The 115343-nt window shown below is 59.3% G+C and carries 101 protein-coding genes and 2 pseudogenes (2 of these 103 running past the window's edge); 37 read left to right on the forward strand and 66 right to left on the reverse strand.

The features are described from left to right. Nucleotides 1-1435, reverse strand: partial view of a DEAD/DEAH box helicase gene (locus AB4N41_RS00495; RefSeq protein WP_016770859.1) — the 5' portion only. Its footprint begins 239 nt before the window's first position; only the first 1435 of its 1674 coding nucleotides appear in the window; it begins with the start codon at nt 1433-1435; its stop codon lies beyond the left edge, outside the window. Between the two features lie 419 nt (nt 1436-1854). On the opposite strand from AB4N41_RS00495, the gene AB4N41_RS00500 reads away from it, so the two are divergent. After that, nucleotides 1855-2646 carry a crotonase/enoyl-CoA hydratase family protein gene (locus AB4N41_RS00500; RefSeq protein WP_252876690.1) on the forward strand — a complete coding sequence of 264 codons (792 nt, stop codon included), beginning with the start codon at nt 1855-1857 and terminating at the stop codon, nt 2644-2646. A 109-nt stretch (nt 2647-2755) separates the two neighbouring features. On the opposite strand, the gene AB4N41_RS00505 is transcribed toward AB4N41_RS00500, so the two are convergent. Further along, nucleotides 2756-3511, reverse strand: a complete 756-nt coding sequence (locus AB4N41_RS00505; protein ID WP_024013768.1) for a spermidine synthase — start codon at nt 3509-3511, stop codon at nt 2756-2758. A gap of 151 nt (nt 3512-3662) precedes the next feature. Between AB4N41_RS00505 and AB4N41_RS00510 the strand changes: the two genes are divergently transcribed. Then, nucleotides 3663-5009: a class II 3-deoxy-7-phosphoheptulonate synthase gene (locus AB4N41_RS00510; RefSeq protein ID WP_095182202.1), complete on the forward strand. Its 1347-nt coding sequence runs from the start codon at nt 3663-3665 to the stop codon at nt 5007-5009. Between the two features lie 89 nt (nt 5010-5098). Here AB4N41_RS00510 and AB4N41_RS00515 read toward each other — a convergent pair whose 3' ends face one another. Then, the gene (locus tag AB4N41_RS00515; protein WP_252876691.1) at nt 5099-6325 is read right to left on the reverse strand and encodes a winged helix-turn-helix domain-containing protein; all 1227 of its coding nucleotides are present in this window, start codon (nt 6323-6325) and stop codon (nt 5099-5101) included. A 64-nt stretch (nt 6326-6389) separates the two neighbouring features. Next, on the reverse strand, nt 6390-6611 hold the full coding sequence (locus AB4N41_RS00520) for a DUF1127 domain-containing protein (RefSeq protein WP_016770864.1): 222 nt from the start codon (nt 6609-6611) through the stop codon (nt 6390-6392). 97 nt (nt 6612-6708) lie between these two features. Here AB4N41_RS00520 and AB4N41_RS00525 point away from each other — a divergent pair, with 97 nt between their 5' ends. Next, a complete protein-coding gene (locus tag AB4N41_RS00525; protein ID WP_174823892.1) occupies nt 6709-7563 on the forward strand; it encodes a LysR substrate-binding domain-containing protein in 855 nt (284 codons plus the stop codon). Here the strand turns inward: AB4N41_RS00525 and AB4N41_RS00530 are convergent. After that, on the reverse strand, nt 7553-8299 hold the full coding sequence (locus AB4N41_RS00530) for a sulfite exporter TauE/SafE family protein (RefSeq protein ID WP_221264894.1): 747 nt from the start codon (nt 8297-8299) through the stop codon (nt 7553-7555). The two genes, AB4N41_RS00525 and AB4N41_RS00530, sit on opposite strands and share 11 nt — an antisense overlap. Before the next feature lie 111 nt (nt 8300-8410). Between AB4N41_RS00530 and AB4N41_RS00535 the strand changes: the two are divergent. The 4 genes and pseudogenes from AB4N41_RS00535 to AB4N41_RS00550 all read left to right on the forward strand — a co-directional run bounded on the left by AB4N41_RS00535 (nt 8411) and on the right by AB4N41_RS00550 (nt 11693). Next, a pseudogene (locus AB4N41_RS00535) lies at nt 8411-9366 on the forward strand (LysR family transcriptional regulator). Between the two features lie 75 nt (nt 9367-9441). Beyond that, entirely contained in the window at nt 9442-9897 is a 456-nt protein-coding gene (locus AB4N41_RS00540; RefSeq protein WP_042607887.1) for a MarR family winged helix-turn-helix transcriptional regulator, read from the forward strand. A gap of 328 nt (nt 9898-10225) precedes the next feature. After that, nucleotides 10226-10645 (forward strand): organic hydroperoxide resistance protein, encoded by a 420-nt coding sequence (locus AB4N41_RS00545; protein ID WP_007940002.1) that lies wholly within the window; start codon nt 10226-10228, stop codon nt 10643-10645. Between the two features lie 37 nt (nt 10646-10682). Beyond that, on the forward strand, nt 10683-11693 hold the full coding sequence (locus AB4N41_RS00550; RefSeq protein ID WP_460138310.1) for an alpha/beta hydrolase: 1011 nt from the start codon (nt 10683-10685) through the stop codon (nt 11691-11693). 184 nt (nt 11694-11877) lie between these two features. Here AB4N41_RS00550 and AB4N41_RS00555 read toward each other — a convergent pair whose 3' ends face one another. Beyond that, on the reverse strand, nt 11878-12447 hold the full coding sequence (locus tag AB4N41_RS00555; protein ID WP_003226785.1) for an elongation factor P: 570 nt from the start codon (nt 12445-12447) through the stop codon (nt 11878-11880). Nucleotides 12448-12495: 48 nt separating this feature from the next. Continuing rightward, nucleotides 12496-13638, reverse strand: coding sequence for an elongation factor P maturation arginine rhamnosyltransferase EarP (earP, locus tag AB4N41_RS00560; RefSeq protein ID WP_252876694.1), 1143 nt, complete (start codon nt 13636-13638; stop codon nt 12496-12498). Nucleotides 13639-13763: 125 nt separating this feature from the next. Between earP and AB4N41_RS00565 the strand changes: the two genes are divergently transcribed. Beyond that, on the forward strand, nt 13764-14177 hold the full coding sequence (locus tag AB4N41_RS00565) for a hypothetical protein (protein ID WP_041478413.1): 414 nt from the start codon (nt 13764-13766) through the stop codon (nt 14175-14177). 2 nt (nt 14178-14179) lie between these two features. After that, the gene (locus tag AB4N41_RS00570; RefSeq protein WP_024013776.1) at nt 14180-14662 is read left to right on the forward strand and encodes a GreA/GreB family elongation factor; all 483 of its coding nucleotides are present in this window, start codon (nt 14180-14182) and stop codon (nt 14660-14662) included. A 9-nt stretch (nt 14663-14671) separates the two neighbouring features. On the opposite strand, the gene cysB is transcribed toward AB4N41_RS00570, so the two are convergent. The 5 genes from cysB to AB4N41_RS00595 all read right to left on the reverse strand — a co-directional run bounded on the left by cysB (nt 14672) and on the right by AB4N41_RS00595 (nt 18628). Beyond that, complete coding sequence (gene cysB / locus AB4N41_RS00575) at nt 14672-15646, reverse strand: HTH-type transcriptional regulator CysB (RefSeq protein WP_016770873.1); 975 nt, start codon at nt 15644-15646, stop codon at nt 14672-14674. A gap of 113 nt (nt 15647-15759) precedes the next feature. Then, the gene (locus AB4N41_RS00580) at nt 15760-16263 is read right to left on the reverse strand and encodes a universal stress protein (RefSeq protein ID WP_016770874.1); all 504 of its coding nucleotides are present in this window, start codon (nt 16261-16263) and stop codon (nt 15760-15762) included. Nucleotides 16264-16360: 97 nt separating this feature from the next. Further along, nucleotides 16361-17266, reverse strand: a complete 906-nt coding sequence (locus AB4N41_RS00585; RefSeq protein ID WP_024013777.1) for a 5'-nucleotidase — start codon at nt 17264-17266, stop codon at nt 16361-16363. A gap of 22 nt (nt 17267-17288) precedes the next feature. Continuing rightward, nucleotides 17289-18245 (reverse strand): putative 2-dehydropantoate 2-reductase, encoded by a 957-nt coding sequence (locus AB4N41_RS00590; RefSeq protein WP_252876695.1) that lies wholly within the window; start codon nt 18243-18245, stop codon nt 17289-17291. Then, on the reverse strand, nt 18242-18628 hold the full coding sequence (locus AB4N41_RS00595) for a thioredoxin family protein (RefSeq protein ID WP_252876696.1): 387 nt from the start codon (nt 18626-18628) through the stop codon (nt 18242-18244). Before AB4N41_RS00595 ends, AB4N41_RS00590 begins: the two co-directional genes overlap by 4 nt. Between AB4N41_RS00595 and AB4N41_RS00600 the strand changes: the two genes are divergently transcribed. Continuing rightward, nucleotides 18627-19070, forward strand: coding sequence for a PilZ domain-containing protein (locus AB4N41_RS00600; RefSeq protein ID WP_041478403.1), 444 nt, complete (start codon nt 18627-18629; stop codon nt 19068-19070). The two genes, AB4N41_RS00595 and AB4N41_RS00600, sit on opposite strands and share 2 nt — an antisense overlap. A 129-nt stretch (nt 19071-19199) precedes the next feature. Beyond that, complete coding sequence (locus tag AB4N41_RS00605; RefSeq protein WP_016770878.1) at nt 19200-20276, forward strand: 3-deoxy-7-phosphoheptulonate synthase; 1077 nt, start codon at nt 19200-19202, stop codon at nt 20274-20276. Between the two features lie 60 nt (nt 20277-20336). On the opposite strand, the gene AB4N41_RS00610 is transcribed toward AB4N41_RS00605, so the two are convergent. Next, a complete protein-coding gene (locus tag AB4N41_RS00610; RefSeq protein WP_016770879.1) occupies nt 20337-20618 on the reverse strand; it encodes a GNAT family N-acetyltransferase in 282 nt (93 codons plus the stop codon). Nucleotides 20619-21257: 639 nt separating this feature from the next. On the opposite strand from AB4N41_RS00610, the gene oprI reads away from it, so the two are divergent. Continuing rightward, complete coding sequence (oprI, locus tag AB4N41_RS00615; RefSeq protein WP_003183784.1) at nt 21258-21509, forward strand: outer membrane lipoprotei OprI; 252 nt, start codon at nt 21258-21260, stop codon at nt 21507-21509. Between the two features lie 126 nt (nt 21510-21635). Here oprI and AB4N41_RS00620 read toward each other — a convergent pair whose 3' ends face one another. The 3 genes from AB4N41_RS00620 to AB4N41_RS00630 all read right to left on the reverse strand — a co-directional run bounded on the left by AB4N41_RS00620 (nt 21636) and on the right by AB4N41_RS00630 (nt 23776). Further along, complete coding sequence (locus AB4N41_RS00620; protein WP_024013783.1) at nt 21636-22607, reverse strand: L,D-transpeptidase family protein; 972 nt, start codon at nt 22605-22607, stop codon at nt 21636-21638. A 212-nt stretch (nt 22608-22819) separates the two neighbouring features. Next, nucleotides 22820-23113 carry a hypothetical protein gene (locus AB4N41_RS00625; protein ID WP_016770881.1) on the reverse strand — a complete coding sequence of 98 codons (294 nt, stop codon included), beginning with the start codon at nt 23111-23113 and terminating at the stop codon, nt 22820-22822. A gap of 57 nt (nt 23114-23170) precedes the next feature. After that, on the reverse strand, nt 23171-23776 hold the full coding sequence (locus tag AB4N41_RS00630; RefSeq protein WP_252868046.1) for an arylesterase: 606 nt from the start codon (nt 23774-23776) through the stop codon (nt 23171-23173). 10 nt (nt 23777-23786) lie between these two features. On the opposite strand from AB4N41_RS00630, the gene AB4N41_RS00635 reads away from it, so the two are divergent. Genes AB4N41_RS00635 through greB form a run of 3 tightly spaced genes read left to right on the forward strand, consistent with a single transcriptional unit; the run spans nt 23787 to nt 27506 of the window. After that, on the forward strand, nt 23787-24470 hold the full coding sequence (locus AB4N41_RS00635) for an ABC transporter ATP-binding protein (RefSeq protein ID WP_016770883.1): 684 nt from the start codon (nt 23787-23789) through the stop codon (nt 24468-24470). After that, on the forward strand, nt 24470-26974 hold the full coding sequence (locus AB4N41_RS00640) for an ABC transporter permease (protein ID WP_252876697.1): 2505 nt from the start codon (nt 24470-24472) through the stop codon (nt 26972-26974). The genes AB4N41_RS00635 and AB4N41_RS00640 overlap by 1 nt, the downstream gene beginning before the upstream one ends. 34 nt (nt 26975-27008) lie before the next feature. Beyond that, the gene (greB, locus tag AB4N41_RS00645; protein ID WP_071173132.1) at nt 27009-27506 is read left to right on the forward strand and encodes a transcription elongation factor GreB; all 498 of its coding nucleotides are present in this window, start codon (nt 27009-27011) and stop codon (nt 27504-27506) included. Between the two features lie 6 nt (nt 27507-27512). Here the strand turns inward: greB and AB4N41_RS00650 are convergent, their stop codons facing one another. The 3 genes from AB4N41_RS00650 to AB4N41_RS00660 form a co-directional block, all read right to left on the reverse strand. Further along, entirely contained in the window at nt 27513-27821 is a 309-nt protein-coding gene (locus AB4N41_RS00650) for a hypothetical protein (RefSeq protein WP_041478394.1), read from the reverse strand. A gap of 248 nt (nt 27822-28069) precedes the next feature. Then, nucleotides 28070-28504 carry a DoxX family protein gene (locus tag AB4N41_RS00655; RefSeq protein WP_039759946.1) on the reverse strand — a complete coding sequence of 145 codons (435 nt, stop codon included), beginning with the start codon at nt 28502-28504 and terminating at the stop codon, nt 28070-28072. A 113-nt stretch (nt 28505-28617) separates the two neighbouring features. Next, nucleotides 28618-30039, reverse strand: coding sequence for an MltF family protein (locus tag AB4N41_RS00660; protein ID WP_041478391.1), 1422 nt, complete (start codon nt 30037-30039; stop codon nt 28618-28620). 234 nt (nt 30040-30273) lie between these two features. On the opposite strand from AB4N41_RS00660, the gene AB4N41_RS00665 reads away from it, so the two are divergent. The 3 genes from AB4N41_RS00665 to AB4N41_RS00675 all read left to right on the forward strand — a co-directional run bounded on the left by AB4N41_RS00665 (nt 30274) and on the right by AB4N41_RS00675 (nt 33338). Continuing rightward, the gene (locus AB4N41_RS00665; RefSeq protein WP_460138311.1) at nt 30274-31080 is read left to right on the forward strand and encodes a TatD family hydrolase; all 807 of its coding nucleotides are present in this window, start codon (nt 30274-30276) and stop codon (nt 31078-31080) included. Nucleotides 31081-31287: 207 nt separating this feature from the next. Beyond that, nucleotides 31288-32769 (forward strand): methyl-accepting chemotaxis protein, encoded by a 1482-nt coding sequence (locus AB4N41_RS00670; protein ID WP_460138312.1) that lies wholly within the window; start codon nt 31288-31290, stop codon nt 32767-32769. A 203-nt stretch (nt 32770-32972) separates the two neighbouring features. Beyond that, entirely contained in the window at nt 32973-33338 is a 366-nt protein-coding gene (locus tag AB4N41_RS00675; protein ID WP_315435596.1) for a DUF962 domain-containing protein, read from the forward strand. Between the two features lies 1 nt (nt 33339). On the opposite strand, the gene AB4N41_RS00680 is transcribed toward AB4N41_RS00675, so the two are convergent. The 3 genes from AB4N41_RS00680 to AB4N41_RS00690 all read right to left on the reverse strand — a co-directional run bounded on the left by AB4N41_RS00680 (nt 33340) and on the right by AB4N41_RS00690 (nt 35515). Continuing rightward, a complete protein-coding gene (locus tag AB4N41_RS00680) occupies nt 33340-34134 on the reverse strand; it encodes an acyl-CoA thioesterase (protein WP_460138313.1) in 795 nt (264 codons plus the stop codon). A 236-nt stretch (nt 34135-34370) separates the two neighbouring features. Further along, nucleotides 34371-35132 (reverse strand): CHAD domain-containing protein, encoded by a 762-nt coding sequence (locus AB4N41_RS00685; protein ID WP_460138314.1) that lies wholly within the window; start codon nt 35130-35132, stop codon nt 34371-34373. A 104-nt stretch (nt 35133-35236) separates the two neighbouring features. Continuing rightward, nucleotides 35237-35515 carry a hypothetical protein gene (locus tag AB4N41_RS00690; RefSeq protein WP_016770894.1) on the reverse strand — a complete coding sequence of 93 codons (279 nt, stop codon included), beginning with the start codon at nt 35513-35515 and terminating at the stop codon, nt 35237-35239. 214 nt (nt 35516-35729) lie between these two features. Between AB4N41_RS00690 and AB4N41_RS00695 the strand changes: the two genes are divergently transcribed. Further along, complete coding sequence (locus AB4N41_RS00695; protein WP_305381244.1) at nt 35730-36767, forward strand: patatin-like phospholipase family protein; 1038 nt, start codon at nt 35730-35732, stop codon at nt 36765-36767. Nucleotides 36768-36915: 148 nt separating this feature from the next. On the opposite strand, the gene AB4N41_RS00700 is transcribed toward AB4N41_RS00695, so the two are convergent. From AB4N41_RS00700 to kdpF, 6 genes are all read right to left on the reverse strand, one after another. Then, complete coding sequence (locus tag AB4N41_RS00700; protein ID WP_056788412.1) at nt 36916-37614, reverse strand: response regulator; 699 nt, start codon at nt 37612-37614, stop codon at nt 36916-36918. 48 nt (nt 37615-37662) lie between these two features. Further along, a complete protein-coding gene (locus tag AB4N41_RS00705; protein ID WP_252876701.1) occupies nt 37663-40314 on the reverse strand; it encodes a sensor histidine kinase in 2652 nt (883 codons plus the stop codon). A 132-nt stretch (nt 40315-40446) separates the two neighbouring features. After that, nucleotides 40447-40992 (reverse strand): potassium-transporting ATPase subunit KdpC, encoded by a 546-nt coding sequence (gene kdpC / locus AB4N41_RS00710; protein ID WP_252876702.1) that lies wholly within the window; start codon nt 40990-40992, stop codon nt 40447-40449. A 227-nt stretch (nt 40993-41219) separates the two neighbouring features. Then, entirely contained in the window at nt 41220-43277 is a 2058-nt protein-coding gene (gene kdpB / locus AB4N41_RS00715) for a potassium-transporting ATPase subunit KdpB (RefSeq protein ID WP_460138315.1), read from the reverse strand. 10 nt (nt 43278-43287) lie between these two features. Beyond that, nucleotides 43288-44982: a potassium-transporting ATPase subunit KdpA gene (gene kdpA / locus AB4N41_RS00720; protein WP_252884650.1), complete on the reverse strand. Its 1695-nt coding sequence runs from the start codon at nt 44980-44982 to the stop codon at nt 43288-43290. An 8-nt stretch (nt 44983-44990) separates the two neighbouring features. Continuing rightward, a complete protein-coding gene (gene kdpF / locus AB4N41_RS00725; RefSeq protein ID WP_007899818.1) occupies nt 44991-45080 on the reverse strand; it encodes a K(+)-transporting ATPase subunit F in 90 nt (29 codons plus the stop codon). A 400-nt stretch (nt 45081-45480) separates the two neighbouring features. Between kdpF and eat the strand changes: the two genes are divergently transcribed. From eat to AB4N41_RS00740, 3 genes are all read left to right on the forward strand, one after another. Next, nucleotides 45481-46845, forward strand: a complete 1365-nt coding sequence (gene eat / locus AB4N41_RS00730) for an ethanolamine permease (RefSeq protein ID WP_460138316.1) — start codon at nt 45481-45483, stop codon at nt 46843-46845. 222 nt (nt 46846-47067) lie between these two features. Beyond that, a complete protein-coding gene (locus tag AB4N41_RS00735) occupies nt 47068-47235 on the forward strand; it encodes a DUF2897 family protein (RefSeq protein ID WP_016770901.1) in 168 nt (55 codons plus the stop codon). 137 nt (nt 47236-47372) lie between these two features. Beyond that, the gene (locus AB4N41_RS00740) at nt 47373-47930 is read left to right on the forward strand and encodes a TetR/AcrR family transcriptional regulator (protein ID WP_460138317.1); all 558 of its coding nucleotides are present in this window, start codon (nt 47373-47375) and stop codon (nt 47928-47930) included. Here AB4N41_RS00740 and fabF read toward each other — a convergent pair. The 4 genes from fabF to AB4N41_RS00760 form a co-directional block, all read right to left on the reverse strand. Continuing rightward, nucleotides 47927-49201, reverse strand: coding sequence for a beta-ketoacyl-ACP synthase II (fabF, locus tag AB4N41_RS00745; protein ID WP_375122490.1), 1275 nt, complete (start codon nt 49199-49201; stop codon nt 47927-47929). The genes AB4N41_RS00740 and fabF overlap by 4 nt on opposite strands. 204 nt (nt 49202-49405) lie before the next feature. Next, on the reverse strand, nt 49406-49741 hold the full coding sequence (locus AB4N41_RS00750) for a ComEA family DNA-binding protein (protein ID WP_122700150.1): 336 nt from the start codon (nt 49739-49741) through the stop codon (nt 49406-49408). Nucleotides 49742-49851: 110 nt separating this feature from the next. Next, entirely contained in the window at nt 49852-51846 is a 1995-nt protein-coding gene (locus AB4N41_RS00755; RefSeq protein ID WP_095182225.1) for a polysaccharide biosynthesis protein, read from the reverse strand. Between the two features lie 131 nt (nt 51847-51977). After that, complete coding sequence (locus tag AB4N41_RS00760; protein ID WP_143498031.1) at nt 51978-52340, reverse strand: hypothetical protein; 363 nt, start codon at nt 52338-52340, stop codon at nt 51978-51980. Here AB4N41_RS00760 and AB4N41_RS00765 point away from each other — a divergent pair. The 6 genes from AB4N41_RS00765 (at nt 52327) to AB4N41_RS00790 (ending at nt 59938) form a co-directional block, all read left to right on the forward strand. Further along, nucleotides 52327-54426, forward strand: coding sequence for a glucosyltransferase domain-containing protein (locus tag AB4N41_RS00765; RefSeq protein WP_252876707.1), 2100 nt, complete (start codon nt 52327-52329; stop codon nt 54424-54426). The two genes, AB4N41_RS00760 and AB4N41_RS00765, sit on opposite strands and share 14 nt — an antisense overlap. Then, a complete protein-coding gene (locus AB4N41_RS00770) occupies nt 54423-56471 on the forward strand; it encodes a hypothetical protein (RefSeq protein WP_095182227.1) in 2049 nt (682 codons plus the stop codon). Before AB4N41_RS00765 ends, AB4N41_RS00770 begins: the two co-directional genes overlap by 4 nt. Before the next feature lie 75 nt (nt 56472-56546). Continuing rightward, nucleotides 56547-57656, forward strand: a complete 1110-nt coding sequence (locus AB4N41_RS00775; RefSeq protein ID WP_095182228.1) for a DegT/DnrJ/EryC1/StrS family aminotransferase — start codon at nt 56547-56549, stop codon at nt 57654-57656. Nucleotide 57657: 1 nt separating this feature from the next. Then, nucleotides 57658-58593, forward strand: a complete 936-nt coding sequence (locus AB4N41_RS00780; RefSeq protein ID WP_095182229.1) for a glycosyltransferase family 2 protein — start codon at nt 57658-57660, stop codon at nt 58591-58593. Next, the gene (locus AB4N41_RS00785) at nt 58590-59537 is read left to right on the forward strand and encodes a WxcM-like domain-containing protein (RefSeq protein WP_085607208.1); all 948 of its coding nucleotides are present in this window, start codon (nt 58590-58592) and stop codon (nt 59535-59537) included. Before AB4N41_RS00780 ends, AB4N41_RS00785 begins: the two co-directional genes overlap by 4 nt. 5 nt (nt 59538-59542) lie before the next feature. Continuing rightward, on the forward strand, nt 59543-59938 hold the full coding sequence (locus AB4N41_RS00790) for a GtrA family protein (protein ID WP_252876708.1): 396 nt from the start codon (nt 59543-59545) through the stop codon (nt 59936-59938). An 82-nt stretch (nt 59939-60020) separates the two neighbouring features. Here AB4N41_RS00790 and AB4N41_RS00795 read toward each other — a convergent pair. The 21 genes and pseudogenes from AB4N41_RS00795 to mtnA all read right to left on the reverse strand — a co-directional run bounded on the left by AB4N41_RS00795 (nt 60021) and on the right by mtnA (nt 87590). After that, nucleotides 60021-61045, reverse strand: a pseudogene (locus tag AB4N41_RS00795) (MraY family glycosyltransferase). A gap of 107 nt (nt 61046-61152) precedes the next feature. Further along, nucleotides 61153-65340, reverse strand: coding sequence for a methyltransferase (locus AB4N41_RS00800; RefSeq protein WP_095182231.1), 4188 nt, complete (start codon nt 65338-65340; stop codon nt 61153-61155). Continuing rightward, nucleotides 65337-66644, reverse strand: a complete 1308-nt coding sequence (locus AB4N41_RS00805; RefSeq protein ID WP_095182232.1) for an ABC transporter ATP-binding protein — start codon at nt 66642-66644, stop codon at nt 65337-65339. The genes AB4N41_RS00800 and AB4N41_RS00805 overlap by 4 nt, the downstream gene beginning before the upstream one ends. Beyond that, a complete protein-coding gene (locus AB4N41_RS00810; RefSeq protein ID WP_095182233.1) occupies nt 66634-67452 on the reverse strand; it encodes an ABC transporter permease in 819 nt (272 codons plus the stop codon). The genes AB4N41_RS00805 and AB4N41_RS00810 overlap by 11 nt, the downstream gene beginning before the upstream one ends. Before the next feature lie 116 nt (nt 67453-67568). Next, nucleotides 67569-68576, reverse strand: a complete 1008-nt coding sequence (locus AB4N41_RS00815; RefSeq protein WP_256584405.1) for a glycosyltransferase family 2 protein — start codon at nt 68574-68576, stop codon at nt 67569-67571. A gap of 401 nt (nt 68577-68977) precedes the next feature. Next, a complete protein-coding gene (locus AB4N41_RS00820) occupies nt 68978-69931 on the reverse strand; it encodes a UDP-glucose 4-epimerase family protein (protein ID WP_095182234.1) in 954 nt (317 codons plus the stop codon). Continuing rightward, on the reverse strand, nt 69928-70851 hold the full coding sequence (locus AB4N41_RS00825) for a glycosyltransferase (RefSeq protein ID WP_095182235.1): 924 nt from the start codon (nt 70849-70851) through the stop codon (nt 69928-69930). The genes AB4N41_RS00820 and AB4N41_RS00825 overlap by 4 nt, the downstream gene beginning before the upstream one ends. A 53-nt stretch (nt 70852-70904) precedes the next feature. Continuing rightward, nucleotides 70905-71795 (reverse strand): glucose-1-phosphate thymidylyltransferase RfbA, encoded by an 891-nt coding sequence (gene rfbA, locus AB4N41_RS00830; RefSeq protein ID WP_095182236.1) that lies wholly within the window; start codon nt 71793-71795, stop codon nt 70905-70907. Further along, on the reverse strand, nt 71792-72685 hold the full coding sequence (gene rfbD, locus AB4N41_RS00835) for a dTDP-4-dehydrorhamnose reductase (protein WP_095182237.1): 894 nt from the start codon (nt 72683-72685) through the stop codon (nt 71792-71794). The genes rfbA and rfbD overlap by 4 nt, the downstream gene beginning before the upstream one ends. Further along, complete coding sequence (gene rfbB / locus AB4N41_RS00840) at nt 72682-73758, reverse strand: dTDP-glucose 4,6-dehydratase (protein ID WP_252876710.1); 1077 nt, start codon at nt 73756-73758, stop codon at nt 72682-72684. Before rfbB ends, rfbD begins: the two co-directional genes overlap by 4 nt. A gap of 223 nt (nt 73759-73981) precedes the next feature. Further along, on the reverse strand, nt 73982-74221 hold the full coding sequence (locus AB4N41_RS00845; RefSeq protein WP_095182239.1) for a LapA family protein: 240 nt from the start codon (nt 74219-74221) through the stop codon (nt 73982-73984). 30 nt (nt 74222-74251) lie between these two features. Continuing rightward, nucleotides 74252-74548, reverse strand: a complete 297-nt coding sequence (ihfB, locus tag AB4N41_RS00850) for an integration host factor subunit beta (RefSeq protein ID WP_007950920.1) — start codon at nt 74546-74548, stop codon at nt 74252-74254. A 153-nt stretch (nt 74549-74701) separates the two neighbouring features. Continuing rightward, nucleotides 74702-74980 carry a hypothetical protein gene (locus AB4N41_RS00855; protein WP_236168429.1) on the reverse strand — a complete coding sequence of 93 codons (279 nt, stop codon included), beginning with the start codon at nt 74978-74980 and terminating at the stop codon, nt 74702-74704. A gap of 192 nt (nt 74981-75172) precedes the next feature. Further along, on the reverse strand, nt 75173-76858 hold the full coding sequence (gene rpsA, locus AB4N41_RS00860) for a 30S ribosomal protein S1 (protein WP_016770920.1): 1686 nt from the start codon (nt 76856-76858) through the stop codon (nt 75173-75175). A gap of 119 nt (nt 76859-76977) precedes the next feature. After that, entirely contained in the window at nt 76978-77667 is a 690-nt protein-coding gene (gene cmk, locus AB4N41_RS00865; RefSeq protein ID WP_252876711.1) for a (d)CMP kinase, read from the reverse strand. Next, nucleotides 77664-79871, reverse strand: a complete 2208-nt coding sequence (locus AB4N41_RS00870) for a bifunctional prephenate dehydrogenase/3-phosphoshikimate 1-carboxyvinyltransferase (RefSeq protein ID WP_252876712.1) — start codon at nt 79869-79871, stop codon at nt 77664-77666. Before AB4N41_RS00870 ends, cmk begins: the two co-directional genes overlap by 4 nt. Nucleotides 79872-79899: 28 nt before the next feature. Beyond that, nucleotides 79900-81012, reverse strand: a complete 1113-nt coding sequence (gene hisC / locus AB4N41_RS00875; RefSeq protein ID WP_056788348.1) for a histidinol-phosphate transaminase — start codon at nt 81010-81012, stop codon at nt 79900-79902. A gap of 12 nt (nt 81013-81024) precedes the next feature. Next, nucleotides 81025-82119 carry a prephenate dehydratase gene (gene pheA, locus AB4N41_RS00880; RefSeq protein ID WP_016770924.1) on the reverse strand — a complete coding sequence of 365 codons (1095 nt, stop codon included), beginning with the start codon at nt 82117-82119 and terminating at the stop codon, nt 81025-81027. Next, a complete protein-coding gene (serC, locus tag AB4N41_RS00885; protein ID WP_039760041.1) occupies nt 82119-83204 on the reverse strand; it encodes a 3-phosphoserine/phosphohydroxythreonine transaminase in 1086 nt (361 codons plus the stop codon). Before serC ends, pheA begins: the two co-directional genes overlap by 1 nt. A 231-nt stretch (nt 83205-83435) precedes the next feature. After that, nucleotides 83436-86090 carry a DNA gyrase subunit A gene (gene gyrA / locus AB4N41_RS00890; protein ID WP_095182243.1) on the reverse strand — a complete coding sequence of 885 codons (2655 nt, stop codon included), beginning with the start codon at nt 86088-86090 and terminating at the stop codon, nt 83436-83438. Nucleotides 86091-86513: 423 nt separating this feature from the next. After that, nucleotides 86514-87590, reverse strand: coding sequence for an S-methyl-5-thioribose-1-phosphate isomerase (gene mtnA, locus AB4N41_RS00895; protein WP_056788343.1), 1077 nt, complete (start codon nt 87588-87590; stop codon nt 86514-86516). A 108-nt stretch (nt 87591-87698) separates the two neighbouring features. On the opposite strand from mtnA, the gene AB4N41_RS00900 reads away from it, so the two are divergent. From AB4N41_RS00900 to AB4N41_RS00915, 4 genes are all read left to right on the forward strand, one after another. Continuing rightward, nucleotides 87699-89033, forward strand: coding sequence for a TRZ/ATZ family hydrolase (locus AB4N41_RS00900; protein ID WP_041478271.1), 1335 nt, complete (start codon nt 87699-87701; stop codon nt 89031-89033). Nucleotides 89034-89089: 56 nt separating this feature from the next. Continuing rightward, complete coding sequence (gene ubiG / locus AB4N41_RS00905) at nt 89090-89788, forward strand: bifunctional 2-polyprenyl-6-hydroxyphenol methylase/3-demethylubiquinol 3-O-methyltransferase UbiG (RefSeq protein ID WP_024013875.1); 699 nt, start codon at nt 89090-89092, stop codon at nt 89786-89788. A 4-nt stretch (nt 89789-89792) separates the two neighbouring features. After that, nucleotides 89793-90464, forward strand: a complete 672-nt coding sequence (mupP, locus tag AB4N41_RS00910) for an N-acetylmuramic acid 6-phosphate phosphatase MupP (protein WP_041478269.1) — start codon at nt 89793-89795, stop codon at nt 90462-90464. A gap of 182 nt (nt 90465-90646) precedes the next feature. Beyond that, on the forward strand, nt 90647-91387 hold the full coding sequence (locus tag AB4N41_RS00915; protein WP_024013876.1) for a YciK family oxidoreductase: 741 nt from the start codon (nt 90647-90649) through the stop codon (nt 91385-91387). On the opposite strand, the gene AB4N41_RS00920 is transcribed toward AB4N41_RS00915, so the two are convergent. After that, entirely contained in the window at nt 91374-91592 is a 219-nt protein-coding gene (locus AB4N41_RS00920; RefSeq protein WP_252876713.1) for a hypothetical protein, read from the reverse strand. The two genes, AB4N41_RS00915 and AB4N41_RS00920, sit on opposite strands and share 14 nt — an antisense overlap. Before the next feature lie 157 nt (nt 91593-91749). Here AB4N41_RS00920 and AB4N41_RS00925 point away from each other — a divergent pair, with 157 nt between their 5' ends. Then, the gene (locus AB4N41_RS00925; RefSeq protein WP_151552915.1) at nt 91750-92676 is read left to right on the forward strand and encodes a GGDEF domain-containing protein; all 927 of its coding nucleotides are present in this window, start codon (nt 91750-91752) and stop codon (nt 92674-92676) included. Between the two features lie 102 nt (nt 92677-92778). On the opposite strand, the gene AB4N41_RS00930 is transcribed toward AB4N41_RS00925, so the two are convergent. The 7 genes from AB4N41_RS00930 to AB4N41_RS00960 all read right to left on the reverse strand — a co-directional run bounded on the left by AB4N41_RS00930 (nt 92779) and on the right by AB4N41_RS00960 (nt 100586). Beyond that, a complete protein-coding gene (locus AB4N41_RS00930) occupies nt 92779-93540 on the reverse strand; it encodes a TenA family transcriptional regulator (RefSeq protein ID WP_406226932.1) in 762 nt (253 codons plus the stop codon). Between the two features lie 79 nt (nt 93541-93619). Continuing rightward, a complete protein-coding gene (locus AB4N41_RS00935; RefSeq protein WP_252876715.1) occupies nt 93620-96079 on the reverse strand; it encodes an EAL domain-containing protein in 2460 nt (819 codons plus the stop codon). 137 nt (nt 96080-96216) lie between these two features. Beyond that, entirely contained in the window at nt 96217-98034 is a 1818-nt protein-coding gene (locus AB4N41_RS00940) for an ABC transporter ATP-binding protein (protein WP_252876716.1), read from the reverse strand. Next, nucleotides 98027-98629, reverse strand: coding sequence for a DsbA family protein (locus tag AB4N41_RS00945; RefSeq protein ID WP_178372427.1), 603 nt, complete (start codon nt 98627-98629; stop codon nt 98027-98029). The genes AB4N41_RS00940 and AB4N41_RS00945 overlap by 8 nt, the downstream gene beginning before the upstream one ends. 35 nt (nt 98630-98664) lie before the next feature. After that, entirely contained in the window at nt 98665-99606 is a 942-nt protein-coding gene (gene trhO, locus AB4N41_RS00950; protein ID WP_041478261.1) for an oxygen-dependent tRNA uridine(34) hydroxylase TrhO, read from the reverse strand. Between the two features lie 152 nt (nt 99607-99758). Continuing rightward, a complete protein-coding gene (locus AB4N41_RS00955) occupies nt 99759-100058 on the reverse strand; it encodes a BolA family protein (RefSeq protein ID WP_016770935.1) in 300 nt (99 codons plus the stop codon). A 12-nt stretch (nt 100059-100070) separates the two neighbouring features. Next, nucleotides 100071-100586, reverse strand: coding sequence for a DUF2059 domain-containing protein (locus AB4N41_RS00960; protein ID WP_016770936.1), 516 nt, complete (start codon nt 100584-100586; stop codon nt 100071-100073). Between the two features lie 191 nt (nt 100587-100777). Here AB4N41_RS00960 and AB4N41_RS00965 point away from each other — a divergent pair, with 191 nt between their 5' ends. Continuing rightward, nucleotides 100778-102172, forward strand: coding sequence for a class II fumarate hydratase (locus AB4N41_RS00965; protein WP_016770937.1), 1395 nt, complete (start codon nt 100778-100780; stop codon nt 102170-102172). Nucleotides 102173-102280: 108 nt separating this feature from the next. Here AB4N41_RS00965 and AB4N41_RS00970 read toward each other — a convergent pair whose 3' ends face one another. Then, a complete protein-coding gene (locus tag AB4N41_RS00970) occupies nt 102281-103240 on the reverse strand; it encodes a DMT family transporter (RefSeq protein WP_150637691.1) in 960 nt (319 codons plus the stop codon). A gap of 210 nt (nt 103241-103450) precedes the next feature. Between AB4N41_RS00970 and AB4N41_RS00975 the strand changes: the two genes are divergently transcribed. Continuing rightward, the gene (locus AB4N41_RS00975; protein ID WP_056788322.1) at nt 103451-103642 is read left to right on the forward strand and encodes a DUF6316 family protein; all 192 of its coding nucleotides are present in this window, start codon (nt 103451-103453) and stop codon (nt 103640-103642) included. 49 nt (nt 103643-103691) lie between these two features. Here the strand turns inward: AB4N41_RS00975 and AB4N41_RS00980 are convergent, their stop codons facing one another. Further along, nucleotides 103692-104876: a thiolase family protein gene (locus tag AB4N41_RS00980; RefSeq protein ID WP_016770940.1), complete on the reverse strand. Its 1185-nt coding sequence runs from the start codon at nt 104874-104876 to the stop codon at nt 103692-103694. A gap of 103 nt (nt 104877-104979) precedes the next feature. Beyond that, a complete protein-coding gene (gene pap, locus AB4N41_RS00985; RefSeq protein WP_041478254.1) occupies nt 104980-106494 on the reverse strand; it encodes a polyphosphate:AMP phosphotransferase in 1515 nt (504 codons plus the stop codon). A gap of 313 nt (nt 106495-106807) precedes the next feature. On the opposite strand from pap, the gene mnmC reads away from it, so the two are divergent. Continuing rightward, nucleotides 106808-108787 (forward strand): bifunctional tRNA (5-methylaminomethyl-2-thiouridine)(34)-methyltransferase MnmC2/FAD-dependent 5-carboxymethylaminomethyl-2-thiouridine(34) oxidoreductase MnmC1, encoded by a 1980-nt coding sequence (mnmC, locus tag AB4N41_RS00990; RefSeq protein WP_252876717.1) that lies wholly within the window; start codon nt 106808-106810, stop codon nt 108785-108787. A gap of 3 nt (nt 108788-108790) precedes the next feature. Here mnmC and AB4N41_RS00995 read toward each other — a convergent pair whose 3' ends face one another. Both AB4N41_RS00995 and AB4N41_RS01000 read right to left on the reverse strand, forming a co-directional pair. Then, entirely contained in the window at nt 108791-110269 is a 1479-nt protein-coding gene (locus tag AB4N41_RS00995; protein WP_460138318.1) for an NEL-type E3 ubiquitin ligase domain-containing protein, read from the reverse strand. Next, the gene (locus tag AB4N41_RS01000) at nt 110230-113616 is read right to left on the reverse strand and encodes a dermonecrotic toxin domain-containing protein (RefSeq protein WP_460138319.1); all 3387 of its coding nucleotides are present in this window, start codon (nt 113614-113616) and stop codon (nt 110230-110232) included. The genes AB4N41_RS00995 and AB4N41_RS01000 overlap by 40 nt, the downstream gene beginning before the upstream one ends. Nucleotides 113617-113980: 364 nt before the next feature. On the opposite strand from AB4N41_RS01000, the gene AB4N41_RS01005 reads away from it, so the two are divergent. Then, nucleotides 113981-115343, forward strand: the 5' portion of a protein-coding gene (locus AB4N41_RS01005) for an N-acetylglutaminylglutamine amidotransferase (protein ID WP_252876719.1). It continues 410 nt past the right edge of the window; only the first 1363 of its 1773 coding nucleotides appear in the window; its start codon is at nt 113981-113983; its stop codon lies off the right edge, out of view.

Genomic DNA, 115343 nt, shown 5'->3' on the forward strand with positions numbered 1-115343 from the left:
CTTCGCCCAAAGGCATTGGCGCGCGACGCTCGCGGTCACCACGATCAGGACGATCACCGGAACGCTCAGGACGGTCGCCACGCGGTGCGTTGTTCGGCACCAGTGGACGTTCCTTCTCGATCGCGGCCAGGTTCAGCGCTTGACCGTTGGTAGCCTTGCGCAGCAGCGCAGCGGCCAGTGCACGCGGGGTGCAACCGATGTCGGCGGTCAGGCGGTCGAGCAGCTCACCGTGAGTCGATTCGGCATCAGCAACCAGCGGCGAAAGGCTGTTGGTCAGTTTCTTGATGCGAGCATCGAGAACGGCTTGAGCGTCCGGCAGACGCACTTCGGCAACTTTCTGACCGGTTACGCGCTCGATCACTTGCAGCATGCGGCGCTCACGTGGAGTCACCAGCAGCAGGGCGCGACCTTCGCGACCGGCACGGCCGGTACGGCCGATACGGTGCACGTAGGATTCCGGGTCGTACGGCATGTCAACGTTGAACACGTGAGTGATGCGCGGAACGTCCAGACCACGGGCAGCAACGTCGGTGGCGACAACGATGTCCAGACGGCCATCTTTCAGCGAGTCGATGACGCGCTCACGCTGGTTCTGGGCGATGTCACCGTTCAACGCGGCGGCTTTGTAGCCTTTGGCGTCGAGGGCGCTGGCCAGGTCCAGAGTGGCTTGCTTGGTGCGCACGAACATGATCAGGGCGTCGAAGTCTTCGACTTCCAGCAGGCTGAGCACGGCCGAGGTTTTCTGGTCAGCGTGAACCAACAGGTGAGCCTGTTCGATCGCGGTAACGGTCTGGGTCTTGGTCTGGATCTTGACGTGTTGCGGATCGCGCAGATGGCGTTCGGCAATGGCGCGGATCGACTGCGGCAGGGTCGCCGAGAACAGCACGGTCTGGCGGGTCGATGGCAGAGCCTTGAAGATGACTTCCAGGTCATCCATGAAGCCCAGCTTCAACATTTCGTCAGCTTCGTCGAGAACCAGATGGTTCACGGTCGACAGGACTTTCTCGTCGCGACGCAGGTGGTCGCACAGACGACCCGGAGTAGCGACAACAATCTGTGCGCCATTACGGATTGCCTTGAGTTGCGGGCCCATCGGCGCGCCGCCGTAGACAGCCACGACGGTGACGCCTGGCATTTGCTTGGCGTAGGTTTCAAAAGCGGTTGCTACTTGCAGCGCCAACTCTCGGGTTGGCGCCAGGATCAGGGCTTGCGGTTCGCGCTTGGCAGGATCGATGCGGTGCAGAATAGGCAGTGCGAACGCGGCGGTTTTACCGGTACCGGTTTGCGCCTGGCCAATCATGTCCTGGCCGGCCATGATGATCGGGATCGATTGCTGCTGAATCGCCGAAGGCTCTTCGTAGCCAGTCGCTGCGACGGCTGCAAGAATATTCGGGTTGAGATTAAAAGCGGCGAATCCGCCGGTTTCCTGGGTCATGGGTCTGCCTCTAAGTGCATCCGCAAAGACCCATGCTCCAAAGCTGCGCATGCCGTGTTGAGACTCAAGAGTCGCCCTGGCAGCTTTGTCGGCGGGGATTTGCGAAAACGAATGAATGAAGATGAATCGTCAAGGAAGAGCCCGCAATGCGGACGTGCAGCCGAAGCTGACTTCGGGAAATGCGCTACCTAAACGCGGCCCGGTTAAAGGCCGGCGCGCACTATACCGGATTTCGCCCGAAAAGGGAGCTTTTTTTGTGGCCCTTATCCGTGTGTCACCGCCGTGTAACGGGGTTTTGCGGATAATCGCGCAACGGTCTATTTTGCAAAGGCCCGGCCCTGCGGGCGATGACGCTTAAACGGTTCACCGACCTGCGGCAAAGCGCCGCGCACCCGCCCTTCCCGCTTGAGGATTTAGCCATGAATCAGCCCTGCGCCGGCCGCGTCAGCCGAGAACGTCGTGGTCATGTGCACTTGATCGGCCTCGATCGGGCGGCCAAGCGCAACGCTTTCGATATCGACCTGCTCAACGACCTGAGCCTGGCCTACGGCGAGTTCGAAGCCGACCGCGAAGCGCGGGTCGCCGTGGTGTTCGGCCACGGCGAGCACTTCACCGCCGGGCTTGATCTGGTCAATGCCAGCGCGGCTCTGGCCGAAGGCTGGCAGGTTCCGACAGGCGGGTGCGATCCCTGGGGCGTTTTCGTCGGCCCACGGGTGAGCAAGCCGGTAATCGTCGCCGCGAAGGGTTACTGCCTGACTATCGGCATCGAGCTGATGCTGGCGGCGGACATCAATCTGTGCGCGAGCAATACCCGCTTCGCGCAGATGGAAGTGCAGCGTGGGATCTTTCCGTTTGGCGGGGCGACTTTGCGTTTCCAGCAGATTGCCGGCTGGGGCAATGCGATGCGCTGGTTGCTCACCGGCGACGAGTTTGATGCACACGATGCGTTGCATCTGGGCTTGGTCCAGGAAGTGATGGCCAGTGAAGACTTGCTGCCCCGTGCGATCGAGCTGGCCGAACGGATTGCCCGGCAAGCACCGCTGGGTGTGCAGGCGACCTTGATGTCAGCGCGACAGGCGCGTTATGAGGGTGAGACAGCGGCGGCGCAGGCGTTACCGGCACTGGTGAAGAAGTTGCTCGCCACTGAAGATGCCCGGGAGGGGGTGAGATCGCTGGTGGAGCGGCGGCCAGGGATTTTCAAAGGGGTGTGAAGAATCTGCTGCCTGTCAGGGCCTTTTCGCGAGCAGGCTCGCTCCCACAGGTCGAACGCATTTCAAATGTGGGAGCGAGCCTGCTCGCGAAGGGGGCGGTACTGCCGGCTCAGGTCGCCGGGCGAATCGCGTTGATCAACGACTGCAACGAGTACCCCAACTGCGGCGCCAGCGCTTCGGCTCGTTGGGTCAGCGCCTGCATGTCCAGCGCCTGATCGAGATCCGCCGGAACGATCAGAATCACGTTGCCCTCCTTCACCGGCAACTCCCAGTAATGCCGGTGATAGAGGCCGCGCAACAATGCCGCGCCCAGTGGTTTGCCATCGTCGGTGGCCCACTGGTTGATCACCAGCCAGCCGCCCGGATTCAGGCGCTTCTGACAATCGCCGAGAAAACTCCAGGCCAGATGCCCGACACCGGGACCGACATCGGTATAGAGGTCGACGAAAATCAGATCCGCCGGCTCGGCAGTCGGCAGCAATTCCAGCGCATCGCCGACGCGGATGTACAAACGCGGATCATCATCCAGGCCAAGATATTCGATGGCCAGGCGCGGCACGTCCGGGCGCAGTTCGATGGCCTCGACGTCTTCGAGCGGCAGAAACTTCAGGCAAGCCTGGGTCAGTGTGCCCGCACCCAAACCGAGAAACAGCGCGCTCTCCGGCTGCTCGTGGCACAGCGCACCGATCAGCATCGCGCGGGTGTAGTCGTACTCCAGCCAGCTCGGGTCGGCTGTGAACACGCAGCTCTGCTCGATCGCATCGCCGAACTCGAGAAAGCGGTAATCGGCCACTTCCAGCACGCGAATCACGCCGAACTCATCCTGTACCTCGGCGAGCAGATGCTCGACGCGCTCCTCAGTCATTTCGTCTCCTGATGGTCACCGGGCGCGGTGACGCGATGGCACCGCTGTGGCGCCGTGGCAAAGCGGCGATTGTCGGCGATGGGGCGGGAGCAGGTCACGCACTAATTGCTGCTAACATGGCGCTTCCCTGCGTACGAACTTCGAGACCGTGATGAGCCAACCGTGGAGCCCTGACAGCTGGCGCGCCCTGCCGATCCAGCAACAACCGCAATACCCCGACGCCGCGCACCTGCGCCAGGTCGAGCAAACCCTGGCCAGCTATCCGCCGCTGGTGTTCGCCGGCGAAGCGCGCGAGCTGCGCCGCCAGTTCGCCGAAGTTACCCAGGGTCGCGCGTTTCTGTTGCAGGGCGGCGATTGCGCGGAAAGCTTCGCTGAATTCTCCGCAGCGAAGATTCGCGACACCTTCAAAGTGTTGCTGCAGATGGCGATCGTCATGACCTTCGCTGCCGGTTGCCCAGTGGTCAAGGTCGGGCGCATGGCGGGTCAGTTCGCCAAGCCGCGTTCGGCCAACGACGAAACCATCGGCGGCGTGACCCTGCCGGCCTATCGCGGCGACATCGTCAACGGCATCGGCTTCGACGAAAAGAGCCGCGTGCCGGATCCAGAGCGTTTGCTGCAGTCCTATCATCAGTCCACAGCGACTCTGAATCTGTTGCGCGCTTTCGCTCAGGGCGGTTTTGCCGACCTGCACCAAGTGCACAAGTGGAACCTGGATTTCATCGCCAACTCGGCGCTGGCCGAGAAGTACAGCCATCTCGCCGACCGCATCGATGAAACTTTGGCATTCATGCGCGCCTGCGGCATGGACAGCTCGCCGCAACTGCGCGAAACCAGTTTCTTCACCGCCCACGAAGCCTTGCTGCTGAACTACGAAGAAGCCTTCGTGCGCCGCGACAGCCTGACCAACGATTACTACGATTGCTCGGCGCACATGCTGTGGATCGGCGACCGCACGCGTCAGCTCGACGGCGCGCACGTTGAATTCCTGCGCGGGGTGAACAACCCGATCGGCGTCAAGGTCGGCCCGAGCATGGACCCCGATGATCTTATCCGCCTGATCGACGTGCTCAACCCGGACAACGATCCGGGGCGTTTGAACCTGATCGCGCGGATGGGTGCGAACAAGGTCGGCGATCATCTACCGGCACTGATCCGCGCGGTCCAGCGCGAAGGCAAGCAAGTGCTGTGGAGCTCCGACCCGATGCACGGCAACACCATCAAGGCCAGCAGCGGCTACAAGACCCGTGACTTCGCGCAGATCCTTGGCGAGGTGAAGCAGTTTTTCCAGGTGCACGAAGCGGAAGGCAGTTATGCCGGCGGCATTCATATCGAGATGACCGGGCAGAATGTCACCGAGTGCATCGGCGGCGCCCGACCGATTACCGAGGATGGCTTGTCCGACCGTTATCACACCCACTGCGATCCACGGATGAATGCCGATCAGTCGCTGGAATTGGCGTTTTTGATTGCCGAGACCCTGAAGCAAGTCCGCCGTTAGACCGCGTCGCCTCCCTTCGCGAGCAGGCTCGCTCCCACATTTGCAATGCGTTTCCCTGTGGGAGCGAGCCTGCTCGCGAAGGCGCCAGCTCAGGCCCCCTCCATCTGCGCCAATGCTCCCCGCAACCGGCCCGCACTCTCGCGCTGACAATTCAACTGCACCCGCGCCAAACCCAGCCAACCCGCCATCCGCCGCAAATTCAGCGCCAGCGCCAGCATCCCCTCCTCGTCCAGTCCCGATTCTTCCTCATGCACCGCATGCACCGCCAACTGCCCTGCCGCCCGTTCGGCACGCAGATCAACCCGCGCGGCGATCCGCTCGTTGTGCAAAAACGGCAGCACGTAATAGCCATACACGCGCTTGGGCTGCGGTGTGTAGATTTCCAGGCGATAGCGGAAATCAAACAGGCGCTCGGTGCGGCTGCGCTCCCAGATCAGCGAGTCGAACGGCGACAGCAGCGCACTGGCAATGACCTTGCGCGGCACTTTGGGCTCCGGCAGGCAATAGGCGATCTGCCGCCAGTCGGCGACTTCGCACATCTGCAATTGCCCCGCCTCAACCAGTTCAGCCAGACGCGGCCGCGCATCCGCAGGGCTCAGGCGAAAGTAATCACGCAGGTCTCTTTCCGTACCAACGCCCAACGCTTGCGCCGCATGCAACAGTAAACTGCGTTGCGCCTCGGCCTCACCCGGTTGGGGCTGCTGCAGAATCGCTGCCGGAATCACCCGCTCGGGCAAATCGTACAAACGCTCGAAACCGCGTCGCCCCGCCACTGTGACCTCACCGGCGGCGAACAACCATTCCAGCGCATGTTTCTCGGCACTCCAGTCCCACCATGGCCCGGCCTTGTCTTCGCGGGTCGACAGACTGCCGGCGCCAAGCGCGCCCCGCTCCTCAACCGCAGTCAGCACGCGGCGGATGGTTTCCTGTTGTTCGCGACCAAACCTCGCCAATTGCTGATAGATGTCTTCGCCACGCTTGGCCCGCTGCATGCGCCAGCGCAGCAACGGAAACATCGACAGCGGCAGCAACGACGCTTCATGGCCCCAGTATTCGAACAGCGTGCGCCGACGGCCCGAACTCCAGGCAGCCTGGTCGAGCAAGTCAGATGGATAGCAACCGAGACGGGAAAACAGCGGCAGGTAGTGCGAGCGCACCACGGCATTGACGGAATCGATTTGCAGCAGGCCCAGCCGTTCGATCAGCCGGTTCAGATGACTGGCATTGACGTTCGGCGGCTGGCGCCCGTTGAACTCTTGGGCAGCCAGCGCCAGACGTCGCGCCTGTTTGAGGGAAAAGGACACTGTCGCGGGCATTTATTCCTCCATGTCTGCTCGCAACCTACCTCACCTGAAAGGGGTTTGTGTAGCGATAGCCTCATCATTTATGCATCGGGTCGTCCCAGAACGGCCGCACGGTTTCATGCTCCACATCGGCGCGGCTGATGCCGATGTCCTTCAGCGCTTCGTCGCTGAGCCCGGCGAGCATTTCCCGTTCACGATGCAGCTCATACCAGCGGCTGAATTTGTGCAGCAGATCGGACACGATATGGCCGTGGCCGGACAGCTGTTCTTGGCTTGCATACTCTCTTTGACCTTTCATCGTCTTGCCTCCTTTTGTGGATGGCTCAAGTCTCGCGCCGGCGCTAAGATCAATCCAACGAATGTTTCTGATGGCATGCATCACGGAGATTCATCAATTGTCCGCCTACCCCAGTATCGATACCGATGTCCTGCGCACCTTTGTCGCGATTGCCGATCAGGGCGGTTTCACCCGTGCTGGCGAGATGGTCAACCGCACCCAGTCGGCGGTGAGCATGCAGATGAAACGCTTGGAAGAAGACGTGTTGCAGCGCCAGCTGTTCGAGCGTGATGGGCGCCAGGTGCGCTTGACGGCCGAAGGCCAGGTGCTGCTCGGTTATGCACGGCGCATCCTCAAACTGCACAGTGAGGTGTTCAACACCCTGCGCGAGCCGCACATGGTCGGCACCGTGCGCATCGGTACGCCGGATGATTATGTGATGCGTTTTCTGCCGGGAATCCTGTCGCGGTTTGCGCAGTTCTATCCGCTGATCCAGATCGAAGTGCATTGCGAATCGACCAAACAACTGTTGCAGCGCACTGATCTGGACTTGTCGATCGTCACCCGTGAGCCGGGCAACGAGATCGGCCAGTTGCTGCGCAAGGAGCGCTTTGTCTGGGCCGAGGCGCAGAACTTCAGCGCCCACGAACAGACGCCGCTGCCCCTGGCGATGTTCAACAGTGATTGTTTCTGCCGCTTGTGGGCGTGCAATGCGCTGGACGCGATGGGCCGCGATTACCGCATCGCCTACAACAGCAGCAGCCTGTCGGCGCTGATGGCTGTGGTCAGCGCAGGGCTGGCGATCACCGCGCAACTGGAGAGTCTGATCACCCCGGACATGCGCATCCTTGGCGCCGCCGAAGACCTGCCGCTGCTGCCCGAGGCAAGCATCATGCTGATCCGCAATCTGAATAACCCGTCGCCGATCACCGAGTGCCTGGCCGAACACATTGTCGAGGGCTTCAAACTTTAAACGCGAGCATCACCGCACACAGCACGAGGAAGCCGCAAAACAGCCCACGCAGAATTTTTTCCGGCATGGCGTGGGCAACTTTCACGCCCCAACTGATGCTGAGCAGACCACCGACCGCCAGAGGCAGACCGATCATCCAGTCGACTTCATGGTGCACGGCGTAGGTCACCAGGGTTACACCAGTGCTCGGCAGGGCCAGCGCCAGCGACAAGCCCTGAGCGACCACTTGGCTGGTGCCGAACAGGCTGGTCAGCACCGGCGTCGCCACCACCGCGCCGCCGACGCCGAACAGACCGCCCATGGTCCCCGAGGCGGCGCCGAGCACGCCCAGCCACGGCCACGAATAGCGCATCTCGGCAGTCGGCGCTGGGCGCGGGCCGAACATCTTCAACAGGTTGTAGGCCGACAGCGCCACCAGAAAGGCGACAAAGCCGATGCGCATGGTCTGCGCATCGATGCCCACCGCCCAGATCGAGCCGAGCCAGGCAAAGCAGAAACCCATCACCGCCAGCGGCAGCGCATGGCGCAATTCGATGCGATTGCGCTGGTGATAACGCCACAGCGCCAACATCACGTTCGGTACCACCATCACCAGCGCCGTGCCTTGGGCGATTTGCTGATCAAGCCCGAACCACACGCCAAGCAACGGAATCGCAATCAAGCCACCGCCAATGCCAAAGATCCCGCCCAATGTGCCAAGGGCGGCGCCGAACAGCAGGTACAACAGAAAATCCATCACAACGGTAATCCTCTAACGACAGGCGGCCAATGCTACGCACTCGCGCCTAGCGGGGAAACGCATAGCAACGCACAATGGCTATGCCGATTTTGCACAAGCGTGGTTTCCATGAATCCCAACCAATTGACCGATCAACTCGGCCTGTTTCTCGATGTGCTGGAGAGTGGCAGCTTTTCTGCCGCTTCGCGCCGCCATCCGCTGACACCTTCCGCCGTGGCGCGGCGCATCGACAGCCTGGAAAGTGCCGTCGGCAGTCAGCTGTTCGTGCGCAGCACCCATGCCGTGCTGCCGACTTCGTCCGGCCTGGCCTTTGCCGAGCGGGCGCGCCGGATCATCGCCGAGTTGCAACTGGCGCGTGCCGAAGCGGTGTCGTTGAGCAGTGCACCGGAAGGTCTGATCCGCATCGATGCGCCAGCAGCTTTGGGCGGCGACATCTGGCGCCGGTAATTGCCGATTTTCTCCTGCTGTACCCTGGACTGGACGTGCAGATGCACCTGATCGACAGCTTCAGCGACATGGCCGGCAGCAGCCTGGGCAAGGTCGATCTGGTGTTGCGTACCGGCCAGTTGGCTGACTCGCGCCTGGTCGCCACGCCATTGGCGAGCATGGTCCGCGTCGCCTGTGCCAGCCCTGACTATCTCAAGCAGCGTGGTGTGCCCGAGCATCCGGCGCAGTTGAGTGAACACGACGGGCTCGACTGGGAAGGCCTTGCGCCGCCGTTTGCCTGGAAATTCGAAGTGGACGGGCAAATGCAATTGCACCGGCCATCGCGCGTACGTCTGAGCGCCAACAATGCCGAAGCTCTGGCGTGTGGCGCGGCGGCGGGTCTGGGCGTCGCACACTTGCCGACCTGGCTGGCCAGCGAATACCTGCTGCGTGGCGAACTGGTGCCACTGTTCTGCGAAAATGGCCTGCCGCCGCCGGAGTCCACCGGCATTTACGCGCTGCGCATGGAACAGCAGGTCCATTCGCGCAGTCGGTTGTTGCTGGAATATCTGAAAACCCGCTTCAGTCCGGTGCCGCCGTGGGATCTGGCGTTGCAACGGCAATTCGCCCGGCACTGAGGCCGGACATATTTATCTGGCGCCTTAAAGATTCGAGCGCTAGATTAAAAAACGATCAACGATCAAGGCTTTGACATGACTTCCGAACGCGACAACTGCGACGACCTTCTGCTCGACAATCAGGCGTGCTTCGCCCTGCACTCGACCTCGCTGATGATGACCAAGGTCTACAAGCCGCTGTTGCAGGCGCTGGGCCTGACCTATCCGCAGTATCTGGCGATGATGGTGTTGTGGGAGAAGGACGGTCTGACTGTCGGAGAAATCAGCGCACGCCTGCTGACCGATCCGGGATCGCTGACGCCATTGCTCAAGCGTCTGGAAGCCGAAGGCCTGCTCAGCCGCACCCGCAGTCGTGAAGATGAGCGGGTGGTGATTGTCGAACTGACCGCAGCAGGCCGCGCCTTGCGCGACAAGGCGCAGACCGTGCCGCAGTGCATTCTTGGCGCCAGTGGCTTCACCCTGGAACGTCTGCAGAAATTGCAGGCCGAGCTGCAAGCGCTGCGCGGACATCTGCAAGACAGCCTGAATTAAGCCCCGCTACATCCCCCTGTGGGAGCGAGCCTGCTCGCGAAAGCGTCCGATCAGACAGCGAGTCGTTGAATGTTCCACCGCCTTCGCGAGCAGGCTCGCTCCCACAGTGATTTCAGCGCCAACAAAAATATTTTTCCCGCCTGAATTCCCTCGGCAAGCGCTCTAAATCAAGCCTTACCCGTCCCTGCCACGCTATGCCCTTGAGCAAAACGTGCTTTTTGTTAAAAATTTATCTTGCGCACTAAACATTAGCGCTATACATTCTCTTCACAACTACTTAGCGCGCAAACAATTAGCGCACAAAACCACAACCCATGAGGCTCACACCATGCAAACTCTCTACACCGCAATCGCAACTTCCACTGGCGGCCGTGACGGTCGTGCGATCTCCAGCGACAACGTACTGGACGTCAAACTGGCCACTCCGAAAGAACTTGGCGGTGCTGGCGGTGCGGCGACCAACCCTGAGCAACTGTTTGCTGCCGGTTACTCGGCCTGCTTCATCGGCGCACTGAAATTCGTCGCCAGCCAGACCAAGCGCAAGATTCCCGACGACGCGTCGATCACCGCCCATGTCGGCATCGGCCAGATCCCTGGCGGTTTCGGTCTGGACATCGATTTGCACATCAGCCTGCCAGGTCTGGAACAAGCCGATGCGCAGTCGCTGGTCGACGCCGCTCACCAGGTCTGCCCGTACTCCAACGCCACCCGTGGCAACGTCGATGTCCGTCTGCACGTGACTGTGTAATCACTCAAGCCCCCGGCCCGAACAAGGAAAAATGAACATGAACACTTTCAGCAAAGTCTTGACCGGTACCCTTCTCGCCCTGTCGGTACACAGCGCTTTCGCCGGTGATGTCGAACACAACACCCAGGCATTTCTCGATGCGCTGAACTCAGGCAGCGGCAAGCCGATCGAGCAGCTGTCGCCCAAGGATGCCCGCGCCGTGCTGGTCGGCGCGCAGTCCGGGGTCAAGTTGACGTTGCCCAAAGCCGATGTCAGCGAGAAAACGGTGCAGGTCGATGGTCAACCGCTGAGCCTGACCATCGTCCGGCCGGCCGGGGTCAAGGGTGAGCTGCCGTTGTTCATGTTCTTCCACGGCGGCGGCTGGGTGCTGGGGGACTTCCCGACTCACGAACGTCTGGTGCGCGATCTGGTGGTCGGTTCGGGGGCGGCGGCGGTTTTCGTCAACTACACCCCTTCGCCGGAAGCGCATTACCCGGTGGCGATCAACCAGGCCTACGCTGCGACCAAATGGGTGGCGGAACACGGCAAAGAGATCAACGTCGATGGCAAGCGCCTGGCCGTGGCCGGCAACAGCGTCGGCGGCAACATGGCCGCAGTGGTTGCACTGATGGCCAAGGACAAGGGCACCCCGGCGATCAAATTCCAGGTACTGCTGTGGCCGGTGACCGATGCCAACTTCGACACCGGTTCGTACAACCAGTACGCCGAAGGACACTTCCTCACCCGCAACATGATGAAGTGGTTCTGGGACAACTACACCACCGACGCCAAACAGCGCAACGAGATCTACGCTTCACCGCTGCGCGCTACTACCGCACAGCTCAAAGGCCTGCCACCTGCACTGGTGCAGACTGCCAGCGCCGACGTGTTGCGTGACGAAGGCGAAGCCTATGCGCGCAAACTCGATGAGGCCGGAGTACCGGTTACGTCGGTGCGCTACAACGGCATGATTCACGATTACGGTTTGCTCAACGTGATCAGCCAGGTACCGGCGGTGCGCTCGGCGATGTTGCAGGCGTCTGAAGAACTGAAGCAACACTTGAAGTAACCACCGTCCCATTGTGGGAGCGAGCCTGCTCGCGAAAGCGTCCCGTCAGACAGCGCTTCATTGAATGACACACCGCATTCGCGAGCAGGCTCGCTCCCACATGGGACAGGTGTGAAACTCAAAGCGCAGGCACAAAAAAACCCGACTCAATGGTCGGGTTTTTTCTTTCCGCAAAAAGCAGTGCTTATTTCGCACGGCCTTTGTAGGAACCGCCTTCGCGGGTATCGATCTCGATCATGTCGCCGATTTCGATGAAGTCGGCAACCGACAGCTCGGTACCGTTCTTCAGTTTGGCAGGCTTCATCACCTTGCCGGAAGTGTCACCGCGAGCGGAGCCTTCGGTGTAGTCAACCTGACGCACGATGGTGGTCGGCAGCTCTACGGAAACCAGACGCTCTTCGAAGAACACGGCTTCGCAAACGTCGGTCATGCCTTCTTCAACGAAAGGCAGAACGCTTTCGATGTCTTCGGCGTTCAGCTCGTACATGGTGTAGTCAGTGGTGTCCATGAACGTATAGGTGTCACCGCTGATGAACGACAGGGTGGCTTCTTTACGATCCAGGATCACGTCGTCCAGTTTGTCGTCCGCACCGTAAACGGTTTCGGTCTTGTAACCGGTCAGCAGGTTCTTCAGCTTGGTCTTCATGATCGCGCTGTTACGGCCCGACTTGGTGAATTCAGCTTTCTGAACCAGCCAAGGATCGTTGTCGATACGGATCACGGTACCGGGTTTGAGTTCTTTACCAGTTTTCATTGCGAATATCCGAATTTGGATGGGATTTACAAAAATCTAGGCCGCGTATCATATCCAATTTACATAAAACTGTACCAGCGCCGTGGCAAGATCCGCTTGCAAGGCCTGTTCCAGACACCATGCCTCGGCGTTTTTCTCGAGTTCCGGCCAATGATTTCGCGCCGCCAGCCAGTGCTCACCGATCGGTTGCCCGGCGCTCCACGCTCGCCACAGACCGTTCATCGCCTGCGCCGTAGCGGGCGAAAGGCCGTGAGTGTAGAGCGCGAGGAAAGCGTCGAGCTTGTCCAGATGGATGTCATCGTCCTGCTGATAGATGTGCCAGAGCATCGGCCGCCCCGCCCATTGCGCGCGCACGAATGAGTCTTCACCGCGCACCGCGTTGAAATCGCAGCACCACAGCAGATGGTCGTATTGATCCTGACGGACGAACGGCAGCACTTGCACGGTCAGGGACTCGCGCACATGAATCGCGCCGACCGTCAGGGTTTCCACATTCAGCCAGCGCGCCACATCGCCGAGAATCCGCCCTTCCGGCACCAGCAGGTGAGTCGCCTGTGCGTCGGCCGCCAGCACATCCAGCCAACTGGCCAACCCGGCATTTTCATAAGCAAACAGCGAGATCAGTTGCGCATCGGGCGCGGGATCAATACCCAGGTCTTGCAGGAAATGTCGCTGAGCCGGCCGATCCTGCTGAAACTGCCGACGCTGTTCGAGCAGTCCGCATTCGCGCAGCAGGCCACCGGTGCCCGGCTTGAAGCCTGGAAAGAAGAAGAACTTCTGCACCGTTTTGTATTTCACCGACGGCAAGCCGTGGCAGCCGGTGACCCAGTCTTCGGCGCTGAGATAATCGAGGTTGAGCCACAGCGGCGGCGTTTCCCGCGCAGCCATGCTGTCCATGTAATCAGTGGGCAACTGACAGGCGAAGGCGGCGATGACTACGTCGGCCGCCTCGGCGTGCGGCCATTCGCTCGGCCACTGACGCACCTCGACGCCCTGCTGCCATTGCTGCACAACATCGACATCGATCTCAGGACAGAGGCGCTCGAACGCGCGTAGATCATCCACCCACAGGCGCACCGGCAAGGCATGTTCGGCCACCAGTTGCCGGGCCAGGCGCCAGGTCACGCCGATGTCGCCGAAGTTATCGACCACGGTGCAAAAAATATCCCAGCGGGGTTTCGCTTCAGCCATGCCGTTCTCCCGTTGGCAAAAAACCTCGATTGTCCGCATAAATGCGCTCGCGCAGAAGAGCCGACGGCGATTAATCTTCGTGCGACAATCGCCACTTGCCCGCAACCATCCGCCAGGAGGCCGCCATGCCCTACCGTCCGAATCCGCGTCGTCCCTTGCCTGTTCAGCTTAGCGCGCTGCATCTGACCGGCAGCATTGCGCTGGGCCTGTGGCTGGGGTTCCTGGCGATTGCGCTGACCTGCTGGCTGCTATCGCGCTTCATCTTTCCCGAGCAATTGGCCCCGGTGGCTCAAGCGGTGCAGCAATTGGCCAATCCGCCAGTTGCAGTCGAGCCACAGCCGGACGTCGCACCGCCGCCAACGCCGCTGTTCCAACAGTACGAAGAAAACCTGCGCAAGAATGAACAGCAGGCCCGACTGGACCAGGCGCGCGCCAATTCGCGCAATGCGTCGAACCCGAAATGCCAGTTCTGGCTGCAGCAGGACCAGACCGCGCCGACCGAAAAGAGCCGCGCCAACGTTTTGCAATTCTGCGATTGATCATGAACAAACACAGCGTCCACCAGTTGATTCTCGACAAGCTGCGCATCGACCTCGACATCGCCGAACGCGCTGCGCAAACCGCTTACGAAACCGCGACCCACGAAGAAAACATCGCCGAAAACAAGTACGACACGCTGGGGCTGGAAGCGTCATATCTGGCGGCGGGTCAGGCGAAGCGGGTTGAGGAGATTCGTCAGTCACTGGCGCTGTGCCAGAACCTGACGTTGCGTGCCTACGACGAAAATCGCGGCATCGAAGTCGGCGCCCTGCTCGGTCTGGAGGACGAAAAGGGTCGCGAGCAATGGCTGTTTCTGGCGCCGGATGCGGCGGGGCTGAAAGTCGACGTGGTGGGTCAGCCGATCACCGTCATCACCCCACGCTCGCCGCTGGGCAAAAGTCTGCTGGGCAAGTTCGCGGGCGATGAGGTGGAGATTCTGGTGGCGGGCACCCGGCAACAATTTGCTGTCACCGAGGTGCTCTGAAGCGGGTGCTTAGTGAACGGGCAGTTCGACGCCGTCGAACAGTTCTTCGAGCTCTTGCTTGTTGTGGCACTGAATGGCCTTGGCCATGACTTCGCGGGTCAGGTGCGGAGCGAATTTCTCGATGAAGTCGCACATGAAGCCACGCAGGAAGGTGCCACGACGGAAACCGATCTTGGTGATGCTCGACTCGAACAGCTCGCTGGCATCCAGCACCACCAGGTCGTTATCGAGTTTGGTATCGACGGCCATTTTAGCCACGATGCCCACGCCCAGCCCCAGACGCACGTAGGTTTTGATCACGTCGGCGTCAGCAGCGGTGAACACCACTTTCGGCGTCAGGCCACGATGGCTGAAGGCTTCATCGAGCTTGGAACGGCCGGTGAAACCGAACACGTAAGTAACAATCGGATATTCGGCCAGCGCTTCAAGGGTCAGCTTCGGCAGCTTGGTCAGCGGGTGGCCGTGGGGTACGACCACGCAGCGGTTCCAGCGATAGCACGGCATCATCACCAGATCACCGAACAGCTCCAGCGCTTCAGTGGCAATGGCGAAATCGACGGTGCCGTCAGCGGCCATCTCGGCGATCTGCATCGGCGAGCCCTGATGCATGTGCAGGGCCACGTCCGGGTATTGCTTGATGAAATTGCTGATCACCGGCGGCAGCGCATAACGTGCCTGGGTGTGGGTGGTGGCGATCGACAGGGTGCCCTTTTTCTCGTTGGAGAATTCCTGGGCAATCTGCTTGATGCTTTCGACTTTGCGCAGAATCTCGCCAGCGGTGGTGATGATGCGCTCGCCGGCCGGGGTGACGCGGGTCAGGTGCTTGCCGCTGCGGGCGAAGACTTCGACGCCCAGCTCGTCTTCCAGCAGGCGGATCTGCTTACTGATGCCCGGTTGCGAGGTGTACAGGCTTTGAGCGGTAGCGGAAACGTTGAGGTCGTGGTGCGCCACTTCCCAGATGTAGCGCAGTTGTTGAAGCTTCATATCAATCCCTCAAAGCAGGTAGACGCCACGGGCATCAGCGACGGTATATAACTATATTAATGGTTCGAAGAATAAATCTAGAACTTTTTTATCAAAACGCCATTATTCCTGCTTCAACGATCCTCCCGCCGCCGGCGCTCCATCAGCGGCACCAGATAGACCGGCACCTTGGCCAGCTGCAGGACCCGCGCCGCCGTGCGCCCCAACGGCGTTTCCGCGCCGACGCCATGGCTGTGACTGCCGACGATCAGCAGATCGACCGAGAGCTTGTGCACCTGGTCGAGAATCACCTGCGACGGATCACCCTGGAGCACGCGCACCGCGCGAATGCGCTGCAGATCCTGTTCGCCGTCGTCCCCCAGTTCTTCACGAAAGCTGTCGAGCACCCGTTGTTCGATATTGGCAATGACTGTTTTCAGACCCTGACTATGGAATTCGTTCAATGCCTGTTCGTCGAGATAGCTTTGCAGCACCGACTCGGCAAACAGGCCCATGGGTTCCACCGCGTGTACTACATACAGATCGGCATTGAAGGTGCGCGCCAAGGCCAGGGCATGCTGCATCACGAACGGTGCGTACAGACCGAGGTCGGTGGCATACAGCATTGAGCGAATCATGGGACCTCCTCGCGAGCCAACGATGGCGGAGATTGATTCAGCTTAGCAGTGCCTTGGCGAGTACGACGTGCGACGCAACGTCCTGAATGAAAAGGCTCTAGATCGGCGGTTCGTTGCTGATGCCGTGGGGCACGTGGCCGGTGGCGACCACTTCGCGAGCCAGCTCGCAATGACCGGTCTGGTCATCGAAGAACACGTCAGCGGCGAAGGCTTCGAGGAACGCCGATTTGGTCAGGCCACCGAGAAACAGCGATTCATCGAGGCGGATATCCCATTCCCGCAAGGTGCGAATCACTCGCTCATGGGCCGGCGCCGAACGCGCAGTCACCAGCGCGGTGCGGATCGGGCAATCGTCATCGGGAAACTCGCGCTGCAACAGATTGAGCGCTGCCAGAAAGCCCTTGAACGGCCCACCGCGCAAAGGCTCGCGTGCCGATTCGCGTTCCTTGGCCTGAAACGCTTCCAGGCCGCCGGACTGATAAACGCGCTCGGACTCGTCCGAGAAGATCACCGCGTCACCGTCGAAGGCGATACGCAATTCATCACTGGCCGCACGGCTCGCGCCACCGGACAGAATCGTGGCGGCGGCGAACCCGGCGTCCAGCGCGGCACGCACGTCTTCGGCGTGAGTCGAGAGAAACAGGTCGCAGCCAAACGCTTTCAGATAAGGGTACGGACTGCGCCCACCGACGAACGCCGCACGAGAAATCGCCAGGCCGTAATGATGAATCGAATTGAACACGCGCAGCCCGGTGTCGGCGCTGTTACGGGAAACCAGAATCACCTCGACCCGCGCGCGACCGAGGCGGCTGTTCAGGCTCAGGAGTTTTTCCACCAGCGGGAACGCATCGCCCGGCGCGAGGATTTCGTCTTCGTGCTCGATCTGATATTGCCGATAGGCTTCGACGCCGCTCGACAGGTAGACCTTGTGGCTTTCGCTCAGGTCGAACAAGGCGCGCGAGGAAATCGCCAGCACCAGTTTGTCATCGATGTTATTGGCCATGCCTTCCCCCAGAACAACCGACTCAGGTATTGCGTCGGTCGATAAAACCCAAATGGCGATACAGCGCCTCGATGCGCGGCAACTCGCAGCCCGCCGCTTTCGCCGCCGCCAGTGGCCGGGCGTAAATCGCCTCCAGCTCCAGCGGGCGTTTGTGTGCAAAGTCGTGGTACATGCTCGGCCAGTAATCGGGCATTTTTTCCGTCATGGTGAACAGGTACTCGGCATAGCCGGGCGGGATCTCGTATCCACAGGCCCGGGCGCCCTGCACCACTTCGGCCATCAACGCCTGAATCGACAGGCGGCTGTCAGCATCAGCCATCAGCGCTTCGGTTCCCGCGCCGAGCAACACCGAAAGTCCGTTATAGGGAATATTCCACACCAGTTTCTGCCAGCGCGCCTGATGCAGGTTGGCCATCGCCTGCGAGTCGATGCCGGCGGCACGGAACAGTCCGGCTCCCTCTTCGACGATCGCCATGCGCGCTACTTCATCAATGGCCGAGCCGCTGTGATAACCGACATTCACCGCGCCAAGGGCCTGATGGGTGATCTGCCCCGGCCCTTCGCGGTGCACGCAAATCAGGCACAGACCACCGAGCAGATGCAGCGAATCCGGCAACAGTGGTCGCAGGCTGTCTTCGACATCCAGACCGTTCTGCAGCAACAGCACTTTTGCGTCAGGTTTGGCGGCCTGAATGATCGCCGGGGCCAGACCGGCATTACTGGTGGTCTTGGTGCCGACCAGCAGCCAGTCACAGGGCGGCATGTCTTCGGCAGCGGAATAGGCATTGGCCGGATGGAGCGTCAACGGCCCGTGCACCGCACTGTTGATCTGCAAACCGCGCTCAGCCACCGCCGAGAATTCGCTGCGCAACAAAAAGTGCACGTCGAAACCGGCACGCGCCAGCATCACCCCGTAAAACCCGCCGATCGCACCGGTGCCGATAATCCCCACCACCGGTTTGCTGACTGTCTCGCTCATGGCAACTCCTCTGCAATTCGACTCAGCGATTGCGCCACCGCCTGGTTGAGTTGATCAACCGTCAGACGTGTGTGCACTGCGCCAAAGAACTCGCCGTCGCGCACCACAAACAGCGCCGGCAAATGAAACACCTGATAACGCTCGACCAGCCCGCCATTGTCGCCGGCGTCAATCCAGCACAGCCGATCGATAGCCAGCGGCAATCCCGGCAACACCTCGCGGGCATAACGACAACTGGCACAGCCGACGCTGTTGAAGATCACCAGAGAAACCCCGCGCATCGCCAGCAGCCGCTGGTCGGCGTCGAAGTCGGTCAGCTCGGATTCGACCACTATACTGGGGGAAACAATGTCAGATGGCCGACACAGGGAGTCTGTGCTCATGGGACGTTTCATTCCTCATCCGGACGAAGTGCCGGTTGAATTGACGTTACTCAAGCCTGAATGCATTTCCAGACAACAGCTGCACACTATCAGCCTCGGCGGCATCGCTTGCAATTACCACCGCGCCTGGCGCCACGGCACTGCGCTGCAAGTACGCATGCCGACGCTGAATGCCGACTTCTGTTGCCCGGGCTATGTGGCCTGGTGTCTGCGCCGTAAAAAAGGCTATCTGGTGGGCATCGCCTTCACTGACGAACAGACCCTGTTCAGCGCGCGAATGGGTGAGCAGGTGTGTCAGATCGAACGCTATTCGCGCATGCAGGACAGCCACGATGACCTGCAGGATATTCAGGCGCTGGCCCTGCAATGGGTCGAGGAGCATGCCGAAGAGTTCTCCCACGACAACCTGCGCAAGGCTTTTGCGCAGCCAGCGCTGGACTAAAGCACGGTTTGCCCATTGTCGAGCCGCCTCTGACGCGCTAAGGTTCGGCTCCCCCGACGCGCTAAATCTGCTGTGCTCCGCCGCGCGGGGATCGCTGGCGGCCGGCACCCGTGACCTGACGAGTAAACGATGGCTGATTTACCGATCAACGACCTAAACGTCGCCTCTAACGAGACCCTGATCACTCCCGATCAGCTCAAGCGTGATATCCCCCTGAGCGACGCCGCCCTGCGCACCGTCACCAAGGGCCGCGAAGTCATTCGCAACATTCTCGATGGCACCGACCACCGTCTGTTCGTCGTGATCGGCCCGTGCTCGATTCACGACATCAAGGCTGCCCACGAATACGCCGATCGCCTCAAGGTGCTGGCCGAGGAAGTCTCGGACACGCTGTATCTGGTCATGCGTGTGTATTTCGAGAAGCCGCGCACCACCGTCGGCTGGAAAGGTCTGATCAACGATCCGTATCTGGACGACTCGTTCAAGATCCAGGACGGTCTGCACATCGGTCGTCAGTTGCTGCTCGACCTGGCCGAGAAAGGCCTGCCGACCGCGACCGAAGCCCTCGACCCGATCTCCCCGCAGTATCTGCAGGATCTGATCAGCTGGTCGGCCATCGGCGCGCGTACCACCGAATCGCAGACTCACCGCGAAATGGCTTCCGGCCTGTCTTCGGCCGTCGGCTTCAAGAACGGCACCGACGGCGGCCTGACCGTGGCGATCAACGCCTTGCAGTCGGTGTCCAGCCCGCACCGTTTCCTCGGCATCAACCAGGAAGGTGGCGTGTCAATCGTCACCACCAAAGGCAACGCCTACGGTCACGTGGTGCTGCGCGGCGGTAATGGCAAGCCGAACTATGATTCGGTCAGCGTAGCCCTGTGCGAGCAGGCGCTGAACAAGGCGAAGATCAAGCCGAACATCATGGTCGACTGCAGCCACGCCAACTCCAACAAGGACCCGGCCCTGCAACCGCTGGTGATGGAGAACGTCGCCAACCAGATCCTCGAAGGCAACCAGTCGATCATCGGCCTGATGGTCGAAAGCCACCTGAACTGGGGCTGCCAGGCAATCCCGAAAGACCTCGCCGACCTGCAATATGGCGTGTCGATCACCGATGCCTGCATCGATTGGTCCGCCACCGAAAACACCTTGCGCAGCATGCACGCCAAGCTCAAGGACGTATTGCCGAAACGCCAGCGCACGTAAGCTGCGTTCTAAGCGCATAAAAAAACGCCGGACATTGTCCGGCGTTTTTGTGTGTGCGATTCAGATCTTCGCAGCGCGGCGCTGATGGCGTTCCATGTAGCGCTCGACGTAGGAGCATGACGGGATCACCGTGTAGCCCATTTCTTCGGCGTATTGCAGCGCGCGTTCAGTCAGCGCTGCGGCAATGCCACGGCCGCGCAGGGCGTTGGGCACGAAGGTGCGATAGATATCCAGGGTCTGCTTGCCCAGATCCATGTAGGTCAGGTAAGCACGATGACCGTCCACAGTGGTCTCGAATTGATGACCAGCCTGGTCATGGTGGATGGACAACGCCTCGCTCATCACTACTCCTCGCGGGTCTTGAATTGTGACCCCTACCTTACCGATGTTTTTCCGGCGAAGGAACATCTACGCCACCCCGTGCCTGATGGACACTGAGAAGAGCCACACCGATCTCGCGCAATCTGACACCTGCTGAATAGTAGGCACCATTGGCGAAAATGCTCAAGGTACGCTCGTCATCGGATGGTTTGCGTGCATTGGCATCGATGGTCGCAGGTTCGGCCGCAAGACAATCTTTGCGTGCCGTTTGCCTGAACATTGCCGGAATGTTGTGACTTAAGACGTGCAACCTTTTTTAAAGTCACCTGTACATCAACAAAGATACGCGAAGCGCTTCGCAGAACCTGAACAAAAGTGTGGACGAATTCATTTAGAAAGACTTTAGCCGAAGTCGCAAAAACAGCGCGCGAGCGCGGGAACTTTTCCCGTTTGAGTCGCTCACGCCGGGGCTTGCAGCTGGATATTTTTTATACAGCGCAGTTAAAAGTTGCTCGAAAAAGAATCAACGCCTACAATTTTTTTTGCTTCTTGCGCTACGTCAGTTTACTTACTACAAGTAATGGGTAGTATGTACGCCGGCTATTTCCTCAATCGTGAGGAGACAGCCACTTAATTTGAAAGTCCTTGAAGGGGAACACGATGAACAACGTTCTGAAATTCTCTGCTCTGGCTCTGGCCGCAGTTCTGGCTACCGGTTGCAGCAGCGCATCGAAAGAAACCGAAGCACGTCTGACCGCTACTGAAGACGCAGCTGCTCGCTCCCAGGCTCGTGCAGACGAAGCTTACCGTAAAGCTGATGAAGCTCTGGCTGCTGCTCAAAAAGCACAACAGACTGCTGACGAAGCTAACGAGCGTGCTCTGCGCATGCTGGAAAAAGCTAGCCGCAAGTAATAATCCCTCGGGATTGTTATCGAGCCGATCCGGTTTTCCGGGTCGGCTTTTTTGTGCCCGGTGCTTTTCTCCGTGCAATAAAAAACCCGCCGACGCTGCTCGCATCGGCGGGTTTTCAATCAGAGCTTATTGCTGCAGGTCGATCGGTGCACTGCTCACCATTGGCGCCGAGGTATTCGGCACGGCGATCTCTACCGGCAGGCCGTCTTCGGCGGCGACCACATCACGCACCACATCCCAGTTCATGCGCAGGTTGCTGGTGATGTCTTCACGCTTGAGCATCGCGTTGATTACCGCCGTGTGCTTGTCGACCACCGACGGGTTGCCCTTGTCGTCGAGCGGCGTGTGCGCTTCCAGATAGACCTTGCCGCCACTGCGACCGAACTTGTACGGGTCGTTGATGATGCGCACCGAGGTGCCGACCGGGACCATACCGGCCATTTCCAGCACGTTGTTGTTGAACATGCGGAAACAGCCGTGGCTGGTGCGCATGCCGATGCCGAACTTCTTGTTCGAACCGTGGATCAGGTAGCCCGGCGTGCCGAGGGTGAACTTGAACGGCCCCAGCGGGTTATCAGGACCGGCCGGCACCACATTCGGCAGCGGATCACCGTCAGCGGCGTGTTCGGCCTTGATCGAGGCCGGAGGCGTCCACGTCGGGTTCGGTGTCTTGGCGATGATCGAGGTGTGCGCGATCGGCGAGCCCCAGCCTTCGCGGCCGATACCCAGCGGGAAGGTGTACACCACGTCGCGGCCTTTCGGGTAGTAATAGAGACGGTATTCGGCGAGGTTGATGACGATGCCTTCACGCGGGCCCGGCGGCAGGATGAAGCGCGTCGGCAGGACGATCTCGGTACCGGCGCCCGGCAGCCAGGCATCGATGCCCGGGTTGGCCGCAACCATTTCCGAATAGCCCAGATCGTAGGTGGTGCCCAGGTCGGCGAAGGTGTCTTCGTACTTGGCTTTGATCACCTGCACCTGGCCGACGATGTCTTCGCCGGGTGGTGGCAAGGGAAGCTCCAATGCAGCAACGGGGCCGGCCACACACAGGGCGGCAAGTGACAGGCAGCGGGTGACGGCAGGAAAGCGCGGCAACATCCGGAAAATCCTTCGCATGATCATCAAGGGTATAAGAGCGCGATTGTACACCGCGGCTTGGGGATTCGGGGAGGTAGCACCGCTATTGGCGACAGGGTGCGTTCAAGGTGGGAGCGAGCCTGCTCGCGAAAGCAGTGTATCAGCGACCATAAATGTCGATTGATAAAACCCCTTCGCGAGCAGGCTCGCTCCCACACTTTGATCTTCAGCGCTCAGAGTTCGAAACGCAGCTCAGGCCAGATCGGCGACGTACCGCGTTTCTGCGATTCGAGAATCGCCCGGCACAGCGAGCACAGGCGCTGATCCTGGAACACCCGGCGATCAACATTCGACCAGCGCGGTTGCGCCGGCAGCAGAGTGCCGCACAGCGTGCGATCAGCCGAGCCACCGAGTTCCAGCTGACGCGTCACCAGATGCACCCGCACTTCCTGGCAGGCGAACAGATCCAGCTGCTCGTCAGGCTCGATCAGTTGGTAGGCAAACAGGGACCAGGCAGGGCGCGGCATCGGGGGCTCCAAATTAGGGGGCGCCACATTAGCCGAAAGCCTGCCTCTAGAAAAGCCTCATAACAGCGGTTTTAGCGTCGGCCAGACATTTTCCAGCAACTTGCCCTGAGCCCCCGCCGCCGGGTGCAGACCGTCGGCCTGCATCAGGTCCGGATGACCACCGACACCTTCGAGAAAAAACGGCACCAACGGGATGTTTTTCTCTACGGCGAGCTTGCCGTAAACCTCAGCGAACGAATCGGTGTAGCGCTTGCCATAATTGGGTGGCAACTGCATGCCGAGCAGCAGCACTTTCGCGCCGCTCTGCCGCGAGCTGTCGATCATCGAAGCAAGATTTTGTTGCAATTGCGTTGGCGGCATCCCGCGCAGGCCGTCGTTGCCACCCAACTCGAGGATTACCAGCTCAGGCTTATGCTCTGCAAGCAGCGCCGGCAGCCGCGCCAGGCCTCCGGCACTGGTGTCGCCACTGATCGAGGCGTTGACCACTTTATCGTCGAAACCCTCCTGTTTGAGCCGCTGCTCGAGCAGCGAGACCCACCCCAGACGGGTATCCAGGCCGAAACCGGCGCTGATACTATCGCCAACGATCAGGACAGTACCCGCCGCTGCGTTCTGGGCCATGCACATCAAGGCCAGGCCAGCACTCAAAAACCATACACGCATCGGATTCTCCATGGGCGCAAGCATTCTCACCGCGAAGAACCTCAGCAAAGTGGTCCCTAGCGCGGAAGGTGAACTGACTATCCTGCACGAACTCAGCCTGGAACTGAACAAGGGCGACAGCCTGGCCATCGTCGGCGCGTCCGGTTCCGGCAAATCCACCCTCCTCGGCCTGCTCGCCGGACTCGACCTGCCGAGCAGCGGCGAAGTCACTCTCGCCGGCCAGGGCCTGAGCAATCTCGACGAAGACCAGCGCGCGCGAATCCGCGCCGAGCACGTCGGGTTTGTCTTCCAGTCGTTCCAGTTGCTCGACAGCCTCAATGCGCTGGAGAACGTCATGTTGCCGCTTGAACTCGATGGCCGCAAAGATGCCCGCGAGCGCGCCACGCAATTGCTTCAGCGCGTCGGCCTCGGTCAGCGCCTGACCCATTCGCCGCGCCAGCTCTCCGGTGGTGAACAGCAACGCGTGGCCATCGCCCGCGCCTTCGCTGCCGAACCGGACGTGCTGTTCGCCGACGAGCCGACCGGCAACCTCGACAGCCACACCGGCGAGCGCATCAGCGACTTGCTGTTCGAATTGAACAAGGAACGCGGCACCACCCTGGTGCTGGTGACCCACGACGAACGCCTGGCCCATCGCTGCCGGCGCCTGATCCGTCTTGAAGCCGGGCTGCTGGTCGCCCCTCTGGAGCCTTGATGGCACGTCTGCCGCTGTTGCGTCTGTTCAGCCTTGCCCTGCGCCAGCTCATGCGCGATGCCCGCGCCGGTGAGTTGCGCGTGTTGTTCTTTGCGCTGGTGGTGGCCGTCGCGGCGAGCACCGCGATCGGCTATTTCGGCGCCCGCCTCAATGGCGCGATGATGCTGCGGGCTACCGAGTTTCTCGGTGCCGATCTGGTCCTTGAAGGCAGCTCGCCGGCCCGCGAGGAGCAAATCCGCAGCGGCACCGAACTGCGCCTGAATCATGCGCAAGTGGTGGAGTTCTCCAGCGTCATTGCCACCGACAACGGCATTCAGCTGTCGAGCATCAAAGCTGTCGACCGTGCCTATCCATTGCGTGGCGAGCTGAAGAGCGCGCCTGCACCCTTTGCCGAGGAAGAAGTCGGCAGCGAACCGCAACCCGGTGAAGCCTGGGTCGAGGCACGTCTGTTAACCGCGCTGGATCTGAAGATAGGCGACAGCATCGACGTCGGCATGAAGACCTTGAAGCTGACCCGCGTGCTGACCTACGAGCCGGATCGCGCCGGCAACTTCTACAGCCTGACGCCACGGGTACTGATCAATCTTGACGACCTCGCCGCCACCGGCGTGGTGCAACCGGGCAGCCGGGTGAGTTATCGCGAACTGTGGCGCGGCGAACCGCAGGCGCTGGAAACTTATCGCGAGCTGATCAAACCGGGCCTCGCTGCAAACCAGCGAATCCAGGATGCCCGTGACGGTAACCGGCAGATTGGCGGTGCGCTGGGCAAGGCCGAGCGCTACCTGAACATGGCCAGTCTGGTCGCGGTGTTGTTGGCTGGCGTGGCCGTGGCGCTGTCGGCCAATCGTTTCGCCAGTCGCCGTTTCGACGCCAGTGCCTTGCTGCGCTGCCTCGGCTTGTCGCGCCGGGAAACCATGGTGCTGTTCAGCCTGCAACTGACGGTGCTCGGCCTGATTGCCGCCATAAGCGGCGCCCTGCTCGGCTGGCTGGCGCAACTGGGGCTGTTCGCGTTACTGAATGATTTGCTGCCAAGTGACGTACCGCCGGGCGGCCTGTTTCCGGCGATGGCCGGGATTGGCACCGGGCTGGTGGCGCTGGCCGGTTTTGCCTTGCCGCCTTTGGCTGCACTGGGTCGCGTGCCGCCGCTGCGGGTGTTGCGCCGCGACATGCTGCCGATCCCCTCGAGCACATGGATGGTCTACGGCGCGGCGCTGGGTGCGCTGGGCCTGATCATGTGGCGTCTGAGTCTGGATCTGCTGCTGACCTTCGCCCTGCTCGGCGGCGGCGTGGTCGCCGCGCTGGTGCTGGGCGGCCTGCTGTTGTTGCTGCTGCAAAGCCTGCGCCGCATGCTGGCCCGCGCCTCGTTGCCCTGGCGTCTGGGCCTTGGCCAGTTGTTGCGGCATCCATTGGCTGCGGCCGGGCAGTCGCTGGCGTTCGGTCTGATCCTGTTGTCGATGGCGCTGATCGCACTGCTGCGCGGCGAACTGCTCGACACCTGGCAGAACCAGCTACCGAAAAACGCGCCGAACTATTTCGCGCTGAATATCCTCCCGGCGGACAAACAGGCTTTCGCCGATCACCTGATCAAGGTGTCCGCGCAAGCGGCGCCGTTGTATCCGGTGGTACCGGGTCGGTTGATCAGCATCAATGGCGAAGCGGTACAACAGATCGTCAGCAAGGACTCGGCCGGTGACCGCGCCATTCAGCGTGACCTGAGCCTGACCTGGGCGGCGGATCTGCCGGCCGGCAACAAGCTCACCGCCGGCTCGTGGTGGAGCGGCCAGCCGTCCGATGATGTGCCGGGGGTCTCGGTGGAAGGCAAGGTTGCCGAAAGCCTGAAACTCAAACTCGGCGATCACATGGTATTCAGCGTCGGCGGCGTCAATCGCGAAGCGAAGGTCACCAGCCTGCGCGAGATCAACTGGGACAACTTCCAGCCGAACTTCTTCATGATCTTCCAGCCCGGTACCTTGAAGGATCTGCCGGCGACTTACCTGACCAGTTTCTATCTGGCTCCGGGGCATGATCAGCAGATTGTCGAGTTGTCGCGGACCTTCCCGGCGGTGACCATCCTGCAGGTCGAAGCGTTGCTCGAACAGCTGCGCAGCATCCTCGCCCAGGTCACCCTGGCGGTGGAATATGTATTGTTGTTTGTTCTGGCTGCGGGGATGGCGGTGCTGTTCTCCGGCCTGCAAGCGACGCTGGATGAACGCATTCGCCAGGGTGCGCTGTTACGCGCGCTGGGCGCCGAGCGGCAATTGCTGATCAAGGCCCGGCGTATCGAGTTCGGTCTGTTGGGTGCGGTCAGCGGTCTGCTCGCGGCGATCGGTTCGGAGGTGGTCAGTCTGGTGCTGTACCGCTTCGCCTTCGATCTGCCATGGCATCCGCATCCATGGCTGCTGGTGCTGCCGCTGATTGGCGCCGCGCTGATTGGTGGCGCCGGTGTGTTCGGCACGCGTCGCGCTCTGAATGCGAGCCCGCTGACAGTGTTGCGCGAGGGTTGATAGACTCAAGCGGTCTTAATCACAAGAAGTCGCCATGAGTCGTTATCGCCCTCCCCGCACCGCCGGCACCGCGCTGATCACCCCCGAGGGTGAAGCGCGGATGCGCGCCGAATTCCATGAGTTGTGGCATGTGCGTCGCCCGCAGGTCACCCAGGCTGTGAGTGAAGCGGCAGCGCAGGGCGATCGTTCGGAAAACGCCGAGTACACCTACGGCAAGAAGATGCTGCGCGAAATCGACAGTCGCGTGCGTTTTCTCACCAAACGCCTGGAAGCGCTCAAGGTGGTCAGCGAAAAACCCAGCGACCCGAACAAAGTCTATTTCGGCGCCTGGGTGACCATCGAAGACGAGGACGGCAAGCAGTCGCGCTACCGCATTGTCGGCCCCGATGAACTGGACCTCAAACAGGGTTTGATCAGCATCGACTCGCCGCTGGCCCGCGCGCTGATCGGCAAGGCACTCGACGCGGAAGTGCGGGTGCAAACGCCGACCGGCGAGCAGTTCGTTTATATCGTTGCGATTGAATACCCGTAAGACTGATCAGCGCCGAGTGATCAGGCCCTGCCGCGCTACGCGGGTCAGTTGCTTGATCATCTCCGGCGCATCTTCTGCGCTCGGCGCTTGAATCACCGCCAGATCGAAGCTGTCCGTAGCGAAACGCGCCAGCGACTCGCCGTCATCGACAAACTGGATCAGGAACGCGGCAGGACCGCCGCTGCGACGTGGCCAGCCATCGAGATAACGCAACAGCGTCGGCTGGTGTTTGCCGCCAAGAAGGATTTTCGGGTTGCGCTGGGTGACATGTGCCGTGATCGGCGCGGGACGTGCTGGAGGGCGTAGTGCGTTCATCGTGTCGTGTCTCTGCCTCAAAAGTCTGCATGGCAGGTGAGAGGCAACACCGAACCAGCGCTTTAGCGGTATTTCGAAGCCCTGTTCCGGCTTCTGACGGTAACTGTAGAAGTCACCTGGCGCCCCGCAAGTAGCTGTTTAAATCGGCGCATGGGCAACATCCTAGAGAACGTGACCGATCAGTGTCAAGAATCGCCAGCAACAAAAAAGGCCCGCGCAATGCGGGCCTTTGCCTTGAGCCAGAGCCTTCAACCGGCGATGGCGCGATCCGCCGAGAGCTTGCCGGCACCTTCGATCAGTACCGCGATGCTGCCGGCCAGCAGAGCCAGAGCGAACTCATAACCGTTGTTGGCCATGAACAGACCGTTGCCGATGTGCACCGAGAAGATCGCCACCAGCGAGAGGAACGCCAGACCCAGTGCCGCCGGGCGTACCAGCAAGCCGATGATCAGCGCCAGACCGGCGAAGAACTCGGTACCGCCGGCCAGCGAGGCCATCAGATAGCCCGGGGTCAGGCCAATGCTTTCCATCCATTGTGCGGTGCCGGCCAAGCCGTAACCACCGAACAGACCAAAGAGTTTCTGCGAACCGTGGGCGGCGAAGATCACGCCGACAGCAATGCGCAGGACAGTCAGGCCGTAACCGGCGCGGGTGAACAGAACCTTGTTGATCAGAGAGCTCATGGTGCATTCCTTGTTGTGCAGAAGTGTTTGTGTGTTTGGGTTGGTCGCTATATTAATCAGTTTATTTCATGTTTAAAGCGCAAAAATATCGCCATAACAATCGAATTGTTAGATTATTTCCGTGTGACCACTTTCTGCTGCCGGGGCTCGAGCGACTCTCGCTCCCGGTCGAATGCCAGGTAATACTTGTTCACGCTATTAACATAGCTGACGGCGCCCATCCCCACCTGCTCCATGGCAATGCGCTCGACCTGGAAGAACCACTGGTTGGGATTGAGGCCACGGCGGCGGGCTTCCGCGCGCATGCCCTGCACGCGCTCGGGGCCGATGTTGTAAGCGGCGAGGGTGAAGGCCATGCGCTCACGCTCGTTGAGTTTCGGGCTGCTGAAGAACTTGCGGCGGATCATCGCCAGGTACTTGGCGCCGGCCTGCACATTCGCATCGAGATTCTGGATATTGCTCACGCCGACCCGCTGCGCGGCGGACGGGGTGATCTGCATCAGCCCGGTCGGGCCGCTGCCGCTGCGAGCGTTGGGCTGCAGACGCGATTCCTTGAACGCCAGCGCCGCCAGGTTAAGCCAGTCCATGTTCTGCGCATCGGCGTGCTTCTGCAGGGTTGGACGGAGTTTTTCCAGACGCTGGCGATCGGCCTTGGCCAGCGGATTGTGCACCTGATACAGGCGCCGATAGATGCGCAGGAACGCCGCGTCTTCGTCCGACGGTCTCTTGTAACCGGTGAGGAAGCGATCGATGCTCGCGCGCAACATCGACGCATCGCGACGCACGAACCAATGTTCTTCGCCCGGCTCGCCGAGGCTCAGCTGCCGATCGAGACGCAGCTTCGGCAGGATCTTGCCCCAACGCTCGGCAATCGGTTGCTCGACAATGGTCAGGTGGAAAATCCCGCCCTGGACCATCTCCAGCACATCTTCGACCGCCAGCGTCGGATCGACCCACTCGATATTGATCGGCGCGAGTTTGTGCAGCGCCAGTTTCTGGTTGAGCTGGCTGACCACCTCCCCCGCCGCACTGCCGGTGGGCAAGGCCAGGGTCTTGCCGGACAGTTGCTCGACCTTGGTGTAACGGCGCTGGCCCTTGATCCCGACCAGCACCAGCGGCACGTTGCTGGCAATCGGCTCACTGCTGGCGACCGCGTAGCCAGAAGGCAGATCGAGCAATTCACCGGGCGCGACCATGTCGCCTTCGCCGCGCTGCAAAGCGCCGAGCAATTGATCCTTGGCTTTGGGAATGATCTTGAGGGTGACTTCCTGGCCGTCGCGAGCATGGCCATTGAGGTATTGCTCGAACGCGCGCAATCGGTGGTACTCGACACCGATGGCCTGGCCCTGGACCTCGCCGGAGCTGTTGCGGCTCTGATTGACCAACACCCGCAACACGCGGCTGCTGCGAATGTCCGAGAGGTCACGAACCTTGCTCGCCGGCACGGCTTGCAGCGGCCCGGGCAGGCGCGCGACCGCCGTCATCGGCAGCAGCAACGCAGCACACAACAGCAGCAGAACCGAGGGACGATGCATCCACTCTCCGAAAAGAATACGGGGCTATTCGTCGCAAAAGAGACGACATCACCGACGAAAACAGAGCGCTTTGCGCGCTGATAAAGTGCGTGAGACTGGCACAGTGATGGCATAGTCGCCACCCCGGAGTCCTTCGCGGCCTCAACAGACAGCCATAAGTCTTTGTAGTTCTTGGCTTTTCTTATAAATCTACAGCTCTGATATGCTTTCCGGCCTTCGGCCCGAGGTAGCACCATGCAACTCATCGATATCGGCGTCAACCTGACCAACCCCAGTTTCGCCGACAAACACCAGGCCGTGCTCGACCGCGCCTATGCCGCAGGCGTCTGCCAACTGGTGCTGACTGGCACCAGCGTCGAGGGTAGCGAGCAGGCGCTGGAACTGTGCCAGCAACTGGATGAAAGTGGCCAACGGCTGTTCGCCACCGCCGGTATTCACCCGCATTCGGCCAGCGACTGGAACGCTGACAGCGCCCGTCGTCTGCGCAGTCTGTTGAACGAATCCAGCGTTGTCGCGGTGGGCGAATGCGGGCTGGATTTCAACCGCGACTTCTCCCCGCGCGCGCAACAGGAAAAGGTTCTCGAAGAACATCTGGCGCTGGCCGTCGAACTGCAATTGCCGGTGTTCCTGCACGAGCGTGATGCCAGCCAGCGGCTGCTGGAGATCCTCAAAGACTTCCGCGATCAACTGCCGGCGGCGGTGGTGCACTGCTTCACTGGCGAGCAAAAGGCTTTGTTCAGCTACCTCGATCTGGATCTGCACATCGGCATCACCGGCTGGATCTGCGACGAACGCCGGGGCACGCATCTGCATCCATTGGTCAAAGAGATCAAGCCGGGGCGGCTGATGCTGGAAAGCGATGCGCCATATCTGCTGCCGCGCACGTTGCGGCCGAAACCGAAAAACGGTCGCAACGAACCGGCGTATCTGACCGAAGTGTTGCGCGAGGTGGCGATGCATCGCGGCGAGACCGAGGAAGCGCTGGCCGCGCATAGCACCGCATGTGCCCGGGCGTTTTTTAAACTCCCCATTCTCATCTGACTGCACACTTCCCCTGTGGGAGCGAGCCTGCTCGCGAAGGCGGTGGATCAGCTACAAATGGGCTGAAGGACGCAACGCTTTCGCGAGCAGGCTCGCTCCCACAATAGATCTCGGCATCTGTTGATTCATATCAAAACTCCCGAATCTGCATAGCGGCACAATAATGGCACCTTGCCAAAACTGTTTCCGCTATCAGAGAAGACCTCCATGGGTGCCTGGCTTAGCAACATCTCGCTGAAATACAAATTCTGGGCGGTCAACGCGGTCGCCTTTGTCACCACTCTGCTGCTGGTTTTGTACGCCGTACATCTCGAACAGCAGGCCCGCAGCCACGCCGCGCAGGCATCCGCGCAAGCGCAGGCGCAGTTGCTCAAGGCCTGGCCGCTCGGGCAACCGTTGCCCAAGTCCGCCCAAGTGCTGACATTCAAGCGCAGTGAAGCGCCGCGTCTCAATGATCAACCGCTGCTGGAAATCACCGGCAGCAACGGCTGGAACGCCATCAATGAAATGCCGCTGTTTGGCGAGAATCCGTTGATCGGCGCCGAAGTGTTCAGCCGTGCCGACGGCGAGCAAGTGGCGGTCATCGCCTATGCCCCGAGCCTGAGCCAGGTGTTCAGCGAGCGTTTCGCCAACTATGCGCTGGCGGTATTCATCCTGATGCTGGCGATGCTCGGCGCCTCGCAACTGTTGATCCGCTTTCTGCTCAGCCAGCTCAACACGTTGAAAGACGTGATGCTGCACGTTGAAAAAACCGGCGACCTCTCCGCTCGCGTGCCGCTGGTGGGCAGGGACGAAGTCGGGCAGATGGCCAATGCCTTCAACGCCATGCAGGCCGGTTATCAACGCGTCGTGAGCACCGTTGCCAGCACCGCGCGACAACTGGATGACGGTGCAGCGCGGCTGGCCTCGAGCATGAACGACGTGCGCCACGGCATGCTCGGCCAACAAAGCGAAACCGACCAGGCTGCCACCGCCATCAACGAAATGACCGCCACCGTTTATCACATCGCGCAACACGCCGGCGCCACACGCGATCTGTCGAAAACCGCCGATGGCCTCGCCGGCAGCGGTCAGCAGGTGGTGGCGCGGGTGCAGCAATCGATTGCCGGGTTGTCCAACGGCGTGCAGCAGACGGCAGAAATGATTCAACGCCTGGCCGAGGACAGCCAGAAGATCAACGGCGTGGTCAGCGTGATTCACAGCATTGCCGAACAGACCAATCTGCTCGCGCTGAATGCGGCGATCGAAGCGGCCCGCGCCGGGGAGATGGGTCGCGGCTTTGCCGTGGTCGCCGATGAAGTGCGCAATCTCGCCAAGCGCGTGCAGGCGTCCACCGACGAGATCACCGGCATGATCGCCGCATTGCAGGCCGGCACCCGCGATGCGGTGGATTTCATGCAGGAGAGTTCTTACAAGGCCGACGACTGCGTGCAGCAGGCGCAGGAGGCTGGCGCGGCGCTGGCGGAAATCACCGGGGCGGTGGCGCAGATGCGCGAAAGCAACACGCAGATTGCCGTGGCGGCGGAACAGCAGAGTCAGGTTGCCGAGGAGATGAATCGCGCGGTGGTGAGTATTCGTGACGTGACCGAGAACACCGTGCAGCAGACGGTGGATTCGGCGACGACCAGTAATGAGCTGGCGGCGCTGGCCGGGGCGCTTAACAAGGCGATAGGCCAGTTGAAATTGTGAATCCGCTTTCGCGAGCAGGCTCGCTCCCACATGCGCCATAGAATCAATGTGGGAGCGAGCCTGCTCGCGAAGGCGTCAGAGGCACCTACATCGAATCCTGCGATGACGGCTATCACTTCAATAGCCAACCTTGATTCGCCGCCCTCCGCGCCCGGGCCTATTCTTCAACCATGAAGTTCAACATGGATCGAGGAGTAGCAAACATGGGCAAACGTCACCCCAACCTTCCCGCGTGGCAATGGCGCGCCTACCCGGGCAATCATCAGCATCCGACCAATCTGGTACTGCACCTGATTGCCGTGCCGCTGTTTATCGTGGCGTTTCTGCTGATCGTGTCGGGGGTGTTCAGCCTGAGTCTGGCCAGCGTCGCCATCGGCGTGATCGGTATCATCGCGGCGCTGGGTCTGCAGCGCCACGGTCACCGCCTGGAGGCGCAAGCCTCCGAGCCGTTCAGTGATCGCAAAGATGCCGTGTCACGTTTGCTGGTCGAGCAGTTTCTGACCTTTCCGCGGTTCTTTCTCAGCGGTGGCTGGTGGCGCGCCTGGCGTGAGCGCCACCGTCGGCATTGAGTCAGGCGAAGATCGTCACGGTCTGCCGACTCATGGCAATCAACTCCCCTTTCGCGCTCCACAACTTCGCGGCGACATGGCCGTAACCGTCGGCCGCGTATTCGATATCGGCCATATATTGGCACCAGTCCAGCGTGCTCAAATCGTGTAACGGCTGCACGAATTCGATGGTCCAGGTCAGCGTGCTACCCGGCGCCGGTTTCTTCAGATACGGCAACAGCGCCGGCGGCCAGGCATCCACCAGCGCCAGCAGATGCGCCTCGTTGACCGGCTCCTCTTTGACATCCCCACGCAACCGCACCCAGCCGCCCATCAAGCGCGAGGCCGTGCCGGAGAACGGAATGCCGCCGACGCTCCAGCGCATCGCCAGATGGCGCATGAATTCCGGGGTCACGCCTTTGATGTACGGCAGCTCCTGGCATTCGTCCCAGTGTTTCATGGTAGGCGCCGGGTAGGCTTCGACGGCGACTTCCGAGGGCCGCGAGGCACCGAAGCTGCCCTGAATGATCGTCACCACCTGACCATTCTGCATGGCGCGGCCCAACACCTGGCTGACGGCTTTGCCTTCACGCAGCACATCGACTTCGAAACTCACCGGCACTTCCGGCTCGACCGGGCCGACAAAGGTAATCGCCAGCGAACGCACGGGGCGCTCCGTCGGCACCCTGGCGCGCATGGCTTCAAATTGCAGCGCAGCCACCAGCCCGCCAAAACTGGCGCGGCCCTGCCCCCATTCGGCGGGGATGGTCACTTCAGGTTGTTGGCGGACAGCATCGAGCAGATCGCAAAAGCGCATGACAACCTCGGAAAACGAGAAAGGAATGCGCGGATCTTACCCAGCCCCGGGCGGCGACGCAGCGTCTATTCCGGTCAAATGGGCTGACAGATAGGCCTTGGCCCGATTCCTTCAAGCGACAAATCACCTTGTGGGAGCGAGCCTGCTCGCGAAAGCGGTCGATCAGTCGACAATGATTGCGACTGACACGGCCCCTTCGCGAGCAGGCTCGCTCCCACAGGGGAACAGAGCCATCTTCAGGAGTGTTTGAAACAGGTCGCGCTGAGCTTTTCCAGCACTTGATCGGCCTTCAGCTCTGCCTTGATCAACCCCGCCTGCCAAGTCGCCACGCACGGTTGCAGATCGGCTTCCTGCTCGGCCCGGGCCAGCCATTGCCAGCAATCGTGCCAGTCGCCCAGTGCGCCTTGCGCGGATTTCAGGCGTTTGTAGGCCGGCTTCGGCAAGCGATCGAGCTCGGGATAGGCTTCGATGCCATAGCGCACACGCTTGATCAGCAGGCGCAGGCGATGGCGGTCATGGGCGGGATCGTGCAGCGCTTCGTCGAGTTTCTGCCATTGTTTGCCCAGGCGTTTTTCAATGCGTTTATCCAGATCTTTGAGCAAGCCCTGACGCTCGGACGCGCGCAGAAACCGTGGAAAGGCGTCGAGAATCATCAGCAACGAAGCCAATTCCGCACTCGCCGCCAGCGCCGGATACGCCTCGGCCATTTGCGCCAGACGCCGCTGCGCAGCCTCGGGCTGATCATGCTCGAGCAGATACGCCGCGAGCACTTCGCGATCACGCCACGGTGTGGTCAACTCGCCCACCGCAGACGCCGCCGCCTCCAGTTGCTCGACACCCGGCAAGCCGCGCAACGGCCGCAACAGACTGCGCAAGCGCCGCATCGTGGTGCGCAAATCATGCAACGCCTCGGGATCAGTGCGCGCAGTCAGGCGCGCCTGACATGCCAGCAGCCGCACATCCAGGCTCAACACATGAGCCACCAAGCGATCGATCATTGGGGTCTACTCCGTAGACAGCTGCAAGCTTCTAGCTACAAGCTTCAAGCTGAATGCGTTTGCTTCAAAGCTTGTGGCTTGCAGCTAGAAACTTGCAGCGGCTGTTAACGTCCTGCGCGGGATTCGCGAATGTAGAAGCGGGCTTTCTCGGCTTTCTTGCTGCAGCCTTCGAAGCCTTCGAATTGTTGCTGGGTCTTGGCGGCGGTCAGCAGCGACAGCGCTTTGGAATAGCTGACGGTGCCGGCGAAGCCTTCAGCCTTGGCCAGGTCCAGTTCGTGCCAGGCCGCATCGAGTTGGCTGCCGCAGCTGTCGCGGTACGCGGTTTTGCCGGCGCAACCGGCCAGAACCAGAGCCATCAACGGTACACAGATCCAGGCTTTCATCACTCACACCTCAAGGTAGGTCAACAGTCGTGCAGGTAAGACGGTCAAGCGGTGAAAAAGTGCCTCGCTGATCGGTCAAACCACGTGGCGCAGAGCATAGCGCGCAAGCGTACGCCGCGAACGAAAAACGACGTCACCGCTTCGCGCAACGACCTTGGCGATTGAGCCGCTTGGCCGATGCGTGCATTGTGCAGGCTTGTCCGGAGGAAGTTTGATGAAAAAGCGTGTCGCACTGGTACTGGGCTCCGGCGGCGCCCGGGGCTACGCCCATATCGGCGTCATCGAAGAAATTGAAAAACGCGGCTACGACATCGCCTGCATTGCCGGTTGTTCGATGGGCGCGGTGGTCGGCGGGATCTATGCCGCCGGCAAACTGGATGAGTACCGCCGCTGGATCGAAAGCCTTGATTACCTCGACGTGCTGCGTCTGGTCGATGTGAGTTTCCGTCTCGGCGCGATTCGCGGCGAAAAGGTCTTCGGGCAGATTCGCAAGATCGTCGGCGAGATCAACATCGAAGACCTGCGCATTCCCTACACCGCCGTCGCCGCCGACCTGACCAATCAGCAGGAAATCTGGTTTCAGGAAGGCTGCCTGCATCAGGCCATGCGCGCCTCGGCGGCGATTCCCAGCCTGTTTACCCCGGTGATGCAGGGCAACCGCATGCTGGTCGACGGCGGCATTCTCAATCCGTTGCCGATCGTTCCGGTGGTGTCGAGCCATTGCGATCTGATCATCGCGGTCAACCTCAACGCCACCAATCAGCGCCAGTACAAGTTGCCGGTGATCGAGCGGCCGGCGGCGTTCCGTTCGCGCTTCGACAGTCTGATCAAATCCATGGGTTCCAAGTTGCCGTTCCGCCGTAAACAGGCCGAACAATTGTTGAAGCTGGAACAGGAAGCCTTGCGCGCCGAGGCGGCGGAGATCAATCCGTGGCTTGAGGGCGTCGAGCCGGAAAGCCAGCAACCGGCCTCCGCCCCGGAACGCGAAGGCGCGCCGAAATCCGCCACCGGCTCGTTCATCATCGATAACGTCGGGCCGGCGTCGCTGCTGGATCTGATCAACCAGAGTTTCGAGGTGATGCAGACCTCACTGGCGCAGTACAAGATTGCCGGGTATCCGCCGGATATCCTGATCAACGTGCCGAAGCGGGTGTGCCGGTTTTTCGAGTTCTACAAGGCGCCGGAGTTGATCGCGCTGGGGCGGGAAATTGCCAGTGATACGCTGGATCGGTATGAGCAGGAGCAGGGTTGATTACCTGAAGGCTGTGGGTGAATGTTCCGGCCTCATCGCGGGCAAGCCCGCTCCCACAGGGTTCTCGGGGGGAATGAAATCTGGGTGATACATAGCTCACTGTGGGAGCGGGCTTGCCCGCGATGGCGCCCGACCATACAACACAAAACTACAACCCATCAGCACTCAACAACCGATACCCAACCCCCGCCTCAGTCACAATAAACCGTGGCCGGGTCGGGTCATCCGCCAGTTTCTGCCGCAGGTGCCCGACCACGATGCGCAGATAATGACTGTCCTCGGTGTGCGTCGGCCCCCAGATATCCTTGAGCAACTGCTGCTGGGTGATCACCCGCCCCGGATGCCGCGCCAGTTGCGCCAGCACCGCATATTCCTTGCGGGTCAGGGCGACTTCGGCGCCGTCGAGCAGCACGCGCCGATAGGCCAGATCCACGGTCAGAGGGCCAAAACTCAGCGCCGCTGGCTGCGCCTCCCCCGCCGGTGCCTGGCGCAACAACGCGCGAACCCGGGCGAGAAATTCCTGAATGCCGAACGGTTTGGTCACGTAGTCGTTCGCGCCGCCATCCAGCGCTTCGACCTTCTGCCCTTCACTGGCGCGCACCGACAGCACCAGTACCGGCGTGGTCGCCCATTCGCGCAACTCGCGCAGGACCTGCTGACCGTCCATGTCCGGCAACCCGAGGTCGAGCACCACCAGGTCAGGTTTGCTCAGCGCGGCTTGTGCCAGGCCTTCAGCGCCAGTGCCGGCTTCGAGCACTTTGTAGCCTTGTGAAGCGAGGCTGATGCGCAGGAATTTGCGGATCTGCGGTTCGTCGTCGATGACCAAAATGGTCGCGGTCTGGCTCATGAATTCACATCAACACAATAGATTGGCAAGAGAGTAGCGCAGTCGACTTCAAGCTTCACCGTCCATCCCCGGTTGCGCCTGCAACGGCAGGTGCAAGGTGATGCAGGTGCCGCGCCCGTCGATGCCGTCAGCCACGGAAATACGCCCGCCGTGCGCGCCGACCATGCCCTGACAGATCGCCAGCCCCAGCCCCGTGCCCTGCCCGCCGCGATCACCGCGCGCGGCGGTGTAGAACATGTCGAAAATCTTCGCTCGGTCCTCTTCGGGAATCCCCGGGCCTTCATCGCTGACCGCAAAGAAAATTTCCTGTTCATCGGCACCCGCGCGCAGTTGCAGGCGACCGTGGCTGGGCGAAAATCGGGCGGCGTTCTCCAGCACGTTGACCAGCGCCTGCTCGATCAGCGCCGCGTGCACATAGAGCAACGGCAACTCGGCCGGCACTTCGGTGCTGACCTGCAGCGGCGCCAGCACGGCGCGAAGGCGATTGAGCGAACTGCCGACGATATCGGCCGGCGAAACCCAGTCACGCGCCAGCTTCAAGGCGCCGTGGCCGAGGCGGGTCATGTCGAGCAGGTTCTGAATATAGCGGTCGAGGCGTTCGGCCTCATCGCGGGTACCTTCGAGCAGCTCGCGGCGATCCTCCAGCGGGATAGCTTCGCCGAGGGCCAACAGGCTGTCGATGCTGCCGCGCATGGCCGTCAGCGGCGTGCGCAAATCGTGGGACACCGAGGCCAGCAAAGCGCTGCGCAATTGTTCGGTTTCGCCGTGCAGACGCGCCGCTTCGAGGTCATCGGCCAATTGCGCGCGGGCGAGGGCTTGCGCCAGCGGCTGGCTCAGCGCAGTGAGCAAACGTCGGCGCTGACCGCTCAAGCTCTGGCCTTCCTTGGCGCAAACACCAAGCAACGCCAGCGGCCCGTCCTCGACCGACAACGGCCACCACCACCAACGCCCCAGCGGCAAGGTGCCGGTGCCCTTGCCCGCCGGTTGATCGTGTTGCCAGGCCCAATCGGCGGCGGCGCGTTCGGCCTCGGTGAATTGCAGCGGCCCGCCGGTTTCGACTTTCCAGCCGCCCTGGCCGTCGCGGTTGAGCAAGCACAATTGCACATCGCTCCAGCCTTCGAGGTGTTGCGCGGCAGCGCTGATCACGGCTTGGCGATCCGTCGCGGCGGTGAGTTTGCGCGACAGGTCGAGCAGTTCGCTGGTCTCTTCCTGCGTATCGCGCAAGGCCTGCAACTGCCGCCGCTGACGCGCCGCGAGGTTGCCGGTGAGCGCCGCCATCAACAGGAAGAACAGCAGCGTCAGCACGTCTTCTTCGCGCTGAATGCTGAAGGAGAAATTCGGTGGAATGAACAGAAAATCGTAGGTCAGAAACGACAACGCCGCACAGGCCAGCGCCGGGCCGAGGCTGCTGCGCACCGCCACCAGCAACACCGCCGCGAGAAAAACCAGCGAGATGTTCGGCAGCGGCAACACACTCGACACCGCCCAGGCCAGGGCCGTGGCCAACAACGTCGCGACCAGCGCCAGCGCGTAGTCGAACCACACCAGCGTGACTGAATTGCGCGGGCGCGGTTGGCGCTGCTCGTGGTCACTGTCGAGCACGTTGATTTCCAGACCGTGCGCCTGACGCAGCAGGCGCGCCGCCAGACCACCGCCGAACAGTCGACGGCGCAGACGTGGCCGCGACTGGCCGACCAGCAACAGACTGGCGCGGCGTTCGGCGGCGTGTTGAATCAGGGTTTTCGCCACTTCGCCGGCCCGCAACAGCACCACTTCGCCACCGAGGCGTTCGGCCAGTTGCTGGGCGCTTTGCAGGCGCAACCGTGATTGCTCATCCCGCGCACTGCCGTTGTCGACATGTACCAGACTCCACGGCAGATGTCGGCGCTGGGCGACGCGGCTGGCGTGACGCACCAGCCGTTCGGCCTGCGCATCGCCATCGATACCGACCAGCAAACGCCCGCGCACCGCCGGCGCGGCCTGGCCGAGTTGGCGATAGCCTTGGGCGAGATCGTTGTCGACCTGCGCGGCGGCGGTCTGCATCGCCAGTTCACGCAGGGCGGTAAGGTTGGTCTGGGTGAAAAAAGCGTCGATCGCAGCGCGGGCCTGTTCCGGCACGTAGACCTTGCCTTCGCGCAGACGCTCGAGCAATTCACGCGGCGGCAGGTCGATCAGCAGCAGCTCGAAGGCTTCCTGCAGGACCCAGTCCGGCAGGGTTTCGCGCACCTGTACGCCGGTGATGCCGCGCACCTGATCGTTGAGGCTTTCCAGGTGCTGGACGTTGACCGTGGTGAACACGTCGATGCCGGCGGCGAGCAGTTCCTGAATGTCTTGCCAGCGCTTGGCGTGACGACTGCCGGGGGCGTTGCTGTGGGCCAGTTCATCGACCAGCACAAGCTTCGGCTTGGCGGCGAGAATGCCGTCGAGGTCCATTTCCTCAAGCAGCACGCCACGGTATTCGCTGCGCACCAACGGCTGCTGCGGCAGGCCGCCGAGCAAGGCTTCGGTTTCGGCGCGGCCATGGGTTTCGACCACGCCGGCCAGGACCTTCACGCCCTGGCGCAGTTGCGTGTGGGCAGCCTGGAGCATGGCGTAGGTCTTGCCGACCCCGGGGGCGGCGCCGAGAAAAACCTTGAGCCGGCCACGGCCATCGCGGGGCAGGTCTGCTAACAGTGCGTCGGCGCGGCCGGAGTCGCTCATGCTGGGGATGCTCTCTTTCTTCTGATGTTTATGCGGTGATTGTCAGGGCGCCTTCGCGAGCAGGCTCGCTCCCACATGGATATGCATTCCAAAGGTGGGAGCGAGCCTGCTCGCGAATGGCCGCGCCGCCGATTACAGGTTTTGCAGTGCCAGATTCAGCTCCAGCACATTCACCACCGGCGGCCCAACCAGCGGCTGTTCGATGTGCTTATCGAGCAATTGCTGCACGGTTGACACCGGCAGATTGCGCGCTGCTGCGACACGCGCCAGTTGATAGGCAATTGCCGCCGGTGGCAAGTGCGGATCGAGGCCGCTGGCGGAGGTGGTCAGCAAGGCCAATGGCACCGGCCCCTGCCCAGCGACTTGTTGTTTTTGCGCGTCTTCGATTACGCGGGTCGCCAGGGCCGGATTGCTCGGCGCGAGGTTGCTGGCGCCGCTGGCGACCGTGGCAAAAGCCCCGGCGGACGGGCGCGGGTGGAACCAGTTGTCGCCGCTGAAATCCTGCGCAATCAGCGCCGAGCCGCGGACTTTGCCGTCGGCGTCGTGGATCAGGCTGCCATTGGCCTGATCCGGGAAAGCGACCTGGGCAATGCCGGTGACCGCGAGTGGATAGGCGACGCCGGTGATCAGGGTCATCAGCGCCAACAGGGTCAGGGCCGGGCGTATCATTGTGGACATTTCAAAATCCTCGAATTCGTTGGGCAAACTTTTGCGGGGTGTCAGGGAGATTTTTCCCCCTCACCCCAGCCCTCTCCCCAAGGGGGCGAGGGGGAAAGGGAGCCGATCCTTGCGCTGTTCAAACCCGAGTTAGGCTCGGAATTTCAGGTCGGCGAACCTCGCACAAACACCTCGGTCAGTCCCCTCTCCCCCCGGGAGACGGTTAGGGTGAGGGGCTCTTTTCAGCCTTACACCAGATGCAACGCCGTAAGCAGCATGTCGATCACCTTGATCCCCAAGAACGGCACGACAATCCCGCCGACGCCATAGATCAGCAGATTGCGCCGCAGCAACGCCGCCGCACTCGCTGCTTGCACACGCACGCCGCGCAATGCCAGTGGAATCAGCACAACGATGATCAAAGCGTTGAACACGATGGCCGAGAGAATCGCGCTCTGCGGACTGCTCAGATGCATGATGTTCAGCACACCCAGCTGCGGGTAAATCGAGGCGAACAGCGCCGGCAGAATCGCGAAGTATTTGGCGATGTCGTTGGCGATGGAAAAGGTCGTCAGCGCGCCACGGGTCACCAGCAATTCCTTGCCGATCTGCACCACGTCGAGCAGCTTGGTCGGGTCGCTATCGAGATCGACCATGTTCGCCGCTTCGCGTGCCGCTTGCGTGCCGTCGTTCATGGCCATGCCGACGTCTGCCTGGGCCAGCGCCGGGGCGTCGTTGGCGCCGTCGCCGCACATGGCGACCAGGCGACCGTCGTTCTGCTCGTGACGAATGCGCGCGAGTTTCTTCTCCGGCGTGGCTTCGGCGAGCACATCATCGACGCCCGCTTCAGCGGCGATCGCTGCTGCGGTCAGCGGGTTGTCGCCGGTGACCATCACCGTGCGAATTCCCAGTTTGCGCAACTCGGCAAAACGCTCACGGATGCCTGGCTTGACCACGTCCTTGAGATGGATCGCGCCAAGCAATTTGCCGTCAGCGCAGACCAGCAACGGCGTGCCGCCACTCTGGGCGATCTTGTCGATTTCCCGCGCCAGCGCCGGGGCCAGATCACTACGTTGTTGACCGAGAAACGCCAGCAGCGAATCCACCGCCCCTTTGCGATACACGCGGCCCTGATAATCGACGCCAGACAAGCGGGTTTCCGCGCTGAACGGCACGGCGGTCAGGGCTTCCGGGGCCGGCTCCGGTTGTGGATGCAGGCCACGGAGGAACTCGACGATCGACTTGCCCTCAGCGGTTTCGTCGGCCAGCGAGGCGAACAGCGCGCCTTCGGCCAGTTCACGGCCGGTCACACCCGGCGCGGCATACACCGCGCTGCAACGACGGTTGCCGAAAGTGATGGTGCCGGTCTTGTCGAGCAACAGCACGTGCACGTCACCCGCCGCCTCCACCGCCCGGCCGGACTTGGCGATCACATTCAGGCGCACCAGCCGATCCATCCCGGCGATACCGATGGCCGACAGCAGACCGCCGATGGTGGTCGGAATCAGCGTGACCAATAACGCCACGAGGAACACCAGCGGCAGGCTGCCATTGGCAAAATGCGCGAACGGTTGCAGGGTGACGACCACCAGCAGAAAGATCAGGGTCAGGCCGATCAGCAGGATATCCAGCGCGACTTCGTTGGGGGTCTTCTGACGCTTGGCGCCTTCGACCAGGGCGATCATGCGGTCGAGGGTCGATTCACCAGGGTTGGTGGTGATCTTCACCAGCAGCCAGTCGGACACCAGCCGCGTGTTGCCGGTGACGGCGGAACGGTCGCCGCCGGACTCGCGGATCACCGGCGCCGATTCACCGGTAATCGCCGCTTCGTTGACCGCCGCGATGCCTTCGATGACTTCGCCGTCACCGGGGATCATCTCCCCGGCTTCGACTCGCACCACGTCGCCCTTGCGCAGATTGGCAGCCGGCACGATCTTGAAGCTGCCATCAGCCTGGCGGCAACGGGCGCTGAGGCCTTCACTGCCGGCCTTGAGGCTGTCGGCGCGAGCCTTGCCACGACCTTCGGCCAAGGCCTCGGCGAAGTTGGCGAACAGCACGGTGAACCACAGCCACAGGGCGATTTGCGCGGCGACGAAGGTCGGCACATCAGCGTCCGGAAGGAAGCACAGCACGGTGGTGAAAATCGCCGTCAGTTCGACCACCAGCATCACTGGCGAACGCGCCAATTGCCGAGGGTCGAGCTTGACGAAGGCTTGCACCAGCGCCGGACGCCACAGGGCCGAGATCGCGGTTTTGGCTTGTTCCGGCGCTTTGACGGCGGCGGGTTTGATTGCAGGCATATTCATGATGGATTCCTTAGAAGCCCATACTTAAATGTTCGGCGATAGGACCGAGCGCCAGCGTCGGCAAGAACGTCAGGCCGCCCACCAGCAGAATGGTCACGGTCAACAGGGTCACGAACAGCGGGCCGTGAGTCGGGAAGCTGTTCTGGCCGATCGGTGCGCTTTTCTTCATCGCCAAACTACCGGCCAGTGCCAGCACCGGCAGGATGTAGCCGAAGCGGCCGATCAACATGCCCAGGCCGAGCATCAGGTTGTGGAACGGCGTGTTCGCGCCCAAGCCACCAAATGCCGAACCGTTGTTGGCGCTCGCCGAGGTGTAGGCATAGAGCAACTGACTGAAACCGTGCGCGCCGGGGTTGCTGATGGTTGCCGCAGCGCTGGGAACCGTGGCGGCAATCGCACCGAGCACCAGTACGCCGACCGGCATCACCAGCAGCGTCACCACCAGCAACTGAACTTCGCGGGCCTGGAGTTTCTTGCCGAGGTATTCCGGCGTACGACCGATCATCAGACCGGCGAGGAACACCGCGATCAGCACGTTGAGCAACATGCCGTAGAGCCCGGCACCGACACCGCCGAAGATCACTTCGCCGACCATCATGTTGACCAGCGCGACCATGCCGCTCAGCGGGTTGAGGCTATCGTGCATGCCGTTCACCGAGCCGTTCGAAGCCGCCGTGGTAGTCACCGACCACAGCACCGTCGCGGTAGTACCGAAGCGCGCTTCCTTGCCTTCCAGCGGCGCGGTCTGCTCGACGGCGGCATTGTTCAGGGTCGGATTCGGCTGATACTCGGCCCACAACGATGTCGCACCGCCGATCAGGAACAACGCCAGCATGCAGGCGATGATCGCGCGGCTCTGACGCAGGTCCTTGACGTAATGGCCGAAGGTGAACACCAGCGCCACCGGGATCAGGATGATCGAAGCGACTTCGAACAGGTTGCTCCACGCGGTCGGGTTCTCGAACGGGTGCGCCGAGTTGACCCCGAAGAAACCGCCACCGTTGGTGCCCAGTTGCTTGATCGCAATCTGGCTGGCGGCCGGGCCGAGCGGGATCACCTGATCGACGCCTTGCAAAGTCACGGCATTTACATACTGGGCGAAGGTTTGCGGCACGCCCTGCCAGACCAGATACAGCGCCAGCAGCAGGCACAGCGGCAGCAGGCCATAGAGCGTGGCGCGGGTCATGTCGACCCAGAAGTTGCCGAGGGTCTGCGCCGACTTACGGCCGATGCCACGGCACAGCGCGACCAGTACGGCGAGGCCGGTGGCGGCGCTGACGAAGTTCTGCACGGTGAGACCGACCATCTGGCTCAGATAGCTGAGGGTCGCTTCACCGCTGTAGGACTGCCAGTTGGTGTTGGTCATGAAACTGACCGCGGTGTTGAACGCCTGGGTCCATTCCTGGCCCGGCAGGTTTTGCGGGTTCAGCGGCAGGTGATCCTGGAACAGCAGAATCGCAAACAGCAGCAGGAAACCGGCAAGGTTGAACGCCAGCAGCGCCAGCGTGTACTTCTGCCAGCTCTGCTCCGCCTGCGCATCGACCCCGGCAAGGCGATAGCAACCGCGCTCGACCGGGCCGAGAATCGGCGTCAGCCAGGTGCGCTGGCCCTCCATCACCTTGTAATAGAAGCGCCCAAGGAACGGCGCCGGCAGCAGGACCAGCGCAAAAAACCCGAGGATCAGCCAATAGTCATAACTGTGCATAGCCGCTCCTAGTTCCGGTCCGCGCGCAACAGCGCAACCAACAGATAAATGAACAGCCCCACTGCCAACAGCAGTGACACCCCGTCCAGAACGCTCATGGAAGATCTCCGTGTAACGGCGTATTGCCGTGTGTGCAGCGATTGTCGGGAAGGAGGCTGTAAAGGAACGAGAGCGAGGCGCGGCGTGGGTCATAAAGAAAGCGTAAAGAGTGGGTTTATGCGGGCTTTACGGCTGAGTTTCGTGGTGTTTGGGCTAGCGCCTTCGCGAGCAGGCTCGCTCCCACAGGGGCAACGCATTTCAAAATGTGGGAGCGAGCCTGCTCGCGAAGGCGGCGGCGCAGACAACATCGCACCCAACTGGCGCACAAAACCCGCACATCCAGCGCCAATCATCCCCGCTGCGACAGCTTTGAACTCATTACGACTTGTTTCAGCGTAGTGGCACGCCCACTGCACACGCCCTCCCCCGAAGCTTTCCAATTCTTCAGGGAGCAAGCGCATGAACACACAACTCAAACCCACGCTGGGCACGTTGCACCTGTGGGGCATTGCCGTGGGGCTGGTGATTTCCGGGGAATATTTCGGCTGGAGTTACGGCTGGGGCGTGGCCGGTACGCTGGGTTTTCTGGTGACTTCATTCATGGTCGCGACCATGTACACCTGCTTCATCTTCAGTTTCACCGAACTGACCACCGCGATTCCCCATGCCGGCGGGCCGTTTGCCTACAGCCGCCGCGCGTTTGGCGAAAAAGGCGGATTGATCGCCGGACTGGCCACACTGATCGAATTCGTCTTCGCCCCGCCAGCGATTGCCTTGGCGATTGGCGCGTATCTCAATGTGCAATTTCCGGCACTCGACCCGAAACAAGCGGCGGTCGGGGCGTACATCGTGTTCATGGGCCTGAACATTCTCGGGGTGAAACTGGCCGCGACGTTCGAGCTGATCGTCTGCGTGCTGGCGGTGGCTGAGTTGCTGGTGTTCATGGGCGTGGTCGCGCCGGCGTTCAGCTTCAGCAACTTCGCGCTGAATGGTTGGGCCGGTTCCGACGTCTTCGGCGCGCCGGCAATTGCCGGGATGTTCGCGGCAATTCCATTTGCAATCTGGTTCTTCCTCGCCATCGAAGGCGCCGCCATGGCCGCCGAGGAAGCCAAGGACCCGAAACGCACGATCCCAAAAGCCTACATAAGCGGCATCCTGACGCTGGTGCTGCTGGCAATGGGCGTGATGTTCTTCGCTGGCGGCGTCGGCGACTGGCGCACCTTGTCCAACATCAACGACCCACTGCCGCAGGCGATGAAAACCGTGGTCGGCGACAACTCCGGCTGGCTGCACATGCTGGTCTGGATCGGCCTGTTCGGCCTGGTCGCCAGTTTCCACGGCATCATCCTTGGTTATTCGCGGCAATTCTTCGCCCTCGCCCGCGCCGGTTACCTGCCCGCCTCATTGGCAAAACTGTCGCGCTTCCAGACCCCGCACCGCGCAATCATCGCTGGCGGCCTTATCGGCATCGCGGCGATCTACAGCGACGGTCTGATCAACCTCGGCGGCATGACACTCACCGCCGCGATGATCACCATGGCCGTGTTCGGCGCCATCGTGATGTACATCATGAGCATGCTCAGCCTGTTCAAACTGCGTAAATCCGAGCCAAACCTGGAGCGCACCTTCCGCGCGCCGTGCTATCCGCTGGTTCCGCTGATCGCGCTGGTACTGGCGGTGGTTTGCCTGGTGGCGATGGCGTGGTTCAACACACTGATCGGGCTGGTTTTCCTCGGTTTCATGGCGGTGGGGTTCTGCTACTTCATGCTCACCGGGCAACTGCGCGCCGATGCGCCGGCGGATGCCATGCTCACAGGCCTGTAACGACCCGCCCCCTTGTAGGAGCTGACGAGTGAAACGAGGCTGCGATCTTTGCTTTTCAAGATCAAAAGATCGCAGCCTTCGGCAGCTCCTACAGTAATTTCGGATGCACCGGGTGCAAGCGGCCTAGAATGGAACCACCGCGAAGTCGTTTCGCTCAAAGGTGGTATGCAGCGTTGCACGGCGAAGTCCTCGCCCGTCGAGCTGCCATTAAGGAGAGCCGTTATGCCCTGGTATGCCTGGTTGATTCTGGTCGTTGCGATCGGCTCGATTGTCGGCGGATTGATGATGTTGCGCGACACCGCCAACAAGGTCGAACTGACCGATGAAGAACGCAAGCGCGTAGCACAGCGCAATGCCGAAGCGGATGCCAAGGATGCACAAGACCGCTGATACCAACCCCGCCGCAATGGCGGGGTTTGTTTTTTCAGCACGATCGGACTTACCCGCAGGCTGTTTAGATTTTAGAAGTACAGTCACCATTTAATCTTCCGTGGTTAAGATGGCAGCATCGTCGCGGAGAGCTCCACATGCGTTACTCGCCAGATCACAAAGCCCAGACCCATCAACGCATCATCAAGGAAGCTTCCGCCCGATTTCGCAAGGACGGTATCGGCGCCACCGGCCTGCAGCCTTTGATGAAAGCCCTGGGCTTGACCCATGGCGGTTTCTACTCGCACTTCAAATCCAAGGAAGAACTGGTCGAAAAAGCCCTGCAAGAGGCCGGCGAGCAAGTCGCGGGCCTGTGCGAAGAAATCTTCGCGCAGGAAGACCCTCTGCAAGTGTTCATCGACACCTACCTGTCAGAGTGGCATCAGACCTCGCCCGACGAAGGCTGCCCGCTGCTGACCATTTCCTCGGAGCTGGGCCTGCGCGGCCAGCCAAGCCCCACCAGCGACGAAGTCCTCAATGCTCGCCTCGAACAAATTCAAGGCACGCTCGAAGGCGAGAACAGCGCCGATCGCAGCATTGTCATCATGGCCACCCTGGCTGGCGCATTGCTGCTGTCACGCAGCGTCGCGGATGCCGACTTCGCTCAGCGCATCCTCGACGTCACCCGCGAACATCTCAAGCAATCGAGCGATTAACCTTCCCAGCGTTTGAACAACACGCTCGCATTGACCCCGCCAAAACCAAAGCCGTTGGACAAGGCATATTCGATTGACATGGAGCGCGCCTCGCCATGCACGATGTCTACCCCTTCGCTCGCCGGATCCGGGTTTTCGAAGTTGAGCGTTGGTGGCACCACCTGATCACGAATCGCCAGCAGCGTGAAAATCGCCTCCAGCCCACCCGCCGCGCCGAGCAAATGACCGGTAGCAGATTTGGTCGAAGTCACGGCGATCTTGTTCTCCGTGCCAAACAACGCCTTGATCGCCGCCAACTCGCCCAGGTCACCGACCGGCGTCGACGTCGCATGTGCGTTGAGATGCTGCACCTGCTCCGGCGTTACACCGCCCTGAGCCAGTGCCAATTGCATCGCCCGGCGAGCGCCACTGCCGTCTTCCGGCCCGGCGGTCAGATGGTAGGCATCGGCCGTGGTGCCGTAGCCAACCAGTTCGGCCAACGGCTTCGCACCCCGTGCGAGCGCATGCTCCAGCGACTCGATGACCAATAGACCGGCGCCCTCGCCCATCACGAAACCATCGCGCCCACTGTCGAAGGGACGCGAAGCTTTTTCCGGGGTGTCGTTGTAGCCGCTGGACAACGCCCGCGCCGCCGCGAAACCGGCGAGACTGACGCGATCGATCGACGCCTCCGCACCGCCACATACAGCGATGTCCGCCTCCCCCGCCCTGATCAACCGCGCTGCATCGCCGATAGCCTGAACCCCGGCGGCACATGCGGTAACCGGAGCGCCCAACGGCCCTTTGAGGCCATGCTGGATCGAGACATGACCCGCCGCGAGATTGACCAGAAACGATGGAATGGTGAACGGCGACAAACGCCGAGGACCACGGCTGTCAGTGGTACGCACCGCATCGGCAATCGCACCGAAACCACCGACACCCGAGCCGATGATTGTTGCAGTGCGCTCCTGGCTTTCAGCGTCCGCCGGATGCCAGCCGGCCTGCTCCAGCGCCTGCCGCGCCGCTTCCATGGCAAACATGATGAAGCGATCCATCTTCTTCTGTTCCTTGGGCGGCGTCGCACGATCCGGATCAAACCCGGCCTCGGCATCCTCCTCCACCGTCGGCACACTGCCGCCGACCCGGGTCGGCAGATCAGCCACGACTGCATCTGGCAAGTTGCGCAACCCGGAACGACCGGCCAGCAAACGCTGCCAGACGATTTCAACATCACTGCCCAAGGGTGAAACCAGGCCCATGCCCGTGACGACGACTCGACGTTGGTTCATATCGTGGTTACCCCTTATCAATTCAAAATTCGACGTGCACCGGTGTGCTGCGATTCGGCTGCTGAATCAGACCCGAGCGAAATTATTATAGGCATAATCAAACCGCAATATGATAGCCGTAATTTCAGCGTTTAGGCATTCACCCGATCAGCACCCAATAAAAAGGCCGGTCAATGACCGGCCTCTCGGCGTTGAACTGTCAGCTTAGTTCACTTCCAGCTTTTCACGATTGCGATCCAGAATCGCCTTGCCAATCCCCTTCACTTCCAGCAACTCATCCACCGACGCAAACGGCCCATTTGTATCACGATACGCAACAATGGCCTGCGCCTTGGCCTCCCCCACCCCCGCCAACTCCTTCTGCAACGTTGCCGCATCCGCGCCGTTGAGATCGACCTTGGCGCTTGCCGAGGGCGCAGCTGCATCCATCAGCAACGGCGCTTTTGTTGACTCGGTCGGCGCTACAGGCGCAGCAATGGCAGCGATCGAGGCGCTGGTGAGGAAAGCAAAGATCAGCGAGTAGAAATAACCGGTACGCATAAGTGACGCTCCATCATCGTTTTAGAAAGCAGCTTTTCCGAAGCTGCTCTCCAAACGTAGGTCATGATAGAGCGAAGTCAAAAATGCGAGCGTTACAGGATGTGAAATAATCAGGGTTCGAGGCGGCGTTGCTGGTAGATCCAGTCGACAATCTCGCCGTCCGGGGTGTAGCCGCTCACCGTTTCGCGCAGAACCTGGCGGACGCGGGAGTAGTCATCCACGTCGACAGCCGCGAGCAGCTCACCCAAACGTGACTTCAGAACATCCCATGGCAGATGATCCTCATTGGCGGTCATGATCATCGGATGCGGCGTGGCTGCAACATTGTCGCCGATCAGCAGTTCCTCGTAGAGTTTCTCTCCGGGACGCAACCCTGTGAACTCGATGGAAATATCGCCCTGAGGATTTCGCTCGGAACGAATACTCAACCCGGACAGATGAATCATTTTCTCGGCCAGTTCCACGATTCTCACCGGTTCGCCCATGTCCAGCACGAACACATCACCGCCCTGCCCCATGGATCCTGCCTGAATCACCAGTTGCGCAGCTTCCGGAATCGTCATGAAGTAGCGAGTGATTTTCGGGTGGGTAACCGTCAGCGGACCGCCGGACTTAATTTGACTGTGAAACAGCGGGATCACCGAGCCGGACGAGCCCAGTACGTTGCCGAAACGGACCATGGTGAAGCGGGTTTTGTTGACCCGGGAAATATTGGCCTTGTCGCCAAACAGGACAGGGGCGATTTCGTGACTCAAGGCTTGAAGGATCAATTCGGCCAAACGCTTGGTGCTGCCCATCACGTTGGTGGGCCGGACAGCCTTGTCGGTCGAAATCAGCACAAAGTTCGAAACACCGGCCTGCAATGCGGCTTGAGCCGTATTAAGTGTTCCCATCACATTGTTCAGCACGCCTTCGGCAATGTTGTGCTCCACCATCGGCACATGCTTGTAAGCCGCAGCGTGGTAGACCGTGTCCACGCTCCAGGTCTTCATGACATCCAGTATTTTTTCCGGGTGGCGAATCGAACCCAGAATGGGCAGCAACTTTGTCGATACCGACTCACGATCCGCACGCTGCTCCAACTCGGAAAGAATGCTGTAAAGGTTAAATTCGCTGTGCTCGAACAGCAAAAGCGATTTTGGCCCCAGTGAAAAGATCTGCCGGCACAACTCGGAACCTATTGATCCCCCCGCCCCAGTCACCATCACCGTTTTGCCCTTAATGCAGCGCTCAAGCAAATCATGCTGCGCCGGGACCGCGTCCCGCCCGAGCAAGTCCGCAATATCGACTTCCTGAATGTCATCGACCTTCACGCGACCGCTGGCCAGGTCGGTAAAATTAGGAACACTGCGCACGTGCAAAGGAAAACCCTCCAGCATATTGAGGATTTCCCTGCGTCGAGCACGGGTCGAAGACGGCAGTGCCAGCAAAATTTCTTGCGCACCGGTGACGTCGATCATTTGTTGAATATGTTTGGGTTTATAGACTTGGAGACCGGAGATTGAGCGGTCCGAGATTCCTGAGTCATCATCGATAAAGGCTACGGGACGCATCGCCCTTCCCATGCGCAACGCAGCGACAAGCTGATTGCCAGCTACGCCCGCCCCGTAGATCGCCACTTTGGTCAGACCATCATCACGATTGGCAAAAGGAACGTGCTGAGCGGCGGTGAACCAGTCCCCCATGAAGTACTGGCGCATGCAGAGACGAAGCCCGCCGATGATCACAAGGCTGAGCCACCAATAATTGAAGATGATCGAGCGCGGCACGATGGCTTCGTGATTACTGTACCAATAGACCACCAAAGCCAGGATCAGCGAGGACAGACTGACTGCTTTAATGATCACCACCAGCGCGTCATTACCGAAATAACGCATCACTGCCCGGTACATGCCGAACCGTATGAATAGAGGAATGGCGACGAGCGGAGCACAGACAAACAACCACAAGTGCACTTTCAACGGATTGACCATCTCGTCGATACCCAGACGGACGATAAACGCCAACCACAAGGCTACCCAGACGAGCAAAACATCGGTAAGCACCTGAATCAATCGCTTCTGGCGGCGCGGTAAACCCAGCAAGAACTCGCGCATTCTGTCCATATTCCCCTGTACCAATCTGGCCTGCTCCCTTTGGTTAATCGGCGGGTACATTGTACGGAGGTAGTGAACTTCGTTACAGAAAAAAGAATGTGATGAGGACGTGGCCCCTAACGAGCCGCCATCACTGAATCTTACGGTGATCTCACCGCCCCCATTCGTTTATCACCCGTCACCTGCACCATGCGATGTCTGTGCTGCGACATCATGATCGAGTGAGTATACTGCGCAGCAAATTTCCTGCACCTCGCCACCGCGAATTCGGGATCAAAAAAGAAAACCCGACCTGGGATGATTTTTCCAATGCCCCGGGCACGAAAAGGCTTTGTTGTTGACGCGACTGCTCGCTGGTGTACGGCCAGTAACAGCGAAAGTGAAGACATTACAATCAGAATGACGAAAAGGAAGTGAAAGCAAGTGACGACAACAGGGCGCGGCATTAACTTGAAAAACATTGTCAAATGGGTCCTTCCCTGCATTTTCATGACGTTGGTCATCGCTTTTATTCTGTTGAAAAGCCCTGCACTGGATCCTGTCGTCAGTATTAGCACCAGCCAATTCCCTGCGACGCAGTCCCAGTTGTTTTACAAACGCATGGATGACTATAAGGAAAGAAATTCCAAAATCAGCAAACTGGATATGGAGAACCATACCTTTAGCTTTGCGTTGCCAAAGTACGATGAGAATCTGCGCTGGGACCCATTGGAAAAATCCGGTTCCTTCTATGTCAAGGCTGTGACAATCAGCGTGCTGGTTTATACCCGCTCTATTGAACTCGGCAACCTGACGCCGATGGCACAGATTGAGGCGTCCGCCCGCGAAACGACAATTGTCAAATTCACAACGCCGTCGGGTGCGACTGACCCACAGATAAACATTCACCTTAACTACAAGCTACTCGACAAAGTGCGCTACGTTTTCGCGCTCTTGCTCGGACTGGCCAGCGCATTTGCCATTCTTTCCTGGATCAAATGGCATTCACGGATCCTAGACTTCCTGCAGGGTGATCGCGGTTGTACCGCACAATTGAAATCATTCTTCAGACAAGAAAACTTCAGTCTTAACGAATTCACAAAGTTACTCGGCATCGGGGTTTTTCTTAATATAATCCCGGTCGTCAATTTCTTTTTGTCTGTTGATGATGAACGGGGCGCCTTCCGTACCGACCCATCCATCTGGATCGCCGATGGCCGATGGACAGCCTATCTGGTAGAGAAGTTTATCTTCCCTCAGCCAGTAATGCCTTTCGTTCCTAATCTTTTCTTTTACGCCTGCGTAGCGCTGGCGTACATGTTCCTGATCAGGGCACACCGTCTTACATTCGGCTGGATTGCCGCCCTGGCCTACTGCATTTTCATTGCGCACCCGATTTGGTGGTTCATTGGCGAGTTCTACTCCAACATTCCTTCGATCGGTGTAGGCGTACTGGCACTGTCGATCGGCATCTTTGTATTTTCAAAATGCCGTATCGGCGACGACTTGAAAGGCAAAACTGCCCGCTTGGCGTTGCTTTCCAGCGTATTGCTGTCCGTGGCAATCGGCGCCTACCAATCACTGGTCATGTTCTATATTGTTGCCGGTCTCGGTGTCGTTCTTTTCAACTTCCGAAAAGACAACCCGACAGCCGTACTATCAATTTATCCGACAATCCAGCGTGCAGCCTTGTTGCTCGGCACCCTCGTTGGCGGCGTTGCTTTCTATGTCATCATAAACAAGCTTGCCCAACTGGCTTACCCTTCCGACCGTGGTTACATCGATAATTTTCTACGTATCAACGAACTGATCGCGGATCCTGTTCTAATTACCAAACTGGTTTTGTTAGAAGCGTGGAAACTTTACTCAGGCTCCCCTCTGAGCTACGGCGTTTCATTCTTCAGTGCGGCCGTCGCATTGGGATTTGCAGCCCTCTTCCTAGTCACACAGAATACTTGGAAAGCTGCTTTGTGGATGACTCTCCTCATCGGAGCATTGTTGATCTCCCCATTCCTGCTGAACTTCGTCGCCGGAGGTATTTATTTGCCTCTGCGCGCCATGCTGGCCATTTCCTTTGTTGCGTGGTTCACCACGATCATCGTTCTGGAAAAACAGGGGCTGTTGCGGATCCTCGGCGCTGTGCTCGCAGTCACACTGCTATTCCAGATGATTTCGGTAAATGGTCAATACTCGGCAAGCACAATGATGGCCACGACCCACGACCGATTCACCGCCGAGGCGCTTTACGATCGAATCAGCAAGGCCAACCCCGAATTTGACAAGAATGAACGCATCATGGTCGATGTTTATGGGCGAATGCCATTCGCGAGCCGCTATCCAGGCCCGGAAACCTCGACCATGAGTTCTTCGTTTTTCGATTGGGACCAAGGCAACGTCTATCGCATGCTGGAATACATGCGCCTGATCGGTTTCTCGAATGTTTATGCCATGGGCAACGCGCTGCGTATTCCGTTGACGCCGCACTTTGACAACATGCCGGTATGGCCGGCAGAAGGCTCCGTGCGATATGAAAACGGCGTTTATCTTGTCAAGTTGAGCGAAGTTGCCGACCCGACGCACGCACAGTACAAGCGAGTCGAGTCGCAATGATTAACAAGGCAGGCATGCGACCCTTTTTCGCCTACCTTGCGCTTGCCGGGCTGTCTTTGCTGGCAGCACTTGCGTCCCTTTATCTCGCCAAGGCAACCGGTACGTTCGACGCCACCAGACACAACATTTGCTTGAGCATTGATTCGTCATCCAAAGGCGTGACGCAACTGTTCTGGCCCAGCGAATCTGGCGCTTTCAGTGAATCACAATCGGATTCGCACAGAATCGACGCCGGTACTCAGCGTGTTTGCTTCTCGGTCGCGACAGGTCAGCGCTTCCTGCGCTGGGATCCTAACAACGTTGCGTCCGAGATGCGTGTCAGCCAAGGCGAAATAAACTTTTGGGGGCTGCGGCAAGCGCTGCCGCTAAGCGTTCTGGCTCCTGCCAATGCACCAACGTCATTGTCGACCGAAGCGTCTTCGGTCACATTGACGTTTGATAATGACGACCCGCAAATCAAGTTCGAAATCAGCGAGTCGGTCAGGTTCAAGGAAATAGCTTATAGCGCAGCGCTGCTGACTTTCGCTTATTGGCTGATCCTGAGCTGCACGCTGTTCATCCTCGGGAAAATAATTTTCGACGAAAGCATCGCCTATCGCATGTCGGTATTGGCGGCGCTTCTTTTGATAGCCGTATATCAATTAACCGGACTTATTGCTGTGGGCGATGGTGCGGGCTGGGACGGCAACGCCTATTTGAATCTTCTGTTCGACTGGAAAAATTCCGGGCATATTCCTGTCACGGATCCCTACCGTATCAGTCGCCTCACCGGCTTTTTTCCAACAGTAGTAGCAGAGTTCCTGCTAGATCTGACCAGACAACAGCTTTTATATGTACAGATGTCTTTCAATGTGCTCGGTATCAGCGCAGCCGCCGGGCTATTTACTGACTACTTGATGAAGTCCGGCATCCCGACCAGGCGGGCAGTGCACTACACAACTGCCTTACTTTTGACGTGGCCAATCCTGGTCATGTCGACTTACTACCCCCTTTTAAGCGACCATTTGGCAATAGTGCTGTCGTGCTGGAGCTTGTGGTGCTTTTCGCACAAACACTTCAAATGGCTACTGGCAACCTGCCTGATAGCACCATTGATCATGCCAGGCTTGTTTCTCCTGCCGCTGACGCTTCTCACCTTCTCACAGCCAGAAACGCAAGCTTCCTTCATCAACCGTCTGACTTTCGGCATGAAAGTCAGGATGCTGGTTTTTCTAGGTCTGGCTGCCGCCATGGTAGGTTATGCGTGCCTGTGGTTCACACGTATCGAAGACAGCGAACTATTACATGTCGGTTCTACACTTGCCTCGGGCATTCCTGGACTCAGATGGCTTAGCTCCACTTACTTGATTCTGGCCCTGATTGGCGTTGCCTGGCTTTGGAGTCGACTTCTGGGGCGTGATGGTGCGTTGCCAGTATTGTCCATCAAGTGGTTTTTCCTGGCCGCCATTGCGACGGCGTGCGGCCATGCCATTCTCTACTTCGGACTGGACTGGAGCCAGGGATTCCGAGGCCCGGACTTAGTGCAGAACATGTTTTATCAAGGTTTGAATACGCCATTCAAACCCATCCTCTCGCACTTTAGTTATTTTGGCCCATGCTTGCTTATTGCCTTGCAGCTAGTGTGGACCAGCAATCGAAGCGCGCGCACGGTGCGCGCCGTACAAATTGCCATATTGGGATTCTTGCCACTGTTGGTCGTCGGTTCCGAAAGTCGCCAATGGATCGCCATTCTTCCATTTCTGGTAGCGTACGTTGCGCAATCCGGAGTTTCGGATAAAACCACGAAGCTGATTCTTTATTTTTCCCTGCTGATGGCGACCCCCTTATTCTGGCTGGCCAAGTCCATAGCCAGCGCCTTTGCATCGGGCTTACCCATGAGTGATCCATTGTGGCAGCTGTACTTTGGGCGTCAGGGACCATGGATGTCGCATTCGACGTACCTGATCACTGCGATTGCGTGCATGATCTTCATGGCTGCATGGTGGCTGACACGGCCAACCACCCCTAAATCGGCGGATTACGTCGGCTCAGACCTGCCAGATTGAGCCGACATCACTGCCTGAATGTGTAGTAAAATTGCGGCCATTATCATGTGCGCAGTCAAAAATTCTGGATGGATCATGGACGCAAATCATCAAATTCCTTTGTTTTCTGCAGTAGCGGCGAATTCCGGTATTGATTTTTCCGAACCGCTTATGCGCGTCGTTAATCGGCACTGGTACATTTTGGGTGAAGAAGTAAAGGACTTCGAACGAGAGTTCGCCAACTATGTCGGCGCAGAACATTGCATCTCGGTCGCGAACGGCTCGGAAGCACTGGAAATCGCCTTGTTGGGCATGGGTGTGGGCCCGGGTGATCGTGTTGTCACCGTTGCCAACGCCGGGTTTTATAGCAGCACCGCCATCCACGCTGTCGGCGCCGAGCCGGTATATGTCGATGTCGATGAGAGCACCTTGACCATGTGCCCGAAATCACTGGAGAAGGCGCTGGCCCAACCGGCGAAGGTCGTGATTGTCACGCACCTTTACGGACAGTTGGCAGACATCGAAACTCTGGCAGCCATTTCTCGCTCGGCCGGGGCGGTCGTGCTCGAAGATTGCGCCCAGTCCCACGGTGCGCGCTCTGATAATCGGCTTTGTGGATCGTTCGGCGACCTGGCCTGCTTCAGCTTTTACCCCACCAAAAACCTCGGCGCACTGGGCGACGGTGGCGCGATCGTAACTTCATCCTCCGAGATTGCCGCCCGCCTGCTCACGCTTCGCCAATACGGCTGGTCGACCAAATATCACGTTACCGTTCCGCACGGACGTAACAGCAGACTCGATGAAATGCAGGCTGCAATCCTGCGGGTCAAACTGCCTCTACTCGACCAATGGAACGAGCAGCGCCGCTCGATTGCCAGCCGCTACTGTGCAGCCTTCAGCCAACTGCCAGTCAAATTGCCTGCAAGTCTGGGCGACGACTTCGTTGCCCACCTGTTTGTAATGCGTGTCGAAAATCGTGAAGCGTTCACTGCCTACCTAAAAGAGTATGGCGTCAGTACCGACATTCACTATCCAGTTCCAGACCACTGGCAAACAGCGTACACACCGCGCGAAACATTCAATCTTCCGGTGACCGAGTCAGCATGCACCCGACTGGTCTCCTTACCTTGCTTCCCTGGGCTGACCGATCAGCAAGTCGATCGTGTCATTGAAGTGGTTTGCGCCTACTTCAAGCAGGAGATTTAGGGTGCTTTCGCTGGTTATTCCGGTTTACCGTAACGAGGAATCGCTGCCGTCATTGCTCAAAGCCGTCGATGATTTGAACGTCGAGCTTCAAGGCGCGCTTGAGGTGGTTTTCGTGGTCGATGGCAGCCCGGATCGCTGTTACGAGATCCTGCGAGACCGCCTGCCCGAGCAACGTTTTGCCTCCCAGCTGATTCTACTGTCGAAGAACTTCGGTTCTTTCATGGCGATACGTACAGGTTTGCAGCATGGCAAGGGTCGCACGTTTGCCGTAATGGCCGCCGACCTGCAAGAGCCGCCAAGCCTAGTGCTGACCATGAACCGGGTGTTGAATACCGAGCCGGTGGATGTAGTAGTCGGTGTCCGCGAGGGTCGTGACGACCCATTCCTGTCGAAACTGGCATCGAAAACCTTCTGGGGTCTGTACAAACGTTACGTTATCCCGGAAATGCCTGACGGCGGCGTCGACATGTTCGGCTGCAACCTGGAGTTTCGCGACAACCTGCTCAAACTCGAAGAACGCCACAGCTCTTTGATCGCGCAGATTTTCTGGCTGGGTTTCCGCCGACAGGTAGTCAGTTACACTCGAGTTGCCCGGGAACACGGCAAGTCGGCGTGGACATTGCGAAAGAAAGTGAACTATCTGATGGACAGTGTCTTCTCGTTCACGGACTTGCCCATTCGCCTGCTTATTCGTGTAGGTGCAGCCGGCTCAGCACTCTCGGCGTTATACGGCGTCAGTGTAATCCTCGCGAAGATAGGCGGCCTGATCGATGTCCCTGGTTATGCCATGACACTGTTTACCATTACCCTGCTGGGCAGCCTCAATCTGCTGGGGCTCGGCGTGATCGGTTCGTACGCCTGGCGTACATATGAAAATACCAAAGGGCGCCCTTTGGCGATCCCTATGAAAGTTTCTGAGTTTGGAGCCAATAAATGATTGATTCGCGCGATTTTTTTGTTCATGACCGTGCGATTTGTGAATCGTCCACTATCGGTAAAGGCTCGCGTATCTGGGCGTTTGCACACGTATTACCGAACGCTCGTATCGGCGCCGAGTGCAACGTGTGCGACAACGTGTTTGTCGAGAACGACGTCATCATTGGTGACCGGGTAACACTCAAATGCGGCGTTCAGGTTTGGGACGGCATCACCATAGAAGACGATGTTTTCGTGGGACCGAACGTCACGTTCACCAATGACAAGTTTCCACGCAGCAAAATCTATCCGGAAGCGTTTTCTCGCACCATCATCCGCAAAGGTGCATCTCTGGGCGCCAATTCGACGATCCTGCCCGGAATTACCATTGGCACCTCGGCAATGGTCGGCGCAGGCGCGGTCGTCACCAAATCCGTTCCACCGAATGCTATCGTGGTCGGTAACCCGGCGAAGATCATCGGCTACGTCGATGCCAAGCCTACCGAAGGCACAGTCGTAGACAACCCGGTAAAAGTCGGCCAATCAGATGTCCATCCTTGTGGCGTTACGCTGCACCGCATGATGGAAGCCGTCGATATGCGCGGCAGCCTGAGCGTTGGCGAATGCGGCAAGGACGTTCCGTTCGAAGTGAAGCGTTACTTCCTGGTAACCAACGTTCCGACTGCTGAAACACGTGGTGAACATGCTCACCGCGAATGCCACCAGTTTCTGGTAGCGGTCAAAGGCACCGTTCACGTAGTTGCCGACAATGGAAAGCACCGCCAGGAGTTTGTTCTGGACCACCACACACTGGGCCTGTTCCTGCCAGCAATGACCTGGGGTATCCAGTACAAGTACTCGGCGGACGCGGTTCTGCTGGTTTTCGCTTCCGAGCATTACGCTGCTGACGACTACATCCGCGATTACGATCAATTCCTGATCGAGAAAAAAGCGCAGATTGGTTAATAGCCGTGAAAATTTCCGAACTGATGGAAATCAGGTTTTTCCGGTTTCTCCTGACAGGCGGGCTGAACACCGGAATTACGTATGCGCTGTATCTTATATTGCTCAGTGTACTTCCCTACACATGGGCTTATTCGATCAGCTATGTTTGCGGGATTGTTTTCGCGTTCGTGATGAGCCGGTTCCTTGTCTTCAAAGAACACCAGGGGATCAAATCGATCCTGCTGTTCCCACTCGTCTACGTCGCGCAATACGTATTGGGGATGTTTGTCGTCTGGTTCTGGGTCAAACAGCTGTCGCTGCCTGAATACCTGGCTCCACTGGCGGCGATCATTCTGTCGCTACCACTTACATACGTATTGACGAAGCTGGTATTCGTCAAACCCGGAGCGATTACTCGCTAAAAAAAGGCAGACGGAATAATCCGTCTGCCTTTTTTAATTGCTGAACGCTATCAGCGCAATCAGGCTGATCCCGCCTCGATGTTCATGCCGCAACATCCTTTTCGGATTTTCCCGCGCTGAACCGCAACGCCAGAATGAATAGTGGCACGTAAGCCACCACGGCACCGACAAAGCCATTCAGCTTGAAGTGCGTGACAGCCACTGCAATCGGCAGGAGCCAAAACACATTGATCAAGCCCACGACAAGGGTCACCGGCAGGTGCTTGCCATAACGGCGCGAGGCGAATTGGTAAGCATGACTGCGATGCGCTTCATACACTTTCTCGCCGCGCAGCAATCGACGCAACAAGGTGAAAGTTGCGTCGACGATGAACACCCCGAGCAGGATCAACCAACCCCAGAAGTACTCAAATGAGGCATTGGCGGCCTGTATCGACAAAATGCCCAAGACGATACCCAGAAAGCCGCTGCCCGCATCGCCCATGAAAATCTTCGCTGGCGGAAAGTTCCACAACAGGAATCCTCCCGCACAACCAGCCAGTAGCAGGGCCGGCCCCATCAGCCCGACATACCCGTCCAGGGCGTACAGCACGCACGCCCCGACACACGCAGTTACCGCCTCGACCCCGGCAATCCCGTCGATACCGTCCATAAAATTGTAGAGATTGAGCATCCAGACGAGGTAGAGGCTAGCCAATACAAACCCGCCCCAGCCCAGATCGAAGACCTGTCCGAACACACTGACGGGCGGTAGGCCACCCAACCAGGCCAACGCCCAGATCGCCGCGCAAAAGTGCCCAAGTAAACGCCAGCGCGCAGCAATATGGCCATGATCATCCATGAATCCGATGATCGCCACCAGGCTGCCAGCACCGACGATCGCAGCGAAATCTCTGAATGCGATCAAGTCAGCAGCATACAGCGAGCACATGGCGATAAGGAACGTCACGACGATCGCAACCCCCCTCCCCTTGGCGTGGGGACCGTATGCGAACTACGGGCATTGGGAATATCCATCAGACTTCTGGCAAGGGCATACCGGCGCAAAACAGCAGTCAGAAGGAACGAAATAATTAAAGCGATCAGCACAAACCAGCTGAAATTCATCGCGGCAGTAGCTCCAAATAAAAGCCAGCATTCGTCACTGGCAAACAAAAACCATTGCACCCGCCTGGCCGATCAAGGGGTTCGATAAGCCAGGCGGGCGCACTGCATCAGTTTTTGTTCACATCCACGATCTCATGCAGCGGACGCTTGCTCAGCACGCGTTTGATTTTTTGCCGTAGTGAGTAAGGCACCGCATGGCTGATGCGCTCCATGCGTGGATGACGGTAAAGCGTCCAGATGGCCAATAGCGCGATTTCCTTGGTCGTCAGCGGCGCCTCATACACAGTTGTCGGGGCCGAGAATTTCGGCAGTTCGAAACCGTTTTTTGGTTTGCTGTGCTTATCACTGCCCACGCCGCATAAGGCCGGGTAATCAACGCTATAAAACGCTGGCTGCTGCAGGTGGGTGTCCACGACAGGCGCAGTCAACTGCTCACCGGCAGCGAGCCTTTTCACAAAGTCGCTGATTCGCCGCATCAACTCGGCTGGCTCGAGCCCATAATCATAAACAAGAGTGTTTTCACGTCCGGACAATCGTTCCGGGAATGCCCCAATGTTTGGCGCAATAATTGGCAACCCGGCTTCCAGCGCATAGCTGAGGGTATAGCTGTAGGTTTCCGGGCACAGACTTGGAAACAGGACGACATCAAACTCATTTGCGGCCATTAGGGAAGACAGCTCACTGGCATCGTAACGACCTGTAGTCAGGACACCGCCCAACTCTCTGTAGCCGAAACCGACCAGCCGGAAGTTGATTGGTGCATTGACCGTCGCTGCCGCCTCCGCCACTTGTTCCAGATAATCGGCACCCTTTTCTTTACCAAGAGCACCAATAACACCCACGTTGTAGCGGATCTTTTGCGCGACAGCCGCGACACCCTGCCCAATATTGCGTTTGTGCTCTACGTGACCTGCAACGACAGCGTTACGTAACTCGAAGTTGAGTCGATAATTGGCGAGGGTGTACGCCGAAGGGAAAATTACCGCTTTCGCCCCGTCGATAAAGCCGCGCAATTGCTCACGCCATTGTGCCGGCGATACACCATCCGGCAGAGGGAAGTCAGGATTGACGATGTCGTCGGCATAACTGCCCGGATAAACGCCCTGCGCATCGGTCAGTGTAGGGTTGCCGCATAGCCAGTAATAATCATGAACCGTCAATGCATATTCAGTGCCCAACTCAGCGGGCAATTGAACCAGTTGCGAATTCAGACCGAGCGTGTGATGGAAGTGCACGAAGCCGACACCACAGCCCTTCAAGAACTCGACCAAAAGGTTGTGCTCTTCCGGCAACTGGAAAAGAAGCTCGTCAGCCCCCGGGAAACTCCCCATCCGCAAAGTAACGGCGGACTGGCCACGACGAGGCGCCAGGAACAGGCAGCAAACATCGGACTCAAGAGCGTCTGCCAACTCGTCCAGATGCTGCTGCACACCGCCTCCAGCCTCATGCGAAATGTGCAAGACCTTTGGCCGGTCCAACGATGCGATCAATTGCGCAAGACGTTTTACCCGTAATGCTTTCAGCGGATCAGCTGCGATGAACCTCTGGATATCCAAGTGATAATCCGGATGCAGCTCGGTGATGGCCTTGGTTGCATGCTCGGTCAACGCCTGCTTGGAAGAGGAGAAGCTGACCCCGCCCTCATGAAATGCATACAGGTTAGGGGTCACGATGTTGAGCCAACCGGCTTTTAGCCCGCGCTGGCACAGATCGTTCTCTTCACCATAACCTTTGCCGAACTTGTCCTCGTTCAGCAGCCCCACGACATCCAGACAATCGCGGCGAATGTACATGCAGAAACCTACACCTGTCGGTGCCTGGCTGACCGGCAAACGCGGGCCGGAAAACACAGCATCGATCTGCTCGACGCTTAAACCAAAGGCTGGCTGGTTTTCGTAAAGAAACGCCGGGAAGCTACAAATAGTCGCGTTGTTGGAAAACGGTGTAACGGTACCGATGTTTGGCGCGATGTACGCCTCAGCGGTCAGCCGCTCCAGCCAGTCAACAGGCACGATGACATCACTGTTAAGGAAAACGATATCGTCCTGGCTGGCATGGCGCATGCCGCGATTGACGGTTTTGACAAAGCCAAGATTGACTTCGTTTTCGAGAACGGTCATCACCTGCGGCCATTGCATTTGCAATTCGATCAACATGGCCTGCATGCCTGCATCTGGGCTCGCATCATTGATCGCGACCAGTTTGGAGTCGAAAGCAATAATCCCTGGCATCGCGGCAAGGATGCAGCGACGAGTCATTTCGACATCTTTATAGATTGGCAGAATGACGCTGACCGAGCGAGTGCGCGCGACAGGCGCTTCAATTACGTCGTCAACCGGCTGTGGCAGATTGGCTTCCTGGCCGCGCAGATAGGCCGTCAGCGCCTGCTTGGAAGTCTCCACTTTGCTGCGCAACACGCCTTTCCCCTGCCGCAACGAGCGCACAAGGAAGCGTACAGGTTTCGTGATGAACCAAGAGTTGGAGTTAATGACTTGATTATAGTCAGCTTCACGCTGGTCCAGTTTTGCACTCAGCGTTTCGATTTTCTGCCTGGCGTCAGTGACAGCGCTTGCAAGCGCTTCACGGGTTTGAGCCAATGCAATCTGCGAACTGCTGAAAGCAGAAAACAGATTGTCTTCGACAATCAATCGATCTTCGCCCCACGCCGTAAATTCACTCGGGCTTCGGCCGTTAATCGCATTCTGTATCTGCGCCTCGATGGCCAGAAACTCTTCCACATCTTTTTCGCAAAGTGGGTACCCGGCGGCTTCGCAAGCTCGGAATACAAAGTCTTTGCGTGTAACCGGGCCAGCCTCTGCGCCCTTGCTGATACGTGTAATCGAACCCAGCAACTGCGTTAGCGCTTTGAACAGCAGGTACTCGTAGCGAACATTCGTGTTGAGCGTCCACTCTTTGTCGATCAACTGCGGACGGCCGTCCAGATCAATCACAATATTTTGCGGGACCGCATCGATCAACGCTCCCGACACCTCACCCGGCTGGCTCTCGGCGTTATCACAGAGCACGTTTAGCATGCTCAGGTAATTTTTGAGGAAGGCGCCGATACCTGCGTAAGTCCAGCCCTCGGCGTTGACTATATCGATCAGCTTAGTGCCAAGCACATAACCATTGATGTAAGGCTCGGACGCAGCAAGATTAAAAGTGACGAGCGATTGCCCTTCACCCTCATCGATAGTCTTCCCGAGTTTTTGGTAATGCACATTGATCGCATCTTCGAAATCGCGACGAAATTCCGAACGTTTGCAATACGTCGAGCGTCGATCGCAGCTGTAATGATACGCCAGGGTCTGCGGGTCGACTGCGCTGCGCGAGACCGTCGAAGCACCTACAAGAAAGGAGTTGGCCATATCCATGCCCAAGCCGTTCCTGAAAATCTGCGACCAGGCTAATTCCAGTGAGAAGGTGCACAGATCCGGCAATTGCGGATCTCTCTGTACACTTTGCGATGCGAATGCACTGGCATCGAAATCAGGATCTTTGAACCCCTCTTCGGTGATGATCGAAACGGGCAACTTGTAATCGGGAAACGGCGCAAAGAACTCACTCGAGGTAAACCCGGCTGTCGCCAACAACGACGCGAGAGCTTTTTTCCCGTAGGTCTGCACGGTAGCGCTGTTATAGCGCCCCTCGACACCGTACATCGGCGTCGTCACGTGATCTTCAGGCGCTCCAGCAAAATATTTCAAGCCGAGCTGGTTTTCGATCGCGATGATGAGCAAACCGTCAGGCTTAAGCAGTGAGCGAACTTTCTCAAGCATTCTCGCACCCGGGTTATCACCGGCTACGAACAGGTTGGCATATTCAAAAACGCCGATCAGGGTGATGACATCGAATTGGGTATCAATGCTGAACTTCTCGAACGACTCAGCCAGAACCGAGACGTTTGGCAAGTCTCGGGTGCGTGCACGGGCGATGCTGGCGCGACGCGAGCTACCTTCCAGCGCCAGCACCCTGCCGCCCTGCTCACCTAAATACCGGGTAATTGCACCACAACCGGCGCCGATCTCGAGCACATCGCCACGCAGATCGGCATCGAACACCCGCAACAAGTTCGAACGGGTACTTGAGAGGTAATAAAGCGATGGCCAATCGGTGCACGATCTTCGCAGCTCATCAGAAAAAACACTGACGTCACTGGCCTGATCGATCAAGAATTTTATGCGCAGTTCGGTGCTATCACCATCGCTGTAGTTGATGCTCGAATAATCCGGCCTCGACCAGATGTTGAGCTCGTCATTAAGCTGATAGCCCGCTTGTTTCAATAAAATATTCAATTTGAAACCTTCTTGGCACGAATGCTGGAGTCCAGATTTACAAGCCCAAAAAATTTGTCAGTCGGACGAACCTGGAAGTGGATCGAATCATAACGCCTGTCACGGGGAGTAACCTCTTCGCCATCTTTGGTCGACACTCCGACAGAAATGAAGTAGTCACCTGGGGCCAGATCACAAGATATAAGTACCTCAACTTCGACGATCTCGCCCTTGCGCCCGCACGTTCTAAATTCCAGGCAATCCAGCGTTTCACTATTTACGCCATAGAGGGTAACGCCCTCTTTGGTCTTGATCGTCATCCCGAGAATCGGACACACCAGATCAGTATCAAACCGTACAAATACCGATAGTTTGATCTGCACGCCAGTGTCTAGGGCAATCGGGTACTCAAGCCCTTCTGCGCTCAGGTGGAAGTCGATGATAGTGGCCGATCTGTCACCCCAACGATATTCGTTCGGGTTGTAGTTCGGATGCGTTTCAAATACATCGAGGCCGCCTTCAGGCGTTTGATACGCTGCCAACTGGTCAGACGCTTCTGCACTTTCGACAGAGGCCGATTGCTGAGTCTTGCCGAACAACAAATCAAGGTAACGGTTGACGACCATGCGCGGCTCGCCTTCAGCGAGCTGCACACCGTTGTTCAAAAGAAAGGCGTGGTCACAGTGCGTAACGATTTGTTCGCTGGAGTGCGTTACCAGCAGAATGCTCGTGCCGTTTTCCTTGAGCTTTTTCAACCGATCAAAGCAACGGGCCTGAAATTTTGCGTCCCCCACTGCCAGCGCTTCATCGACAATAAGAATATCGGGCTCGACTTGCGCCTGAACGGAAAACGCCAGTCGCACCAACATACCGCTCGAATATGTCTTGACCGGTTGATTGATGAAATCGCCAATGTCCGCGAATTCGATGATCGCATCATATCGTGCGTCGATTTCTTCTTTGCTCAAACCCAGAATCGAGGCGTTCAGGTAGACGTTCTCGCGTCCAGTAAACTCGGGATTGAATCCGGAGCCCAGTTCGAGCAATGCAGCGATCCGGCCATGGGTTTCAACCGTACCACTGGTTGGATTCAACGTACCGCAAAGAATTTGCAGCAAGGTGGACTTGCCACTGCCGTTGCGGCCAACGATACCGACCGTCTCGCCTTTGCGAATTTCGAAGGAAACGTCGCGTAGCGCCCAGAACTCACGGCAATATTTTTTCTTCCCGCGACTGAGCATCTGAAGCAGTCTGTCGCGCGGTTTGTCGTAAATCTCATAGCACTTACTGAGATTTTGAACCTTGATAGCGACCTCAGATGACATCGGCGAATCCTTTTCGTGTTTTCTGAAACCAGGCGAATCCAAGCCATGCAATCAACGCCGAGCCGGCGAGATAAATGCCCAATACGGTAAAGTCAGGCAGTTTTCCCCAAAACAGAATGTCCCGGGCGTACTCGATTGCAGGCGTCAGCGGATTGAGCATCAGTAGATGTTGATACTTCTCAGGTAGCGCACTGGCAGGGTAAAAAATAGGCGACAGAAACATCAGGACTGTGGTCAGGATGCCGATGAATTGCGCGACATCTCTTAAGTAAACGCCGAGCGACGCCAAGGCCCACGTCAAACCCATGATCATCAGCATCAACGGCAGGATAATCAACGGGAACAACAGGACGGTCAGGTGCGGCGTGCCAAACAGTATCAAATAGGCCAGCAACCACACAGTCAGGCTGATCACCATGTGAAAGAGCGCCGAACCGACTGTGATCCAAGGAAGGATCTCCAATGGAAACACGACTTTCTTCACATAGTTGGCGTTCGAGAGAATCAGCGTCGGGCTTCGATTGAAACACTCCGCAAAGAAGTTGAAGACGATAAGTCCCGCAAACAGAATAAGTGCAAACTCGGTTTTCGAGTCACTTCCGCCGCTCCAGCGTGCCTTGAAAACGACGCTAAAGACAAAGGTGTAGACAACCAACATGAACACGGGGTTAAAAAACGACCAGAGAATTCCCATGAACGATCCACGATAACGCCCAACGACTTCTCGCTGTACAAGCGCCGCGATCAGGCTCCGATTACGCCAGAAACTGTTGACCATTTCCTTTGGCGACGTGGAAAAATTAAGCATTATGCACACACCTGAGATAAATCGAGGGAGACAGACTTCATACAAAAACTCTCTTGTTGAGATACCGGGAGGACGCCACGGAGCAATTTCACGTCCTGCCTTGCACGATGAGGGCATCAAATTCTGTTGAGCACCGCGGCCAGCAGCAGCCCAAGATTACCCAAACACGTCTGCCGATAGACCTTCGCGCGGTAAAGCCAGACGAAACGGCCGAATCCTTTTGAATCACGGGCTTTCTTGAATTGCTCAAAGGTCTGCAGGCTGTCTGCACTCAAGCTTGAGCGAACCGTTTCAAGTGCAGCGATATTTTTGTCATTCCAGTCACGAAAGCGACCCGTAGACATCATCCGCAAGCGCATGATCCGTGCGCGCACTCCTGAGTTGGCGCCAATCAGATTCGCTTCATGCTGCCTGTACAGAATGGAAGGCGAGGCGTCATAGACGACCTCGCCACCCACCCCGGTAATCAGTAGATAGGCCCACCAGTCATGGGAAACGATATCCACTTGGCCGCCAGCATGACAGAGTACGTCCCGAGCCAAATGATTGAATACCATAGTATTCCCCCCGGCCAGACTTTGTACCAGTGCATTGCCAAAACTGGCGGGGCGAGAAAATAGCGGCGAGCGACCGATGACCGTTCCCGAGTCACCAATCAACTCGGTCCGGCCGCAATACAAAGCAGGAAGACCGGACGGCAGCGCCTCCAATACCTTTACGGCAGACTCAAGTTTATTGGCTTGCCAGATATCGTCCTGGTCGGCCCACGCATAAAATTGCGATTGCACGGGCGCATCGCAGGCAACGGACATGAAGTTAGCCGCGAACCCTCGCTTGGGCCCTTGCAGAATGGTCAACCGGCCTTCTCCCCAGATCGCGCTGTACTGGCGCAGAATATCCAGTGTCGCGTCGGTAGAACCGTCATCAGAAACAACGACGGTCCATTCGCGATAACTCTGGCGAGCTATCGAATCCAGTTGTTGTGCGAGAAAGCGTTCACCGTTGTAGGTACACATCAGAATCGTTACGCGGGCCGATTGCGTTTCATGACCTTGAATACTAAAGTCAGAATCGCCGCCAGGCTGCTCGCCTGTCTGATCAAATTGTGGAAGAGGGGCTACCACCGAGCACTCCATTGCATTGAAGAAAAAATAATGACGATGTCGTTTCGCTCAACATCAAGAGGTACAGCCTTGGCAGCATGAAAATTACATGCCCCTCTCATGGACCGCTCCCGACAGCGAAAAATTTGCCATTATAAGTCATACCAATTTGATAGCCCAGTGACATCACCACCTTCAACAGCACAAGGCGGTGGTCATGGTATGAAAAGAGTAATCAGAATGTTGCCTTGAGCCGGAAAAATCCTGCCAAGGCGTACGGATTTGGGCTGCGTAGGGTATCAAGGCGCCCTAATTGGCAAAAGGGTGGCAATCTGCCAATCCATCGAGGGTCAGATCAATTGCTGTGCTTTATCGAGCAAGCCTTAGCGAAAAAGTGACATCCATAAAGAATACTGACACATTTAGCGCTCCCGGAGATGGTTGGCAGTGGCCTGAAGTGCCTGGCTCACGCTGATGGGCGGCGTCCACTCCAGTATTGTGCGCGTCTTTTCCATGTCGACCTGTAACGAGCCGCAGAGTCGCTGAGCTAAGGCTCTCCTACCCAATAAAGCTGCCCCAAGGCGCAGAACAAACGGAGGCACGGGCAACAATCGCGCTCGCACAGTCAGGGCGCTCGACATCCTTTGAAGCAATTGAGTGGTCGAAAGATCTTCGCCATCACTTACCAGAAAAGTTTGATTGGCTGCTTGTGGATGATCGATGCAGGTCACCAAAAGATCCACCAGATTACTGATTGCCACCAAGCTGCGGCGATTGCCCAATGCGCCCAATGGCAGTGGCAATCCTTTTTGCAACCAGCGCATCATATTTAGGAAGTTAGCTTTGACGCCCGGCCCGTAAACCAGGGGCGGTCGAATAATTACCAGCTCCATTGCGGTTTCCAGTGCTATTTGACGCACGACTTCCTCTGCCTCGCACTTGGAAATACCGTAAGGATCAACAGGCGCGGGAATATCGGCTGCGGTAAAGGGTCTCCCGGCGGGTGACTCTTCGCCATTGACCTTGATCGAACTGACAAAGATGAAGCGCTTTACCCCGGACGCTGCCGCATGACGGGCCAGCCGCGCAGTGCCCTGCACATTCATTTGCCGAAACATGGCAAGCGGATCAGCCTCACACTCGTTCATTACATGAACCCTGGCCGCACAATGAATCACCGTCTGGATATTATTCAATGGCGGCAATAAAACGCGCTCATCCAAATCAAAAGGCACGACATCACACAAACCACTCAACCGAGTTTCGCTACGTGCAGCCGCAACTGGTGTGTAGATCTTGTCGAGAAGCAGGCGGAACACCACGGCCTCGCCGACAAACCCCGTCGCCCCGGTCACCAATACCCGAGCACCTTTCATTTGTTTTTCTTCCCGATCACGGCAGTCGCGCAACAAATAAAGAAAAAGAACAGCTTGTCCCTGGTTCGACGACGACATTCACCGGCTTTTAACGACAGCCGCAATAATTGTCGACGCCCCAAAGGTAACCATTGCCGGACGAATGGATCATCGGCGAGACCCACCAACTGCGCAATCATTCGAATCTGAGAAAACCACCAACCGTCATGGATAATTTTATAACGCGCAATCAGTGAATTTATACCTGAATTGGCCCCGACCTGATTACTTTCGTGCTGGCGATAACACATGGATGGCTGCGGATCAATGAACCAGCGTACACCACGACTGCGTGCGAACGCATAGCAATACCAGTCATGCAGACTGACCTGTTGCAAGGCATCCCAATGTTTCAACAATGAGACCTTCAGCAACTGCATCATCCTTTGGCTCATGACATACGTACAGCCCGGTCCGGCAGCCTCAAAGAGAAAGTCCCAGCGGGTTTGCGGCTGGGCCTTGTCCAGTACCTGGTTACGACCATCAGGCCAGAACGCAACTACGTTACTCGAGTAAGCATCCACGCCAAGAGATTTGATCGACCGGATAGCGCGCTCGATCTTGTCCAGATACCAGACGTCATCCTGATCAGCGAACGCGATGAAATCGTAGCCTTCAAGATCAACATCTCGAAGCAAACGGAAGAAGTTGCGGGAGGCCCCACCAAACGCACCGGCGTCGGGCAGGACGATTACGTTCGGATGCTGTGCAGCATAATCGGCGCACCATGCCTCAGTACCGTCAGTGGAGGGATCAATACTTATATAAACGGTTACGTCGACAGCTGTCTGACCGAGGATCGAGGCCAACTGCTCCTCGATCCACTGCATGCCATTGTAGGCGGCCAGCAAAATCGCAACCTTGGGATGTTCTACTGGCATGCCATTCCTGCTTGCAGCGTTAAACATAGCATTGCGAAAGTCAGAACTTTCGATCAGGCAGACGGCGAGTCCAGCAACTTCTGAAGGTATTGACCGTAACCCGTCTTCTTCAGTGCTTGCGCTTGTGCGTTAAGCTGCTCGGCAGAAATCCAGCCATTGTGATAGGCGATCTCTTCCAAACACGCCACTTTCAGACCCTGACGCTGTTCGATCGTGTGAACGAAGTGACTGGCTTCAAGCAGAGAGTCGTGAGTACCGGTATCCAGCCAGGCAAACCCGCGACCGAGCATTTCCACGCTCAGGGTCTGGCGCTCCAGATACGCACGGTTGACGTCGGTGATTTCCAGCTCGCCACGCTCGGAGGGCTTGATGTTCTTGGCGATCTCGACCACATCGTTATCATAGAAATACAGACCGGTGACCGCATAGTTCGATTTTGGCTTCAGCGGCTTCTCTTCGATACTCAAAGCCTTGCCACTTTTATCAAACTCGACGACACCAAAGCGTTCAGGATCGGAGACGTGGTAGCCAAATACGGTAGCTCCCTTTTGTTGGGTACTGGCGGAGCGCAAGTTGTCCGAGAAATGCTGACCGTAGAAGATGTTGTCCCCCAGAATCAGACAGCATGGATCCTGACCGATGAACTCTTCACCAATAATGAACGCCTGGGCCAGGCCGTCCGGACTAGGCTGCTCGGCATAAGTAAGCTTGATCCCGTACACGCTTCCATTACCCAGCAGTTTACGGAAGCACGGCAAATCTTCCGGCGTGGAAATAATTAGGATTTCTCGCATACCCGCCAGCATCAAAACGGACAGCGGATAAAAAATCATCGGCTTGTCGTAAATAGGCAACATTTGCTTGGAAACACCAAGAGTCAGCGGGTGCAGGCGCGTGCCCGAACCACCAGCGAGGATGATGCCTTTACGATTTGTCGTGGTCATTTGTTCAGAACTTCCCTAAGCATTCGGGTTACACCACTTTGCCAATCCGGCAAGTGTAGAGAAAAATTGTCGCGCAGCTTCTGAGTATTCAATCGTGAGTTCAGAGGGCGACGTGCAGGTGTAGGATAGGCTGTGGTTTCAATCGGGTTGACCGCCGTTACAGCTAACTCCTCACCTTGGGCTTTAGCGAAGTCTATGACGTGACTGGCATACCCATGCCAAGACACTTCGCCCGCAGCGGCCAAGTGATAGAGGCCAGCCAACTCTGGACGACTGATAACTCGCTGAATAGCCAACGCCGAAACGTCAGCAATCAGATCAGCACCGGTTGGAGCACCAATCTGATCCGCAATCACATTTAATGTTTCGCGATTCTTGGCCAAGCGCAGCATGGTCTTCGCAAAGTTGTTGCCGCCAGCTCCGTAAACCCAGCTAGTACGAAAGATCAGATACTTACAACCCGCCGCGATAATTGCCTGCTCGCCGGCGAGCTTGCTGGCGCCGTAATGGTTCACTGGCGCAACAGCGTCTGTTTCCTGCCATGGCGTGACGCCTTGGCCACTGAAGACGTAATCCGTTGAGTAGTGAACCAGCCATGCGCCCGACGCTGCGGCTTCTTCCGCCATGACGCCGCTCGCGAGTCCGTTTACGCGATCTGCCAATTCGGTTTCCGACTCAGCTTTATCAACCGCCGTATAAGCAGCAGCATTAACAATAACGTCGGGCTTTATCTGACGAATCGTTGCACGCAAGGATTCAAGATTCGACAGATCACCGCAGAGGCCATCAACAAGGTGACGATCAAGAGCAACCAGCTCACCCAACGGAGCCAGGGAACGTTGCAGCTCCCAGCCCACCTGACCGTTCTTTCCTAGAAGTAGGATCTTCATGCTTTATTCGAGCGATCCGCGTAATTCTGATCTATCCACTGCTGGTAGCTGCCGCTCTTCACATGCTCTACCCACTCAGTGTTATTCAGATACCACTCAACGGTCTTGCGAATACCGGTTTCAAAAGTCTCTTCCGGTGTCCAGCCCAGTTCTCGCTGAATCTTGCTAGCGTCGATTGCATAACGCACGTCATGGCCTGGACGATCCTGAACATAAGTAATCAGGCTGGCATGCGGACGATGGGCAGAATCAGGACGCAACTCATCGAGCAACGCACACAGGGTATGCACTACCTCAATGTTTTGTTTTTCGTTATGACCGCCGATGTTGTAGGTCTCGCCGATGACGCCTTCAGTGACGACTTTATAAAGCGCGCGCGCGTGATCTTCGACATACAGCCAGTCACGAACCTGGTTGCCTTTGCCGTACACCGGCAGGGGTTTGCCTTCCAGCGCATTGAGAATGATCAGCGGGATCAGCTTCTCAGGAAAATGGCATGGGCCGTAGTTGTTCGAGCAGTTGGTAACCAGTGTCGGCAGGCCGTAAGTGCGGGCCCAGGCACGAACCAGGTGGTCGGAGCTGGCTTTACTAGCCGAATATGGCGAGCTTGGCTGGTAAGGCGTGGTTTCGGTGAAGAGGTCTTCCGGACCTTCGAGATCTCCGTAAACTTCGTCAGTCGAGATGTGGTGGAAGCGGAAATTGGCTTTGCGGGTGTCATCCAGAGCAGCCCAGTAATGGCGCGCAGCTTCTAGGAGTGTGTAAGTGCCAATAATGTTGGTCTGGATGAACTCGGACGGGCCGGAGATCGAGCGGTCAACGTGGGATTCAGCGGCCAGGTGCATGATTGCATCCGGTTGATGTTCACGCAGAACGCGGTCGATCTGATCACGATCGCAGATATCGACGCGTTCAAAGGCATAGCGAGAACTCTGACTGACTTCCGCCAGCGACTCCAGATTGCCGGCGTAAGTCAACTTATCGACGTTGACGACCGCATCGGCAGTGCTAGAGATGATGTGACGGATGACTGCCGAGCCAATGAAGCCGGCGCCGCCGGTAACTAGAATTTTCACGCGAAACGATACCCTTGAGCTGCGGACAGCGCTGCCAGCGAGCGCGGTCTAATCCATGAATGCAGAGGCCACTACCAGTTGGCATCCGTCAGAGTCAGTCTGAATCGACATGCATTAAGGCACGATCGAACAAGGGACGCATTTTACAGCTTAATGATGCTTTTACTAATGGATAAAGACAGGCTGAGGCGCAATTTCGACAGATGCCGTGCGCCTGTCGCTTTTAGACCAGACGTTTACGAGCCGCTCTCGATGTACGCCCTAGAAACCAGCCCAATACAGGACCGATGAGCATACCGATCAGCAACGCTAGCACTGCAACAACCGACACCGGCAACTGCGGGCCGGAAAAACCCAGAAACAAAAGCGAAACAGATTGCTGATTCTCCAGCACAAACGCTAGAACAACCAGAACCATCAGCAGAAGAAAAACGCCAAGCAGTATGCGTTTCAGATTACGCATTCACGCGCCCTCGAATTTGAATAGCGAAGATCAAGCGCCCTCCTCCTCTTCCTCGTTCACGCGATCACGCAATTCCTTGCCCGGCTTGAAATGCGGCACGAATTTACCGTCCAGACTTACCGACTGGCCGGTTTTCGGGTTGCGGCCGACGCGCGGTGCGCGATAGTGCAGGGAGAAGCTGCCAAATCCACGGATCTCGATACGATCACCGGTGGCGAGGCACTGAGACATTTGTTCAAGCATGGTCTTGATGGCCAGCTCCACATCCTTGGATGAGAGTAGCCCTTGATGGGTGACAATTCGTTCGATCAACTCCGACTTCGTCATATTTTTCCCTTCTTTTTCAAGCAGCTAGATCAGCGCTTGAAAGGTTTTAGCATGCCCGGAAGAATTTGAACAGCCCAGGGATTGACATATCTTTCCCGGGGTCAAAACGCCCATTTTCAGGGCACTCCAGTGGCGAGTCGGATCGCTGCTCACCTAACGACACATCACCAGCATGGTCCGGGTTACAAAGCCTGCGGGATTGAAGCCAAACGGGTATTCATCTTCATCTTTCGCATCATCAGAGCGGGTGATGACCTTGTAGCCCTTACCTTTGCACTCCTTCGCTGCACGCTTCTGGCACCTTTCCCAACCGGAACCCAACCCTGAGCAATCGACCTCGATACCACTGACGCCGCGCACCGCATGGGTTTTCGCGCTGGTGGTGCAACCTGCCAGCGCCAAGACCACCGCAACAACAAATAACTTGTTCATCCACTTCCTTATGCCAGGCAAGCCTGACGACTAATACTCAAGATCAAGCTTAGTCGCGAATAGGCGATTGATCCGATTAAAGAAACAGACCCGCAGGGGAAGCCAATGGTTTCATGCACGCACGTACAAAGACCAAATTGCAGGCACAAAAAAGGGCGACCGAAGTCGCCCTTTTTAATGATCAAGCAGAACTCAGTTCTGTTTGGCCATTGCTTGACGCAGCAGTGCCGCCATAGTGGTGTCAGCTGCTTCACCTTCCGGAGCTGCTTTCAGGCTCTGGATGGCTTCTTTCTCTTCAGCATCGTCTTTCGACTTGATCGAGAGCTGGATTACGCGGCTCTTGCGATCAACGCTGATGATCTTGGCTTCAACTTCCTGGCCTTCTTTCAGAACGTTGCGCGCGTCTTCAACGCGGTCACGGCTGATTTCGGAGGCTTTCAGGGTAGCTTCGATGTCGTCGGCCAGAACGATGATGGCGCCTTTGGCGTCAACTTCTTTCACGGTACCGGTCACGATAGCGCCCTTGTCGTTAACCGAGACGTACTCGGAGAACGGATCGCTTTCCAGTTGCTTGATGCCCAGGGAGATGCGCTCGCGCTCTGGGTCAACCGACAGGATGACGGTGTCCAGCTCGTCGCCCTTCTTGAAACGACGTACGGCTTCTTCGCCCACTTCGTTCCAGGAGATGTCGGACAGGTGAACCAGACCGTCGATGCCGCCGTCCAGACCAATGAAGATACCGAAATCGGTGATCGACTTGATGGTGCCGGAGATCTTGTCGCCCTTGTTGAACTGGCCAGAGAAGTCTTCCCATGGGTTCGACTTGCACTGCTTGATGCCCAGGGAGATCCGACGACGCTCTTCGTCGATGTCCAGAACCATGACTTCCACTTCGTCGCCGACTTGTACGACTTTCGAAGGGTGGATGTTCTTGTTGGTCCAGTCCATTTCCGAAACGTGTACCAGACCTTCAACGCCTTCTTCCAGCTCAGCGAAGCAGCCGTAGTCGGTCAGGTTGGTTACACGAGCGGTAACGCGAGTGCCTTCTGGGTAACGGGCTTTGATAGCAACCCATGGATCTTCGCCCAGTTGCTTCAGGCCCAGGGAAACACGGTTGCGTTCGCGATCGTATTTCAGAACCTTGACGTCAATCTCGTCACCAACGTTGACGATCTCGGAAGGATGCTTGATGCGCTTCCAGGCCATGTCGGTGATGTGCAGCAGGCCGTCCACGCCACCCAGATCGACGAATGCGCCGTAATCGGTGAGGTTTTTGACGATACCTTTGACTTGCTGGCCTTCCTGCAGGGATTCCAGCAGAGCTTCACGCTCGGCGGAGTTCTCGGCTTCGAGGACGCTGCGACGGGAAACGACAACGTTGTTGCGCTTCTGGTCCAGCTTGATGACCTTGAATTCCAGCTCTTTGCCTTCCAGGTGCGTGGTGTCGCGCACTGGACGGACGTCAACCAGGGAACCTGGCAGGAACGCACGGATGCCGTTAACGTCGACAGTGAAGCCGCCTTTAACCTTACCGTTGATAACGCCCTTGACCACTTCCTCGGCTGCGAAGGCTGCTTCCAGAACGATCCAGCATTCAGCGCGCTTGGCTTTTTCACGGGACAGCTTGGTTTCGCCAAAGCCGTCTTCAACCGAATCCAGAGCAACGTGAACTTCATCACCAACGTTGATGTTCAGTTCGCCAGCATCGTTGTAGAACTGCTCAAGCGGGATGAGTGCTTCAGACTTCAGACCAGCGTGAACGGTTACCCAGCGAGCCTGGTAATCGATATCAACGATAACACCGGTGATGATGGAGCCTGCCTGAAGGTTCAGGGTTTTCAGGCTTTCTTCAAAGAGTTCCGCAAAGCTTTCGCTCATTTTAATTCCTGTAGATGAGGGCGAAGTAAACGCCCATCTCCACACCCCAGACGGTGTGGGTTAGTTTCATTTAAAAGAAGCACCGCAGGACTATGACTGGTCCCCTGCGGCCTTCTTGGTCACCCGGCGATATCGCGAATGGCGATCTCGCTCATGATGCGTTCAAGCACCTGATCGATGGAAAGCTCCGTTGAATCCAGCTGAATCGCGTCGGCCGCCGGCTTAAGCGGGGCTACTGCGCGCTGGGTGTCACGCTCATCGCGTGCACGGATCTCATCTAGCAGACTCGACAGACTAACACCCTCGACTTTACCCTTCAACTGCAAATATCGACGGCGCGCCCGCTCCTCGGCACTGGCGGTGAGGAAAATCTTCAGCGGTGCACCCGGAAATACCACCGTGCCCATGTCGCGACCGTCCGCCACCAGACCCGGCGCTTCCTGGAAAGCACGCTGGCGCTGCAGCAGCGCCTCGCGTACGGCGGGCAGCGCAGCCACTTGCGAGGCCCCGGAACCGACGCTTTCGGTGCGAATGACATCGCTGACTTCGTCGCCTTCGAGAATGATCCGCTGCAGCTGACCTTCGGTCGCGGCGATGAACTGCACATCCAGATGAGCGGCCAATGTCTTCAGCAGCTCTTCATTGGTCAGGTCGACGCCATGGTTGCGCGCAGCAAACGCGAGCAAGCGATAAAGCGCACCGGAATCCAGCAGGTTCCAGCCCAGACGCTTGGCCAGAATCCCGGCGACCGTGCCTTTGCCGGAGCCGCTTGGCCCATCGATGGTGATGACCGGTGCAATGTTTTTCACGACTGAGCCTCTTGTGCCACACGAATGCCGACTTGCCCGCACAGCGCGAGGAAGTTGGGGAACGAGGTCGCGACGTTGGCGCAATCGTGGATGCGGATCGGTGCGGTAGCGCGCAACGAGGCAACGCTGAACGCCATGGCGATACGGTGGTCGCCGTGACCGTGCACTTCACCGCCGCCGATCTGGCCGCCGTCGATGATGATGCCGTCCGGGGTCGGTTCGCACTTGACGCCCAGCGCCAGCAAGCCGTCCGCCATGACCTGAATCCGGTCGGATTCCTTGACCCGCAGCTCTTCGGCGCCGGTCAGCACGGTACGCCCTTCGGCGCACGCAGCAGCAACGAACAGGACCGGGAATTCGTCGATCGCCAGCGGCACCAGCGCCTCCGGAATCTCGATACCTTTGAGTTTAGCTGCGCGCACGCGCAAGTCAGCAACTGGCTCGCCGCCGACTTCACGCTGGTTTTCCAGAGTGATATCGGCGCCCATCAGTCGCAGGATATCGATCACACCAGTACGAGTCGGGTTGATGCCGACGTGCTCGAGCACCAGCTCGGAACCCTCGGCAATCGAGGCCGCGACCAGGAAGAACGCCGACGACGAAATATCGCCCGGCACTTCGATGTGAGTCCCGGTGAGCTTGCCGCCGGACTCGACCGAAGCCGTGGCGCCGTCGACGCTGACCGGGTAGCCGAAGCCACGCAGCATGCGTTCGGTGTGATCGCGGGTCGGTGCCGGCTCGGTCACCGTGGTCTTGCCTTCAGCATAGAGACCGGCAAGCAGCAGGCAGGATTTCACCTGGGCACTGGCCATCGGCATGGTGTAGGTCAGACCCTTGAGCTTGTGGCCACCGCGAATAGTCATCGGCGGACGACCTTCAGCGGCAGTTTCGATCACGGCGCCCATTTCCCGCAGCGGATTGGCCACGCGATTCATCGGACGCTTGGACAGCGAAGCGTCGCCGGTCAAGGTGCTGTCGAAGCTCTGCGCCGCCAGCAGGCCAGAGAGCAGACGCATCGAGGTGCCAGAGTTGCCCAGATAGATCGGGCCCGGCGCAGGTTTCAGGCCGTGCAGGCCGACACCGTGGATGGTCACGCGGCCGTGGTGCGGGCCTTCGATGACCACGCCCATGTCGCGGAATGCCTGCAAGGTCGCCAGGGCGTCTTCGCCCTCAAGGAAGCCTTCGACTTCGGTGACGCCTTCGGCCAGCGAGCCGAGCATGATCGAACGGTGGGAAATCGATTTGTCACCCGGTACGCGAATCCGACCGGACAGGCGGCCACCAGGTTGAGCCAGGAAGATCAGATCGTTGGAATTCATAGCGTCCACATAGGCCCTGCGGGCCAGGATTTTACTGAAATGCTCGCGGGCAACCCGGGCGCGCGTGAAAACGCCCAACAATTGGTGCCCATCCCCTGCATCGACCGCGTCGCGCAAGGCGTCGAGGTCGCTGCGAAATGTATCGAGTGTGCGCAGGACAGCCTCGCGGTTGGCGAGGAAGATGTCGTGCCACATCACCGGGTCGCTTCCGGCGATTCTTGTGAAATCGCGAAAACCACCGGCAGCGTAACGGAAGATCTCCAGATTTTCATTGCGCTTGGCCAACGAATCGACCAGACCGAAGGCCAGCAGGTGCGGTAGATGACTGGTCGCGGCCAGCACTTCGTCGTGCCGCTCGACCTGCATGTGCTCGACATCGGCGCCCAGTTCGCGCCAGAGCCGATCGACCAGCGCCAGTGCGGCAGGATCGGTCTGCTCGAGCGGCGTCAGGATCACCTTGTGCCGGCGGAACAGCTCGGCATTCGAGGCTTCCACCCCGCTCTGCTCGGAACCGGCAATCGGGTGCCCGGGGACGAAGCGCGCCGGCATGCCGCCGAACGCTTCGGTCGCCGCGCGCACCACGTTGCCTTTGGCGCTGCCGACATCCGTAAGAATCGCCTGCCCCAAATCCATGACAGCCAGACGCGCGAGCAGCTTTTCCATGGCCAGAATCGGCACCGCCAGCTGGATCACATCGGCACCGGCGCAAGCCGCCGCCAAATCGTCTTCGCAGCGATCAACCACACCCAATTCGACCGCGAGCTTGCGCGATTGCGGGTCGAGATCAACACCAACCACCTCACGGCAAAGGCCGCTTTCACGCAAACCCTTGGCAAACGAACCACCGATCAACCCAAGACCGACCACCACAAGGCGACCGATCATAGGTGCAACAGGTTGCAGCGCAGTGACATCACCCACGAGCCAGAACCTTGCGCAGCGCCTCGAGGAAACGGCTGTTTTCGGCCGGCAGACCGATGGTCACCCGCAGGTGGTTCGGCATGCCGTAATTGGCCACCGGACGCACGATCACGCCTTCGCGCAGCAAGCCCTGGAAAATCGGCGCCGCGACCTGGCCGAGATCGACACAGATGAAGTTGCCTTTGGACTCGATCCAGCTCAGTCCCAGCTCACGGAAACCCGCCTGCAACTGCTGCATGCCGGCTTCGTTGAGCTGACGGCTTTGCGCCAGATATTCCTCGTCCTTCAGCGCCGCACACGCCGCCGCCAGGGCGAGGCTGTTGACATTGAACGGCTGGCGAACACGGTTCAGCACGTCCGCCACCACAGGCGTCGACAAGCCATAACCGACGCGCAGCGCGGCCAGGCCATAGGCCTTGGAGAAGGTGCGCGACACCAGCAGGTTCGGGTAGGCGGCGAGGAAGTCGAGACCGTCCGGCAAATCACTGCCTTCGGCGTACTCGATATAAGCCTCGTCGAGGACTACTAGCACATGCTCGGGAACGTCCTGCAGGAATTCGTCCAGCGCTTCGGCGCCGAACCAGGTGCCAGTCGGGTTGTTCGGGTTGGCGATGAACACCACGCGGGTGTTGGCATCGATGGCCGCAAGCATCGCCGGCAGGTCATGGCCCCAGTCTTTGGCTGGAACGACTTTGGCTTGTGCGCCGACTGCTTGAGTCGCGATCGGATACACCGCAAAGGCGTGCTCACTGAACACCGCATTCAGGCCCGGTGCCAGGTAGGCACGCGCAACCAGTTCAAGAATATCGTTGGAGCCATTACCCAGCGTGACCTGATTCAGCTCGACGCGGCACTGCTCGGCGAGCAGCGACTTCAGGGCGAAACCATTGCCGTCCGGGTAGCGGGTCAGCTCGGCCAGCTCTTCGCGGATCGCCGCCAATGCCTTCGGGCTGGCGCCCAATGGGTTTTCGTTGCTCGCCAGTTTGACGATTTTTGCCGGATCCAGATCCAGCTCGCGCGCCAGTTCGTCCACAGGCTTGCCCGGAACGTACGGCGAAAGTTGTTGCACGCCCGGCTGTGCCAGAGCGAGGAAGTTGCCACTCATTTGCTACCGCCCTTAGAGAACTGCTTTCGGGTAGGAACCCAGCACTTTGAGTGCTACTGCTTCCTGACTGATCTTTTCCAGCACACCTTTGATCAACGGATCACGGTGGTGGCCGACAAAGTCGATGAAGAACACGTAGGTCCATTTGCCGCTGCGCGACGGACGGGTTTCGATGCGGGTCAGGTCGATGCCATTGTCGTGGAACGGCACCAGCAGCTCATGGAGCGCGCCGGGCTTGTTGCTCATCGACACGATGATCGAGGTCTTGTCGTCGCCGGTCGGCGGCACTTCCTGATTACCGATCATCAGGAAGCGGGTCGAGTTGTCCGGGCGATCTTCGATCTTCTCGGCCAGACGCGTCAGGCCATATAGCCCTGCCGCCATGTCGCCAGCGATCGCTGCCGAATTCCACTCACCCTTGACCCGTTTGGCCGCTTCGGCGTTGCTCGACACCGCGACGCGTTCGACATTCGGGTAATGCGCGTCCAGCCACTTGCGGCACTGGGCCAGCGACTGCGCGTGGGAATAGATGCGACTGATGCTGTCGGTCTTGGTGTTTTCGCCGACCAGCAGATGATGGTGGATGCGCAATTCGACTTCGCCACAGATCACCATGTCGTGCTCGAGGAAGCTGTCCAGCGTGTGGTTAACCGCGCCTTCGGTGGAGTTTTCCACCGGCACCACGCCGAAATTCACCGCACCGGCGGCGACTTCGCGGAACACTTCGTCGATTGCCGCCATCGGCTTGCTGATCACAGCGTGGCCGAAGTGTTTCATCGCTGCCGCTTGGGTGAACGTACCTTCAGGGCCGAGATACGCCACTTTCAGCGGCTGCTCCAGCGCCAGGCACGACGACATGATTTCGCGGAACAGCCGCGCCATTTCTTCGTTGCCCAGCGGCCCCTGATTGCGCTCCATCACACGCTTGAGCACCTGAGCTTCGCGCTCGGGACGATAGAACACCGGCACTTCGCCTTCGGCCAGCGAGGCCATCTTCACGCGGGCGACTTCCTGGGCGCAACGCGCACGCTCACTGATCAGCTCGAGGACTTTGGTGTCCAGAGCGTCGATGCGAACGCGCAGTGCCTTGAGTTCTTGCTCGGACATCAGCCGTGTTCCTTCTCGAATTCCGCCATGTACGCCACCAGCGCGTTGACCGCAGTGATGTCGACGGCGTTGTAGATGGAGGCGCGCATACCGCCCACCGAACGGTGACCCTTGAGGTTGAGCAGACCGCGCTCGTCAGCACCGGCAAGGAATGGCTTGTCCAGACGATCATCAGCCAGACGGAACGGTACGTTCATCCACGAGCGATCCGACTTGTTGATCGGGTTGCTGTAGAGGCCACTGGCGTCGATGAAGTCGTACAGGGTGCGCTGCTTGACGTCGTTGAGCCTGGCGATCGCTTCGACGCCGCCCTGCTCCTTCAGCCATTGGAACACCAGACCGGACAGGTACCAGGCCAGCGTCGGCGGGGTGTTGTACATGGAACCGTTATCGGCCGCGACCTTGTAGTTGAGCATGGTCGGGCACAGCGAGCGGGCCTTGCCGAGCAAGTCTTCGCGGATGATGTTGACGACGATGCCGCTCGGGCCGATGTTCTTCTGCGCGCCGGCGTAGATCATGCCGAAACGCGAAATATCGACCGGGCGCGAGAGGATGTCCGAAGACATGTCGGCCACCAGCGGTACGTCACCGGTTTGCGGGATCCATTGAAATTCCAGACCACCGATGGTTTCGTTCGGCGCGTAGTGAACGTACGCGGCGTCTTTCGACAGATTCCACTCGTTCTGGCCTGGGATGGCGAAATAGTCGTAAGGCTTGGCAGTGGCAGCAACGTTGACGTGGCCATAGCGCGAGGCTTCTTCGATGGCTTTCTGCGACCAGATACCGGTGTCGATGTAGTCGGCCGAGCCGCCTTCAGGCAACAGGTTCAGCGGGATCTGCGCAAACTGCTGACTGGCGCCGCCCTGCAGAAACAGCACTTTGTAGTTCGACGGGATATTCAGCAGGTCACGCAGATCCTGCTCGGCCTGGGTGGCGATGGACACGAACTCATCGCTGCGATGGCTCATTTCCATGACCGACAGACCCTTGCCGTGCCAATCAAGGAGTTCACCCTGGGCGCGCTGCAGGACAGCTTCAGGCAGCGCCGCCGGACCGGCGCAGAAGTTATAGGCTCGCTTGCTCACATCCAATCTCGCTCTGATTTGGTGGTATCACGCAATAAATCACACTACCGATCAACATGGCCCTGTGGGAGCGAGCCTGCTCGCGAATGCATCACCGCGGTGCTTCAGAGGTACCGCAGCGCCTGCTTTCGCGAGCAGGCTCGCTCCCACAGGGGATCTCCATGATGTCGAAAATTCATACCGGACAAATAACAAGGGGGCGAATTCTCATCCGCCCCCTCGTTTGTCCGCTTATTCCTGCGGTTCTTCGTCTGCTGCGGCGTCGAGTTGCTGGTCGTCTGCGGCCTCGTCGATACCGACGGTGCCTGCGATTTCCTCGCCCTCTTCACCTTCGAGCTCTTCGCCTTCGATTTCCGAAGGCTCCTGAACCCGTTCCAGGCCGACCAGGGTTTCATCCTTGGCCAGCTTGATCAGCGTCACGCCCTGAGTATTACGGCCCAGGCTCGACACTTCGCCGACACGGGTACGCACCAGGGTGCCCTGATCGGAGATCAGCATGATTTCTTCGCCGTCGAGCACCTGAACTGCGCCGACCAGACGGCCGTTACGCTCGTTGCTGACCATGGCGATCACGCCTTGGCCGCCACGCTTGTACTCAGGGAACTCGGTGATCGCGGTGCGCTTGCCATAACCACGCTCGGAAGCGGTGAGGATCTGGCTGCCTTCTTCCGGGATCAGCATGGAAATCAGCTTCTGCCCTTCCGGCAGACGCATGCCGCGTACGCCGCGAGCGGTACGGCCCATGGCACGCACGTCGGACTCTTTGAAACGGGTGACCTTGCCGCCGTCGGAGAACAGCATCACTTCGCGCTCGCCATCGGTGATGGCCGCAGAGATCAGCACGTCGCCTTCGTCCAGCTCCAGCGCGATCAGACCGACGCTGCGCTGACGGCTGAAGGATTCCAGCGGGGTCTTCTTCACGGTGCCGTTGGCGGTGGCCATGAAGATGTAGTGACCTTCGGTGTATTCCTCGACCGGCAGCATGGTGGTGATGTATTCACCATCATCCAGCGGCAACAGGTTGACCAGCGGACGACCACGGGCCGCGCGGGATGCTTCCGGAATTTCGTAGGTCTTGAGCCAGTACACCTTGCCCTTGCTGGAGAACAGCAGCAGCGTGGTGTGGCTGTTGGCAACCAGCAGGTGAGCGATGTAGTCCTCGTCCTTGACGCCGGTAGCCGATTTGCCTTTGCCGCCACGACGCTGAGCCTGGTACGCAGCCAGCGGCTGGGTCTTGGCGTAGCCACCGTGGGAAATGGTCACGACGCGCTCTTCTTCCGGGATCATGTCACCCAGGGTCAGGTCGAGACGGGCATCGAGAATTTCGGTGCGACGCACGTCGCCGTATTCGGCGCGGATCACTTCCAGCTCTTCGCGGATCACTTCCATCAGGCGCACGGCACTGTTGAGGATGCGGATCAGCTCGCCGATCTGGTTGAGGATCTCTTGATACTCGGCCAGCAGCTTCTCGTGCTCCAGACCGGTCAAGCGGTGCAGACGCAGCTCGAGAATCGCCTGGGCCTGTTCTGGCGAGAGGAAGTACTTGCCTTCACGCAGACCGTATTGCGGATCGAGGTTTTCCGGACGGCACGAATCAGCACCGGCACGCTCAACCATCGCCACCACAGCCGAGGATTCCCAAGGCGTGCTGATCAGCGCTTCCTTGGCTTCCGACGGCGTTGGCGAAGCCTTGATCAGGGCGATCACCGGGTCGATGTTCGACAGGGCAACGGCCTGGCCTTCGAGAATGTGCCCACGCTCGCGCGCCTTGCGCAATTCGAACACGGTACGGCGGGTAACCACTTCGCGACGGTGACGGACGAAGGCTTCCAGCAGATCCTTGAGGTTGAGGATACGTGGGCGGCCGTCGATCAGCGCGACGATGTTGATGCCGAATACCGATTGCAGCTGGGTCTGGGCGTAGAGGTTGTTGAGGATCACCTCCGGCACTTCGCCGCGACGCAGTTCGATCACGACGCGCATACCGTCCTTGTCGGACTCGTCGCGCAGCTCGGTGATGCCTTCGAGCTTCTTCTCTTTGACCAGCTCGGCGATCTTCTCGATCAGACGCGCCTTGTTCAGTTGGTAAGGGAGCTCGGTGATGACGATCTGCTGACGGCCACCGACCTTGTCGATGTCTTCGATGATCGAGCGGGCACGCATGTAAATGCGCCCGCGACCGGTGCGGTAGGCTTCGATGATGCCGGCACGACCGTTGATGATCGCGGCCGTCGGGAAGTCCGGGCCGGGGATGTATTGCATCAGCTCATCGACGGTCAGCTCTGGGTTGTCGATGAGGGCCAGGCAACCGTCGATGACTTCACCGAGGTTGTGCGGCGGAATGTTGGTCGCCATGCCTACGGCGATACCGCTGGAACCGTTGACCAGCAGGTTCGGCACGCGGGTCGGCATGACTGCCGGGATCAGTTCGGTGCCGTCGTAGTTCGGCACCCAGTCCACGGTTTCCTTGTGCAGGTCAGCCAGCAGCTCGTGCGCCAGCTTGGTCATGCGCACTTCGGTGTATCGCATGGCCGCAGCGTTGTCGCCGTCGACCGAACCGAAGTTGCCCTGGCCGTCGACCAGCAGGTAGCGCAGGGAGAAAGGCTGGGCCATACGAACGATGGTGTCGTACACGGCAGTGTCACCGTGCGGGTGATACTTACCGATCACGTCGCCGACGACACGGGCAGATTTCTTGTACGGCTTGTTGTAGTCGTTGCCCAGCTCGCTCATCGCGAACAGTACGCGACGGTGCACGGGCTTGAGGCCATCGCGCGCATCCGGCAGTGCACGGCCGACGATCACGCTCATTGCGTAGTCGAGGTAGGACTGTTTCAGCTCGTCTTCGATATTGACCGGGAGGATTTCTTTGGCCAGTTCGCCCATGAGAAGCCTGATTCCTTTTTCTGGTGAAACTTCGTCATATCCATGTGGGAGCAACGAAGCTCGTCGGGGCCGGCCGAGTGCCATGCGCCGACTTACGACAAATCAACATTGGATCGCGGATTTGCGCAGTAAAGACAGCTCCGTGGAGCCGCCTCGGAAAACGCCGGATGTTATCACAAAGGCCGCCACGCACCTATCCCCCAGATGCGCATGGAGCATAGTTAGTTGACCGATGACAGGCTTGAGGGGGACGAGAGAGGCTCAGAGCTTGGTTGAATGTGAAATCGGGGTCTGAATTAGCGATGTTTATTGACATTACCGACCTCTTCGCGAGCAGGCTCGCTCCCACACAGGCCAGTGGCGTTCACAAAACCTGTGGGAGCGAGCCTGCTCGCGAATGGCTCAACACAACACCAAAGCCTGTCAATGCAGGCGCTTGCGACACATCAGCAGGGCCATTTTCGCGGTGTCCGGGCGTTCGACGATGCCTTTCTCTGTGACGATCGCATCGATCAGATCCGCCGGAGTGACATCAAACACCGGGTTGAACGCTTCAACATCGGCACCGACGCGTTTACCGCCAACTTCGAGCAGTTCGGCGCCATCACGCTCTTCGATCGGGATGTCATCGCCGCTGGCGAGGTTCATGTCGATGGTCGAACTCGGCGCCACCACCATGAAGCGCACGCCGTGGTGCATGGCGTTGACCGCCAGTTGATAGGTGCCGATCTTGTTCGCCACGTCGCCATTGGCGGTGATGCGGTCAGCGCCGACGATCACCCAGGTCACGCCTTTGGTTTTCATGATGTGCGCGGCGGCGGAGTCGGCATTCAGGGTCACCGGGATGCCTTCGTTGGCCAGTTCCCACGCGGTCAGCCGCGAGCCCTGCAGCCACGGCCGGGTCTCGTCGGCATAGACGCGTTCGACCATGCCTTCTATATAAGCCGCGCGGATCACTCCCAGCGCAGTTCCGAACCCACCGGTGGCCAGCGCGCCGGTGTTGCAGTGGGTCAGGATGGCTTGAGCGTTGCCCTGATGCTTGCGAATCAGATCGACGCCAAGCTGCGCCATGGTCAGGTTGGCCTCGCGGTCGCTTTCATGAATGGCGATAGCTTCGGCTTCCAGCGCCGCCAGCGGATCGGCGTTGCTTTTCAGCCGATCCAGGCGATCGTGCATGCGACCCAGCGCCCAGAACAGATTGACCGCGGTCGGACGCGAATCGGCCAGCAGAGCGAAATCCTCTTCCAGCGCCGCGTACCAGTCGCCGCCCTCGGCAATCCGCGCCCGCGCCGCGAGGACGATGCCATAGGCCGCACTGATGCCAATAGCCGGCGCGCCACGCACGACCATCGAGCGAATCGCCTCGGCCACGCCGGCGGCGCTGGTGTAGGCGATCCAGGTTTCCTCGAACGGCAAAATACGCTGATCCAGCAGGTGCAGCGCGCCATCACGCCAATCGATGGCCTTCACTTTCTCCGCAGCCAACAGTCGATCGCGCATCCCACACCCCGCACTCATGAACAAAAGCCGCCGATTATAGCGATCCCCCCGCGAAGACGCTCGGGTATACTTCGCCATCCTTTACAAAAGCACTGGAACCGACCCTCGATGCCGAAACCTGCCATTGCGCTCGACCTGTTATTGCTGCCGACCTGGCTGGTCCCCGTCGAACCTGCAGGCGTGGTGCTCAAGGAGCACGGCCTGGGCATCCGTGACGGTTGCATCGTGTTTATCGGCCCGCGCGCCGAAGCGTTGAAGTGTAACGCGACAGAAATCCGTGAACTGCCGGATGTTCTGTTGGCGCCGGGACTGATCAATGCCCACGGCCACGCGGCGATGACACTGTTCCGTGGCCTGGCTGACGATCTGCCGCTGATGACCTGGCTGGAAAACCACATCTGGCCGGCCGAAGGCAAATGGGTCGATGAGGATTTCGTCCGCGACGGCACCGATCTGGCCATCGCCGAGCAGATCAAGGGCGGCATCACCTGCTTCTCTGACATGTATTTCTTCCCGAAAGTCGCCAGCGAGCGCGTACACAACAGCGGTATCCGCGCGCAGATCGCCATTCCGATCCTCGATTTCCCGATCCCTGGCGCCAGCAGTGCCGACGAAGCCATTCGTCAGGGCGTCGAATTGTTCGGGGATCTCAAGCATCACGAACGCATCAAGATTACTTTCGGCCCTCACGCACCCTACACCGTCGGTGATGAGAACCTGGAGAAAATCAGGGTGATCGCCGAGGAGCTTGACGCCTCGATCCACATGCATGTGCATGAAACCGCGTTCGAAGTGCAGCAGGCGGTCGAGCAGACCGGCGAACGCCCGCTGGCCCGCCTCGGTCGCCTGGGCCTGCTCGGCCCGCGTTTCCAGGCCGTGCACATGACCCAGATCAGCGATGACGACCTCGCGCTGCTGGTAGAAAGCAACAGCAGCGTGATCCACTGTCCGGAATCCAATCTGAAACTGGCCAGCGGCTTCTGCCCGGTCGAACGTTTGTGGCAGGCTGGGGTGAACGTCGCCGTCGGCACCGATGGCGCGGCGAGCAACAATGATCTGGATCTGCTCGGCGAAACCCGCACCGCCGCCCTGCTGGCCAAAGCCGTGGCCGGTTCTGCCACGGCGCTGGACGCCCATCGCGCCTTGCGCATGGCCACTCTCAATGGCGCCCGTGCGCTGGGGATCGAGGCGCAGGTCGGCTCGCTGGAGATCGGCAAAGCCGCAGACATCGTCGCTTTCGACCTGTCCGGCCTGGCGCAGCAACCGGTGTATGACCCGGTGTCGCAGCTGATCTATGCGACCGGGCGTGATTGCGTGAAACACCTGTGGGTCGCCGGCAAGCAACTGCTCGACGACCGGCGTCTGACCCGCATGGACGAACAACAGCTGGGCGAGACCGCCCGCCACTGGGGCCAGCGCATCAGCGGCCACACCGAATCGTAAACACCGCGGCGCAATATCCGCGGCTACAGCCTTTTTCAAGTTTTAGAGGATTTAACATGAGCAACGTCGACCACGCCGAAATCGCCAAATTCGAGGCCCTTGCCCATCGCTGGTGGGACCGTGAAAGCGAATTCAAGCCGCTGCACGACATCAACCCGCTGCGGGTCAACTGGATCGACGAACGAGTCAATCTGGCCGGCAAGAAAGTCCTCGACGTCGGTTGCGGCGGCGGCATCCTCAGCGAAGCCATGGCTCAGCGCGGCGCCACCGTGATGGGCATCGACATGGGCGAAGCGCCGCTGGCGGTCGCACAACTGCATCAGCTGGAATCCGGGGTCAGCGTCGAATACCGGCAGATCACCGCCGAAGCCCTCGCCGACGAAATGCCCGAGCAGTTCGACGTGGTCACCTGCCTGGAAATGCTCGAGCACGTGCCGGATCCATCGTCGGTAATCCGCGCCTGTTTCCGCATGGTCAAGCCGGGCGGCCAGGTGTTCTTCTCGACCATCAACCGCAACCCGAAGGCGTATCTGTTCGCGATCATCGGCGCCGAATACATCATGAAGCTGCTGCCGCGCGGCACCCACGACTTCAAGAAATTCATCCGCCCGTCCGAGCTCGGCGCGTGGAGCCGCATGGCTGGCCTGACCGTCAAGGACATCATCGGCCTGACCTACAACCCGCTGACCAAGCACTACAAGCTGGCCAACGACGTTGACGTCAACTACATGATCCAGACCCTGCGCGAGGAATAAGCCGATGGCCATCAGAGCGGTACTTTTCGACATGGACGGCACCCTGCTCGACACCGCGCCGGACTTCATCGCCATCTGCCAGGCGATGCGCGCCGATCGCGGTCTGCCGCCGATCAACGACAAGCACATCCGCGACGAAATTTCCGGCGGCGCCAAGGCCATGGTCGCGGTGACGTTCTCGATGGATCCGGAATCGCCGGGCTTTGAGGAGCTGCGTCTGGAGTTTCTCGAGCGCTATCTGGTTGGCTGCGCAGTGCACAGCAAGCTGTTCGACGGCATGGGCGAACTGCTCGCTGACATCGAAAAGGCCAACCTGATCTGGGGCGTGGTCACCAACAAACCGTTGCGTTTCGCCGAGCCGATCATGCAGCGTCTGGGGCTGGCCGAGCGTTCAGCGCTGCTGATCTGCCCGGATCATGTGAAGAACAGCAAGCCGGATCCGGAGCCGCTGATCCTCGCCTGCAAGATGCTTGATCTGGATCCGTCGACCGTGCTGTTCATCGGCGATGATCTGCGCGATATCGAATCGGGCCGCGATGCCGGGACCAAGACCGCTGCGGTGACTTACGGCTATATCCACCCGGACGACAACCCACGGCACTGGGGCGCGGACGTTGTGGTAGATCACCCGCTGGAGTTGCGCAAGGTGCTCGACAGCGCGCTGTGCAGCTGCTGACCTGACTGTTGCAAATTCCCTGTGTGGCGAGGGGATTTATCCCCGCTGGGGTGCGAAGCGGCCCCCGCTTTTATCCAGGCGATGTGACACACAGGTTTTGCGACGGCTTCGCCGCCGAACGGGGATAAATCCCCTCGCCACTGGGTGAAGCAGGTCTTCATGAAATGGACTATGAGGTTTTTATGTTTGATTACACCGCTCGCCCTGAATTGCTCAAGGATCGGGTCATTCTGGTCACCGGTGCCGGCCGTGGCATTGGTGCGGCTGCGGCGAAAACCTATGCCGCCCACGGTGCCACCGTGCTGCTGCTGGGCAAGACCGAAGCCAATCTGACCGAGGTCTACGACGAAATCGAGGCCGCCGGTCATCCGCAACCAGCGGTGATCCCGTTCAACCTCGAGACCGCCCTGCCCCATCAGTACGATGAGCTGGCGGCGATGATCGAAACCGAGTTCGGCCATCTTGACGGCCTGCTGCACAACGCTTCGATCATCGGCCCGCGCACGCCGATCGAGCAACTGTCCGGCGAAAACTTCATGCGTGTCATGCAGGTCAACGTCAACGCGATGTTCATGCTGACCAGCACCCTGCTGCCGTTGCTCAAGCTGTCCCAGGATGCTTCGGTGGTATTCACCTCCAGCAGCGTCGGGCGCAAGGGTCGCGCGTACTGGGGCGCTTACGGTGTGTCGAAATTTGCCACCGAGGGCCTGATGCAAACCCTGGCCGATGAAGTGGAAGGCGTTGCGCCGGTACGCTCCAACAGCATCAACCCGGGCGGCACGCGCACCAGCATGCGCGCGCAGGCGTATCCGGGGGAAAATCCGCTGAACAACCCGACACCGGAAGAGATCATGCCGGTCTATCTGTACCTGATGGGCCCCGACAGCGCAGGCGTTAATGGCCAGGCGTTCAACGCCCAATAACGCCATACGTCGCATTTGTTGCCGCGGCAGAATGCTGTCGCGGCAAACCATTGCCGCTCATAACCGTCACAAAGCCGCCAATAACCCAGCGTGGCTGCTTGGCATTCGCCAGCAAGTCATTGATTCGAAAAGCTTTAAATAAAATCGAACCGAATGGCACGCCTTTCGCTCTAAATTCCCTCAAAACATGCCGTGTGATGGCCATGGGGCAAACGCCGATTTCGATAGCTGACTGATCGTCTTGCGGCAGACTAAACTTACGCCAAACGTCCTACGGGACTGATGGATCAGTACGACGCGCAGCCCATAGCCGCTCTCACCCAGCCTGTAAGACAGACTTACTGCTTAGGGGCTCACGCCATATGAAATCTCCTTCCCAGACCCATGCAATTGACTTTGACAGTGCCAAATTGCAGCGCCTGGGCTTCGGTCAACTACCGGCGCTGATCGAGCGCCCGACCAGCCTGGCGCAACTGCGTCAGCAAATGAGCCTGCAACTGCAAACCAGCCTTGAGCCACAGCGCATCCTTGGCCTGTTCTTTCGCGAAATTCAACGCCTGGTGCCGCTGGACGCGCTCAGCTATGTGCATCAGGCCAGTGACTTGCGCCTGGAGTTCGGCACACGCGGCCACCACTCGGTCAGCTACATCCTGAGCCACGAAGGCGAGCACATGGGCGAGCTGGTCTTTCGCCGCAATCAGCGTTTCAACGACAAGGAACAGGGCGACCTCGAGTCGCTACTGTCCTGCCTGCTGTACCCGATGCGCAACGCCCTGCTCTATCGCGCCGCGACCCAGAGTGCCTTGCGCGACCCGTTGACCGGTGCTGGCAACCGGGTAGCCATGGAGCAGACCTTGCAGCGCGAGATCGACATGTCGCGCCGTCATGCGCAACCGCTGTCGGTGCTGATGCTCGACATCGACCACTTCAAACGGGTCAATGATGACCACGGGCATGGCGCCGGTGATGACGTGCTCAGAGCCATTGCCGCGTCGATCAAGGCGCAACTGCGCAACGTCGACATGGTGTTCCGTTATGGCGGCGAAGAGTTTCTGATCCTGCTGTCCAACACCGGTCGCGAAGCGGCGGCGATGGTTGGCGAGCGTTTGCGCCAGGCGACGCAGTCAGAGGAATATTTTGCCGATGGCCAGTTGATCGAGATCACCGTGAGCCTGGGATGCTCGACGTTGTTGCCGGGCGAGTCGGCAGACAGCTTGCTGCGCCGGGCCGACAGTGCGTTATATGTCGCAAAGCGCGAGGGGCGGAACCGGCTGGCGATGGCCGGCTAAAAATCATTGTGGGAGCGAGCCTGCTCGCGAAGAGGGAGTGTCAGACAACGATTCGTTGCATGACCCACCGCTTTCGCGAGCAGGCTCGCTCCCACAGTTCGATCAGCTTTCGGCTACGGTCCTGCGCTCGCGGTTGACCAGCAAGCGTTCCGAAGTCTCCAGCTGCATGCACCGCTCCAGAAACAGGTACATGTAGTCATAACTCTTGCAGATCGCCTGCCGCAGCTCGGCCTGCAACGCCTTGCTCGGGTTCATGCCGGCCAGGGTGCAGATGATTTCCAGCGCTTCCCACGGATGGGCATCGTCGTACTGGGCATGCATCTTCAACCACTTCATCGCGCGCTTGCGATCTTCTTCCGGAAACGCCGCGGCGTAGACCCCGGTCGAGCAGACCACCGCTGACCACTCCCCGGTCGCCCCTTCGATCGCATAGTTGGTCGCGGCAATCGCCACGATCAGCGAATCCGCCGAGCTGGTGTGCCAGCACCAGTGACTCAGAGCATGCAGCTCCGGCGGCACCTGCTGGGCCTGGAGATCTTCGAGACTGACGCCATGGGCGCGACTCCAGTGCATCCAGTAGTCGGCGTGATTGAGTTCGACGCGGATGTTGCGCATCAGCCAGCGCCGCGCCATGTCTTCGCCGGGATGGCGGGCAAAGCGGGTCTTGGTGAGGTTCTGCGCCATGTACAAGGCAAACTGCTCGACCACCGGCCAGCCGCCGATCAGGTACTGGCGCATGGTTTTCGCGCTGAGTCTGTTGTCACGCATGCGCTGATAAAGTTCATGTTCGACAACCCGGCGCTTGCTCTCGCTGCAATCCTTGATGAGCTGTTGCGCCCAGGCAGGATAACTTGCAGCTTCCATGAGGGGTCCGGTTCGGTTGAATGTGTCGATCACTGTTCGGCTCCTTTTGAGTTGTGATGGCAAGGATCGGCGAGAGACTTCAACGGAACGTGCCAGGCGCTTTGAACAACAACGGCTGCGGTCTGGCAGGACGACTTTGCAAACTGTCACAGGTAAACAACTGCGGACGCTCGATGACATACCCCTGAGCGTAATCCACACCTATTTCAAGCAATGCCTGTTCGATCTGGTTAGTTTCAACAAACTCGGCAATTGTCTGCTTACCCATAACATGACCGATGTGATTGATCACTTCGACCATTGCCCGATTAATCGGGTCGTCCAGCATATCCTTTACGAAACTCCCGTCGATCTTCAGGAAGTCTACAGGCAAATGTTTCAAGTAAGCGAATGAAGACATTCCGGCACAAAAGTCATCCAGAGAAAAGTGACAACCTAAGCCTTTGAGTTCATTGATAAAACGAATTGCACTACCAAGATTTGCAATTGCACTGGTTTCGGTAATTTCAAAACAAATCATTTCAGGCGGTATAGCGTAGTTAACAAACTGTTCCCGCAGGAAGTGCAAAAACGCGTCATCTCCTATAGTAATGCCTGACAGATTAATCGCACACATTGCCAAAGGAAGTTCATGTTCCTGTTCAATACACTGGGCAATAACCTTGAAAACGTTTTGAACTACCCAGCGATCTAACTGGGTCATCAAACCATATCGCTCCGCCGCCGGAATAAAGCTGTCAGGCAAAATCATTCGTCCGGATTCATCATGCAGGCGCAGGAGAATTTCGATGTGTCCGGCCTGGCCGGGTTGCGGCTTGAGCGGCGCGATCTGCTGGGCATAAAGGCAGAAGCGGTTTTCTTCGAGCGCCATATGCAGCCGTTGCACCCAAGCCATTTCACCGAAGCGCATGGACAGTTCGGAGTCGTCCGCATGATAGACCTGCACGCGGTTGCGGCCCTTTTCCTTGGCCATGTAGCAAGCCATGTCCGCCGCACGCAGGGAGGCTTCCAGGGTGGTCGGATTCTGTGCGACATGTACCAGGCCAATACTGACGGTGGTCAGGAACGGCCGTCCTTTCCAGACAAAATGCAGATTCTGCACGGTCTGACGCAGGCTTTCGGCAATCTTCTCCGCGATGTCCGGCGGGCAGTTCTCGAGCAAAATCCCGAATTCGTCGCCGCCCAGTCGCGCCAGGGTGTCGCCCTCGCGCAGGTCTGATTGCAGCAGCGTGCAGATATGCCGCAGCAACTCATCGCCCGCCGCATGACCACAGGTGTCGTTGACCAGTTTGAACTGGTCCAGATCGAGGAACATCAGGGCATGCCGGCCGGGCTGGCGCGTCAGGTTGTGCAAGGCCTGTTCGAGGCGATATTCGAATTCGCGGCGGTTCGCCAGACCGGTCAGCGCATCGTGAGTCGCCTGCCAGGAGAGATTGGCGATGTATTGCCGCTCCTGAGTCATGTCGTGCAGCACCAGCACCGTGCCGCTGACATTCCCGGCATTGCGGATCGGCGCGCCGACCAGGGTCACCGACAGGGTGCTGCCGTCCAGCCGCTGGATCAGCTTGGAATGTTCGCTGCCGCCGCTGAGCTGGCCACTGAGAATGTGCTCGATCAACGTCAGCCCTTCGGTCTGGGCGTTATCGTCGAGCAGGTTGAACAGCGCCGACAACGGCAGCCCCGCCGCCTGCTCGGCCTTCCAGTGCGTCATGGCCTCGGCGGCGGGGTTCATGTAATCGATCGCGCCGTTGACGTCGGTGGTGATCACGCCATCGCCAATCGATTGCAAGGTGATGTGCGCGCGATCCTTCTCCAGTTGCAGCGCCTGGGCAAATTCATGCCGTTGCCTGAGCAGTTTGTGCGTGCGCCACAGCGCCAGCGCGATCAGACCCAGCGCGGTGGCCAGGTTGGTGAACAACAGCAGGCGCATGATCACCCGCGAGCCTTCGCCCAAGGCATCGCTGAAGGCCCTGGCCGCTGGGGTGACTGCATCGTTGATGGCGAAGATCTGTAACTTCCAGCGCTGCACATCGCCCGGGCTGGCCTGGTTCTGCGCAATGCCTTGGTGCATCTCCTGCGCGACTTCGTGCAATCGGTCGAGATAGGCATCGCCAATCGTCCAGCGATCGATCGCGGTTTCCAGATAACTGTAGTGGCGGAAATTGAGGTACAGCCAGATGACGCTGGAGACATCTTCTGGATGATTACCGCCCTTGAGAATGCCTTCGCGCGCCGCTTGCAGATCCGGCGGCTGACGATCCAGTGCCAGGCGCAATTGGTGCCCGCCCTGGGGCACGGCAATCGCCGTCAGGTATTTGCGGTAGATCGCCTCGTCGCGGCTGTCGGCGTAGAGGTTGAGGTAGTAGATGGCGTCTTTCTGGCCCTTGGACCACAGGCTTTCGCCAGCTACGTAGCCACGCACGGCCGAAAGCACGTAAAGGCTCACGCCCCCCAGTAATGCCTGGAACACCACGACAGCAATAAAGGGCCAGACGATACCCAACAACCGTGGTGTTCCCAGAGTCTGCTTTTGCTTCATGAGAGTCCTTGCATGAGCACTGCCCGCTCGCCTTCCGGGCGAATTCGCTATGACGAGACTAGGTGGGGTTCTCGTTCAAGGCAAGGCGCGGCGTTATACCGCGCGCAGAACCTCTGACAGGTCGGCAAGGGTTTCGATCAGTGCTGTTGCAAGTTGCCGTAGAGCTTGGCGTACAAACCGCCGTCGGCAATCAACTGGCGATGGTCGCCGTCCTCGGCGATCTGCCCGCCGTCGAACACCAGCACGCGGTCGGCCTGCTTCACCGCCGACAGGCGATGGGCAATGATCAGCGTGGTGCGGCCATGGAGAAACTTCGCCATCGCCTGGTGCAGGTTGTACTCGGTGGCGGCATCGAGGGCCGAGGTGGCTTCGTCGAGAATCACCACTTTCGGCTCGGCGAGAATCATCCGCGCAATCGCCAGACGCTGGCGCTGACCGCCGGACAAACGCACGCCGGAGCGACCGACGATGCTGTCGAGGCCAGCGGGCAGCGCGCGAATGGTTACGGCCATTTGCGCGATTTCCAGCGCCTGCCAGCAGGCTTCGTCGCTGCGCATGCGGCCCATGGTCAGGTTGGCGCGCACGCTGTCGTTGAACAGCGCCGGATGTTGCAGCACCACCGCGACGTTCTCGCGTACCGTCTCCAGGCCGATCTCCTGCTGGGTCGATCCGCCAAAGCGAATGGTCCCGGCCGCTGGCGTGTACAGACCCAGCAGCAACTGCACCAAGGTACTTTTGCCGCCGCCGCTCGCCCCGACAATCGCGACTTTTTCACCGGGCAGGATCGACAGGTTCATCTGGTCCAGCACCAGCTCGTCGCCATAACCGAAGCTCAGGCCTTGCACCTCAATGCCGACGGTGTCGCGCCCCTTGAACGGATCGACGCCGCCGGGATACTGCGGCTCGTCGGCACGCGCCAGCAGTTCATTGATCCGCGCCAGCGCACCGCCCGCTGCGTAATAGGCGTATTGCAGATTGAGCAGCTGTTCGACCGGGCCGATCATGAACCACAAGTAGCTGAACACCGCGAGCATCTGCCCGATCGACAGGTCGGAAAACAGCACGGTGAGCATCGCCGCCGCGCGGAAGATGTCGATGCCGAACTGGAACAGCAAACCACTGGCGCGGTTCGAGGCGTCGGTTTTCCACTGCGAGTTGACTGCGTAGTTGCGTACTTCCTGCGCGCGCAAACCGAGGCGCCCGAGAAAGTAACCCTGACGGTTGCCGGCGCGCACTTCCTGAATCGCATCGAGGGTTTCGCTCAGTGCCTGGGTGAAGCGCGAGGTGCTGTCGTTCTCCAGCTTCTTCAGATGCTTGACGCGCTTGCCCAACTGCACCGTGGCGTAGATCACCAACGGGTTGAACAGCAGGATCAGCAGCGCCAGCTTCCAGTGCATCCACATCAGAATGCTGGCGGTGCCGACCAGGGTCAGCATCGCGACGAGGAAGCGGCTGAGGGTTTCGCCGACGAATTTGTCGAGGGTATCCAGATCGGTGACCAGGTGCGTGGTCACCGTGCCGCTGCCGAGGCTTTCGTATTCGCCGAGGGAAATGCGTTTGAGCCGCTCGATCAGGCGCACGCGAATGCGGTAGACGATGTCCTTGGCCAGGCGCGCGAACAGCCGCGATTGCAACACGCCAAAACACAGGGCGCTGCAACGCAAGGTCAGGGTCACCACCAACATCAGGCCGATATAACCCGCCGCCTGCTGCCACATGCTCGGCAGAAAATGATTCATGACTTTCAGTGCGGCATCGCCGTGGCCGAGCAGCACTTCGTCGACCAGCAACGGCAGCAGCAACGGGATCGGCACGCTGCACAGCGTCGCCAGCACGGCCACGCCGTTGGCGATCCACAGGGATTTCTTGTGATGCAGTGCCAGACGCCGGACTTCAGCCCAGCTCAGCCGGTCGACACGCTCTACGGCTGGCGTGTCATCGGCGCGGTCAGACACAGGCCGCGCGCTCCAGCCAGCGGCCGAGCAACGGCGACAGCTCGCTGAGCGGTTGATAGCCGTTGGTCAGCAGCGCCAGTTGCCCGTTGCGCTCGGCCAGCAGGGTCGGAAAACCGGCGATGCCCAAGTCCTGCACCCAGGTGAAGTCGGCTTGGGTCGCCCTGTGCTGATCGGCATGATCGAACAACGCCGCGAATTCGATACGCGGCACACCGGCCTGCTCCGCCAACTCGACCAGCACGCTGGCCTGGGTGACATCGCGACCTTCGGCGTAAAACGCCTGCTGGATCAGCCCGACCAATGTCCACGCGCAATCCGGCGCCAGACTGCGCGCGGTGACAATGGCGCGACAGGCAGGCTCGGTGTCGTAGACAAAACCGTCAGGCAACGCGCCGTCGAACTTGAACGGCTGGCCGGTGGCCTCGGTGACCGCTTGCCAGTGCTCAAGGATGTAGCGCCGCGTGGTCGGCTCCAGCGCCGAACCGCTGCCGGTGCGCAACCCGCCGACCACCAGATGCAGCTCGACTCCGGCTGCCTGCGCCTGCTCGACCAGTGCCTTGGCCACCGGAGCAAACCCCCAGCACCATGAACACATCGGATCCATCACATAGAGCAGGCGCGCAGACATGGTTAAGCCTCGGAAGATGCTTGCTTATAGTTGTAGCCGATCGGGTGCGGCTGATTGCGTGCCTTGGCCAGTTCGATCTGCTTTTGCCGATCGATGGCGCTGCGCCGGGTCTTCTCGCTGAGCTTGTCCCAGCAATGCGGGCAACTGATGCCGGCGACGTAATGCTCGGAGGCGCGATCTTCAACGCTGACCGGCGTGCGGCAGGCATGACATTGATCGTAGTCGCCTTCCGTCAGGTCGTGACGCACGGTGACGCGGTTGTCGAAGACGAAGCAGTCGCCGCGCCATTTGGTTTCTTCCTGCGGCACCTCTTCGAGGTACTTCAGGATGCCGCCCTTGAGGTGGTAGACCTCTTCGAAGCCCTCGCCGAGCATGTAGCTCGAGGCTTTCTCGCAGCGAATGCCGCCGGTGCAGAACATCGCGACCTTCTTGTGCACGGCCGGGTCGAAGTGTTCTTTGATGTAGTCGGGAAACTCGCGAAAACTGGTGGTTTTCGGATCGATGGCGCCTTCGAAGGTACCGATCGACACTTCGTAATCGTTGCGCGTGTCGATCAGCAGCACTTCCGGGTCGCTGATCAGCGCGTTCCAGTCTTGCGGCTCGACGTAAGTGCCGACCTTTTTGTTCGGGTCGACGCCCTCGACGCCGAGGGTGACGATCTCTTTCTTCAGCTTGACCTTGGTGCGATAGAACGGCTGCTCGTCGCAGTACGATTCCTTGTGGTCAATGTCGACCATGCGTGGATCGTTCTTGAGCCAGGCGAGCAGGCCGTCGATGCCTTCGCGGCTGCCGGAAACCGTGCCGTTGATGCCTTCTTCGGCGATCAGCAGAGTGCCTTTGATGCCGTTGTCGACCATCGCTTGCAGCAGTGGCTCGCGCAGGTCAACGTAATCTTCGAGGGTGACGAACTTGTACAGTGCCGCCACGACAATCGGTTGTGTCATGGGTATTTCTCCAGGTGGCTACCCTCGCAAAGGGTGAACCGGATTCAATAAAAAACGCGCCGGCTAAGCGGCGCGTTGCGGATTCTAGCAAAAAACACCACCGCCTGCGGCTGTGCCCTGTAGGAGCTGCCGAAGGCTGCGATCTTTTGATCTTAATGTTTGCTACCGCCGGCACAGGTCGGCGACGCCGGAGCGCCGTCGATCTCTGCCCATTCCTGCGGGGTGTAGGTGTGCAGCGCCAACGCATGGAACTCGCCCATCAGCTCGCCGAGCGTGCCGTAGACTTTCTGGTGGCGCTTGACCCGGTTCAGGCCTTCGAACTGCGCGCTGACCACCACCGCCTTGTAGTGGGTCTGTGACCCGCGACTGTGCATGTGGCTTTCGTCCAGCACTTGCAGGTGCTCAGGCTGTAACAGAGCCAGCGTCGATTCGATGCGTTGTTGCATGGTCATCACGAACTCCGCTTACTTCTTCTTGGCTGGCGCCGCGGCCGGGGTCAGCTCTTTGGTCATGTCGTCGAGCAGCTTGTTGACCACTGGCACCGCGCTTTCCAGTTTGCCCTGGGTCATCTGCGCCGACTGCTGGGTCAGCTGCGGCATTTTTTCCAGGACTTTCTTGCCCAGTGGCGACTGGTAGAAGGCAACCAGATCTTTCAGCTCGGATTCGCTGAAGTTGCTGGTGTAGAGCTTGACCATGTCGGGCTTGAGCTTGTTCCAGCCGATGGCCTGGTCCAGCGCGGCGTTGGCCTTGGCCTGGTAGGTTTCGAGCACGGCTTTCTTCGACTCAGGGGCTTTGGTCTGTTCAAAGCGCTGGGCGAACATTTGCTGCACTTGCATGTACACCGGGGTACCCAGCTTGTCAGCGTGAGCCAGCGTCAGGAAAGCTTCGGCACTGGCGTTGTGGCTGGCGGTATCGGCAAGCACCTGGCCGCTGGCGCAAACCAGTGCAACCGCGGTACAGATGGCGCGAAGACGAGTCATCGAGTTTCCTTTAAGCAAAGCGAGGTCGAACCCCAAGGGCGACCATTCTGCGCCTAACAATCGCTATGGCTCAACCCCCGGCCCTTGCCGCGCTTGATTGGCGGGGTTTTGCGGTCAACAATCGAGCCGATGGAACCACCCGGGCCGATGCCGGCCTAAATTGCGCCAACAGACCAACAGGAGTGTGCACGATGAGCCGTATCGAAACCGACAGCCTGGGCCAGATCGAGGTCCCGGACGACGCTTACTGGGGTGCTCAGACGCAACGCTCGCTGATCAACTTCGCAATCGGTCAGGAACGCATGCCGCTACCGGTGCTGCACGCCCTGGCGCTGATCAAGAAAGCCGCCGCACGGGTCAACGACCGCAACGGCGACCTGCCCGCCGACATCGCTCGCCTGATCGAACAGGCCGCCGATGAAGTGCTCGCCGGCGAGCATGACGAGCAGTTCCCGCTGGTGGTCTGGCAGACCGGCAGCGGTACCCAGAGCAACATGAACGTCAACGAAGTGATCGCCGGTCGCGCCAACGAACTGGCCGGCAACCCGCGCGGCGGCAAGTCGCCGGTGCACCCGAACGATCACGTCAATCGCTCGCAAAGTTCCAACGACTGCTTCCCCACCGCCATGAGCATCGCCACCGCCAAAGCGGTGCAGGAACAACTGCTGCCGGCGATTGCCGAGCTGTCCGGCGGCCTCGCTGAACTGGCGGCACGGCACATGAAACTGGTGAAGACCGGGCGCACGCACATGATGGACGCGACGCCGATCACCTTCGGTCAGGAACTGTCCGGCTTCATCGCGCAATTGGATTATGCCGAGCGCGCCATCCGCGCCGCGCTGCCGGCGGTCTGCGAACTGGCGCAGGGCGGCACTGCGGTCGGCACCGGGCTGAATTCGCCGCACGGCTTCGGCGAGGCGATTGCCGCCGAGCTGGCCGCGCTGTCCGGCTTGCCGTTCGTCACCGCGCCGAACAAGTTCGCTGCACTGGCCGGCCATGAGCCGCTGGTGACCCTGTCCGGCGCACTGAAAACCCTCGCCGTGGCCTTGATGAAAATCGCCAACGACTTGCGTCTGCTGGGCTCAGGTCCTCGCGCAGGTTTTGCTGAAGTGAAGCTGCCGGCCAACGAACCGGGCAGTTCAATCATGCCCGGCAAGGTCAACCCGACCCAGTGCGAAGCGCTGTCGATGCTCGCCTGCCAGGTGCTCGGCAACGACGTGGCGATCGGATTTGCCGCCAGTCAGGGGCACTTGCAGTTGAACGTGTTCAAACCGGTGATCATTCACAATCTGCTGCAATCGATCCGTCTGCTCGGCGACGGTTGCAGCAACTTCCAGCAGCACTGCATCGCCGGGCTCGAGCCGGATGCGGAGGTCATGGCCAAGCATCTGGAACGTGGGCTGATGCTGGTGACCGCGCTGAACCCGCACATCGGTTATGACAAGTCGGCGGAGATCGCCAAGAAGGCTTACAGCGAAGGGCTGACTTTGCGTGAGGCGGCGTTGCAGCTGGGTTATCTGACTGATGAAGAGTTCGATGCCTGGGTGCGCCCGGAGAACATGATCGAGGCTGGCGCCAAGGGCTGAGTCATGTAGCGCCTGAAAGTCCGTCTTCGCGAGCAGGCTCGCTCCCACAGGAAAATTGCATTGCAAAGTGGGAGCGAGCCTGCTCGCGAATTCAGGCGCCGCCGATCGTCAGCCAGGCACAACCCTGGCCCGCCGCGCCCTGAGCCCGGCAATCAACGATGGCCCCAACGCCACCAGCGCCGAACCCAGCACCACCAGCACCGCCCCGCCATAGCCCAGCGCATTGATCTGCTCGGCATGCACGTAGTCCGGCCAGATCCGCGCCGCAATCGCCACCGCAACGAATGTCACCAACGGCGTGATCGCCAGCGTCGCGCTGACTCGCGAGGCTTCCCAGTGCGCCAGCGCTTCGGCGAATGCGCCGTAGGCGATCAAGGTGTTCATGCAGCACGCCAGCAACAGCCAGCCCTGCAACGGGCTCAAGTTGAGCGCTTCAAGTGGATGTACCCACGGCGTCAGCAAGAGCCCGCAGAACAGGTAGATCACCATCATCACCTGCAACGAATTCCACACAGTCAGCAATTGCTTCTGGCCCAGCGCGTAGAAGGTCCAGACCGTCGACGCCAGCAGCACCAAGAGCACGCCGGCGGTGTAATCAGAGAGCGAAGTCAGCAGCTCGGCCAGGCGCTGATTGAAGAACAGGCCGAAGCCGATCAGCAACACCAGCAAGCCGATGCCCTGGCCAATGCTGAAGCGCTCCTTGAACACGAACAGACTGGCGATCAGCAGCATGATCGGACCCATTTGCACCACCAATTGCGCGGTGCCGGGGCTGAGCAGGTTGAGGCCCATCAGGTACAGCACGTAATTGCCGACCAGCCCCAGCACCGCCATCAGCACCAGCCAGCCGCCCTTCGGCCCGAGCACCTTGCGACTTGGCAGGCGCTTGACCGAAGCCAGATAAATGAACAGGCAGCCGCCGGAAACCATCAGACGAAACCAGGTCACCGTGACCGGGTCCATCACCAGCAACACCTGTTTGAGCTTGATCGGCAGGATGCCCCACAGAAACGCGGTCAGCAGCGCCAGGAACAGTCCGTACACCCAGCGTCCCGATGAAATGTGCATGCGAACCCCAAAAGCCTGCTGACAAGAGCCTGCATTCTAGGCGCCCTGTCCCTTGCAACACAGGGACAGTTGCCGCCAGGCCGCGAATGAAACTGTGCAGGTCGCAGCAGTAAACCGGCGCGCCGCCGTTGATCGGCCGGGCAGGCGCGCCAAGTGCTTCAGGCATAAGCTGATTGCAGACTTTTCAACGCATTGATCAGGGAGACCGACATGTACGCCATGCGCGCCGAGGACAGCGCCCCCGCCACCCGTTTTCGCAGCGACCGCGTGTGCCGGGTCAATGGCGAGCTGTATTTCAGCACCCGGGAAAATACCCTCGAAGGGCCGTATGACAGTCAGGTGATCGAGCGGGAGATTCAGGCTTATATAGCGCGGATGCAGCGGCGGGATTCCAGCCGCTGAACCGTGGCGCTGCCTGCTCGCGAAGGGGCCTGAACGGGCAACCAATCCTTTAGCGCACCGCCTCAAACAACCCACTCGCCCCCATCCCGCCACCCACGCACATGGTGACGATGCCGTAGCGCAAATTGCGTCGCTGCAATTCCCGGATCAGATGCCCTACCTGGCGCGAGCCGGTCATGCCGAACGGGTGGCCGATGGAAATCGAGCCGCCATTGACATTGTATTTGTCGTTGTCGATCTCCAGCCGGTCGCGGCTGTACAGGCACTGCGAAGCAAACGCCTCGTTCAATTCCCACAGATCGATATCCGCTACCTGCAAGCCCTTCGCCTTGAGCAGTTTCGGCACCGAGAACACCGGGCCGATGCCCATTTCGTCCGGCTCGCAGCCGGCGACGGTGAAGCCACGGAAAAACGCTTTCGGTTTGAGCCCCAGCTCCAGCGCTTTGTCCAGACTCATCACCAGTGTCATCGAGGCACCGTCGGACAGCTGCGAGGAATTGCCCGCCGTCACCGAACCGTCGTCGGCGAACACCGGTTTCAGTCCGGCAAGGCTTTCGTAGGTGGTGTCCGGGCGGTTGCAGTCGTCGCGCTCGACGACGCCGTCGACAATCTGCACTTCACCGCTGTTCTTGTCCTCGACCCGATATTTCACCGCCATCGGCACGATTTCATCGTCGAACAGACCGGCAGCCTGGGCCTGCGCGGTACGGATCTGGCTTTGCAGCGCATAGCGATCCTGCGCCTCACGACTGACACCATAACGTCGTGCCACCACTTCGGCGGTCTGGCCCATGGTGTAGTAGATGCCGGGAGTCTGTTGCTTGAGCAGCGGGTTGATCAGGTGATCGGTGTTGACGCTCTTCAGGGTCAGGCTGATCGACTCGACGCCGCCGGCGACGATGATGTCGCTGCAACCGGAAGCGATCTGGTTGGCGGCAATCGCGATCGCCTGTAAACCCGACGAGCAGAAACGGTTGAGGGTCATGCCGGCAGTGCCGGTGCCCAGGCGCGACAGTACCGCGACGTTGCGGCCGATGTTGTAGCCCTGCGCGCCCTCGTTGGAGCCGGCGCCGACGATGCAGTCCTCAACGCTGGCCGGGTCGATATCGTTGCGGGTCAGCAGCGCATTGACGCAGTGGGCCGCCATGTCATCGGGGCGGGTCTGGTTGAACTTGCCGCGAAAGGATTTGGCCAGGCCGGTCCGCACGCTGTCGACGATCACCACTTCACGCATGGCATACCTCATTGTTGTTGTCGGTTGAAAGTGGACTTGAGCATAAGTCCACCTTCTTGCCGACCGCGAGGATCATTCACCCGGCGTATGCGCGGCCATCGCTTCAGTCCTTGTGCTTTTTGGCCTTCTTGTCGGATTTCTCGAACGCGTCTTCCAGCGCGCGGTTGATCGTGCGCAACACTTTCACCCGTGCCCAGCGTTTATCGTTGGCTTCGACCAGCGTCCATGGCGCGATCTCGGTGCTGGTGCGATCGACCATGTCGCCGACCGCCCGGCGATAGTCGTCCCACTTTTCCCGATTGCGCCAGTCGTCCTCGGTGATCTTGAAACGCTTGAAGGAAATCTCCTCGCGCTCCTGAAAGCGCTCCATCTGCGTGTCCTTGTCGATCGCCAGCCAGAACTTGACCACGATGACGCCCGCATCGGCCAGTTGCTCTTCGAAGTCATTGATTTCGCCGTAGGCGCGCAGCCAGTCGGCCGGGGTGCAGAAGCCCTCGATCCGCTCGACCAGCACCCGTCCGTACCAGGAGCGGTCGAACACGGTGAATTTGCCCCGCGCCGGGAGGTGTCGCCAGAACCGCCACAGATACGGTTGTGCGCGCTCTTCCTCGGTCGGTGCGGCAATCGGGACGATGCTGTACTGACGCGGATCGAGCGCCGCTGCCACGCGGCGAATCGCCCCGCCCTTGCCCGCCGCGTCGTTACCCTCGAACACCGCGATCAGCGCATGGCGACGCATGCGTTTGTCGCGCATCAGCCCGGACAGGCGCGCCTGCTCGGTGATCAGTTGCTCTTCATAGTCTTTCTTGTCCAGACGCTGCGTCAGGTCGAGGCTGTCGAGCAGGTTCAACTGATCGACCGGCGTACCCAGCGGCGCGGCACTGACTTCGTGAGGATTGACGTCGGCACGCTTGAGCGCGTTTTGCAAACCTTCGAGGAGAATCTTGCCCACCGCCAGGCTGCGGTAATTGGCATCGACGCCTTCGATGACATGCCACGGCGCGTAATCGCGGCTGGTGCGGCGCAGCACCCGCTCGCCGTATTTGACGAACTTGTCGTAGGTCTGCGATTGCTGCCAGTCCAGCGGACTGATGCGCCAACTGTGCAACGGGTCGTCGGCCAGCGATTTGAGCCGCGCTTTCATCTGCTTCTTGGACAAGTGAAACCAGAACTTGAAGATTAACGCGCCTTCATCGCAGAGCATCTTTTCCAGACGCTCAGCGCCGGCGATGGCCTGGTCCAGACGCGGATCCTTGAACAGTCCGTGCACCCGGCCCTGGAGCATCTGGCTGTACCAGTTGCCGAAGAACACGCCCATCCGCCCCTTGGCCGGCAGCATCCGCCAGTAGCGCCAGGCCGGTGGCCGCGCCAGTTCTTCATCGGTTTGCTGGTCGAAGGTGCGCACTTCGATCAGGCGCGGATCCATCCATTCATTGAGCAGCTTGACCGTCTCGCCCTTGCCCGCCCCTTCGATGCCGTTGATCAGGATGATCACCGGAAAGCGCTTCTGCTGCTGCAACTCGAACTGCGCTTCCAGCAAGGCTTCACGCAGCGCAGGGACGGCCGCCTCGTAAGTGTCTTTGTCGATGGCGTGACCGATTTCAGCGGATTCAAACATGGGACGGCTCCTTCCAGGGTTCAGCAAGACTAGCGGATTGGGCACGGGCGCAGGGCAGAAATTCCCACGAACTCAGGACGGGATGAGAACTTTGTGGTGAGGGGATTTATCCCCGACCGGCTGCGCAGCAGTCGTAAATCCCGGAAGCACGGTTTAACTCGGGAAAACGGGGTGGTTGGTTCTGGGACTGCTTCGCAGTCCAGCGGGGATAAATCCCCTCGCCACAGGGTTCTTTTCACCGCGAGTCTTGTGCTGGATCGGTAGTAGCGGCGCGATCGGCTAGAATGGCCGCCTTGTGTTTGCCGAGCCTGCCATGAAAGCCGAAATGCCCCACGCCCAACTCGACTGGGACGACCAGGGACGCCCACGTTCACGGGTGTTCGATGACGTGTATTTTTCCGACCAGTCGGGGCTGGAGGAAACCCGTTACGTGTTTCTCGAACAGAACCGTCTGGCCGAGCGTTCCGCTGCGCTGCCGGCGGATGGACGCCTGGTCATTGGCGAAACCGGTTTCGGCACCGGGTTGAATTTTCTCTGTGCCTGGCAGTTGTTCGAACAGCACGCGGTGGCCGGCGCGCGCTTGCATTTTGTCAGCGTCGAGAAGTACCCGCTGGCGCCTGCGGATCTGCGCCGGGCCTTGGCACTGTGGCCAGAACTCATGCCGTTGGCGGATCAGTTGCTCAGGCATTACGTGGCGATTCATCAAGGCTTTCAACGCATCACTCTGGCCAATGGCCGCGTGACGCTGACCTTGCTGATCGGCGATGCGCTGGAGCAACTGCCGCAACTCGATGCACAGATCGACGCGTGGTTTCTCGACGGTTTCGCCCCGGCGAAAAATCCGGACATGTGGACCGCTGAACTGTTCGTCGAACTGGCGCGGCTGGCTGCGCCGGGCTCGACCATCAGCACCTTCACCAGCACCGGTTGGGTCCGCCGTCTGCTCAATGCTGCCGGGTTCAAGATGAAGCGCACGCCGGGCATCGGCCACAAGTGGGAAATCCTGCGTGGCGAATTTCTCGGCTGGCCCGCCGAGGTGACGGCGCCCCTACCGGCGAAACCCTGGTTCGCCCGCCCTGCTCCGTTGTGCGGTGGACGCCGGGCGCTGGTGATCGGCGCCGGCCTGGCTGGCTGCGCGACAGCGTCGAGCCTGGCGGCGCGCGGCTGGCAAGTGAGTCTGCTGGAGCGTCACGCGGCCGTCGCGCAAGAAGCCTCGGGCAACCCGCAAGGTGTGCTCTATCTCAAGCTGTCCGCCCATGGCACGGCGTTGTCGCAGTTGATCGTCAGCGGCTTCGGTTACACCCGGCGCCTGCTGGAAAGCCTGCAACGCGGCAGCGACTGGGATGACTGCGGCGTGCTGCAACTGGCGTTCAACGCCAAGGAAGCCGAGCGCCACGCGCAACTGGCGGCGGCGTTTCCTGAAGATCTCTTGCAGTGGCTGGAACAGCCGCAAGCGCAGGATCGCGCCGGTGTCGGCGTGGCCCACGGCGGCTTGTTCTACCCCGAAGGCGGCTGGGTGCATCCGCCGGCGTTGTGTCAGGCCCAGGCGACCCACACCAACATTGAGTTGCTCAGCCATCACGAAGCTTTGGAACTGCGCAAAGTCGCAGACCTGTGGCAAGCCTTCGACGGCGAACGTTTGCTCGCCAGTGCGCCGGTGGTGATCCTGGCCGGAGCCGCCGAAATCAAACGTTTTGCCCAGAGCGCCGAATTGCCGCTCAAGCGCATTCGCGGGCAGATCACGCGCCTGCCTGAAAACGCAGAGAGTCATGCGCTGGCCACCGTGGTGTGCGCCGAGGGCTACGTCGCCCCGGCGCGCCTGGGCGAGCACACGCTGGGTGCCAGTTTCGACTTCAACAATGATGATCTGACCCCCACGACTGCCGAGCACCAAGGCAATCTGGCGATGCTCGAAGAAATTTCCAGCGACCTGCTGACACGCCTCAACATCAGCGAGCAGCCACTTGCGAACCTTGAGGGCCGGGCAGCTTTCCGCTGCACCAGCCCCGATTACCTGCCGATTGTCGGCCCGCTCGCTGATCTGCAAACCTTCAATCAGACCTACGCAGCGTTGAGCAAAGACGCCCGGCAAGTACCGGACCTCGCCTGCCCGTGGCTCGATGGTCTGTACGTCAACAGCGGCCACGGTTCTCGCGGGCTGATCACCGCGCCGCTGTCCGGCGAGCTGCTTGCCGCGTGGCTGGACAACGAGCCGCTGCCATTGCCACGCAGTGTGGCCGAAGCCTGCCATCCCAATCGTTTCGCCTTACGGCAGTTGATTCGCGGCAAGTGAATTTCACGTATCGGGCATTTCGCAGATGCCCAGATCCATCAGCCGTATCGCGTCTTCCGTCAGGCTCTTGAACAGCACGTCTTCAGCCTGGTCCTTTTCAAGCTTGAGTGCCTGGTTCTGACTCAAATAATCGCCAGAGGGCAGCGTGTCCTTCTTGTCGAACAGTGCGCTCATTTGCGGGTCGTACAGGTCATCGATCAGCGCAAACTTGCGGACAAATATGCGTCGCAGATAGTCACGCCAGAACGTTCGCCCCTGCATGTATTCCAGCCATTGCGGGGAGAGTTCAGCGGTGAAGACGCGATTTTTTGCGACCTCAAGATCAGCGGCCGTCACGCCACTCTGGGCACTGAACAGCATATCTTTCGGTTGACCGCGCAGCCCCAGCGCATCGGTGAGACCGATGCGGTAAGCGAGGTTCATTTCCAGCGCATCGACCTTTGGCGCCCGGAGCGAATGCTCCCGGGCGATTTCTTCCAGCCTGTCCAGCCTGAACAGGCTGCGGCCCAGTTCCAACAACGCCTTGGCAGTACCCCTGCTCCCGCTTGCAGCCCTGCTCACCCGCTCGACTTCCACTGCGACTTCAAGGCGACTGAAAACCAGCGCCGCGTTATCGGTGCAGTGCAGCGGATCGGCCGCGATGTCGAGCAGTTGACGGCCCAGCGGCTCGTCAGCTTCCGCCGCCTTCAGTACCGCCCAGACGCGTCGCTGCATGTCAGCGCTGCCCTGTTTGCCGTCTGCGGTATCGCCCAGTTGCGCCAGCAAAGTGAACAAGCCATCGGCCGTCCGCTCGCTGCGCAATGCCGCCCAGATGCGCGACTGCTCTGCCCACTCTTCGCCACTGACCTTCGTCAACCAGAGCGAGCGCGCCGTTTGCTCGTTCAGCCGTGCGATGTCATCGGCGACATAGTCCATCCCAACGCCGAAATTATCGCGATAGTTCTCCAGATGCGTTTTGGTCGTTTCCGAAAAGGGGTTCAGCCCAAGCTTGAGTGCGCCGGTGAAACGTCGTGATTTCTCGAATAACCACTCGGGCAGCTCCGTGATGCTGTTGGCGGTCAGATCCATCAGTTCAATGTGCGCAGAATGGTCGAGGCCTTCTGGCAGTTCGGTGATGCCGGTATCGTTCAGCGACAAGCGACGCAGTTGCGACATTCGGCTGAAATCAGGGGTGGCACCCAACGGATTCTTGTCCAGATTCAGGTAGCGTAAAGTGCTCAGCCTGTTCAGCTTCGCCAGGGTCTGCTCGGTGAGCTTGAGCTGATTGTTTGCCAGGCTCAGCCGTTGCAGACGCGGCATGTGCGACAACATTTCAGGTAGCCGGGTGATCGCGTTGCTGCCCAGTTCCAGTGAGTCGAGCTGTTTGAAGGACTTGAGGAAGTACGCCACATCATCCCCCAGCGCCATGTTCCGCATCGACAATTGCTCGACATGGTCGAAGCTCACCGACGACGGTAACGTCGGCACCTTACCGATGCGCATGCCGTCAAGGTCAAGGGTACAGAGGTTTTTCCCTCTTCGTTGGTGGCCCAATGAAAGCGTCGAAACGCTTCCTCGATCAGCTCGGCAGCCATTTTCCGACTGTGCCGCGCTTCGGCCAGATCGCCCCCAATGGCTTGCAGGGCGGCGGCATCTTCACTCCAGACAAACAGAGCGTCACGCAGGGTTTGCAGATCCTGACGCAGGGCTTTGATCCGGGTCGCACGGCTCAACGGATCATCGCCCAGTGCATCGAGCAATTGACTGAGCTGCGGCTCGCTCAGACGCGGATAAAGCCTGCGCGCTTTGCGCAGCAGTGTGCGTGAATGAGCTGTCGCGGGGACCTGATCGCCTTGCACACAGGCCGGCTCGACGGGAAGTGATTCCGTACTGCCGCCGCGCAATGCCCGCGCAGTGACCTCGCGTTCGTCGAGGGCAACGTTGAGCAGCTTTTTGCGTAACTGTTGCGTACTGAGCTGTCCGGCATCGGCAAACCCGAGTGCGGTCCGCTGACGTGGCGGCAATGCCTTGAGGATGGCCATGTACAAAGCGTCGGGGCCGGATGCCACCTTGCCCAAGGATTTTTTGTCGCCGCCAAACGCCTCATAGCCCTGCGTGGACTTCACCAGATAGCCGGTATTTTCCGAGGTCGCCGACCCATCGCCGATGTCTTCGAGTATCGGTCCGGTCAAGGCCTTGTCGCGGACTTGCAGACGCAGCTGCGCGTTCCAGCCGCTCAGGCGCGGCAGTAATTTCATGGCCAGCCTGTCGGTGTCGGCATTGGCCAGCCACGACCAGTGCAACCCGCTCAAAGCCCGGTCAAGCCGGACCTCGGCAATGCCGGCCCGAGCCCGCTGTCCCAACCGCAAGGGCGCGCTCCCGGTCGAGCGCAAGTGCAGGCGCTCGACAGTCGAAGCGCGGTCGATCAGCCTTTGACCATGGCGCGCCGGAATGTCGGCGAAGACCTGGCGTAATTTGCCCAGATCCTGCGCGCCACTGTGGTCATAGCGCTTGTACATCCGCTCGAACGCCGCGCGGTAATCGGATTTGAGCGCAGCACCCAGTTTTCTTGCCAGCCCGGTGGCTTGCGTGCTTTTCGCGACTTTGCCGCCGAGCAAGGCCTCGACTTCATGCTCGTAGAGGCCATCGATGACGGTTTGCAGCAAGCGCCCGAGTGCCAACTGGCCTTGGGTGACCGGCACTCCCAGGGTTTCGTCGAGCGTGCTGTTTGCAGGATAAGTGGTTTCGACGTCTCCTTCATGACCGATGACCTCAAGGTATCGGTCAGTCGGCCAGCCCGGCAGTTGCGTCAAGGCGTGCATCTGTTCTTCAAGAGGTTGCTCGGAGTGGATCTCGCCGTTTTCCAGTTCCGTGGTCAACTCACGCAGCTGGCGCTCGATGCGCACGCGCTCGACGGTATCGCGCAGGCGTACCGGCAGGCTCAGATTGTCGTTGAAGGTCTCCAGCAAGGTCTGCTGCGAGGTGTTGCTCAGCCGGCGAAGGATGTCTAGGTCGCTGTCGGCAAATTCGCTCAACTGCGGATCGATGCGCTTGAGCGTGTAGGCGCTGCTGCCCCATTCTTCGGGCTGTTCAGCGGGGAACCGCCAGCCGCCCTCGACGTGGCGGATCAGTTCCGGAGCATAGGCTTGTGCGCGTGCGGGGTGTTCCAGGCGCCAGTGCTGAGTGTCGATATCAAAGTTGCCCGCCAACAGGCGGTGCTCGAAGCGGGCGATGGTCTTGTTGCCGATCTGGTAGAACTCCTTTGAACCGGCACCGATGGTGAATCCGGCCGGCAAAGCATGCTCGTACGGGCTCAAATCGGACTTCCACAGGCGTGGCTTGCCGGCCCGATCGAGTATCGCGGTGAACTGCGCGAAGAACTCCGGATGCGTGCGCAGCAGTTTTTTGCCCACAGTTCCCAGCACCTTCTGACCGCCGGCGAAAACGCCCATCAATGCGATGTTCTCTACCACACTGAGCAGATGTGACAGTGCTTCCTGATGATCACCGCGACGCCAGTCCGCGACGCCGTCATACACCTCACCGAGCAATTGCCCGACCGCGACGCCCATCATCAATTGCCCCAGGACCGGCACGAACAGCCCCGCCACCGACGCCACGGTCACCCCGCGCTGAACGAAATCCAACAGGCGTTTCTGTCGGATCTCTTCATCGATATCAGCGGTTGGCACCGCCAGTTTGCGCGCGTCGATCTGCAACTTGCCGACATGGCTTTGCACCATGAAATCGAAAAGCGCCACATTGATCGGCCATTGTTCGACGACGCCCAGATCGGGTTTTACAGCCAACGCCTTGAAGAAGTCCGCCTTGTCATCTTCATCCAGGCTGCCGGCGAAATACCCTTGATATTCCGAGCTCTTGAGTTGTTGCGCGAGGTAGCGCTTGAACGCATTGAAACTCGGGTATTCATACACGGCGCGCTCGGGCTCGCCGGGCATATACACCATGCATCCGTCCTCAGGGTGTTGTTCCACGGAGCGTTTGGAAAATACCACCACGCCCCAAACGCAGCTGTCGAGGATTCTGATGCCCTGCATGATCATCGGGTCTTTGCCGTAGCGCAGGTGCTGCGCCGATGCCACGCCTTCGGCCAGCATCAGATCCTGCAGCATGCGCAAACCAGCTGCGGTGATATCGCCCTTGAGCTCCGCAAGATGAGCGTCCAGCTCCAGCAGCGATTGCTTCAATGCGGCGATATTGCGGGTCATGGCACTGGTCGCCACGACTTTGCCGCAGTCCTCACGCAGACCGAACACTTGCTGCAGATGCTCCTGGTATTTCTTGCCCAGATCCAGCTTGCGGCACAACGCTGCGAACGCTGCCGGCGTCAGGTCTTCCACGCCAGCGGGCACACTTTTGATGCGCACCAGACTGCCGGCGGGGAACCCGTCGGCCTGCTCCTCGTCTGCGCTGAAGTTCTGCATGGCTGCCTGCAACAGGCTTTGCGTCGCGTGTCTGACCAAGCCGACATCGGCCTGAACCGTCGCCTTCACATCGCAGCCACAATCGACGCCGGGCAGGCTGAGCAGATCCTCGCTCACGTCATAGACCGCTGGCCATTTCTCGCTCAGCGCCGCGTTGAGTTCGCTGATGCAGAAGCTGTGCAATGGTTTGAGCCGGCTCAGATCCTTGTCGACTTTGACTTGCAGGGTGTGCAGTTCACGAGTGATTTCGTCCAGTTTGTTCAGCGTGGCTGCAGAAGCCGTGAGCAGATGCGCCGGCAGGCTTTTTTCCAGGCTTTCAGCGGTATCGAGGTCACCTGTCGCATCGTATAAGGTGCTCAGGACCGAGGCCTGAATCTGTGGATTCGTCTTGTCTTGGGTGGGCATGGCAATAGTCCTTTATTGCGGTTCGAACACTCGACACTAGCCCTGCGGGGCAGCCAATAACAGTTCAAATTTCTGCGCAAAACCGAGGTAGACCAAACGCTTTTTTGCATGGAAAAAATAGCCCTGCACCACCCCGCACGGAACGTCTACCCGCTTGTGCGCTTATGCAAAAAAAGCGTAACGGTAAGTGAGCAAGTCTCGACCCTCGATCCGCGCTGATAGCGTTGCGGCAGGAGGCAGCCAAGTTGGCTTATAACTTATCGATCTAAAACTCCACCTACCGAGACAGGTCAGTTTCTGAGTACCCGCACTTTTCGCGCGGTACGGCTTGACCTTCCCCAACGGAAAAACCGGTAAGGACTTTATGTGCGGATTAGCTGGCGAGTTACGTTTTGATCAACAACCTGCAGACCTTGCAGCGATCGAGAGAATCACCCATCACCTGGCCCCTCGCGGCCCTGACGCGTGGGGCTTCCATGCCCAGGGGCCGATTGCCCTGGGCCATCGACGCCTGAAAATCATGGACCTGTCGGACGGCTCGGCGCAGCCGATGATCGACAGCCAACTGGGCCTGTCCCTGGCGTTCAACGGTGCGATCTACAACTTCCCGGAATTGCGCGCAGAGCTCGAAGCACTCGGTTATGCCTTCTATTCGGGTGGCGACACCGAAGTGCTGCTCAAGGGTTATCACGCCTGGGGCGAGGCGCTGCTGCCGAAGCTCAATGGCATGTTTGCTTTCGCTATCTGGGAGCGTGATGCCCAGCGCCTGTTCATCGCTCGTGACCGTCTCGGCGTCAAGCCGCTGTACCTGTCGCGAACCGGCCAACGCCTGCGCTTCGCTTCGGCATTGCCGGCATTGCTCAAGGGCGGCGATATCAACCCGATTCTTGATCCGGTGGCGCTCAATCACTATCTGAATTTCCACGCGGTCGTACCCGCGCCGCGCACCTTGCTGGCCGGTATCGAAAAACTGCCGCCCGCCACCTGGATGCGCGTTGAAGCTGATGGCCGCACCGAGCAGAAAACCTGGTGGACCCTGCCCTACGGCCCGCATGAGGACGAGAAAAACCTCAACCTCGAAGACTGGGTCGATCGCGTCCTCGACAGCACCCGCGAAGCGGTGGCGATTCGTCAGCGTGCGGCGGTGGATGTCGGTGTGTTGCTGTCCGGCGGTGTCGACTCGAGCATGCTCGTCGGCCTGTTGCGCGAAGTCGGTGTAGAGAATCTGTCGACCTTCTCCATCGGTTTCCAGGATGCCGGCGGCGAGCGCGGCGATGAGTTCCAGTACTCGGACCTGATCGCCAAGCACTACGGCACGCGCCACCATCAGTTGCGCATCGACGAGAAAGAAATCATCGAGCAACTGCCCGCCGCCTTCCGGGCGATGAGCGAACCGATGGTCAGCCATGACTGCATCGCTTTTTATCTGTTGTCCCGTGAAGTGGCCAAGCACTGCAAAGTGGTGCAAAGCGGCCAAGGCGCAGACGAACTGTTTGCCGGTTACCACTGGTATCCGCAGGTCGACGGCGCGGCGGACCCATACGCGGCCTACCGCGATGCGTTCTTCGATCGCAGCTACGACGACTACGCAGCGACTGTGCAGCCGAAATGGCTGGTCGACCACGATGCGGCCGGTGATTTCGTCAAACAGCACTTTGCCCAGCCCGGCGCCGATGCTGCCGTGGACAAGGCGCTGCGCCTGGACAGCACGGTGATGCTGGTCGATG

This window comes from Pseudomonas sp. S2_A10 (assembly GCF_054668465.1).

Coding starts and splice junctions, on each gene's coding strand:
- AB4N41_RS00500 (WP_252876690.1), top strand. CDS start 1,855: ATGAATCAGCCCTGCGCCGGCCGCGTCAGCCGAGAACGTCGTGGTCAT.
- AB4N41_RS00505 (WP_024013768.1), bottom strand. CDS start 3,511: ATGACTGAGGAGCGCGTCGAGCATCTGCTCGCCGAGGTACAGGATGAG.
- AB4N41_RS00510 (WP_095182202.1), top strand. CDS start 3,663: ATGAGCCAACCGTGGAGCCCTGACAGCTGGCGCGCCCTGCCGATCCAG.
- AB4N41_RS00515 (WP_252876691.1), bottom strand. CDS start 6,325: ATGCCCGCGACAGTGTCCTTTTCCCTCAAACAGGCGCGACGTCTGGCG.
- AB4N41_RS00520 (WP_016770864.1), bottom strand. CDS start 6,611: ATGAAAGGTCAAAGAGAGTATGCAAGCCAAGAACAGCTGTCCGGCCAC.
- AB4N41_RS00530 (WP_221264894.1), bottom strand. CDS start 8,299: ATGGATTTTCTGTTGTACCTGCTGTTCGGCGCCGCCCTTGGCACATTG.
- AB4N41_RS00540 (WP_042607887.1), top strand. CDS start 9,442: ATGACTTCCGAACGCGACAACTGCGACGACCTTCTGCTCGACAATCAG.
- AB4N41_RS00545 (WP_007940002.1), top strand. CDS start 10,226: ATGCAAACTCTCTACACCGCAATCGCAACTTCCACTGGCGGCCGTGAC.
- AB4N41_RS00550 (WP_460138310.1), top strand. CDS start 10,683: ATGAACACTTTCAGCAAAGTCTTGACCGGTACCCTTCTCGCCCTGTCG.
- AB4N41_RS00555 (WP_003226785.1), bottom strand. CDS start 12,447: ATGAAAACTGGTAAAGAACTCAAACCCGGTACCGTGATCCGTATCGAC.
- earP (WP_252876694.1), bottom strand. CDS start 13,638: ATGGCTGAAGCGAAACCCCGCTGGGATATTTTTTGCACCGTGGTCGAT.
- AB4N41_RS00565 (WP_041478413.1), top strand. CDS start 13,764: ATGCCCTACCGTCCGAATCCGCGTCGTCCCTTGCCTGTTCAGCTTAGC.
- AB4N41_RS00570 (WP_024013776.1), top strand. CDS start 14,180: ATGAACAAACACAGCGTCCACCAGTTGATTCTCGACAAGCTGCGCATC.
- cysB (WP_016770873.1), bottom strand. CDS start 15,646: ATGAAGCTTCAACAACTGCGCTACATCTGGGAAGTGGCGCACCACGAC.
- AB4N41_RS00580 (WP_016770874.1), bottom strand. CDS start 16,263: ATGATTCGCTCAATGCTGTATGCCACCGACCTCGGTCTGTACGCACCG.
- AB4N41_RS00585 (WP_024013777.1), bottom strand. CDS start 17,266: ATGGCCAATAACATCGATGACAAACTGGTGCTGGCGATTTCCTCGCGC.
- AB4N41_RS00590 (WP_252876695.1), bottom strand. CDS start 18,245: ATGAGCGAGACAGTCAGCAAACCGGTGGTGGGGATTATCGGCACCGGT.
- AB4N41_RS00600 (WP_041478403.1), top strand. CDS start 18,627: ATGGGACGTTTCATTCCTCATCCGGACGAAGTGCCGGTTGAATTGACG.
- AB4N41_RS00595 (WP_252876696.1), bottom strand. CDS start 18,628: ATGAGCACAGACTCCCTGTGTCGGCCATCTGACATTGTTTCCCCCAGT.
- AB4N41_RS00605 (WP_016770878.1), top strand. CDS start 19,200: ATGGCTGATTTACCGATCAACGACCTAAACGTCGCCTCTAACGAGACC.
- AB4N41_RS00610 (WP_016770879.1), bottom strand. CDS start 20,618: ATGAGCGAGGCGTTGTCCATCCACCATGACCAGGCTGGTCATCAATTC.
- oprI (WP_003183784.1), top strand. CDS start 21,258: ATGAACAACGTTCTGAAATTCTCTGCTCTGGCTCTGGCCGCAGTTCTG.
- AB4N41_RS00620 (WP_024013783.1), bottom strand. CDS start 22,607: ATGTTGCCGCGCTTTCCTGCCGTCACCCGCTGCCTGTCACTTGCCGCC.
- AB4N41_RS00625 (WP_016770881.1), bottom strand. CDS start 23,113: ATGCCGCGCCCTGCCTGGTCCCTGTTTGCCTACCAACTGATCGAGCCT.
- AB4N41_RS00630 (WP_252868046.1), bottom strand. CDS start 23,776: ATGCGTGTATGGTTTTTGAGTGCTGGCCTGGCCTTGATGTGCATGGCC.
- AB4N41_RS00635 (WP_016770883.1), top strand. CDS start 23,787: ATGGGCGCAAGCATTCTCACCGCGAAGAACCTCAGCAAAGTGGTCCCT.
- AB4N41_RS00640 (WP_252876697.1), top strand. CDS start 24,470: ATGGCACGTCTGCCGCTGTTGCGTCTGTTCAGCCTTGCCCTGCGCCAG.
- greB (WP_071173132.1), top strand. CDS start 27,009: ATGAGTCGTTATCGCCCTCCCCGCACCGCCGGCACCGCGCTGATCACC.
- AB4N41_RS00650 (WP_041478394.1), bottom strand. CDS start 27,821: ATGAACGCACTACGCCCTCCAGCACGTCCCGCGCCGATCACGGCACAT.
- AB4N41_RS00655 (WP_039759946.1), bottom strand. CDS start 28,504: ATGAGCTCTCTGATCAACAAGGTTCTGTTCACCCGCGCCGGTTACGGC.
- AB4N41_RS00660 (WP_041478391.1), bottom strand. CDS start 30,039: ATGCATCGTCCCTCGGTTCTGCTGCTGTTGTGTGCTGCGTTGCTGCTG.
- AB4N41_RS00665 (WP_460138311.1), top strand. CDS start 30,274: ATGCAACTCATCGATATCGGCGTCAACCTGACCAACCCCAGTTTCGCC.
- AB4N41_RS00670 (WP_460138312.1), top strand. CDS start 31,288: ATGGGTGCCTGGCTTAGCAACATCTCGCTGAAATACAAATTCTGGGCG.
- AB4N41_RS00675 (WP_315435596.1), top strand. CDS start 32,973: ATGGGCAAACGTCACCCCAACCTTCCCGCGTGGCAATGGCGCGCCTAC.
- AB4N41_RS00680 (WP_460138313.1), bottom strand. CDS start 34,134: ATGCGCTTTTGCGATCTGCTCGATGCTGTCCGCCAACAACCTGAAGTG.
- AB4N41_RS00685 (WP_460138314.1), bottom strand. CDS start 35,132: ATGATCGATCGCTTGGTGGCTCATGTGTTGAGCCTGGATGTGCGGCTG.
- AB4N41_RS00690 (WP_016770894.1), bottom strand. CDS start 35,515: ATGAAAGCCTGGATCTGTGTACCGTTGATGGCTCTGGTTCTGGCCGGT.
- AB4N41_RS00695 (WP_305381244.1), top strand. CDS start 35,730: ATGAAAAAGCGTGTCGCACTGGTACTGGGCTCCGGCGGCGCCCGGGGC.
- AB4N41_RS00700 (WP_056788412.1), bottom strand. CDS start 37,614: ATGAGCCAGACCGCGACCATTTTGGTCATCGACGACGAACCGCAGATC.
- AB4N41_RS00705 (WP_252876701.1), bottom strand. CDS start 40,314: ATGAGCGACTCCGGCCGCGCCGACGCACTGTTAGCAGACCTGCCCCGC.
- kdpC (WP_252876702.1), bottom strand. CDS start 40,992: ATGTCCACAATGATACGCCCGGCCCTGACCCTGTTGGCGCTGATGACC.
- kdpB (WP_460138315.1), bottom strand. CDS start 43,277: ATGAATATGCCTGCAATCAAACCCGCCGCCGTCAAAGCGCCGGAACAA.
- kdpA (WP_252884650.1), bottom strand. CDS start 44,982: ATGCACAGTTATGACTATTGGCTGATCCTCGGGTTTTTTGCGCTGGTC.
- kdpF (WP_007899818.1), bottom strand. CDS start 45,080: ATGAGCGTTCTGGACGGGGTGTCACTGCTGTTGGCAGTGGGGCTGTTC.
- eat (WP_460138316.1), top strand. CDS start 45,481: ATGAACACACAACTCAAACCCACGCTGGGCACGTTGCACCTGTGGGGC.
- AB4N41_RS00735 (WP_016770901.1), top strand. CDS start 47,068: ATGCCCTGGTATGCCTGGTTGATTCTGGTCGTTGCGATCGGCTCGATT.
- AB4N41_RS00740 (WP_460138317.1), top strand. CDS start 47,373: ATGCGTTACTCGCCAGATCACAAAGCCCAGACCCATCAACGCATCATC.
- fabF (WP_375122490.1), bottom strand. CDS start 49,201: ATGAACCAACGTCGAGTCGTCGTCACGGGCATGGGCCTGGTTTCACCC.
- AB4N41_RS00750 (WP_122700150.1), bottom strand. CDS start 49,741: ATGCGTACCGGTTATTTCTACTCGCTGATCTTTGCTTTCCTCACCAGC.
- AB4N41_RS00755 (WP_095182225.1), bottom strand. CDS start 51,846: ATGGACAGAATGCGCGAGTTCTTGCTGGGTTTACCGCGCCGCCAGAAG.
- AB4N41_RS00765 (WP_252876707.1), top strand. CDS start 52,327: ATGACGTTGGTCATCGCTTTTATTCTGTTGAAAAGCCCTGCACTGGAT.
- AB4N41_RS00760 (WP_143498031.1), bottom strand. CDS start 52,340: ATGACCAACGTCATGAAAATGCAGGGAAGGACCCATTTGACAATGTTT.
- AB4N41_RS00770 (WP_095182227.1), top strand. CDS start 54,423: ATGATTAACAAGGCAGGCATGCGACCCTTTTTCGCCTACCTTGCGCTT.
- AB4N41_RS00775 (WP_095182228.1), top strand. CDS start 56,547: ATGGACGCAAATCATCAAATTCCTTTGTTTTCTGCAGTAGCGGCGAAT.
- AB4N41_RS00785 (WP_085607208.1), top strand. CDS start 58,590: ATGATTGATTCGCGCGATTTTTTTGTTCATGACCGTGCGATTTGTGAA.
- AB4N41_RS00805 (WP_095182232.1), bottom strand. CDS start 66,644: ATGTCATCTGAGGTCGCTATCAAGGTTCAAAATCTCAGTAAGTGCTAT.
- AB4N41_RS00810 (WP_095182233.1), bottom strand. CDS start 67,452: ATGCTTAATTTTTCCACGTCGCCAAAGGAAATGGTCAACAGTTTCTGG.
- AB4N41_RS00820 (WP_095182234.1), bottom strand. CDS start 69,931: ATGAAAGGTGCTCGGGTATTGGTGACCGGGGCGACGGGGTTTGTCGGC.
- AB4N41_RS00825 (WP_095182235.1), bottom strand. CDS start 70,851: ATGCCAGTAGAACATCCCAAGGTTGCGATTTTGCTGGCCGCCTACAAT.
- rfbA (WP_095182236.1), bottom strand. CDS start 71,795: ATGACCACGACAAATCGTAAAGGCATCATCCTCGCTGGTGGTTCGGGC.
- rfbD (WP_095182237.1), bottom strand. CDS start 72,685: ATGAAGATCCTACTTCTAGGAAAGAACGGTCAGGTGGGCTGGGAGCTG.
- AB4N41_RS00845 (WP_095182239.1), bottom strand. CDS start 74,221: ATGCGTAATCTGAAACGCATACTGCTTGGCGTTTTTCTTCTGCTGATG.
- ihfB (WP_007950920.1), bottom strand. CDS start 74,548: ATGACGAAGTCGGAGTTGATCGAACGAATTGTCACCCATCAAGGGCTA.
- AB4N41_RS00855 (WP_236168429.1), bottom strand. CDS start 74,980: ATGAACAAGTTATTTGTTGTTGCGGTGGTCTTGGCGCTGGCAGGTTGC.
- rpsA (WP_016770920.1), bottom strand. CDS start 76,858: ATGAGCGAAAGCTTTGCGGAACTCTTTGAAGAAAGCCTGAAAACCCTG.
- AB4N41_RS00870 (WP_252876712.1), bottom strand. CDS start 79,871: ATGATCGGTCGCCTTGTGGTGGTCGGTCTTGGGTTGATCGGTGGTTCG.
- hisC (WP_056788348.1), bottom strand. CDS start 81,012: ATGAGTGGCAACTTCCTCGCTCTGGCACAGCCGGGCGTGCAACAACTT.
- pheA (WP_016770924.1), bottom strand. CDS start 82,119: ATGTCCGAGCAAGAACTCAAGGCACTGCGCGTTCGCATCGACGCTCTG.
- gyrA (WP_095182243.1), bottom strand. CDS start 86,090: ATGGGCGAACTGGCCAAAGAAATCCTCCCGGTCAATATCGAAGACGAG.
- mtnA (WP_056788343.1), bottom strand. CDS start 87,590: ATGCGCGATCGACTGTTGGCTGCGGAGAAAGTGAAGGCCATCGATTGG.
- AB4N41_RS00900 (WP_041478271.1), top strand. CDS start 87,699: ATGCCGAAACCTGCCATTGCGCTCGACCTGTTATTGCTGCCGACCTGG.
- ubiG (WP_024013875.1), top strand. CDS start 89,090: ATGAGCAACGTCGACCACGCCGAAATCGCCAAATTCGAGGCCCTTGCC.
- mupP (WP_041478269.1), top strand. CDS start 89,793: ATGGCCATCAGAGCGGTACTTTTCGACATGGACGGCACCCTGCTCGAC.
- AB4N41_RS00915 (WP_024013876.1), top strand. CDS start 90,647: ATGTTTGATTACACCGCTCGCCCTGAATTGCTCAAGGATCGGGTCATT.
- AB4N41_RS00920 (WP_252876713.1), bottom strand. CDS start 91,592: ATGGCCATCACACGGCATGTTTTGAGGGAATTTAGAGCGAAAGGCGTG.
- AB4N41_RS00925 (WP_151552915.1), top strand. CDS start 91,750: ATGAAATCTCCTTCCCAGACCCATGCAATTGACTTTGACAGTGCCAAA.
- AB4N41_RS00930 (WP_406226932.1), bottom strand. CDS start 93,540: ATGGAAGCTGCAAGTTATCCTGCCTGGGCGCAACAGCTCATCAAGGAT.
- AB4N41_RS00935 (WP_252876715.1), bottom strand. CDS start 96,079: ATGAAGCAAAAGCAGACTCTGGGAACACCACGGTTGTTGGGTATCGTC.
- AB4N41_RS00945 (WP_178372427.1), bottom strand. CDS start 98,629: ATGTGTTCATGGTGCTGGGGGTTTGCTCCGGTGGCCAAGGCACTGGTC.
- trhO (WP_041478261.1), bottom strand. CDS start 99,606: ATGACACAACCGATTGTCGTGGCGGCACTGTACAAGTTCGTCACCCTC.
- AB4N41_RS00955 (WP_016770935.1), bottom strand. CDS start 100,058: ATGACCATGCAACAACGCATCGAATCGACGCTGGCTCTGTTACAGCCT.
- AB4N41_RS00960 (WP_016770936.1), bottom strand. CDS start 100,586: ATGACTCGTCTTCGCGCCATCTGTACCGCGGTTGCACTGGTTTGCGCC.
- AB4N41_RS00965 (WP_016770937.1), top strand. CDS start 100,778: ATGAGCCGTATCGAAACCGACAGCCTGGGCCAGATCGAGGTCCCGGAC.
- AB4N41_RS00970 (WP_150637691.1), bottom strand. CDS start 103,240: ATGCACATTTCATCGGGACGCTGGGTGTACGGACTGTTCCTGGCGCTG.
- AB4N41_RS00975 (WP_056788322.1), top strand. CDS start 103,451: ATGTACGCCATGCGCGCCGAGGACAGCGCCCCCGCCACCCGTTTTCGC.
- AB4N41_RS00980 (WP_016770940.1), bottom strand. CDS start 104,876: ATGCGTGAAGTGGTGATCGTCGACAGCGTGCGGACCGGCCTGGCCAAA.
- pap (WP_041478254.1), bottom strand. CDS start 106,494: ATGTTTGAATCCGCTGAAATCGGTCACGCCATCGACAAAGACACTTAC.
- mnmC (WP_252876717.1), top strand. CDS start 106,808: ATGAAAGCCGAAATGCCCCACGCCCAACTCGACTGGGACGACCAGGGA.
- AB4N41_RS00995 (WP_460138318.1), bottom strand. CDS start 110,269: ATGCGCATCGGTAAGGTGCCGACGTTACCGTCGTCGGTGAGCTTCGAC.
- AB4N41_RS01000 (WP_460138319.1), bottom strand. CDS start 113,616: ATGCCCACCCAAGACAAGACGAATCCACAGATTCAGGCCTCGGTCCTG.